This is a genomic window from Chryseobacterium pennae (assembly GCF_003385515.1).
Classification (GTDB): domain Bacteria; phylum Bacteroidota; class Bacteroidia; order Flavobacteriales; family Weeksellaceae; genus Chryseobacterium; species Chryseobacterium pennae.
In genome coordinates this window covers 1-112,827 of sequence record NZ_QNVT01000021.1, presented here as the reverse complement: position 1 = coordinate 112,827, position 112,827 = coordinate 1, and the positions used below count along the sequence as shown (strand labels likewise).

The 112,827-nt window shown below is 37.4% G+C and carries 79 protein-coding genes and 3 tRNA genes; 50 read left to right on the top strand and 32 right to left on the bottom strand.

The window, feature by feature from the left end; translation table 11 throughout:
- The first annotated feature begins 460 nt into the window (after positions 1–460).
- The 19 genes from DRF65_RS29185 to DRF65_RS19385 all read left to right on the top strand — a co-directional run bounded on the left by DRF65_RS29185 (position 461) and on the right by DRF65_RS19385 (position 48,169).
- On the top strand, positions 461–2,449 hold the full coding sequence (locus tag DRF65_RS29185; protein WP_394337822.1) for a type VI secretion system Vgr family protein: 1,989 nt from the start codon (positions 461–463) through the stop codon (positions 2,447–2,449).
- A 9-nt stretch (positions 2,450–2,458) separates the two neighbouring features.
- A complete protein-coding gene (locus tag DRF65_RS19470) occupies positions 2,459–3,508 on the top strand; it encodes a hypothetical protein (RefSeq protein ID WP_115972410.1) in 1,050 nt (349 codons plus the stop codon).
- Position 3,509: 1 nt separating this feature from the next.
- Entirely contained in the window at positions 3,510–4,112 is a 603-nt protein-coding gene (locus DRF65_RS19465; RefSeq protein ID WP_123947394.1) for a hypothetical protein, read from the top strand.
- Positions 4,113–4,118: 6 nt separating this feature from the next.
- Positions 4,119–4,448: a DUF4280 domain-containing protein gene (locus DRF65_RS19460; protein WP_115972408.1), complete on the top strand. Its 330-nt coding sequence runs from the start codon at positions 4,119–4,121 to the stop codon at positions 4,446–4,448.
- A 908-nt stretch (positions 4,449–5,356) separates the two neighbouring features.
- Entirely contained in the window at positions 5,357–9,136 is a 3,780-nt protein-coding gene (locus DRF65_RS19455; RefSeq protein ID WP_115972407.1) for a Pnap_2097 family protein, read from the top strand.
- Between the two features lie 3 nt (positions 9,137–9,139).
- On the top strand, positions 9,140–10,429 hold the full coding sequence (locus DRF65_RS19450; RefSeq protein WP_115972406.1) for a flavin-containing monooxygenase: 1,290 nt from the start codon (positions 9,140–9,142) through the stop codon (positions 10,427–10,429).
- Positions 10,430–10,459: 30 nt separating this feature from the next.
- Positions 10,460–16,654 carry an SDR family NAD(P)-dependent oxidoreductase gene (locus DRF65_RS19445; RefSeq protein WP_165852272.1) on the top strand — a complete coding sequence of 2,065 codons (6,195 nt, stop codon included), beginning with the start codon at positions 10,460–10,462 and terminating at the stop codon, positions 16,652–16,654.
- A gap of 6 nt (positions 16,655–16,660) precedes the next feature.
- Positions 16,661–28,204: an SDR family NAD(P)-dependent oxidoreductase gene (locus DRF65_RS19440; RefSeq protein ID WP_115972404.1), complete on the top strand. Its 11,544-nt coding sequence runs from the start codon at positions 16,661–16,663 to the stop codon at positions 28,202–28,204.
- A complete protein-coding gene (locus DRF65_RS19435) occupies positions 28,204–37,569 on the top strand; it encodes a non-ribosomal peptide synthetase (protein ID WP_115972403.1) in 9,366 nt (3,121 codons plus the stop codon). The genes DRF65_RS19440 and DRF65_RS19435 overlap by 1 nt, the downstream gene beginning before the upstream one ends.
- Positions 37,566–39,800 carry an ACP S-malonyltransferase gene (fabD, locus tag DRF65_RS19430; RefSeq protein ID WP_115972402.1) on the top strand — a complete coding sequence of 745 codons (2,235 nt, stop codon included), beginning with the start codon at positions 37,566–37,568 and terminating at the stop codon, positions 39,798–39,800. The genes DRF65_RS19435 and fabD overlap by 4 nt, the downstream gene beginning before the upstream one ends.
- A 12-nt stretch (positions 39,801–39,812) precedes the next feature.
- Entirely contained in the window at positions 39,813–40,061 is a 249-nt protein-coding gene (locus DRF65_RS19425) for an acyl carrier protein (RefSeq protein ID WP_115972401.1), read from the top strand.
- 4 nt (positions 40,062–40,065) lie between these two features.
- Positions 40,066–41,337: a beta-ketoacyl synthase N-terminal-like domain-containing protein gene (locus tag DRF65_RS19420; RefSeq protein ID WP_115972400.1), complete on the top strand. Its 1,272-nt coding sequence runs from the start codon at positions 40,066–40,068 to the stop codon at positions 41,335–41,337.
- The gene (locus DRF65_RS19415) at positions 41,321–42,565 is read left to right on the top strand and encodes a hydroxymethylglutaryl-CoA synthase family protein (protein ID WP_115972399.1); all 1,245 of its coding nucleotides are present in this window, start codon (positions 41,321–41,323) and stop codon (positions 42,563–42,565) included. Before DRF65_RS19420 ends, DRF65_RS19415 begins: the two co-directional genes overlap by 17 nt.
- Positions 42,552–43,358, top strand: coding sequence for an enoyl-CoA hydratase/isomerase (locus tag DRF65_RS19410; protein ID WP_228438815.1), 807 nt, complete (start codon positions 42,552–42,554; stop codon positions 43,356–43,358). The genes DRF65_RS19415 and DRF65_RS19410 overlap by 14 nt, the downstream gene beginning before the upstream one ends.
- Position 43,359: 1 nt before the next feature.
- A complete protein-coding gene (locus DRF65_RS19405) occupies positions 43,360–44,613 on the top strand; it encodes a flavin-containing monooxygenase (protein ID WP_115972398.1) in 1,254 nt (417 codons plus the stop codon).
- Positions 44,614–44,617: 4 nt separating this feature from the next.
- Entirely contained in the window at positions 44,618–45,442 is an 825-nt protein-coding gene (locus tag DRF65_RS19400) for an alpha/beta hydrolase (protein ID WP_115972397.1), read from the top strand.
- A gap of 36 nt (positions 45,443–45,478) precedes the next feature.
- On the top strand, positions 45,479–46,474 hold the full coding sequence (locus DRF65_RS19395) for a fumarylacetoacetate hydrolase family protein (protein ID WP_115972396.1): 996 nt from the start codon (positions 45,479–45,481) through the stop codon (positions 46,472–46,474).
- A gap of 4 nt (positions 46,475–46,478) precedes the next feature.
- Positions 46,479–47,258, top strand: coding sequence for a 4'-phosphopantetheinyl transferase family protein (locus DRF65_RS19390; RefSeq protein WP_115972395.1), 780 nt, complete (start codon positions 46,479–46,481; stop codon positions 47,256–47,258).
- Positions 47,259–47,596: 338 nt separating this feature from the next.
- Complete coding sequence (locus tag DRF65_RS19385) at positions 47,597–48,169, top strand: YciE/YciF ferroxidase family protein (protein WP_115972394.1); 573 nt, start codon at positions 47,597–47,599, stop codon at positions 48,167–48,169.
- A gap of 60 nt (positions 48,170–48,229) precedes the next feature.
- Here DRF65_RS19385 and DRF65_RS19380 read toward each other — a convergent pair whose 3' ends face one another.
- From DRF65_RS19380 to DRF65_RS19370, 3 genes are all read right to left on the bottom strand, one after another.
- A complete protein-coding gene (locus DRF65_RS19380; protein WP_115972393.1) occupies positions 48,230–48,691 on the bottom strand; it encodes a MaoC family dehydratase in 462 nt (153 codons plus the stop codon).
- A 343-nt stretch (positions 48,692–49,034) separates the two neighbouring features.
- On the bottom strand, positions 49,035–49,229 hold the full coding sequence (locus tag DRF65_RS19375) for a cold-shock protein (protein ID WP_115972392.1): 195 nt from the start codon (positions 49,227–49,229) through the stop codon (positions 49,035–49,037).
- A gap of 76 nt (positions 49,230–49,305) precedes the next feature.
- Positions 49,306–49,998 (bottom strand): DEAD/DEAH box helicase, encoded by a 693-nt coding sequence (locus DRF65_RS19370; protein ID WP_228438813.1) that lies wholly within the window; start codon positions 49,996–49,998, stop codon positions 49,306–49,308.
- Between the two features lie 598 nt (positions 49,999–50,596).
- Here DRF65_RS19370 and DRF65_RS19365 point away from each other — a divergent pair.
- Positions 50,597–51,451, top strand: a complete 855-nt coding sequence (locus DRF65_RS19365) for a pepsin/retropepsin-like aspartic protease family protein (RefSeq protein ID WP_115972391.1) — start codon at positions 50,597–50,599, stop codon at positions 51,449–51,451.
- A 76-nt stretch (positions 51,452–51,527) separates the two neighbouring features.
- Here the strand turns inward: DRF65_RS19365 and DRF65_RS19360 are convergent, their stop codons facing one another.
- Entirely contained in the window at positions 51,528–51,923 is a 396-nt protein-coding gene (locus DRF65_RS19360; protein ID WP_228438811.1) for a VOC family protein, read from the bottom strand.
- Positions 51,924–52,057: 134 nt separating this feature from the next.
- Positions 52,058–53,734 (bottom strand): alpha/beta hydrolase, encoded by a 1,677-nt coding sequence (locus DRF65_RS19355; RefSeq protein ID WP_115972390.1) that lies wholly within the window; start codon positions 53,732–53,734, stop codon positions 52,058–52,060.
- Between the two features lie 484 nt (positions 53,735–54,218).
- Between DRF65_RS19355 and DRF65_RS19350 the strand changes: the two genes are divergently transcribed.
- Together DRF65_RS19350 and DRF65_RS19345 are read left to right on the top strand one after the other, a co-directional pair.
- Complete coding sequence (locus DRF65_RS19350; RefSeq protein ID WP_228438809.1) at positions 54,219–55,877, top strand: sensor histidine kinase; 1,659 nt, start codon at positions 54,219–54,221, stop codon at positions 55,875–55,877.
- Positions 55,877–56,530, top strand: coding sequence for a response regulator (locus tag DRF65_RS19345; RefSeq protein ID WP_115972388.1), 654 nt, complete (start codon positions 55,877–55,879; stop codon positions 56,528–56,530). The genes DRF65_RS19350 and DRF65_RS19345 overlap by 1 nt, the downstream gene beginning before the upstream one ends.
- Positions 56,531–57,087: 557 nt before the next feature.
- On the opposite strand, the gene DRF65_RS19340 is transcribed toward DRF65_RS19345, so the two are convergent.
- The 4 genes from DRF65_RS19340 to DRF65_RS19325 all read right to left on the bottom strand — a co-directional run bounded on the left by DRF65_RS19340 (position 57,088) and on the right by DRF65_RS19325 (position 61,912).
- Entirely contained in the window at positions 57,088–57,486 is a 399-nt protein-coding gene (locus DRF65_RS19340; protein ID WP_115972387.1) for a VOC family protein, read from the bottom strand.
- Positions 57,487–57,601: 115 nt separating this feature from the next.
- Positions 57,602–58,288 (bottom strand): Crp/Fnr family transcriptional regulator, encoded by a 687-nt coding sequence (locus DRF65_RS19335; RefSeq protein ID WP_115972386.1) that lies wholly within the window; start codon positions 58,286–58,288, stop codon positions 57,602–57,604.
- A gap of 483 nt (positions 58,289–58,771) precedes the next feature.
- A complete protein-coding gene (locus DRF65_RS19330) occupies positions 58,772–59,575 on the bottom strand; it encodes a DUF4249 domain-containing protein (protein WP_115972385.1) in 804 nt (267 codons plus the stop codon).
- 3 nt (positions 59,576–59,578) lie between these two features.
- Positions 59,579–61,912, bottom strand: coding sequence for a TonB-dependent receptor (locus DRF65_RS19325; protein WP_115972384.1), 2,334 nt, complete (start codon positions 61,910–61,912; stop codon positions 59,579–59,581).
- 326 nt (positions 61,913–62,238) lie between these two features.
- On the opposite strand from DRF65_RS19325, the gene DRF65_RS19320 reads away from it, so the two are divergent.
- The 8 genes from DRF65_RS19320 to DRF65_RS19285 all read left to right on the top strand — a co-directional run bounded on the left by DRF65_RS19320 (position 62,239) and on the right by DRF65_RS19285 (position 70,281).
- Entirely contained in the window at positions 62,239–62,835 is a 597-nt protein-coding gene (locus DRF65_RS19320) for a TlpA family protein disulfide reductase (RefSeq protein ID WP_228438807.1), read from the top strand.
- Positions 62,836–62,897: 62 nt separating this feature from the next.
- Positions 62,898–63,437 carry a hypothetical protein gene (locus DRF65_RS19315; RefSeq protein WP_115972383.1) on the top strand — a complete coding sequence of 180 codons (540 nt, stop codon included), beginning with the start codon at positions 62,898–62,900 and terminating at the stop codon, positions 63,435–63,437.
- A gap of 5 nt (positions 63,438–63,442) precedes the next feature.
- Positions 63,443–63,928 carry an SMI1/KNR4 family protein gene (locus tag DRF65_RS19310; protein ID WP_115972382.1) on the top strand — a complete coding sequence of 162 codons (486 nt, stop codon included), beginning with the start codon at positions 63,443–63,445 and terminating at the stop codon, positions 63,926–63,928.
- A gap of 107 nt (positions 63,929–64,035) precedes the next feature.
- Positions 64,036–64,626: a hypothetical protein gene (locus DRF65_RS19305; protein WP_115972381.1), complete on the top strand. Its 591-nt coding sequence runs from the start codon at positions 64,036–64,038 to the stop codon at positions 64,624–64,626.
- Between the two features lie 69 nt (positions 64,627–64,695).
- Positions 64,696–65,259 (top strand): Crp/Fnr family transcriptional regulator, encoded by a 564-nt coding sequence (locus DRF65_RS19300; protein WP_115972380.1) that lies wholly within the window; start codon positions 64,696–64,698, stop codon positions 65,257–65,259.
- Between the two features lie 98 nt (positions 65,260–65,357).
- On the top strand, positions 65,358–65,747 hold the full coding sequence (locus tag DRF65_RS19295) for a RidA family protein (protein WP_115972379.1): 390 nt from the start codon (positions 65,358–65,360) through the stop codon (positions 65,745–65,747).
- A gap of 90 nt (positions 65,748–65,837) precedes the next feature.
- Entirely contained in the window at positions 65,838–66,626 is a 789-nt protein-coding gene (locus DRF65_RS19290) for an SDR family oxidoreductase (RefSeq protein WP_115972378.1), read from the top strand.
- Positions 66,627–66,795: 169 nt separating this feature from the next.
- Entirely contained in the window at positions 66,796–70,281 is a 3,486-nt protein-coding gene (locus tag DRF65_RS19285; protein WP_115972377.1) for a glycosyltransferase family 117 protein, read from the top strand.
- A 226-nt stretch (positions 70,282–70,507) separates the two neighbouring features.
- Here the strand turns inward: DRF65_RS19285 and DRF65_RS19280 are convergent, their stop codons facing one another.
- From DRF65_RS19280 to DRF65_RS19235, 10 genes are all read right to left on the bottom strand, one after another.
- Positions 70,508–70,909 carry a cytochrome C gene (locus tag DRF65_RS19280; protein WP_115972376.1) on the bottom strand — a complete coding sequence of 134 codons (402 nt, stop codon included), beginning with the start codon at positions 70,907–70,909 and terminating at the stop codon, positions 70,508–70,510.
- Positions 70,910–70,920: 11 nt separating this feature from the next.
- The gene (locus tag DRF65_RS19275; RefSeq protein ID WP_115972375.1) at positions 70,921–71,184 is read right to left on the bottom strand and encodes a hypothetical protein; all 264 of its coding nucleotides are present in this window, start codon (positions 71,182–71,184) and stop codon (positions 70,921–70,923) included.
- Between the two features lies 1 nt (position 71,185).
- The gene (locus DRF65_RS19270; protein WP_115972374.1) at positions 71,186–72,181 is read right to left on the bottom strand and encodes a cbb3-type cytochrome c oxidase subunit II; all 996 of its coding nucleotides are present in this window, start codon (positions 72,179–72,181) and stop codon (positions 71,186–71,188) included.
- Positions 72,181–73,917: a cbb3-type cytochrome c oxidase subunit I gene (locus tag DRF65_RS19265; protein WP_115972373.1), complete on the bottom strand. Its 1,737-nt coding sequence runs from the start codon at positions 73,915–73,917 to the stop codon at positions 72,181–72,183. Before DRF65_RS19265 ends, DRF65_RS19270 begins: the two co-directional genes overlap by 1 nt.
- Positions 73,918–74,005: 88 nt before the next feature.
- Positions 74,006–74,602, bottom strand: coding sequence for a Crp/Fnr family transcriptional regulator (locus tag DRF65_RS19260; RefSeq protein ID WP_115972372.1), 597 nt, complete (start codon positions 74,600–74,602; stop codon positions 74,006–74,008).
- A gap of 206 nt (positions 74,603–74,808) precedes the next feature.
- Positions 74,809–75,528: an iron-sulfur cluster repair di-iron protein gene (gene ric / locus DRF65_RS19255; RefSeq protein WP_115972371.1), complete on the bottom strand. Its 720-nt coding sequence runs from the start codon at positions 75,526–75,528 to the stop codon at positions 74,809–74,811.
- A 32-nt stretch (positions 75,529–75,560) separates the two neighbouring features.
- A complete protein-coding gene (locus tag DRF65_RS19250; protein WP_115972370.1) occupies positions 75,561–75,983 on the bottom strand; it encodes a c-type cytochrome in 423 nt (140 codons plus the stop codon).
- A gap of 18 nt (positions 75,984–76,001) precedes the next feature.
- On the bottom strand, positions 76,002–76,778 hold the full coding sequence (locus tag DRF65_RS19245; RefSeq protein ID WP_115972369.1) for a class I SAM-dependent methyltransferase: 777 nt from the start codon (positions 76,776–76,778) through the stop codon (positions 76,002–76,004).
- Positions 76,779–76,894: 116 nt separating this feature from the next.
- Positions 76,895–77,326: an RrF2 family transcriptional regulator gene (locus DRF65_RS19240; protein WP_115972368.1), complete on the bottom strand. Its 432-nt coding sequence runs from the start codon at positions 77,324–77,326 to the stop codon at positions 76,895–76,897.
- A gap of 301 nt (positions 77,327–77,627) precedes the next feature.
- Positions 77,628–78,425 carry an AraC family transcriptional regulator gene (locus tag DRF65_RS19235; protein WP_115972367.1) on the bottom strand — a complete coding sequence of 266 codons (798 nt, stop codon included), beginning with the start codon at positions 78,423–78,425 and terminating at the stop codon, positions 77,628–77,630.
- 132 nt (positions 78,426–78,557) lie between these two features.
- On the opposite strand from DRF65_RS19235, the gene DRF65_RS19230 reads away from it, so the two are divergent.
- The 7 genes from DRF65_RS19230 (at position 78,558) to DRF65_RS19200 (ending at position 85,216) form a co-directional block, all read left to right on the top strand.
- Positions 78,558–79,880 carry a TolC family protein gene (locus DRF65_RS19230; RefSeq protein WP_115972366.1) on the top strand — a complete coding sequence of 441 codons (1,323 nt, stop codon included), beginning with the start codon at positions 78,558–78,560 and terminating at the stop codon, positions 79,878–79,880.
- A gap of 4 nt (positions 79,881–79,884) precedes the next feature.
- Entirely contained in the window at positions 79,885–80,943 is a 1,059-nt protein-coding gene (locus tag DRF65_RS19225; protein WP_115972412.1) for an HlyD family secretion protein, read from the top strand.
- Positions 80,943–82,535, top strand: a complete 1,593-nt coding sequence (locus tag DRF65_RS19220) for an efflux MFS transporter permease (RefSeq protein ID WP_115972365.1) — start codon at positions 80,943–80,945, stop codon at positions 82,533–82,535. Before DRF65_RS19225 ends, DRF65_RS19220 begins: the two co-directional genes overlap by 1 nt.
- Positions 82,536–82,587: 52 nt before the next feature.
- A complete protein-coding gene (locus DRF65_RS19215; RefSeq protein WP_228438803.1) occupies positions 82,588–82,974 on the top strand; it encodes a hypothetical protein in 387 nt (128 codons plus the stop codon).
- Positions 82,975–82,988: 14 nt separating this feature from the next.
- Complete coding sequence (locus DRF65_RS19210; protein WP_115972363.1) at positions 82,989–83,312, top strand: hypothetical protein; 324 nt, start codon at positions 82,989–82,991, stop codon at positions 83,310–83,312.
- A gap of 176 nt (positions 83,313–83,488) precedes the next feature.
- Positions 83,489–84,490 (top strand): GlxA family transcriptional regulator, encoded by a 1,002-nt coding sequence (locus DRF65_RS19205; protein WP_115972362.1) that lies wholly within the window; start codon positions 83,489–83,491, stop codon positions 84,488–84,490.
- A 93-nt stretch (positions 84,491–84,583) separates the two neighbouring features.
- The gene (locus DRF65_RS19200; protein ID WP_115972361.1) at positions 84,584–85,216 is read left to right on the top strand and encodes a DJ-1/PfpI family protein; all 633 of its coding nucleotides are present in this window, start codon (positions 84,584–84,586) and stop codon (positions 85,214–85,216) included.
- 148 nt (positions 85,217–85,364) lie between these two features.
- Here DRF65_RS19200 and DRF65_RS19195 read toward each other — a convergent pair whose 3' ends face one another.
- On the bottom strand, positions 85,365–86,399 hold the full coding sequence (locus DRF65_RS19195; RefSeq protein WP_115972360.1) for a S66 family peptidase: 1,035 nt from the start codon (positions 86,397–86,399) through the stop codon (positions 85,365–85,367).
- Positions 86,400–86,779: 380 nt separating this feature from the next.
- On the opposite strand from DRF65_RS19195, the gene DRF65_RS19190 reads away from it, so the two are divergent.
- The 8 genes from DRF65_RS19190 to DRF65_RS19150 all read left to right on the top strand — a co-directional run bounded on the left by DRF65_RS19190 (position 86,780) and on the right by DRF65_RS19150 (position 92,439).
- A tRNA-Lys gene (locus DRF65_RS19190) sits at positions 86,780–86,852 on the top strand.
- Positions 86,853–86,920: 68 nt separating this feature from the next.
- Positions 86,921–86,993 (top strand) — tRNA-Lys (locus DRF65_RS19185).
- A gap of 254 nt (positions 86,994–87,247) precedes the next feature.
- The gene (locus DRF65_RS19175; RefSeq protein ID WP_115972358.1) at positions 87,248–88,315 is read left to right on the top strand and encodes a glycosyltransferase family 2 protein; all 1,068 of its coding nucleotides are present in this window, start codon (positions 87,248–87,250) and stop codon (positions 88,313–88,315) included.
- Positions 88,316–88,478: 163 nt separating this feature from the next.
- Positions 88,479–88,961, top strand: coding sequence for a T9SS type A sorting domain-containing protein (locus DRF65_RS19170; protein ID WP_115972357.1), 483 nt, complete (start codon positions 88,479–88,481; stop codon positions 88,959–88,961).
- 20 nt (positions 88,962–88,981) lie between these two features.
- Positions 88,982–90,217, top strand: a complete 1,236-nt coding sequence (locus tag DRF65_RS28305) for a collagen-like domain-containing protein (RefSeq protein ID WP_123947393.1) — start codon at positions 88,982–88,984, stop codon at positions 90,215–90,217.
- 144 nt (positions 90,218–90,361) lie between these two features.
- Positions 90,362–91,162, top strand: coding sequence for a helix-turn-helix domain-containing protein (locus tag DRF65_RS19160; protein ID WP_115972356.1), 801 nt, complete (start codon positions 90,362–90,364; stop codon positions 91,160–91,162).
- Positions 91,163–91,412: 250 nt separating this feature from the next.
- A complete protein-coding gene (locus DRF65_RS19155; protein ID WP_185148475.1) occupies positions 91,413–92,114 on the top strand; it encodes a DAPG hydrolase family protein in 702 nt (233 codons plus the stop codon).
- Positions 92,115–92,366: 252 nt separating this feature from the next.
- Positions 92,367–92,439 (top strand) — tRNA-Lys (locus tag DRF65_RS19150).
- Positions 92,440–92,480: 41 nt separating this feature from the next.
- Here DRF65_RS19150 and DRF65_RS19145 read toward each other — a convergent pair.
- On the bottom strand, positions 92,481–92,963 hold the full coding sequence (locus DRF65_RS19145; protein ID WP_115972355.1) for a GNAT family N-acetyltransferase: 483 nt from the start codon (positions 92,961–92,963) through the stop codon (positions 92,481–92,483).
- A 487-nt stretch (positions 92,964–93,450) separates the two neighbouring features.
- Here DRF65_RS19145 and DRF65_RS19140 point away from each other — a divergent pair, with 487 nt between their 5' ends.
- From DRF65_RS19140 to DRF65_RS19125, 4 genes are all read left to right on the top strand, one after another.
- Entirely contained in the window at positions 93,451–94,878 is a 1,428-nt protein-coding gene (locus tag DRF65_RS19140) for a tetratricopeptide repeat protein (RefSeq protein ID WP_115972354.1), read from the top strand.
- Between the two features lie 107 nt (positions 94,879–94,985).
- Positions 94,986–96,407, top strand: a complete 1,422-nt coding sequence (locus DRF65_RS19135) for a tetratricopeptide repeat protein (protein ID WP_115972353.1) — start codon at positions 94,986–94,988, stop codon at positions 96,405–96,407.
- 37 nt (positions 96,408–96,444) lie between these two features.
- Entirely contained in the window at positions 96,445–97,875 is a 1,431-nt protein-coding gene (locus DRF65_RS19130) for a tetratricopeptide repeat protein (RefSeq protein WP_123947392.1), read from the top strand.
- A gap of 616 nt (positions 97,876–98,491) precedes the next feature.
- A complete protein-coding gene (locus tag DRF65_RS19125) occupies positions 98,492–101,536 on the top strand; it encodes a reprolysin-like metallopeptidase (protein WP_115972351.1) in 3,045 nt (1,014 codons plus the stop codon).
- 211 nt (positions 101,537–101,747) lie between these two features.
- Here DRF65_RS19125 and DRF65_RS19120 read toward each other — a convergent pair whose 3' ends face one another.
- The 11 genes from DRF65_RS19120 to DRF65_RS19070 all read right to left on the bottom strand — a co-directional run bounded on the left by DRF65_RS19120 (position 101,748) and on the right by DRF65_RS19070 (position 111,826).
- Positions 101,748–102,902 carry an FAD-dependent oxidoreductase gene (locus DRF65_RS19120; RefSeq protein ID WP_115972350.1) on the bottom strand — a complete coding sequence of 385 codons (1,155 nt, stop codon included), beginning with the start codon at positions 102,900–102,902 and terminating at the stop codon, positions 101,748–101,750.
- 25 nt (positions 102,903–102,927) lie between these two features.
- Complete coding sequence (locus tag DRF65_RS19115; RefSeq protein ID WP_115972349.1) at positions 102,928–103,683, bottom strand: helix-turn-helix domain-containing protein; 756 nt, start codon at positions 103,681–103,683, stop codon at positions 102,928–102,930.
- A 358-nt stretch (positions 103,684–104,041) separates the two neighbouring features.
- Positions 104,042–106,477: a TonB-dependent receptor gene (locus DRF65_RS19110; protein ID WP_115972348.1), complete on the bottom strand. Its 2,436-nt coding sequence runs from the start codon at positions 106,475–106,477 to the stop codon at positions 104,042–104,044.
- A 29-nt stretch (positions 106,478–106,506) separates the two neighbouring features.
- The gene (locus DRF65_RS19105) at positions 106,507–107,025 is read right to left on the bottom strand and encodes a GNAT family N-acetyltransferase (protein WP_115972347.1); all 519 of its coding nucleotides are present in this window, start codon (positions 107,023–107,025) and stop codon (positions 106,507–106,509) included.
- 5 nt (positions 107,026–107,030) lie between these two features.
- Positions 107,031–107,801 (bottom strand): ABC transporter ATP-binding protein, encoded by a 771-nt coding sequence (locus DRF65_RS19100; protein ID WP_115972346.1) that lies wholly within the window; start codon positions 107,799–107,801, stop codon positions 107,031–107,033.
- The gene (locus tag DRF65_RS19095; RefSeq protein ID WP_115972345.1) at positions 107,798–108,808 is read right to left on the bottom strand and encodes a FecCD family ABC transporter permease; all 1,011 of its coding nucleotides are present in this window, start codon (positions 108,806–108,808) and stop codon (positions 107,798–107,800) included. Before DRF65_RS19095 ends, DRF65_RS19100 begins: the two co-directional genes overlap by 4 nt.
- On the bottom strand, positions 108,808–109,821 hold the full coding sequence (locus tag DRF65_RS19090) for an ABC transporter substrate-binding protein (RefSeq protein WP_115972344.1): 1,014 nt from the start codon (positions 109,819–109,821) through the stop codon (positions 108,808–108,810). The genes DRF65_RS19095 and DRF65_RS19090 overlap by 1 nt, the downstream gene beginning before the upstream one ends.
- Positions 109,811–110,287 carry an urease accessory protein UreE gene (locus DRF65_RS19085; protein ID WP_115972343.1) on the bottom strand — a complete coding sequence of 159 codons (477 nt, stop codon included), beginning with the start codon at positions 110,285–110,287 and terminating at the stop codon, positions 109,811–109,813. Before DRF65_RS19085 ends, DRF65_RS19090 begins: the two co-directional genes overlap by 11 nt.
- A gap of 1 nt (position 110,288) precedes the next feature.
- Positions 110,289–111,002, bottom strand: a complete 714-nt coding sequence (hypB, locus tag DRF65_RS19080) for a hydrogenase nickel incorporation protein HypB (RefSeq protein ID WP_115972342.1) — start codon at positions 111,000–111,002, stop codon at positions 110,289–110,291.
- Between the two features lies 1 nt (position 111,003).
- Positions 111,004–111,357 carry a hydrogenase maturation nickel metallochaperone HypA/HybF gene (locus tag DRF65_RS19075; protein ID WP_115972341.1) on the bottom strand — a complete coding sequence of 118 codons (354 nt, stop codon included), beginning with the start codon at positions 111,355–111,357 and terminating at the stop codon, positions 111,004–111,006.
- Between the two features lie 91 nt (positions 111,358–111,448).
- A complete protein-coding gene (locus DRF65_RS19070) occupies positions 111,449–111,826 on the bottom strand; it encodes a hypothetical protein (protein WP_123947391.1) in 378 nt (125 codons plus the stop codon).
- A 293-nt stretch (positions 111,827–112,119) separates the two neighbouring features.
- Between DRF65_RS19070 and DRF65_RS19065 the strand changes: the two genes are divergently transcribed.
- Positions 112,120–112,623 (top strand): hypothetical protein, encoded by a 504-nt coding sequence (locus DRF65_RS19065; protein ID WP_123947390.1) that lies wholly within the window; start codon positions 112,120–112,122, stop codon positions 112,621–112,623.
- The last annotated feature ends 204 nt before the right edge of the window (positions 112,624–112,827 follow it).

The window sequence follows — 112,827 nt, the reverse complement described above, 5'->3', positions numbered from 1 at the left end:
CCAAAAAATCAGGTAACAATAATTTTAATAGCTCGTCGGGAATATGCATCCTCAAAGTTAATCTCTTATTTGTTCCTCCACAACTTTTAGCACTGATCCGATAAAACCAAAATTTTCATAGCATCTTAACAATCGCAGCTCTACTACACTTTTAAAAATTTAACAGAAAACTTTATATCTGTCATGATATTTTCTCTACCTTTAGTGATATAATATCAAAAACACACAAATGTATAATGAAAAAAAACGTCTCAAATTCTGAGAGGATTTCTGAGAACCATATAGCAGGTATTAACCGTGTGGTCAAGCTTGATGTTGTGGTTAATGGAAAACTTATCAGTCACTTTAAACACTTTCTTTACGGCAGAGCGCCAGAAGCCACCACTACTTTGAGCTTACTTTAGCACATGACTCTCTTGATGAAGTACAGAGCCATAATTTAGAACAGGCACAGCAGTTTCTGGGGAAACGTCTGACCGTTACTTTTAAATATAAAGATGCTGAAAATGAAAGCCCCGAAAGAACATTTGTCGGTGTGGTTACAAAAGTGGCATTCAGTCAGGAAAAAATGAGCCTAGGAAATATTGTACTCAAAGGCTACAGTCCAACTATACTAATGGATTCTGCACCCCATACTCAAAGTTTTGGAGGCAGTCAGACCGTAAACACTTCTGTCATTGCTGACAACATCATTAAAGAGACATTGGGAACAACTCAATTTGATTTCAGAATAGACACCCAGAATAAAAGCTACATTAACTATAGTGCCCAGTATTGTGAAACTCATTACAATTACCTGACAAGATTAGCAGAAGCCTATGGAGAGCAATTTTACTATGATGGGTATGTACTACACTTTGGCAAGCTCCCCGCTCATGAAAAGCCCATCCAACTCATTTATGGAAGCAATGTTAATGATCTTCAGGTAGAGTTAAAAGCAGTTCATACAAAACCCGAATACTTTGGGTATAACAGCAGCAGTCATGCTAAAATGAATGGTTCTGACAATACTATAAAGCATTTAGGAGACCTATCATCCAAAGCCTATGAACTGAATAAAAATATTTTTAAAACCCGTTCACTGACTCCCACCCCTATTAATGCCAATATGTTTTTGGATGTGGATGATTCCCAAAGAAGTGCAAGAGGAAGTAAAGCTGTAGAAGTTTTTACTGTATCTGGGAACACAACTATTCCTTTCCTGTTTGTAGGTTGTATAGCAGATATAGACATGAGAAAACAGGACAGTAACGAGACCTCTCACTTTACAACTTTGATGATAACAGAGGTAAGCCACGAAGTTGATGCCAGAGGATATTATACGGGAAGTTTTGAAGCCATAGCTGAAGGAACAGGCTTCATGCCTAAACCAGATTTTGTAATGCCGAAAGCAGAGCCACAGGTAGCCACTGTAGTTTCCAATATCGACCCTTTAAATCAAGGAAGAATACAGGTGCAGTTTGATTGGCAGTTAAATGATACCACTCATTTTATCAGAATGATGAGTCCTGATGCAGGGGGTACAGATGCAGTAAGCCAGAACAGAGGCTTTGTAGCTGTTCCAGAAATTGGAGACCAGGTAATGGTTAACTTTGAATACCATAATCCAGATTTTCCCTTTGCAATGGGTGGTATGTTTCACGGAGGTGTAGGATTGGGAGGTGGTATGGATAACCGTGTAAAATCCCTACAAACCAGAAGTGGACATAGATTGATATTTACAGAGGATGAAAGTATTTTATTGACTGATAAAAGTGGTAATGAATTGAGATTTGATACAGAGGGAAGCAGCATAAACATTACAGCCCCTGAAACCATCACCATAAAATCCAAGAACCTAAAGTTTGATATTGAAGAGAATATTGAAACCAAGGCAGGCAAGAACATGGATACCAATGTTGGGCAGAACATTAAGATTATTGCTAAGCAGGAGATTAGCCAAGACAGTGGGAAGAAAACTATCATCAATGCTGGAACCAATACTGAAATATCAGCAAAAGCCCACTTAGACCTCTATGGTAAAGAGAAATTTATAGGCTATACCGATGGACAAACAGAGTTTGGGGCAAAATACAGAATGCATGTGTATGGTGCTAACTCATTACTGACAGCTAAAGATAAGATTGAGTACAAAGCACCTCAAATGAATAAACTTCCTGAGAATGGGAAGTTTGAATACAACAAGGAAAAGCAATTAGTAAACATTCAATGGATGGATGATGAAGTTGAAAATAATATACAACAATCCCATCGAGGAAATAAAGTTAGTGTTTTGGCATATACAAGAAACTATGAAGAAGGAGAAACTGTTAGCCTAAAGGTAATTGATAAAAATGGTAAAGAAATTAGGGATGGGCAGAAAGAACTTATTTTATCAGGAACTGTTGATAAAGAAGGATTTGTAATGTTGAGAGAAGCAATAGAAATACCCAAAACGAATAATAAATAATAAAGCATAATGGATGAATTGAATTTAGTACTATCAGAATTTGATGGAAAGAGCATCCTTGATTGGAATGTTACTTTAGATATAAAAGGTGCAAAAAAATATATTTTAGTTGCAGGGATAGATTATCATACTGGAAACTCTTTTATTAAATACTGCAATGATTATAAAGCAAAAATTATTGCAAATAATAAGAGTAAAGAAGATTTGACATTTATCATTATTGACATGAAGGGGACGATTGAAACTATAGATAATGGAAAATCAATATCTGTTGAAAACTATGATAAAATTTCTAAAGCAAACTATCCAGCAAGTAAAGGACATGGATTTGATTCGTTAGGCAAATCAAAATACGTTACCAAAAAGAGTATTTATGAGATTGTTGAGAAAATTGGAACTGATGACCCTAATACATTGCAAGAAGTAAATGTTTTTTCACATTCTTATGCACTAGGTCCTATTTTAGGTAACTCAAGAGAAACTGATGCCATTGATTTAGACATGAGAGTAAATGATGTGAAAAATAAAACTTTTGATTATGCAAAATTTCAAAAAGCTTTTACACCAACTGGTCTCGTAAAAATTTGGGGATGTAATATGAATCGTTTTACTAATAATTTGATAAAGCAAATAATGAAGAGTAGTAAATATTTAAGAGATGGAAAAACCTCTGATTCTACTATTTTCACTATAAAAGATACTCTTTTTCAAAATGGAGATGGAACTCAGCATTCAGTTTCAGAATATATCTACACAGACTGTAGAACAGCTCCTAAAAATGGACTTTTTCAAATGACAATGTTGCAAGTAAAAAAACAGTTTGCAAGAAATTATTGGGATTCATATCCTGCTTGGCTTTCAAACAACTGTAATATTAAAGTTTTGTCAGCATTACCTTCCACTTATGCTTTGTTTAGCAGTCCTGATTTATTTAGAATTTCAGATGACACTAGAGGCAATATAAATTTTTTTGAAAAATATTTGAAAATTACAATTGGTGAACACAACTATGGTATCTATGACCAGAGTACTGTTCAAGAAATGCTTAAATTTGGTTAAGATGAAAAAATACTTAATATTTATAATTTTATTCACTTGTTATAATGCTTTTTCTCAACAGTTTAAAAGCACAAAGTTTATTGATAGTGATGTAGATAGTATAAGACTTATTACAGTATATTACCCATCAATGGATGAAATACATGAGTTGAAACCAAGAAATACAATAGATTTCCCACGTATACTTAGTGATGAAGAAATAAAAAAACAAAAAGCAATTAGTCAGGAAGATTCAATAGTGAAAAGCCAAAACATTCCTAAAAAAATTGATAGTTGTAAATTAAGTAACTTAGAAACAAGAAAAGTTTTAAATCTAATTAAAAAGCCAAATTACGGGCATGCATTACCAGGAGAATATGACATCCAATTAGACTTGTATAAGAATAATAAAGTGGTTCAAATTGTTACAATTTCTTCTCAAACAAAAAACCTAGTTATTAAAAAAGCAGGATGCAAAACCCATATTGATGAAGATGGGCAAGAAATTGACCCTTGCTTTTTTAGAGGGATGGTTTCAGAAAATTTAAAGAAATACATTGTTAGTTTGTTGAAAAGTAAAAAACTTTGGAATAAAGAACAACAATTTATGGAGGATTATAAATGATATACTATGTCTCAATATATAACAGATACCACCCAGCTAAAATGTGATAAAGGAGCTTCACAAACTTCACTCACAGTAACAAGTCAATCTTTTATGAAGATTGAAGGGAAGCTAGAGGCTACAGAGGAAGACAAGCAACCTAACAGTAACATTAAACCCTTTGGTGTATGCAGTGTTTTAAGGTCTTCCTGCACTCCTTCACCTGTTAAATGGGATAATACCTCTGATTTTGAAATTGAGGGTAAAAAAGAGCTGTTGGACAATTCTACTTGTCAGTGTTCTGTTGGTGGTAAAATATCTGTTGTAAAGTCAGCCCAGAACTTTGTTGAAGAGTGAAATATAGACTGATTTTAATACTAAAATACAATCTATTATTTGTTTAAATAACTAGTTTATAATCATTTTGTTATAATGTGAAATAATGACTTTTTTTATTTTGATGAACATTCATTTTTACCATCACCAGGGCAGAACAAAATATTTTCTGTCAGGTAAATGATTGGATAGTGTCAAAACAAAACATAATTTATCCTTTACTTCCCTAAATTAGTCTGGCACAAACAATATATTTATTCCAAAGTTGCTGCTTCATAATCTCTACTATGAAACACTCTGTTTAGTTACCCGTTATTGAAAAAAACTCATAAGTTTAGGCTTTCAGTTCATAGCCCAAACCGTTACCTCATTTTTCTTAGGATATCAATTATATACCCTTGTTTCTTCTTTAATTGGTGATATATTCTCTTCTTTATTTAAACGAAATTAATTATTATTTTCCTTTTAATGCTATTAATTTATGTTATAATTATTTGATTTATTGTGATGTTATGAATGTTTTTCTATAAAATCTCTATTTCATTTGTGCGTGAATTTTAATGGTGTTATATTGGCAATCTAAAAACCAGGAACTTAATAATTAACTTATTGGTAGTATTCACTACTTAGCAAAATCACCTTACTATAATCTTTATTCCAAAGAGGGATAGGATAGAAGTAAACATGATATCATTTTTGTTGAGAGATTAACTAGTAAAAGTTGAGCATTTTTAAATTTTAAACATAGGATGGAGTTAAATAATTATACAATAATTGAAAGTAGAATTTCAATGAGATTTTTGGAATTAAACCAAGATTTCTATCTGAAAAATATTATTTTTTTTTAATCTGTATACCCTATAAAAAAGGCAATACATGGTAGCAAAGAAACAGCTGATAGAGCAGAAATTTGCTAAATATTGTAAATTATGACAGAAACTTTTTTTACACAAGGTAAAGATTATACTTTAGGGATGCCTCATTTATCCCTAACCGGTCTCTCCGAAAATTGGTTCTTAAAAGAATTTGGTGATCATCACTGGAATTTGATTTCTGGTAGCCTGGGAATTTCTACAGACAAACTTGTAGATCATTCCGGTGAACGTCTCTATGCCAGTTTTGTCAGAATAAAATGGGAATCAGATAAAGATCTATCTGCATTTAAAGAAAATGATCCGATCCGAATTACCAGCGAAATTTCCAGATTCGGTAATAAAATGTTCTTTTCAGAACAGGAATTAACAGGAGCAGATCATAAAATAAGGGCTTCATTAATGACTGTATTTTCTGCAAGAACTACAGACAATACAGAATTGCAAAAGTCAGCTCCCGTAAAGCAGGCAGACGAAAAAACAAGAACTCATAAAAAATTACCTGAATTTGCCAAAGGATTTCTGCAGATGAAAAGCAATTTGTCGGATACAGATAAATCAGAGTGGTGGCATACATTTGCCGGGAACAGTTTTAAAGTTACTTCTCATTGTATTGCTCAATATACTTATCAGATAGATCCATTCTCTGATATTAATGGTGTTGGACTGTTATATTTTGCTTCCTATCCAATGATCAACGACCGTTGTGAACGTAAGGTCTTTAACGAACTGGATATTGAGGATAGTGATTGGACCCAATCCAATGTTTGTTTGTCCCGCGATATTTTTTATTTCGGAAATGCAAACCCAAAAGATGAGCTGGTTTATGAACTGAATCATTATGAATTCCTGGAAAAAAATAAAATTCAAATCTCTTCTTCAATATACCGAAAAGCAGATCGGGCACTGATTTCCAAACAGTTTGTCGTTCGTGAATTTAAAAAAGAATGGACAGCGGAAATAGAGAAACATTCAGATGAACAGACAAGACCGTTTGTACAGCAGCCTGAAAAGATTGAAGATTTTACAGAAAACAGAACCTCTATAGAAAGAACAGAATTGATTCAAAAGATTGGAGGAATTTTATCCGAAATGCTTGGAGGAGTAACCATTTCATCCAAAACTGATTTATCTCTCCTTGGAATCGAATCCATTTTGTTTATGGAACTTTCTGAGCAACTGAATATTGACTTGAATTTGAATACAAATCCTAGTAAGTTTTATGGAGCACAGAACTGTGAAGAAATTGCTGATATAGTTTTGAACAGATCGGGAAACACAGTTAAAGCATTCGAAATTGAAAAGGAAAAAACGAAGGACGAAATTGCTATTGTAGCAACCAGTTTCAAATTGCCCGGAGCGAATACAGCAGAAGCTTTTTGGGAAATCTTGAAATCCGGAGAATCAGTCATTGGAAGTTTACCGGAGGGAAGATGGGAATGGCCGAAAGAAATAAATCCGGAAATCTTACATAAAGGAATAGATAAAGGAGGTTTTATTACCGGACTGGATGAATTTGATCCTTCCTTTTTCTCTATTTCTCCCTTAGAAGCTGAATTAATGGATCCACAACAACGTTTGCTTCTTCAGCTATCCTGGGAGCTTTTTGAGCGTGCAGCATATCATCCGGACAGGTACAGAGGAAAAGATATCGGAGTATTTATTGGTGCAAGCGGAAGTGATTATGAACAGCTTTCATACAACTCTACATCTGGAATCAGTGTAACCGGAAGCGCATCTGCACTTCTTTCCAATCGTATTTCCTATTTCTTTGACCTTAAGGGGCCTAGTAAAACAGTTGATACGGCTTGTTCGTCATCATTGGTTGCCCTGCATGATGCGATTTTGGCATTACAGGCAGGAATATGTACACAAGCCATAGTTGGTGGAGTTCATTTGATGTGTAACAGTGCAAAAACCATCTCATATTATACTTCAAAAATGTTAAGTGAAGATGGAAAATGCAGTACGTTTGATCAAAATGCAAATGGTTATGTACGGGCTGAAGGAGCTGTCTTGTTCTTATTGAAACCACTGAGTGAAGCAGTGGCAGATAACGATGAAATTCTTGGAACGATCAAAGGATCAGCTGTTAATCACGGAGGAAGAGTAAGCGGAATAACCGTTCCCAATCCTAAACAGCAATCTGAATTGGTTATTGCTGCATTGAAAAATGCAAATTTAACGATGAGTGATTTGTCTTATCTGGAAGCTCACGGAACAGGAACATCATTGGGTGATCCAATTGAAATCAACGGACTGAATGATGTTGCCAATAAAATGAATGGTGAAATAAGACCTAATAGCTGTGGACTTGGTTCTGTAAAAAGCAACATTGGCCATCTGGAGGCAGCCTCCGGTTTAGTAGGTGTTCTGAAGGTTTTACTGGCAATGAAGCATCGGCAAATTCCTCCTACCATCAACTATAAACAGTTAAATCCTAAAATAGATCTGCACTCAGGTCCTTTCTACATACAGCAGAATCTTCAGAAATGGGTTCCTGAAAATAAAAATAATACACTTTTTGCCGGGGTAAGCAACTTCGGTGTTGGAGGAACCAATGCTCATGTAATAATTGGATCTCATATCGAACAAGAAAGAATTCAGAAAGTAAGAGATACGTCCTGTCCATTATTGTTTGTGCTTTCCGCAGTTACTGCTGAAGCTTTACGGAAACTTGCCGGAAAGCTGAAAAAATACATCCTTCAAAATGAGAATACAGACTTGCAGGCACTGTCTGCAACATTGCAGATGGGAAGGGCTGAATTAGGGCAACGAATTGCTGTTGTCTCTTCTGAAAAGGAAGAATTAATGTCTGCACTTGAAGATTTTGAGCATCACAAACCCAATAATAGATTGGTTCACGGGAAAGCAAATCCAGATACTGCAAAAGTCCTTCCGGAAAATGCTGACTGGGACCAAATTGCAGCATATTGGGTAGCCGGAGGAACAGTTGATTGGAAACAGTATATTTCTTCAAATATTAAATGGTTAACTGATTTACCGGTTTATCCGTTTGCAAAAGAAAGATATTGGATTCCTGGTTCAAAAAAAGATAAAGTAAAAAATTATAAATCCCATGAGATTTGTAACCACGATAGATCCTGTTTAACTGATGAACTGATCAATTGTTTAATTCCGGATTTAGCGGGGTGGATAAACAAAGACTTTGGGTTATTATTTCCTGAATTAATTCGCGGCATATTTAAGGACAATCATTCTGGTAAACAATATATTCTGAAAAATGTATTCTGGACAGAAGAGAATATGGATTTAAAATCTGGAGACCAGGTTCCATTGAGAATCATCAGAAAAGATGAAGCAGAATATTTTGAATTCAGCAAATCCGGAAAACCTTTGTTTTTTGGTGAAATGCATGAATGTAATAGGGAATATGAGTATAATGAGGTCAATTCCCGGGAAGAAAAACAATTGAATCAACTGGATTCACAGCTGCTGAACCGTAAATTACAGACCGTTCACAACCCTTGCAGAATTCTTGAAATTCATGCAGGAAAAAATAGTTTTGATGGAATAATAGAAGTAAGAACAGGAACTCTTTTCAACGTATTTCAGGGACTCTGGACTATTCGTAAAATACTGGCTTCTGTCAACTCAAAGACAGTCAATTATTCAGCAGAACCAAAAGATTTACTTCCCTATTTTTCAGAAGAAATCAATCTAAAAGGAGATTTAAATCCACTAATGCCATTTAAAATCAAGAAAACCAAAAACAGTTATGACTTTCTGTTATTCAACTCTCAGGGTATCATGCAATTTGCATTCAAAGGAGTAAGAGAAGGAGAAATGATAACGGAATTTTTGTATCAAAATTAAACTATGAGTAAAATCTGTATTATTGGCGGAGGGCCTAGCGGTATTTCCATCGCGCGTAAGCTTTCCACATCCGGAATTGAATATGATTTATACGAAGCTGGAGCCGATTTCGGCGGAGTATGGAATGCAGATGAGCTTTGTGGCCGGGTTTATGAATCTGCTCATCTTATTTCATCAAAGAAAATTACTCAGTTGATGGATTTTCCAATGCCGGAGAGTTATCCGCATTATCCCAAACACGAATTAGTACTCAATTATTGGAGAGAAGTAGCAAGATCTTCAGGGGTTTATAAGCATGCCCGATTCAATACAGCAGTAAAATCTGTTCGTAAAGAGCAAGATGGTTGGAGGATAAATACTGAAAATGGACATTCCGAGTATTATGACTTTGTAATTGTATGCAATGGTTTGCAGCGTATCGGGAGATTTCCCAAATTGAATTTTTCTGATTATACAGGAGAAGTCCTTCATTCCCTGGATTATAAAGGATCTCATCAGATAGCAGGTAAACGAGTTCTGGTAATGGGTGGCGGAAATTCAGGTTGTGATATTGCGGTAGATTGTGTTCATCATTCCACAGCGGTATTTCATAGTACCAGAAGAGGATATTATTATCAGCCGAAATTTATCAATGGAATGCCTACTTCAGACTGGATGCTTTCACTTGGAAATAAATTTGAATCGAAAGAAGAAGGAATGGCTTACATAGAGCAGGTGTTTAAACTTGCCGGGTTCGACGGAACAGACTTTGGATTACCAAAACCTGATTACCCGATTCAAGAGGCACATCCGATTCTGAATTCACAGATTCTGTATTATATCGGCCATGGATCCATTGAACCAAAACCGGATATCAGTAAACTGGAAGGGAAAATAGTTCAATTCGAAGACGGAACAGAAACCGAAATTGACCTGATTATCTGTGCCACAGGCTATGACCGTGACTTTTCATTTCTTGAAAAAGGGGTAGTTGATATGAAAAATGGAGTTCCCGACTTTTTCCTTCATATGGTTCCAAAAAGTATGGATAATCTGCTGTTTATCGGATTCATTAATTCAGCCACAGGTTTTGGAAGTTTTATTGAGTCGAGTGCTAATTTTTGCGTGGAGTATATCCATGCCATCCGATCCGGAAAAAAAGGCCTTCAGCAATTCAAAGAAGCAAAAAATGAAAATATTCCGGATATGGGACAACGGAATTTCCTCGATTCATACAGACATCAATGGGAAGTTGATCTCTGGAAATATCTCAAAGAAGTCAATTATTACACCGATATGTTAACTAACTCCTAATTCACTTTTATGGATCCTATTCAGAGTAAAATGAAAGCCTACCTAGAGAATGAATTAATAGAACTTGCCCGCAAATCACTTGTTGAAAAAGTAAAAACTCCTGACACTGTTGCTGCACACCAGGCTACTGCATTATCATCAGAAATGCATCTTACTTTTATTGAACAGGAACTTACCGAACAATTGTCGGCATTAATAAAGCTTCCACTTGATAAAATTGATGTAAACAGTGGTGTTTCTCAATATGGTATGGATTCGTTGCTCATTACAGAATTTATCAAACGTCTTAGCAGCAAATTTTCTGTTGAACTGCATGCTACCATTTTTTTTGAAGCCAGAAATTTAAAGCGATTGGCGGAAATTATTTATCAAAAAAATCCGGAATTGTTCCAGGAAGGAAAATCGACTGTAGAAATAACAGAAAGAGAGGTCTCCGGGGCTGATTCTGTTATGAAAGCAGAAACACATGCTGAAGAAAAAGCATTGCTGGAAAAATACAGAAGTGTGTTTTTAAGTAAACAGACTGGCCATACGAAAACCCTAGCAATAGAAGAAAAAATAAAACCTTCAGGCTATGAACCGATTGCCATCATCGGAATAGATGGAATGTTTGCAAAAAGTCGTTCCGCAGAGGAATTATGGGAACATCTTAGAAATGAAGATAATTGTATCGAAAGTATTCCTGCTGACCGATGGAATTGGGAAAATCACTTTGGGAACCCACAGAAAGAGAATAAAACGAATGTCAGATGGGGTGGATTTGTTCCTGAAATTGATCAGTTCGATCCTGAATTTTTTACCATTTCACCGAAAGAGGCAGAACTCATGGACCCTCAACACAGGCTCTTTTTGCAGAGCGTCTGGAAAGCTATTTACCGCTCAGGCTACAGCACAGCCTCGCTCTCTTCAAAGAAAATAGCTGTGTTTTTGGGAATCAATCTCATGGATTATCAGCTCAAGCTACAGAAGTTACCGCTGGATGCCATGACCTTGACGGCTGCATCGCATGTCTTCTGCCCAAGCAGAATCGCATTCCAGTTGAACTTGAATGGACCATGTCACGTTATTGACACAGCTTGCTCCAGTTCTCTGGTAGCTATTCATAGAGCTGCACTTGCTATTCAGAACGAAGGTTGTGAAATGGCGATTGCAGGAGCTGCAAATATCATGATGGATCCTACGATGCATATTCAATATGCCAAAACAGGAATGATCTGTGAGGATGGACGTTGTAAAACTTTTTCAAAAGAGGCAAACGGATATGTTCGCGGAGACGGAGTAGGAGCCGTTATTTTGAAGAAGTTAAGTGCTGCTGAGAGAGACAATGACCCGATTCTCGGTGTAATTGTGGGCTCTTCGGAAAATCATGGCGGTGCCTCTGCTTCGTTAACTGCACCGAATCCGCTTGCACAGGCAGAACTGATCAAAGAAACGATCCGAAAATCCTCCATAGATCCGAGAACCATCAGCTATATTGAAGCGCATGGAACTGGGACAGCATTGGGAGACCCGATTGAAATCAACGGAATGAAAATGGCTTTTTCTGATTTGTTTTCAGAACAAGGAATCAGCAGTCCACCCAATGGATACTGTAAAATAGGTTCTGTAAAAACCAATATCGGTCATGCTGAAACGGCTGCAGGACTTGCAGGGCTTGCAAAGGTGCTATACAGTATGAAGCATCGCTATATTCCCAAATCATTGCATTCGGAAGATATTAATCCGTTGATTGATCTGAAAAATACACCGTTTATTATTGCTCAGAGTGGTGATAATTGGGAAGAAGTTCAATTAAATGGACAAAAGTATCCATTAACAGCTGGAATAAGCTCTTTTGGTGCCGGTGGTTCCAATGCACATATTCTTGTTACTGCCTATCAGGATAAAAATAAGCAGCCTGTTCAGAAAGAGAAAAAGAAACTGATAGTTCCCGTTTCAGCCAAGTCTGAAGATAGTTTAAAAAAGTATATTATTGCTTTACGGGCATTTTTATTGGGAGATTCTCATCAAAGAAAACCTGCATTATCTTATATATTGAAGAAGGAATTACTTCGATGGTTTTCAGATCACCTGAGCATTTTGCAGACAGAGATCAGACCCGACATGAGTTTTGAAGAACTGAATATTCAGCAATTTGACCTCGTTACTTTTGCTGTCTATTTTTCAGATCACTGGAACATTGATCAACTCCAGCATGAAATCATAAATACCACATCCGTTGCTCATTTAATAACTCATATCGAAAGCAAATGGGGAAAAGAATTACAAACGTTTTATAAACTGCAGGTTGTAGAGGAGAATATAAGAACCGATATTTCTCTTCACAATCTGGCTTATACTTTACAGGTAGGACGAGATGAATTCCAGTATCGTTTAGCCTTTGTTACAGATTCAATTGAAGATTTATTACAGCAGTTGACAGCTTACCTGGATAACGTCTCTTCTCCGAAAAAATATTTTGAAGGAAATACACGAAAAGATAAGATAGAATTGTTGCTTACCGGAGAAGCTGGAAAAGCATATATTGATGCAGCAGTCCGTTTTTCAGAATTGAATTCATTGGCTGGTTTATGGACAAAAGGAGTGCAGATAGACTGGGAATTATTAAATTCTTCCCATGTTAAAAAAATAGAATTGCCACCTTATCAGTTCAAAGAAAAGCGTTTTTGGATAGAAATAAATGATAGAAAACCGGATGAAACTACAGAAAAGTTGCCGGTAATTATCCACAAAAATCTTGATGCCACATCGGAAACAGCTTCAGTGAGTTACTACCAAAGTACCTGGAAACAGGGAAATCTTGTGCTGGATGCAGATGTTACTTTATCCCCAGCCGATACAATTGTTCTGATCGATGCTTCGCAAGAGCTTATCGCTTCAGTATCGGAATCTCTGGACTGTAAAGTACTTCATCTTTCTTCATCTTCTTCTGTTGATCTGTTTGAAAGAGTAAAGAAAGAGATTCTTAAAAGTATCACCAGCAAATCACCATTGAATCTTACTGTTGCGGGATTAACTTCTCACTATCATTGTTTTGGATTTTTACGCGGATTAATCAAATCAGCAGAGCAGGAATGTTCCTGGTTTACAGGAAGAATTCTTGGACTGGAAGATTTTAATGCTCCTGAAAAATGGGTGCAGATCCTAAAAAATGAATTCAATACTGCTTCCAAAGAGATCCGCTACCAAGGAGGAATCCGATCAGTGTGTACGCTGAGGTCTGTGAATCTTACGGATAACCGAAGCATTTCCTTTCGCCCGGAAGGGGTATACCTTATTACAGGCGGATTTGGTGGTTTAGGTATTCAGTTGGCCAAGCACATCAGCAGGAATTATCCAACAGCTACAATTATTTTATCAGGACGGAGAACAGCCAATGCAAAGCAGCAGGAGTTACTGTCAGATCAACCTTCCTGGAGATACATTCAAACCGATGTAAACGATACCGTTTCTGTTGAAAGACTCATAAGCCAAATCAAAGAGGAATATGGATATCTGACCGGAATCATTCACGCTGCCGGTGTTCTCAGAGACAGTTTATTGGTTCAGAAAACCCACGAAGAAATCAAAGCAGTGTTTGATCCTAAGATTTCAGGGATTATAAATCTGGACGAGGCAACCAAAGATGAGTCCCTGGACTTTTTTGTTAATTTTTCTTCTGTATCTGCCGTATTGGGCAATATTGGTCAGTCAGATTATGCATCCGCGAATGCCTATCTGGATGATTACACACATTACCGTAATATTTTAGTTGAACGCGGAGAAAGATACGGACAGACTCTGAGTATAAACTGGCCGTTGTGGCGTTCTGGTGGCATGCAGATCGACGAGTCCTCAGAACAGTACTTAAAGCGACATTGGGGAATGGAACCTCTTCCAACCAATTTGGGAATGGAAGCCCTGGATGCTATTTTGAAAAGCAGCTGTTCTGTGGCGGGATTGGTATACGGTGATCAGGATATTCTCGAAAATAAATTTTATAATCAACCTGTAATCACTTCTAAGAAACCAGTGCTGAAACCGGTTATTGATAAAACAATGCAGGAAGAAGTGTTTCGAAATAATCTGCTAAAGCTGGCCGCTGATATATTGAAGTTGGATGCTGCAGAAATGGATACGGAACTCGAATTCGGTGAATTTGGTTTTGACTCGATTTCACTGACCCAATTTTCCAATGCGCTGAACGAAGCCTATGATCTTCATCTGATGCCTACCATTTTCTATAACTATCCTACACTTCATGAGCTAGGTTCATTCCTGCTGGAAGAACATACCGATCATGTGGTAAAGGAAAATACATCATCTTTCGAAGAAAACGAATCAGTTTTCGATATTCCGGAAGAAATAGAAAATGAAGAAACAGTAAAAATACATTCACAAAGAATTGAACGGGAAGAAGTTGCAATTGTTGGTATTGCCGGGCGACTGCCAGGAGCAGAAAATCTGGATATCTTCTGGAAAAACCTGGTCAATAAACATGATGCAATTTCGGAAATTCCTGCAGACAGATGGAGTTGGAAGAATTATTTCGGCGACCCGTTTAAAGAAAAAAATAAAACTAAGGCAATTCATGGCGGATTCATTACCGACATTGACAAATTTGACGCCTTGTTTTTTAATATTTCTCCGCATGAAGCAGAGTTGATGGATCCGCAACAACGTATTACATTAGAATTGGTCTACCATTTATTTGAGAATGCTGCCATTCGTCCGGAAGATTTAAAAGGAACAGATACCGGAGTTTTCGTTGGGGTTTCATCCACAGATTATTCCGTTCTGCTAAAAGAACATGCAGATGTAGTAAGTGAAGCCCATTTTTCCACGGGATATTCTCATGCTGTTTTGGCCAATCGAATTTCCTACCTGTTTGATCTGCATGGTCCTAGTGAGGCTATTGATACAGCTTGTTCCAGTTCGTTGGTTGCAATTCACCGGGCGGTTGAAAACATCAGATCCGGAAACTGTTCTATGGCTGTTGCCGGAGGAGTTAATGCTTTACTGGCTCCTGACTTAACATTGTCATTTACACAGGCTGGAATGCTTAGTGAAGATGGAAGATGTAAAACATTCGACAAAAAAGCAAATGGCTATGTACGTTCGGAAGGAGTCGGATTTATTTTGCTGAAATCATTGAAACAGGCAGAAGAAGATGGAGATACCATTTTCGGAATTATTAAAGGGAGTAATGAAAATCATGGCGGAAAAGCCAATACATTAACATCTCCGAACCCCAAAGCACAGAAAGATTTATTGGTAAATGCCTATTTGAAAAGTGGAGTTTCTTTGACGGATGTAACCTATATTGAAACTCATGGTACCGGAACTCCTCTTGGAGATCCGATTGAAACGGAAGCATTAAAAGCAGCTTTTAAAGAAATTGCTGCCGTTCAAAATTTACCGATAAAGAATAAATTATTTTGTAAGCTCGGAAGCGTAAAAACAAATATCGGTCACCTTGAATCCGCTGCAGGAATTGCTGGTGTACTTAAAGTGATTCTTAGTATGCAGCATCAAACATTGCCGGGCAATCCTCATCTTACTTCTCCAAATGAATATCTGGAGCTGGAAGGAAGTCCGTTTGAATTGGTAAAAGAAACACAACACTGGAAATCCGATAAACCGAGAATTGCAGGAGTGAGCAGCTTTGGATTCGGAGGCTCAAATGCCCATGTAATTGTACAGGAATATCCTAAAAAAACATCGGATTATTCTTCAGGAAATGAACCGGTTGTGATTTGTTTATCTGCCAATACGAAGTCTGCACTTCAACAATTGAAGAGTAATTACCTGAATTTTATTCAGGAAAATAAGCACACTGATCTGAAAAATATGGCCTATACACTCCACATTGGGAGAGAGGAACTCAAATACCGTTGGGCAACAGTTGTCTCTGACGTAGAGGAACTGAGAGAAAATCTTTATGAAAATAAGGCTGAGAAAGTATTTGAAGGACTGGTAAGCAAATCAAAAGGAAAAAAAATAGGAGAGCTTCAGGAATTGACGGAACTGGCAACTGCTTGGGTTGAGGGCTACATTGTGGATTGGACGAAACAATACAAGAACAAACAACCTGTTAAGTTGCAATTGCCCAATTATCCGTTTGCCAAAAACAGACACTGGATCCCGGTTAAATCAATTGGATTGAAGCCCGTAATTGTTGTTAAAGAAACTATGAAAACAAAACATTCCGGAAAGCTGCATCCCTTGTTGCATCAGGTGAAATAAGAGAAGATGAAAACAATATTAAAAGAATTTCAAAGCAGATTTACAGGATTGGAAACGTTTCTTTCCGACCATGTGGTTCAGGGGACAAAAGTCCTTCCCGGAGTTGCTTACCTTGAATTGGCCCGTTTTGGAGGAGAATACATTCTTGAAAAACAGGTGACAGGATTACGTGATGTGGTTTGGATGCGCCCGATTCGCGTTTATAATGAACCAGTTGATGTGGTAACCGGGTATATGGAAGAAGTTTCAGGAATTACTTATGAGATTGGTTCCCGAAGCTCCGGTACCAAAGAAATACATAGTCAGGGACACATTTACACAGGAATTTTACCTATCCCACGTACAATTGATCTGCAAGCTGCACGGATGTCATGTAAGCAGGTTGTTTCTGCAGAAGAGAGTTATGAAAGTTTCCGGAGTCGGGGACTGTTCTACGGTCGCACATTTCAGGGAATCAAAGAGATGTACTGTTCAGAAACCTGTGCGGTATCTCAAATAATATTACCACGGGAAGACGGTTTTGTTCTTTCTCCGGGAATGCTCGACAGTGCTTTACAAACTTGTATGGGAATTGGGTTTGTCCCGGAAGGAGGTTCGCTTGAACTGCCTTTCAGCCTTCGGGAATTGAATATATATGGCACATTACCGGAGACCGTTTGGTGCTATACTGAAGTGACGAACCCGAAAGCACGTCTGAAAGAATATTCTATTTACCTGTCTGATAATTCAGGAAAAGTATTTGTGTCACTAATTGGTTTTTCCGCTTTAACATTAGCCGCAGAGAAACCAGAGGTGAGCCAGAATCACCCCGATCCGGTTTCTGCTATATCGGAAACAGCCTCAGTGAGTTACTACCAAAGTACCTGGAAACAGGAAAATCTTGTGTTGGATGCAGATGTTACTTTATCCCTATCCGATACAATTGTTCTGATCGATGCTTCACAAGAGCTTATCGCTTCAGTATCGGAATCTCTGGACTGTAAAGTACTTCATCTTTCTTCATCTTCTTCTGTTGATCTGTTTGAAAGAGTAAAGAAAGAGATTCTTAAAAGTATAACCAGTAAATCACCATTGAATCTTACTGTTGCGGGATTAACTTCTCACTATCATTGTTTTGGATTTTTACGCGGATTAATCAAATCAGCAGAGCAGGAATGTTCCTGGTTTACAGGAAGAATTCTTGGACTGGAAGATTTTAATGCTCCTGAAAAATGGGTGCAGATCCTAAAAAATGAATTCAATACTGCTTCCAAAGAGATCCGCTACCAAGGAGGAATCCGATCAGTGTGTACGCTGAGGTCTGTGGATCTTACGGATAACCGAAGCATTTCCTTTCGCCCGGAAGGGGTATACCTTATTACAGGCGGATTTGGCAGTTTAGGTATTCAGTTGGCCCAGCACATCAGCAGGAATTATCCAACAGCTACAATTATTCTATCAGGACGGAGAACAGCCAATGCAAAGCAGCAGGAGTTACTGTCAGATCAACCTTCATGGAGATACATTCAAACCGATGTAAACGATACCGTTTCTGTTGAAAGACTCATAAGCCAAATCAAAGAGGAATATGGATATCTGACCGGACTCATTCACGCTGCAGGTGTTCTCAGAGACAGTTTATTGATTCAGAAAACCCACGAAGAAATCAAAGCAGTGTTTGATCCTAAGATTTCAGGGATTATAAATCTGGACGAGGCAACCAAAGATGAGTCCCTGGACTTTTTTGTTAATTTTTCTTCTGTATCTGCCGTATTGGGCAATATTGGTCAGTCAGATTATGCATCCGCGAATGCCTATCTGGATGATTACACACATTACCGTAATATTTTAGTTGAACGCGGAGAAAGATACGGACAGACTCTGAGTATAAACTGGCCGTTGTGGCGTTCTGGTGGTATGCAGATCGATGAGTCCTCAGAACAGTACTTAAAGCGACATTGGGGAATGGAACCTCTTCCAACCAACTTGGGAATGGATGCCCTGGATGCTATTTTGAAAAGCAGTTTGAATCATATTTTGGTTCTCTTTGGTGAACAGCAAAAAATAATTGAAAAAATCCCACTTGACAACATAACCGTAACAACCAATGAAGAACCACAAATTGCTGGTATGAGTATAGAAGTAATAATAAACCGATTAAAGGAAATTTGTGCAAATCTCCTGAAATTAAATGTATCCGATTTGGATGCAGACTCTCATTTGTCAGATTATGGACTGGATTCAATCATCATGATGAAACTCCTCACGGCATTGGAAGAAACATATGACTGTGTTTTGGATCCCACTACGGTCATCCAGCATCCGTCAATCGGAGAGTTGGCTGCTTATCTTGTAGATAACAAACTTGTTGCAGCGGAAGAAATTCTGCAGAAGAATGCAGTTCCGGAAACTCAGGTTTCAGGAACTCCGGACAAACAAGTTAATTCATATAAAACCAATAGAGTTGCTATTATTGGAATTTCCTGCAATTTGCCTGAATCTGAAAATACTGAAGAACTTTGGGAAAATCTACAAAACGGGAGAGATCTGATCAGTGAAGTTCCTGTTAACAGATCTTTTCGTAAAGGTTATTATAACAAAACAAAAACAAATTCAACATCCTATTCAAACAAAGCAGGATTCATGAAAAACCCTGCTGCATTTGATATTCACTATTTCAAGATAAAGCCGGAAGAAGCTCTTGCAATGGATCCACAACAGCGGATTGTTCTGGAACTAACACGCGACCTGCTGGCATCTGCAGGTTTCGAAAAAGAAGAACTGGCCGGAACTAATACCGGCGTATTTATTGGAGCAAAAGACAATAATTATATCAGGAATGGATATGATTTACTTCCCGAGGGAACACACCAGCATATCATTGTAAACAGCATCAGTAACATGATTGCTGCCCGGGTTTCAGATTTTTATGATTTGAAAGGAACCAGTCAGGTAATTGACACGGCTTGTTCCAGCTCACTGGTTGCGATCCATCAGGCATGTGACGCAATTCTTTCGGGTAAGCTTAACATGGCTATTGCAGGAGGTATTTCTGTAATAGTAGACGAATATGGACATGTTGGATTTAGCCAGGCAAATGTTCTTTCTGCTGACGGGAAAAGTTACGTTTTTGATGAACGTGCCAATGGTTTTGTACTGGGAGAAGGAGGTGGATTGGTTCTGCTGAAAGATTATGGACAGGCACTGCTGGATGGAGATAGGATTTTAGCTGTGGTGGAGGGATCTGCAGTTAATAACGATGGACAGACAATGGGAGTTACTGTTCCCAATAAACAAGGTCAGAAAGAGGTAATTGCAGAAGCTTTGGCTAAATCTGAAATACATCCCGATCAGATTTCCTATTATGAAGCCCATGGTACAGGAACACTGCTTGGAGATCCCATCGAAATTAATGCAGCTTCTGAAGTCTATCAGCAGCAAACAGATAAAACCGGATTTTGTGCGATCGGTTCGGTAAAAAGTAATCTTGGGCATACCATGACTGCAGCTGGTGTTACCGGATTGATCAGGATTATTCTGCAGATGCAGCATGATGAACTCGTTCCTACCATCCATTGTGAAAAACCACATCCGCGATTTAAATTCAATGAATCACCGTTTTATCCGATTACTGCTCGTAAAAAATGGGATGTACAACAGAAAATTGCAGCGATCTCAAGTTTCGGATTTGGGGGAACCAACTGTCACCTCATTTTGTCGAAAGCCACTCAGGATAAAATGAATTGTAAACGAATCCCGTTAAAAGTTCAGCGTCAATCAGAAAATTACTGGTTAGGGGACACCAATTCCGCCGTTTTTGAAAAAGAAGAAGTTACCCCAAAAACAATTGTAACGAAACCTTTGATCCATGGGTTGGAAAATGAGATCATTCGCCTGATTCGTAATAAAATTGCTCAAAAAACAAGCATTCAGCCGGCAGATATTTTAGTAGATGAAGGGTTTATGGACCTTGGATTGGATTCTACAGTTTTGATTCAACTTACAAGCGAATTAGGTGACGATTGGAATATTGAACTTTATCCTACTTTGCTTTTCCAATATGATACAATAAGAAAATTTGCTGCATATATTGCCGCAACATACAGTTCTGAACTTGAAAATCTTCAACAAGTGGAACCGGTTTCAGCATCTTTTGAGGAAAAAGAAGAACCACAGGAGATTAAATCTGAAAAACACTTGAAAGAAAGCCTGCTGGCTTCTGAAGATGAAATTGCCATAATAGGCATGACAGCCAGATTTCCGGGAGCAGAAACACTGGAAGATTATTGGGGAAATATTTTAGAAAACAAAGACCTGATTACTGAAATACCAAAAGATCGTTGGAAATGGGAAATGTACTATGGTGATGAGAAGAAAGAACGCGGAAGAACAAAAGCAAAATTTGGAGGTTTTATTTCCGATATAGATAAATTTGATCGCCAATTTTTCAGGGTGCTTCCATTGGAGGCACAGCTGATGGATCCTCAGCACCGTATTAGCATTGAAGGAGTCTATCATTTATTTGAACACGCAGGAATTGCACCGGAACAAATGAAAGGAACCGATACCGGAGTATTTATTGGTGTATCCAGCTCAGATTATGCAACGCTGATCAACAAGGAAAAAGGACTCAACCAATATGCACAATACGCAACTGGAAATACCCATTCTGTATTGGTAAACCGAATATCCTATCTTTTTGATCTTCACGGTCCGAGTATTCCGGTCGATACAGCTTGTTCCAGTTCATTAATTGCAATTAGCAGGGCTGTAGAAAGTATTCGGTCAGGTAATTGCTCAATGGCAGTAGCGGGCGGAGTAAACATTATTTTATCCCCGGAATTATCACTGTCGTTCAGTCAGGCTGGAATGTTAAGTGAAGACGGACGTTGTAAAACATTTGATAAAAATGCCAATGGATATGTTCGTTCCGAAGGAATGGGATTGATACTACTGAAATCCAAAGCTGCCGCTTTACGCGATGGAGATCAGATTTATGGAGTCATTAAATCTGTGGCCGAAAACCACGGTGGGAAAGTAAGCACCTTGACATCTCCGAATCCTAATGCACAACGAAACCTTATTATTCACGCCATTCAGAAAGCAGGACTCCATCCGAATGACATCAGCTACATTGAAGCGCATGGAACGGGAACGCCACTTGGTGATCCGATTGAAATAGATGCACTTAAAATGGCTTTTGAAGAGCTGACAGGAAATACTCCATTAAAACAAGCAAATTGTACACTTGGTAGTGTCAAAGCTTCTATTGGTCACCTGGAAGCAGCTGCTGGTATTGCGGGTATAATAAAAACCATTCTGTGCCTGGGGCATCAGACATTGGGCGGGAACCCACAACTCAAAGAACCAAACGAATTATTGAAGCTACACAACAGTCCGTTCCGATTGGCAAAAGAAACAGAATACTGGGAGTCTGTAAATCAGAAAATGAGGACAGCCGGAGTGAGCAGTTTTGGATTTGGCGGAGCCAATGCGCATGTGATCCTGCAGGAATATTCTGACAATGAAGCAAAGAAACCGAAGCATGGAAAGACATTGATCTGTTTATCAGCAAAAACGGAAAGCCAACTTCTGACTATTCAGAAAAATCTGTTTGCCTTTCTTCAGAAAAATTCAGATTGTTCATTGCACGATATCGCTCAAACATTACTTGTTGGAAGAGATGCAATGTCCATAAGAACCGCTTTGGTAACGGATTCTCTGAATGATTTAAAACAACAATTAGAGCAAGTGATTCTTGGAAAACAATCTGCGTTTGTTTCCGGAATAGCAGATTTAAATGCCTTTAATGAACAAGATATAAAAATAGCTGTCCGGCGAAATCTTCTGGTTTCAAATGAATTGGAATCGCTTATGCATTCCTGGCTGAAGGGCCAGCCGGTAAGCTGGAAACAGTTCTACGATGCAGCCGAAGTACGGAGAATAGCGCTTCCCGGATATCCATTTCTGCGTGAGCGCTGCTGGTATAACGAAATTAAGGAGATCAGTACATCCGAAGGATCTCAGACTAAAGAGTTTTTGCAGATAGACCATGTCATTGGAAATGAAATTGGAATAGAAGAATTGGGGAACGGAATTGTGATGGTTAAAATGCAATCCCGCAAAACCAAAAATATGCTTGATGATCAACTGATCAAAAGTCTTACAAAAACATTTTCGGAACTGGAGCAACGGGCTGATCTGAAAGTTGTAATTCTGACTGGCTATGACAATGTATTTTGCATGGGTGGTTCACAGGATGTTTTAAATGGAATTGCCAGTAAGAAACAAAAATATACCGATGCACCGTTTGTATATCAGGGACTCCTTGAATTTAAAGTTCCTGTTATTACAGCAATACAGGGAATGGCTGTCGGTGGAGGGCTGATTTTCGGGTTGTATGGAGATATCGTTTACATGGATGAGCGGTCTACTTATAGTTCCAACTTTATGAAATACGGCTTTACCCCTGGGATGGGTGCCACCTATATCATGCCGAAGAAACTTGGTCAGCAGCTGGCTCAGGAAATGATGTACACTGCACGACTGATCGGTGGAAACGAATTGAGAGAAAGAGGAGCCACTGTAAAAATTACGGTAGACGTACTGAAGGAAGCTGTCAGGACAGCAAAAGAGCTTGCTTCCAAACCGAAAATTGCTTTGGAAGTTTTGAAAAGAAACCTTTCTGACCGAATGTTGCAGGATTTACAGCTGCATGTGAAGGAAGAATTGGAAATGCACGATAAAACATTTCATACTGATGAAGTCAGAAACCTCATTATGTCAACGTTTAATCGTCCAAATGCGGTAAATCCGGAGAAAAAGATCACGATTGCTCCGGTTGACTCAAAAGTTAAACTTGCACATCCTGATATGATTGCTGCTAAAGGAGTAAAGCCATTCAGTTTTGAGCCATTCATAAAAGTATCACTTCGTGATGTCAGACAAACAGATTTCATCAGTGAACTAAAACCGGTCACCCAACCACTATTGGTTGAATCGAAAAGGGAAGGAAAGTATATTAAATCAGACCAGCAGAAGGTAACCGTTCAAAGTGGAACTATTATTGATTTTCTGAAAGATTGTGCTGCCGCATTATTGAATCTCCACACAGACGAAATTGGAGCAGATGATACATTCCTGGATATGGGAATTGATTCCATCAGCGGAGTGGAATTCATACGGTCCGTCAATGAAAAATTTGATCTTCAGTTGGAAGCGGTATTATTGTATGATTATCCGAATATCAAAACCTTATCGGTATTTATTGAAAAGAATTCAATGACGATTCCGGTTATTTCCCAGAAAGAACCCGTTCAACCGACTGCAGAGCCAGTTATCTTACCAGGGAAAGAAGAAATTGAGACCGTACAGGAGAACACTACAGATGTAACCGGATCTCTGAAACAGATTTTCAGTCGGATGCTGAACCTTCCTGTTGAAGAACTGTCCATCGATGAATCTTTTATTGATTTCGGAGTAGATTCTATCAGCGGTGTTGAAGTGGTACGGGGAATCAATGAACAATTTGATCTGTCATTGGAAACCGTTATTTTATACGATTATTTCAATATCCGGAAACTTGCAGGTTTTATCACAGGTCAGCTTCCGGAGAAATTAATAATAATACCTGAGACACAAACTACTTCAATTAAAGAAAACGTTGTGTTGGTTGAAGAAAATCAGCCTCAGATTTCAGCAATGGATATTGCCATTATTGGGATTAGTGGTCGCTTTCCACAGGCAGATAATGTTGATGAATTCTGGAAAAACCTGGCTTCAGGAAAAGACAGTGTGACTGAAGTTCCGGGGAGGAAGTGGTCTGTAGCAGACATTTATTCTGAAGAGAGAGGGGTTCCTGGCAAATCCTATGGAAAATGGATGGGAGCCATTCATGACGAAGATAAATTTGATACCTATTTTTTTAATATTTCTCCAGCAGAAGCAAAAAAAATGGATCCCCAGCAACGGGTATTCCTGCAAGAAGTCTGGAAAACATTTGAAGATGCAGGTTACTCGCCTGAAAGTCTTTCAGAGAGTGCCTGTGGTGTCTTTGTAGGGGTTGGACCGGGAGATTATTTTGACCGTTTTAAACATAATGAATTATTGGATAATCATGTATTGACAGGTGTTACCACTTCGATGCTTGCTTCTCGTATTTCTTACTTATTGAATTTGCAGGGACCTGCAATTGCCATTGATACAGCCTGTTCAAGTTCGTTGGTAGCACTTCACCAGGCCTGTTCAAGTCTTCGGAACGGTGAATGTGAAATGGCTATTGCCGGTGGTGTAAATATCATGACCACGGAAAGTATGCATATTCTTACCAGCAAGACGGAAATGTTGAGCGAAGATGGTAAATGTCATACGTTTGATAATCAAGCGAATGGTTTTGTTCCGGGAGAAGCAGTTGGGGTGGTTTTGCTAAAACCGTTACAACAGGCAATCAATGATAAAGACAACATTTATGCGGTTATCAAAGGGAGTGCAGTCAATCAGGATGGAAAAACCAATGGTATTATGGCACCAAGTGCCAATTCACAGAAAAAGCTTATTCAACAGGTATTAAACCGTTTTGATATTGATCCCGGAAGTATTTCCTATGTAGAAGCACATGGAACCGGAACGAAACTCGGTGATCCGATTGAGATCAAAGCACTGAAAGAAATGTATTCCGGTGAGGATTTCAAACCAGAAAGCTGTGCACTAGGCAGTGTAAAAACAAATATTGGGCATGCTCTTACCGCTGCCGGAATTTCTAGTTTACTTAAGGTGGTCCTTTCTATGAAAAACAAGCAGATACCACCGTCGTTGCATTATAATCAGTGTAACGAGCACATTCAGTTAAACGGAACGTCTTTTTATGTGAATACAGAATTGAGAGAATGGAAATTACCAAATTCAGGAGTTCGCAGAGCTGCTGTCAGCAGTTTTGGATACAGTGGCACCAATGCCCATGTGATACTGGAGGCATTTGAACGATTACCGGAAAAGACGGTTCAGGATCAGGAGCGGTTATTTCTATTTTCAGCAAAAAATCAGGAACGGTTGGTGGAAATGGTAAAACTGTATTGTGAGTTTCTTCAGGAAAAACGTAATTTAAATAATGTATCGTATACCCTTTTAACCGGAAGAGAAGCAATGCCTGAACGCTTGGCTGTTGTTGCTTCAACACAAGCAGATTTGCTTGTTACTTTGCAGGAATATCTGAATGGGACAGGTGTTCATTACATAACGGGAAATGTAAAATCGCAAGGTATCCACCAGCGCTCATTACAAATTGTAAATCAAAGATTACAGGAGATTATCAATAGTTGGTTAAAAGGACAGTCTATTGAAGTAATTTCTTTATTTGATGGAGAAAAACCTGAAAAGATCAGTCTGCCGACCTATCCGTTTGAGAAAGAACGTCACTGGGTGGATGTAGTGCATACAAAATCAATTGAAGCATCTGTGAATACTTCATTGAATGAATGGATATACAAAACCACAATAGCTCCGAACAGTCCTTTGGTAAACGATCACAAAGTTCAGGGACGGAAAATTGTACCTGGAGTGTATTATCTCCAGATCGTAAAAGAGGCCATGAAACAAGGATTTCATTTGGACGTTAATCGTTTCCGTAACATTCGACTGTTGGATCCCGGGTATATTGGGCGGGAGCCAATTACCTTTCAGGTTGAAATCAAACAAAAAGATCAGGAGTTTGAGTACCGGATTACTACAGTAGAGCAGGGTCAGACGAAAGTGAAATCGCAAGGATTCACGTCATTTTCAACAGAACAACCTGTTATTTCAGGTCGCAAACATGAACAATACAAATTACTTCCTTTTGCCTTGGAAAATAATGAGTTTTATGAACGATTCGCTTCTATAGGATTGGAATATGGTCCGCTTTTCAACGGGATGAAAAAGCTGTATTTCAGTGAAAATGAGGCATGGGCCTATTCAGAAAAAATTGGAAATTCAAGTGAAGAATCTGTTCTGGGTCAGCTAGATACTTGTTTTCAAACTTGCCTGGGCATAGATCACAAGAACTCAACTCTGAAACTTCCTTTTGGAATTGAAGATTTATTGCTTTACCACTCAATGCCAGAAAGGGTTTGGACCTATGCGCGAAAAGAATTGGACGTACAGGGTAAAACTACATTCACTGTCGAAATCTACGATGAAGAAGGCCTATGTCTGGGAAAAGCACAAAACGTAGCTGTGTTTCCATTACATGAAGCAGTAAACAAACCTCAAATTGTAGAAAACAGAAAGAAACATTTATATATCCCAAAATGGAATAGAATCAAAACAGGGAAAATATCTGTACAACCTATTTTAAATATTGGACAACATTTAATTATCGGACAAAAAACAGATAAAATCCTATCAGATAGCTTAGCACAAGATCTGAAGAAGAAAGGGATAGTTCCGTTATATGCGGATACTCTGGATCACGTTCCGGTGGGAGTTGGGCACATATATCTTTTGCATGGACTTCAATCTGCCTACAGTCAGGAAGACAGTCTGGAGCAGATGGAGTACACCGTTTTCCGAGCAGTCAAAGTGCTGCAGGAAAGTACTTTTAACCCCCAAAATATAGAATTAACAGTATTTACCAGAAATACTCAAAAAGTATTGGATACAGATACAGTCAATCCTAAAGGAAGCGGTATTGTAGGAATCATCGGGTCTTTAGCAAAAGAACAGCCGGGATGGACCATCCGAATGATTGATCTGGGAACAGAAACTACATGGAACTGGGATGCCCTGATATCTCATTCATCCAATAAAGATGGAGCAGTAGTAGCCTATAGAAATGGCTTTCTGTTCAGATCTGAACTGAGACAACTGGATCAACATACTGGTGTTTCATCCAAACTGAAACAGAATGGAGTCTATCTTTTATTGGGTGGAGCCGGAGGAATAGGACGAGTAACATCTGATTATCTCATTAAACAATATAACGCCAAAGTGATTTGGCTGGGAAGAAGAGGAATGGATTCTAAGCTTGAACAAGAGATTAATTCGGTTGGTACTCCTTCCAATCGACCGGAATACTTCCAGTGTGATGCTACAAAAAAATCAGAAGTAGAAAATATTCATAAGTTATTTATGGAACAGGGACTCCACATTAATGGAATCTTCCATTCTGCCATTGTTTTAAATGACCGCCTGATCAAAAATATGAAGGAACAATCGTTTAAAATGGCATTTGAACCTAAGTCGCTGGCTACACAAAATCTCTTTGAAGTATTCAAGGGGGAAGCACTGGACTTTATTTGTTTTTACTCATCCATTCAGTCTCAGGTAAATGCCGCCGGACAAAGCAATTATTCAGCCGGTTGTACATACAAAGACAGCTATGCACATGCATTGCAACAGGAAAGAAAAAACACACCGGTGTATATAATCAACTGGGGATATTGGGGAGACGTAGGAATCGTTTCCACAGACGAATACAGAGCAAAACTTGCAGCGTCAGGGCTGGGAAGCATTAACGCAAAAGAAGGAATGCAAATTCTTGAACAAATTTTAGCAGGAGAACAAAAACAATTGGCAGCAATCAAATTTCTGAACTAATGAGCCTAATCAATCAAAATAAAAAGATATCACAAGTAAATCAATATTCTCAGGTAGTATTGAATATACCTGAACCACAACGTTTCAATGCTGAAACAGAGAAAGTATGCTTAATGGAAAAAATTCTTTTCCAAGGACTGATTACAGTATTGTACAATCTAGGGTTGAGAGAAAACGGAAATCAATTGAGTAAAACGAGTGAACTGGCGGTACAATTGGAAATTTTACCGAAATATGAAAGACTGTTCACAGAATTGATTGAAGAGTTGGTTCAACACGGTTATTTGGCCCTATCAGAAGATGCTTTACATATTTCCAGCGAAATCCTGTCGATGAATAAGATACTCTCAGATCTTGCCGATTTCGGTAAAACTTATCCGGATTTTAAACCGCATACCCGGTTGATGAGCCTCTGTTTTGCAATGTATGGAGATATTCTCACAGGGAGAAAACGTGCTACAGACATTATTTTTCCACTCGGATCATTGGAATTGGTGGAAGGAATTTACAATGGCAACAAACAAGCAGATTATTTCAATGAATTACTAGCTGGTCTGGTACAAACTGGAGTTGCCAGTACTGATGGGAAAATCAGGATTTTAGAAATTGGTGCCGGAACAGGGGGGACAACTAAATGTGTACTGAACAAGTTGGTTGCACAAAAAGAGTTCATTGACTATCATTTTACAGATCTTTCAAAAAGCTTTCTGTTCAATGCTGAATCACTGTTTAAATCGGATTTTACAGGATTCAGAACATCCATTCTGAATATTGAAAAAGATCCTTTAGAACAAGGATTTACGGAAGGGACTTACGATATTATCATTGCCGCTAACGTATTGCATGCTACAAAAGATATCACTAATACGCTTACACAACTGAAAAAGCTGTTGAAAGCAAATGGTGTGGTACTGATGAATGAAATTGCACGTAAGGAATTATTCACAACACTGACCTTTGGACTTCTTGATGGATGGTGGTTGTATGAAGACGAAGAACTCCGATTTAAAAACAATCCGGGACTATCTTTTGAAAACTGGACCATTGCGCTGGAAGAAACCGGTTTTGTAAGAAGTACTGCTTATCCGTCTGGTAACAGCTGTTCCCAGCAAATTATTGCTGCTTATAGTGATGGATGGATTGAACAGGAAATAAGTTTAACACAGACTCAGACTCAGACTCAGCTTACAACATTATCTGCCCGGAAAAAGGTTGCCTCAGACAGTAATCTCATTCTCGAAGAACTCAAAAACGTATTTTCTTCTGTTTTACAATGCGATGCAAAACGCCTGGATCTGAATGCTCCGTTTGATGAATTGGGAGTTGATTCCATTATGATAGGAACACTTTCCAGACAATTGTCACAAAAATACGGTGATATTTCAGTAACACTGCTTTTTGAATACGGAACAATTAATGAACTGGCTTCTTACTTATCAGTACAAAATACTGAACCACTGGTTATTGTTGCGGATGCTTCAAAAGAGGATAAGGTTTCTTTAGAGCCTAAACAAATAGGGGATTTCCTCATCAATATGTTTGCTGAATTACTACAATGCGATGCAAAACGCCTGGACCTGAATGCTCCGCTTGATGAACTGGGAATAGACTCTATTATGATTGGAGAATTTACCAAAAGAGTGCAACGCATCATTCCCGTCATATCGTCAACCATATTTTTTGAGTATTCAACAATTAACGAACTGACACACTATTTTTCAGAAAATTATTCAGAATATTTTGTTTCTGAACCGGGGCTTTCTATTTCTGACCCCACTCAGGGGCAAGCGCAAGCTTCACAATCTGCGAATACCTCATCTATTCATGAACCTATTGCAATCATCGGTGTAAGTGGTAAATATCCAGGAGCAAAGACTTTAGATGAATTGTGGAAGGTATTATCCGAAGGAAAAGATATGATTTCTGAAATCCCATTGAATCGATGGGATAATGAGATATTTTTTGACCCTTTGAAGGGAAAACCTGGCAAAAATTACTGTCCTTACGGAGGTTTTATTGATGAATTCGATCAGTTTGATCCGCTATTTTTCAATATTTCTCCCAGAGAAGCAGAACGGATGGATCCGCAGGAACGTTTATTCCTTCAGACTGCCTGGGAATCCATTGAAGATTCCGGATACAAATACACAGACTTCAGTAAACGTAATGCTGTCAAAACGGGTGTATATGTTGGGGTAATGTATGAAGAATATCAGCTGTATGGTGCTGTAATGGAATCTGAAACCGGAAGAGTTGCATTGGGAGCTAATCCGGCTGGAATTGCAAACAGGGTTTCATACTGTATGGATTTCAATGGACCGAGTATGGCAGTCGATACGATGTGTTCATCTTCTTTAACAGCCATTCACATGGCATGTAATGATCTGAAATGTGGCGATACAGATATTGCTATTGCCGGCGGTGTAAACCTTACCCTGCATCCTAATAAATACCTGGTATTGAGTCAGGGTACATTCCTGTCACCGAAGGGCCGTTGTGAGAGTTTTGGAAGTAACGGGCAGGGATTTGTTCCGGGTGAAGGAGTTGGAGCAGTAGTATTAAAACGACTTTCAGATGCACAGAAAGACGGAGACCAGATTTATGCAACAATTCTTGGAACAGCTATTAATCACGGAGGTAAAGGTAATGGGTATACCATTCCTAATCCTGCTTCACAGGCGAATGTAATCAGTTCTGCATTGTCAAAAGCTGGTTTGTCCGGCGAATCAATTAGTTATATTGAAGCTCATGGTACCGGAACCAGCTTGGGAGATCCAATAGAAATTGAAGGACTGACAAAAGCGTTTAATTCAGAAAAAAAACAATTCTGTAGAATCGGTTCCATTAAGTCCAATATTGGGCATTGCGAATCTGCTGCCGGGATTTCAGGGCTGACGAAAATACTTTTACAGCTCAAACACAGACAATTGGTTCCATCTCTTCATTCCCAAAGTCTTAATCCGAAGATACGTTTTGATGATACACCTTTTTCAGTCCAGCAAAGGCTGGAAGAATGGAATGTTGAAGACGGCACTTTACGAACAGCAGGAATCAGTGGTTTCGGTGCAGGGGGTGCCAATGCACATATGATTGTTCAGGAATACAAGGCGGTACAAAAAAACTATACATCAAACGATCCTGCACTGGTAATAATTTCTGCGAAAAACGGAAAGCAGCTACAACATTATGCACAAAAACTAAAACTTTATATTCAGGATCACCCAGACCTTTCTGTATATAATGTCGCATACACGCTTCAAACCGGGCGTATGGCTATGGAACACCGTTTGGTCATTGAAGCAGATAGCCTGCATGATCTGATGAAGCAGTTAAATGCTTTTCTTACCGGAGAATCAGGTAAATACCTTGTAGGTTCTTCAGAAAACGGTACTCGATCCGAAGTATTTTTTTCTGTATTTAATGAATTGGCAAATCAATGGGTAAGCGGATCAAATATAAACTGGTTAGAGATTTATAACGGACAATTCCCACATAAGATCAGTTTACCAACGTATCCATTCGACAATAAACGGTATTGGTTTGATAGCTTTCTGGATAAAGAGATCAAAAAGAAATTAGATACTGAAATAAAACCGGCCATTATCCCGGTTTCAAAATCACTATACCTCAATGGTCTGCAAGGTAAATCAACAGGCACGGTAAATACGACTTTTCCTGAAAATGGAATTGCTGTTGTGGCTATGGAATCCAGAGTTTCAAAAAATATGTTTACTTATGATATGGTCAATGACCTTTATCTGGCTTTCCATCAATTGAGCAAGCGAACAGATTTGAAAGTAGTAATTCTGACCGGATATGATACCATTTTTGCAATGGGTGGAGATAGGGAAGGACTTACAGATCTTTCCGATAATAAAGGAGCTTATACAGATTTGCCGTTTTTATATAAAGGACTGCTGGAATTCGATTTACCAGTCATTACTGCAATGCAGGGGCATGCACTTGGCGGCGGCTTAGTTCTTGGATTATACGGTGATATAGTCTTACTTTCAGAAAAGAGTACTTACAGCGCCAATTTCATGAATTATGGATTTACACCGGGAATGGGAGCTACTTTCCTGTTAGGAGAAAAACTTGGCATCAACATAGCAAATGAAATGCTCTTTACCGGAAAAATGTACAGTGGTAAAGAATTGCGCGAAAAAGGTTCATCAGTGAGAATCTGTATGGATGTTGTGGGAGAAGCTTTGAAAATTGCACGTGACATGGCAACAAAACCGGTTTCTGCACTGAAGCTCTTAAAAGAGAAACTGGCTTATGACCTTTCTGTGAAACAAACAGAACATATTGCCCGGGAGGTAGAAATGCAGAAAATTACTTTTGCGCAGCCAGAAGTAAAACAGAAAATAGCCGAGCAGTTTTCCAAACCTCATACACCGGTAGTTCACTCAGTAATCCTAGAAAAAGAATCAGTGCCTGGGAAAGTTAAGTTAATACCACCAGTAGAAGTTGCAGGAAGAAAATCAATCACAGATTCTACGGAAACAATAAAAATAACTCTGAGCAGGCTGTCATCAGATAATATACTGGTTCAGAATCCAATATTGAATGATCAAAGTGAAGGACAGTTGTTCGGGACCCTGCAAAGAATTGTGGGAAAAATACTTCATATTCCGGATTCTGAAATTACCGCTGATATTCAATTTACGGAGTTGGGATTGGATTCCATCAACGGAGTTGAGATACTTCGGGAAATAAATGAAACCCTGCAGCTGCAACTTGAAGGTCCGGTATTGTATGAGTACGGGACACTCAATTTGCTTGCTGCTCACTTGAACGGTCATAATTCGAAAGCTGTAGAAATAGGTGCAGATACAGCGATAATTGTATCAGAAACAATGCATGAAGATACCTCGATACTGTCTTTCCTGAAAGAGATTGTAGCAGAAGCACTTCATCTTCAAACTACAGATATCACTGACAGCAACGTATTTACTGAGCTTGGAATGGATTCCATTAATGGAGTGGAAATCCTTAGGGAAATCAATACCAGATTCAGTCTTGATCTTGAAGGAGCCGTTTTATACCATTTTGCTACACCCCATCAGTTGGCCAGCCATATTTCCGGATTAACAGAAAAAGGACCTGCTGTCCAAACTCCTGATAACCATACTGCAGGGATAGAAAAAGAACTCCCTTTTCTTGAAAAAACAATAGGAATAGACCTTTCTGAAGCACGAAAAACCATCAGGATCATCATTTCTAACTGTTTGCATATTAATAGTGCTGATTTCAATGATAACAGCGTATTCAGCGAATTGGGAATGGATTCCATCAATGGCGTGGAAATCATACGTGAAATAAATACAGCATTTGGAACGTCTTTAGAAGCAGGAGACCTGTATCAGTATACTACTATTGATGATCTGATTAAACAGTTCATTACTTCAGATAATAATGCTGCAGAACAGGTTACTAATCCAGTGAGCGAAATTTCTGCAGATATTACTCCGTTTGAATTGTCCTATATGCAACAGGCATATTGGGTAGGAGAAAATAAAGAACTTGAATTAGGAGGAAAGCAAGCACATCTTACAGTTCGTTTTGAATTTGATTCCATAGATGTAAAACAATTGGATCAGGCAATCAATCAGTTGATTCACCGACATGGTATTTTGAGAACCAGGTTTTTGGAAACCGGTCAGCAACAATTGATAGAACATATTCCGTTTTACAATGCGACCATGAAGAATCTTCTTGAAATGGATCAGGAAACCGCTGAACAGGTCATAATCAATGATGTGAATGAAAAAAGAAAATCAAGTCCTGATAAACTTAGCTGGCCATTGTTTGATTTCACAGTCTTCAAAACCAATCTTAAAGATCAGGTGGTGGTTAATCTGAGCTTACTCGTATGTGACGGAAGTAGTGTGGCGATCTTTTTCAAGGAACTATTTGATCTTTATACAAATCCAGATTTAATTCTTGAACCTTTAACAATTTCATTCAGGGATTATGTTGATTATCAAAAAGAGCTTCGTAATAGCCAGAAATACAAAGAGGCAAAAGCATACTGGAAAACCCGCCTGAAAGATTTACCACTTGGCCCTGAACTGGCTTACAGTAATGGAACGGATGAAGGCATAATGGTACACAAAGAGAAAAAAATAGATCGCGAAACCTTTTCCGTTCTAAAAGATAAAGTACGTAAAAGTAATTTGTCACTTTCATCAGTATTGTGTACTGCTTATACAAAAGTATTGGCGACATACAGCCGAAGCAAACATTTTTCATTAACGATGATGACCTTGGGAAGAGAATTCCCGAATGCAGAAATCAATAAGGTTATTGGAAACTTTTCCCGTATTTCAGTTTTAGAGCTGGATTATAGAAAAGAGCAATCCTTTTCTGCAGAAGTAGCTGCCGTTTCACGTCAGATCTGGGAAGACCAGAAATACAAGTCTTATAACGGGATTGAGGTGATTCGAGATCTCAATATCGAACGTGGATTACTTGGAAAAATTGCTATTCCGGTAACTTTTGCCAGTGCTTTTGGCCTAGGATATGATGAAAAGCATCCATTCAGAAGAGTTTCTGCAAGCCTTCAGGTTCCCCAGGTTGCGATGGATCATCAGGTTTGTGAGGAACCGGACGGATCATTACTGCTTTCATTTGACATCGATGACGGATACTTCCAGAATGGTGTCACTGATGATATTATACGTTCCTATGAAAAAGCTATCCGTATGCTTGCTGCTGCAAACTGGAATACACCTTTGGAGTCTGTTATATTGGAAGATCAGTTAGCATTGATTAACCATACCAATGAAACGGAGGCTGAAATTCCTAAAACCTTTTTATTTGATCCTTTCGAGAAAAGTGCACAACGATATGGAGATAAAGTAGCAGTAATCGACGGAGAAGTAAAACTCACTTATAAAGAGATACAACACTTGTCGAATCGTATTGCAAACAAACTTAAAGAAAACGGAGTCAGCCCGAATAAGCTCATAGGGGTGTTAATGCACAAAGGTTGGGAACAGGTTCCTGCAACACTTGGAATTATGAAATCCGGCGGAGCATATCTTCCATTAGATCCTACAATGCCAGAAAGCAGATTAAATTATATTCTGAAAAAAGCCGGAGTACACCAGGTGATAACTACAGTTTCTGTTCAGGTAGAAGAATTTGCATTCCCTGAACACGTTCGCTGTTGGAATATTGAAACCGATTTTGCATATGAGTCAGATACAACGCCTCAAATCGAACTGACAGACAGTGACCTGGCATACACTATTTTTACTTCAGGTTCTACCGGCTTCCCAAAAGGAGTGATGATTGATCACCGGGGAGCGCTCAATACCTGTATAGATATAAACAGTCGATTTGAATTGGATAATCAAAGTGTGGTACTGGCACTTTCTGCTCTCTACTTTGATTTATCTGTTTTTGATATTTTCGGAATACTTGGTTGTGGAGGTACCATTGTATTTCCGGATTATAAAAAGCTGCGTGATCCCGGACATTGGATAAAACTGATTCAGGAATATGAAATCACTGTCTGGAATTCTGTTCCTGAATTGATGAATATGCTTATCGAATACAATGCATTGCTGGAGAAAAAAGTTATTCCACAACTTAAACTGGTAATGATGAGCGGGGATTGGATTCCCGTAACGCTTCCTGAAAGGATACGGCAGTTTGTACCGAATGCAAAAGTAGTGAGTCTGGGCGGGGCAACTGAGGCTTCTATCTGGTCCATTTATCACGAAATCAAAGAGGTTGATCCAACGCTGCGTAGTATTCCTTACGGAAAAGCTCTGGCCAATCAAAGCATGCATGTATTTGATCAGTTTATGAATCCTTGTCCTTTTCTTACTACCGGAGATATTTATATCGGTGGAATTGGAGTGGCAAAAGGCTATCTGAAAGATGAAGAAAAAACCAGAAATCAATTTGTCCGTCACCCGGAAACAAACGAAATCATTTATAAAACGGGTGATTTGGGGCGTGTGATGCGAAATGGTGATATTGAGTTTTTAGGAAGAGAAGACTTTCAGGTGAAAGTACAGGGTTATCGCATTGAAATGGGGGATATAGAAGCTGCTTTACTGCGTTCCGATCAAGTAAAAGCTGCTGTAGTTGATATACGGAAAGATATCATTGGTAACAATTACCTTGTGGCTTATACTGTACCTAAAAACCAGCCTATCAATGAACAGGAATTAACAGAAGAGCTGCGATCTCAGCTTCAAGCCTACATGATTCCGAAATACATTGTTTCCCTCGATGATCTTCCAGTTACACAAAATGGAAAAATCGATAGGAAAAGTCTTCCTGATCCGCGAACAGCTGAGCAAAAAGAGCCTAGCGCGGAAGCAGTATCGGAAAATCTCACCATAGCACTTCAAACAGTTTGGAAAGAACTGCTTCAGGTAAATCATATTTCAGGATCAGATGATTTCTTTGAATTGGGAGGCAACTCTTTGTTGGTAATTCGATTGGCTGCTTTGCTGGAAAGTAACCTTCAATTGAAGATCGACTTAAGTGAATTATTACAAAACAGCCGCTTCTCTGCCCAACTTCAGGTGATTGCCGGTAAATCCTCAGGCCAGAGTACTATAAAATCGGTTGTTGCCATCCGAAATGCCGGTGCTGCCGGTCAACCGCTCTTTTTGGTTCATCCGATCGGAGGATCCGTCTTTTGCTATAACCAGTTAGCTCGCTTAATGGATCCGGAAACACCTGTATATGGATTTCATGCCACAGGAAATGAATCTCAGGATGTAGTGAAAATGGCCGCAGCTTATATTAAAGACATGAAATCCGTTCAGCCCGAAGGTCCTTATTGCATAGGGGGGTGGTCTTTCGGCGGAATTATTTCGTTTGAAATGGCTCGCCAGCTCGAGCTGATGGGAGAAAAGGTAGAAGATCTGTTCCTGATTGATTCTTACTTCCATTCCAGTGGATATCAATTGGAAAACGTTCACGAAACGGAAGTTTTTGAAAAATTTCTGAAGGATCTTAGTTTTCAGAAAGGTGGGCAGCTTATAAAAGGAAGCACCATGCAGCAAATGTTGGATGAGGCAGTTGAAATGAAACTGTTTCCAGCCGAAATAACCATGGAAACCGTACAGAAATTCCTCGAAATGTTCAGGAATAATTGTGTTGCTTATTCCCGTTATAAGGCATTATCAACGGTGAACAGCAATACCCACATTTTAGTGGCAACAGACCGTTCATTTATCGGATCTGAAAGAGATGCAAAAGCTTGGGAAGCCTGGCTTACCGGAACCTATACTTATTATGAACTGGAAGGAGATCACTTTACAATTTTCGAAGGAAACAGTCTGAAAAAATTGGTTGAAATAGTAACCATCTCATCAAAAATTACAAGCGTATGAAAAAAGCATTAATCTTTCCGGGACAAGGTTCCCAGTTCAAAGGAATGGGAAAAGGATTGTTTGAAAAATATCCGGAAATAAAAATAAAAGCCAGAGAAATCCTGGGATACGATTTGGAAGCATTATGTCTGGAAGATAAAGACGATTTGCTTGCACAAACCCAATATACCCAACCTGCAATTTTTACTGTCAGTGCTATGCATTACTGGGAATACCTGAAAGAGAATCCCAAACCGGACTTCCTGGCCGGACATAGTCTTGGAGAATATAATGCCTTATTGGCGTCTGGAGTATTTGATTTTGAAACAGGATTAAGACTCGTTCATAAGCGCGGAGCTTTAATGGCTGCTGCTTCAGGAGGAGGAATGGCTGCTATTTTGGGTACTTCAGCAGAAAAATTAAAAAAATTACTCGCTGAAGGTGGCTTTGATGGAATTGATATAGCCAACTATAATACTACGAGTCAAATTGTAATTGCAGGTCAGGCAGAAGATATCCGCCGTGCAGTGACTTACTTTGAAGAACAAAAGATCCAGGCAATCCCACTCCAGGTTAGTGCTCCCTTCCATTCCCGTTACATGAAAAACGCGGCCCTGGAATTTGAGCAATTTATCAGTGGGGTTGATTTGAACCCATTACATATTCCTGTAGTTGCAAATACTACTGCCAATTGGTACACATCAGCAGTTAAAGAAACCTTGGGATCACAGATAGCCCAATCTGTAAGATGGGTAGATTCCATCCGGTTTTTAATGGGGAATGAAGTAACAGAATTCAAGGAAATAGGCGGCCATATTCTTACAAGAATGGTGGCAGATATCAAAAAAAACTGTTCCCCCTTGACTCATCATAAATCTTCTGTACTTTCAGGAAACGAAAAGAAAGTTTTTCTTGGAAGCAAAGATTTTTGCCGGGATTATAATATTAAATTACCTTATGTTGCCGGTGGAATGTATCGCGGAGTCGCTTCTCCCGAAATGGTTATCCGGTTAGGAAAAGCAAAAATGTTTGGATTTTATGGTACGGGTGGATTACAGTTGAATGAAATTGAAAACGGAATCAGGCAAATAAAAACTGCTCTAAATAATGGTGAATCATTCGGTATTAATTTACTGCATCATTTCGGAGATCCGGAAACAGAATGGAAGCTGGTAGACCTTTACCTTAAAGAAAATATAAAATATATTGAAGCTTCTGCATTTATGCAAATGACAAAACCGTTGGTATACTTCCGTGTCAAAGGACTTGGAAAAGATGCTCATGGTAATATTATTTCCAGTAACCAGATCATGGCCAAAATCTCCAGACCCGAAGTGGCTGAGGTATTCATGAATCCTGCTCCGGAACGCATATTGAAACAACTTATCGCTGAAGGAAAGATCACTGAACAGGAAGCAGAAATGGCAAGAGAAGTGCCGGTTAGCCAGGATATCTGTGTAGAAGCAGATTCCGGTGGGCACACTGATGCCGGAAGAGCATTGGTTATTTTGCCTGCAATCCGAACATTGCGTGATCAGATTTCTACTGCCAGTCGTTATTCAAAACCTATCAGAATTGGTCTTGCAGGAGGAATCGGTACACCAGAATCAGTGGTTTGTGCTTTTATGATGGGAGCTGATTTTGTACTTACAGGTTCCATAAATCAATGTACCGTTGAGGCTGGAACCAGCGACCTTGTCAAGGACCTGTTACAGGAAATGAATGTTCAGGATACAGACTATGCACCGGCAGGCGATATGTTTGAAATAGGAGCAAAGGTACAGGTACTTAAAAAAGGAGTACTCTTTTCTCCAAGAGCCAATAAGCTATATACACTTTACAATCATTATGAAAGCCTGGATGAACTTCCCGTAAATATCCGGAAACAGCTTGAAGAATCCTATTTCAAAAAAAATCTGGATGAAATCTGGCAGGAAGTCAAAAATTATCAGTTATCAAAAGGGAATAGCAGTGACATTGAAAAAGCAGAAAAGAATGGAAAACAGAAAATGGCTATGGTATTCAAGTGGTATTTTGGATTTAGCAGCAGAAGTGCCTTGAATGGATTCAGTGACCGAAGAGTTGATTTTCAGATTCATACCGGCCCGGCATTAGGAGCCTTTAATCAATGGGTAAAGGGAACAGGATTAGAATCCTGGCGGGCACGTCATGTTGATCAGATTGGTGAAAAACTGATGCATGAGGCCACCCTCTTTTTTGAAGAAAAAGTAAACACTATATATAACAACTAAAACTAAAAAAAAATGAAAGAAGAACTAGAAACAGTAATCCGTGAAAATTTAATCGAAATCATGCCTGAATTGGAAGACCAATCATTTTCCAACGAAGAAACATTTGTTGATCTGGGGGCAAACTCCCTTGATCGTGGAGAATTAATTACGTTGACTCTGGAACGTATTGGACTGGACATTTCAAGAATTGATTTTGTGAATGCAAAAACGATCGGAGAATTGGCGGATCTGATTGCCGAAAAACGTAAGGAATTAAACTAAGTGTATGAGTATCTCTGTTGAAATAACAGGAATAAGTGCAGTGACTCCAATTGGGGTTGGAATTGCTGAGTTTACAGATGGGCTGAAGAATGGACATACAAACTATACTTCTGTTAATCTGGAATTGGAAAATCAGCAGTTCCGGTTCCCAATAGCACAAAATCCGGATTTAGACATCAAAAAATATTTCCAGCAACACCCTTCAAATGATGAGCTTTTTAAAAAAGCAATTCGCCTGAGAAATCTTTCAAAAGGATTTCAAATGGGTATTTACACTGCACTTGATGCCTGGTGTAATGCTCGTTTGAATGATACACAGGTCGATCTTTCCCGTGTAGCAATTGTGGCCTGTGGAAGTAATTTTCAGGCAGGAAATCAATTTGAAACCATGGAGAAATACAGACTCAAACTTCAAAGTCTGTCTGCCAGCTATGGAATCAACTTTCTGGATACCGATATCGTTGGCACTATCAGTGAACTAATAGGAATAAAGGGAGAAGGTTATACTCTGGGAGCTGCTTCCGCAAGCGGGAATATGGGATTGGTACAGGGCAGCCGTTTAATCAGAACAGGTGAATACGATGTAGTAATTGTCGTTGCACCGATGATGGCTTTATCTATTTATGAATTTGTAGGATTTACCGAGATGGGTGCAATGGCAAAACTGAAAGATAATGGTGATCCTGCACACTTGTGCCGTCCTTTTGATAAAGAGCATGCAGGTTTTGTATTTGGAGAAAATGCAGCATGTGTTATTCTTGAATCTTCAGAACATGTGCAAAAACGGAATGCAGAATCATTAGCAGAAATCAGAGGATATGGGGTAGTACTGGATGCAAACAGAAATCCGAATCCGGATTTGAACGGTGAAGCTGCTGCAATGGGAAAAGCCCTGAAAATGGCAGAAATATCTGGTAATGAGATTAATTATGTCAATTCACATGGCAGTTCATCCCCATTAGGCGATCAGACTGAAGCCGAAGCACTGTTGCTTGCAGGATGCCATTCGGCGCTTGTTAATAGTACAAAATCGCTGATTGGACATGGTATTACTTCTGCGGGACTGGTAGAGGTAGTAGCAAGTGTCATTCAGATGAAAGAAGGATTTGTACATGAGTCACGAAATCTTGAATCTGCAGTAAAAAATAATATAAACTGGGCAAAGGCCCTTAACGATCAACGCCAATTGAGCTGGTGTATCAGCAATAGTTATGGATTTGGAGGCATCAATACCTCCATCGTATTAAAAAATAAAATAAATGAGAGCAGGAATTGAAAAAATGAACGTTTATTGTGGCTCTGCTGCCATTAATGTAAAAGAACTTGCCGTTCGAAGAAATCTGGATAATGAACGTTTCGAAAACCTCCTGATGAGAGAGAAAACGGTTCCTATGCCGTACGAAGATCCGGTTACAAATGCTGTGAATGCCGCAAAACCGATCATTGATCGCTTAAGTAAAGAGGAAAAGGAATCCATTGATATGGTGATTACCTGTACAGAATCCGGCTTGGATTTTGGTAAATCACTCAGTACCTATGTACATCACTACCTGGAGTTGGGCAGAAACTGTCGTTTATTTGAGATGAAAAACGCCTGTTATTCCGGGACTGCCGGATTCCAGATGGCCGTTAATTTCATTTTCTCGCAGGTTGCGCCAGGGAAAAAAGTATTGTTAATTGCAACGGATATTACAAGAGCGTCTGTAGTAGAAGGCCTTTCCGAATTAGGCTATGCAGAGCCAAGTTCCGGATCAGGAGCGGTAGCAATGCTGATCAGTGATAATCCCCTGATATTTGAAGTGGATAAAGGAGCCAATGGTTACTATGGCTATGAAGTGATGGATTCCTGCAGACCAATTCCGGATCATGAAGCCGGAAATGCTGATTTATCCTTGCTTTCATATCTTGATTGTTGTGAGAAAACGTTCCTGGAATATCAAAAAAGAGTTGAAAATGCCGATTATCAGGATTCGTTTGATTACCTGGTCTTCCATACTCCATTCGGCGGAATGGTGAAAGGAGCACATCGTACCAATATGCGAAAGTTCAAACGGGCTAAACCTAATGAAATTGAAACTGATTTTCAAGAGCGGGTTGAACCGTCGTTGCATTATTGTCAGCGTGTTGGAAATATCATGGGTGCTACAGCTCATCTTGCGTTAGCCAGTGCAATTGATAATGGTGATTTTTCTGTTCCGAAACGCTTAGGTATATTTTCTTACGGATCAGGATGCAGCTCTGAATTTTACAGTGGAGTAGTGACTCCGAAATCACAGGAAATATTAAGAGAATATGGTTTGAAAGAACATTTGAATGACCGTTATGTGATGACAATGGACGAATACGAAGAAGTTATCTATTCCAACAAAGATATCCGATTTGGATTGAGAGATCTGGAAATTGATTTTAATCGTTTCCCAAAACCATTTAATCATGTTAAAGGAAAAAACAAGTTGGTCTTTTCAGCAATCAAAGATTTTCATAGAAAATATGAATGGGTTTAACAGTATGACAGGAATTCTGCAGACAGTATTTTCTACGGTCAAACTCAGACAGGATGGAGGGACTGTAACCATTCGCATAGATCGGCCGGAAGCGCAAAATTCTATAAACAGTGTTTTGCTGTCCGAAATGAGAAGCATATTGACCGGAATTGAAGAAAATACAGAGATAAAAGTGGTTATTCTGGAAGGAACCAACGGTATTTTTTGCACTGGAATGGATTTCAGGGCATTAACATCTGATGTTGAAGGGAAACTGGCTTCAAGGGATTCGGAAGAATATTATGAATTATTGAAACAATTTTCATCAACAGGTAAAATCATTGTTTCCAAAGTAGATGGAAGGGTAAATGCAGGAGGTATTGGTTTGGTGGCTGCATCAGATATCGTTATTGCATCAGAGCGTTCCACATTTGCCCTGTCAGAAGCCTTATTTGGTTTGCTTCCAGCATGTGTACTGCCTTATTTGATCCGGAGAATAGGCTATCAAAAAGCATTAATGATGACACTCACCACTCAGGTATACCCATGTGAACGGGCCTATGAACTTGGCTTAATTGATGTGAAAACAAATGACCCGGATAATGAAGTACGTAAACTCTTACTTCGGCTGACGAAACTGGAAACACAAACCATCAAAGGTGCTAAAAATTATCTGGAAAAACTTTGGATTATTGATGAACAGACCAAACAACTTGCAGTAAATACTATTTCAGAACTTGCCGGATCGGATCAGGTACAGACGACAATTAAAAATTATCTATCAACAGGGCGTTTTCCCTGGGAAGGAAAGTAATATGAAAGAAACAAAGAAAAAATATGCCATTATTGGCGCAGGGTTTTCAGGGCTTGCTATGGCGAATGAACTGAAAAAATCAGACGTTGATTTTGTAGTTTACGATTCAAATTCACAAATCGGAGGAAACTGGTACAACATTGTCTACGAAAGCGGGCATACCATTACCCCTAAGAAGGTCATGGAATTTCCAGACTTTAAAATGCCGGAAAGTTTCCCTGTTTTTCCAAGTAAGAAACAAATTCAGGATTATCTTCAGGATTTTGTAAAACAAAAAGGATTGGAAAAACATCTCAGGCTCAATACCGGAATTCAATTAATCAAATGTTTGCCAGATGAGCGATGGCTTATTCAGTTCAGGGATGGTAATGAAGAAGAGTTTTCTGGAATTGTTCTGGCAATCGGTTTGTTTAGAATTCCTGTAATACCAAACTATGAAGGGACCTTTACAGGTGAAATCCTGCATTCTTCAGTATACAAAACACCGGAAATCCTGAAAGGGAAAAATGTATTGGTCGTAGGTGCAGGAAATTCAGGAGTGGATATCGTTGTTGAGTCCGGATTGAATGCCCAAACAACAGATGTGAGCCTGAGAGATACTCCATGGATTATTCCGAAAATGTTCAAGAAAAAGCCCATTACAGATTACCTTGGAATGAATGTTCCTTTGTGGATTAAAAAGCGCATTATCAAACATACTCACAATGTAATATTCGGAGATATTCGTGATTATGGGCTTCCAAAACCCAAACATGAATTATTTACCAAACCTCCAACGGTTAACGAGAGCTTTATTCACAGCATAAAACATGGGAAATTTGCCCTGAAACCTGAAATAAAAGGTTTTGATGGGAAGAATGTTCTGTTTGTGGATGGTACAGCTAAAGAATATGATTTGATCATTTTTGCTACAGGATACCGGCCCTCTTATCAGATCGTTGAACCTGGAGTGATCCCGGTTGAAGAAAATAGGCCTGCATTGGTTCACGGAATTTTTACTCCATTGGCTAAAGAATTTTATGTGATAGGCTCCGGAGTACCGAATAATGGTATTGGTCCTATTGTCTTTACCAACGCAAAACTGATTTCCAAAGCAATCCAATTGCAACAGAAAGAATCCAAACCGGTAGGTATCATCTATGCCGGTCTCGGCGAACGGACGAATCCGTTAAGAACAACGCCTAAAGCTTGTATCAAAAGATTTAGGAAACTCATAGAGAAAACTGATAGTCTTATCGCATTGCAAAAAAACTAAAAACATGTACGAAGAAAAAAAACTGGTAACAGACAATACTGTTGAATTATTTACAAGGCAATGGAGAGTGGAACAACCTATTGCAAATGTGGTTATCACACATGGATATACTGATCATAGCGGTCGCTATGAAGAGGTAGCTCGATACCTTAATCAGCATCAGATTTCTGTTTTTGCTTTCGATCTGAGAGGGCATGGTCAATCTACCGGAGAACGAACTGCTATTCAGTCATTTGATGAGTATGTTCATGATCTTGATCATTTTGTAAAAAGCCTTGGAACAGTTACACCCCTCTTCTTGTTGGGGCATAGTATGGGAGGATTAATCACTTACAAGTATGCTACAGGCAGTAAAACTCCCAATGTCCGTGGAATGATTCTAACATCTCCATCACTGATTCAAAATGCCTCGGCATCAAAACTGAAGATAAAAATTGTTCTTGCTCTGTCAAAACTCCTGGCACGCAAACGTTCTTCTGTCAAATTGAATGCATTGGCACTTTCGACAGACAAAGGAGTAATTGAAAAGTATAATAATGATCCACTTGTAGCTAATATTGGGGCAAAGTGGAAGTTTTTGGGAGAATTAATGCGTGCCATGAATACAGTTCCACCATCAATTAATCAAATGAAAATGCCATTTTTAGTATTTCATGATTTAAATGACCAATTATCAAATCCAGCCGGAAGTAAATTATTATTTGAAAAATCAACTTCTTCTGATAAAACGTTTGAAACTGTTGAAAACTGTGGTCATGAATTACTGCAGGGAGATAGAAGTATAGGGCAAAAAAGAATGATAATAGATTGGATAAAGAATAGATTATAATAAATTTGTAATAAAATAATAAAAAAGCTAAAAAAAATGAAACTTGCAACAATAGTAGATAATATAAATAGTAGAGATGGACAATTGGTTGTGGTCAGCAGAGATCTGAAAACTGCCGTTAAAACAACTGAAATAGCCAAAACAATGCAGGAGGCAATTGATAACTGGAATGTTGTAGAACCTCAGCTACGTAAAGTTGCAGAAGATCTCGAAAAGGGTGTATTGGAGAATACTTTCGGGTTTTCAACAGCTCACATTATGTCACCGATTCCAAGAGCCTACCACTGGGTAGATGGAAGTGCGTATGTAACGCATGTTGAATTAGTAAGAAAAGCAAGGGGAGCAGAGCTGCCAGCTTCTTTTTGGGCAGATCCGTTGGTTTATATGGGGGCTTCGGACGCTTTTATTGGCCCCAATGATGATATTCTGGTAGAAAACGAAGAATGGGGAATCGATTTTGAAGCTGAAGTTGCTGTAATAACTGATGATATTCCTGCCGGAACAAAAACAGAGCAGGCTCAAAAACATATCAAGCTGGTTATGTTGGTAAACGATGTAACCCTGCGTAATTTGATTCCAAACGAATTGGGTAAACAATTTGGATTTTACCAGTCGAAACCTTGGACGAGTTTTTCTCCCGTTGCTGTTACTCCTGATGAATTAGGGGCTTCATGGGATGGTACAAAAGTTCATTTGCCATTGACTTCTACATTAAACGAAACTAAAATAGGATCTCCCAATGCCGGAATTGATATGACATTCGATTTTGCCCGTTTAATTGAGCATGTTTCAAAGACGAGATCTCTAACTGCCGGGACAATCATAGGTTCCGGAACAGTAGCCAATAATGGCAGCCCTGATGGCTCGAGTTGTTTAGCAGAAGTAAGATGCCTGGAAACCATACAGAACGGTGCTCCGGAAACACCTTACATGAAATTTGGAGATACAATCGAAATAGAAATGCTTGATCAAGAGGGAAACTCTGTTTTTGGAAAAATAAAGCAAAAAGTAGTTCAATATTTTCCGGGCTAATTGTATGGAACCCTATTTTGTGAATGGAAATTTTCCTTTATTAAGAAAAGATGGAGTATATACTATCGGCTATGCGTTCATTACAGGAGAATTTTCATCTTTAAATAAATTAGCATATTTATTAAGCGGAAAGGAAGAAAAAGAGTATCATCATTTCAGATTTGAAAAGAGGAAGATAAGCTATATTTTAGGAAGGGCCTCCGCAAAACTGGCGATTTCGAATCTGTTGCCTGATATCCAATCCAGCTCTATAAGTATTGGACATGGTGTTTTTGGATTTCCTGTTGTAACCGGATTGTCTGAAAATATAAGAGTAAGTATTTCACATTGCTCTAACCTGGGAGTAGCATTGGCTTTTCCAGAAGAACATCCTGTCGGAATTGATATTGAGCAAATTGACTTTAAAAAAACAGATCTTATAAAACAGTTTGTTACGCTGGATGATCGTAATTGCTTTCCCGGTATCACTGAAGCTGAAGAAGCTTTTATGCATTGGAGTGCTATGGAGGCATTGTCAAAAATTTTAAATACAGGCTTAACTCTTGACTTTAAATTCCTGACCTTAAATAAGTCCAGACCTCTTACAAATGATGTATGGGAATGTCATTTTAAAAATTTCAGCCAATACAAAGGGATTATGTTTAAAACAGTTACCCATGTGTGTTCAGTTGTTATTCCTGCTAAATCAGAGATGGAATTAAACAGTATAATAAGGTTTAAAGATCATTTGATAAAGGTACTTTCAATGAATACGGAAGGTAATATTCCAAAAAGCTGTATATAATACCTGAAGTTTATGATCTTATTATATTTTTAAAACTCTTTATCCATAAGGATTAAATAAAGTTTAGGCTTTACGGATTTCGTAAAGCCTATTTTTGTGATAAAGTGAGAATCCCAATTGAGATGCTTTCAGAAATCTAATTCCCGAGGAGGCCTTTAAACCTCATATGAACGGATAGAGCTGGATGAAGATCTTTTATCCAGGAACACCATTTTAGCCAGCTTAAGAAATACTACTTTTTGAGTCTGATCTGTCCAATTCTGTCTATAAAATAGGGATAAGATAATAAGTGGTATCAGAATTGCAACTATAGGAGTAATCACACTAAATCTAATATTATGGCAACAAAAACAGTAACAAGAAAAACATCTGCAGCCAAATCGGCAACCACTAAAAAAACAGCGAAGACTCCTGCAAAGAAAAATGCAGCAAAGGAACTGAGAGACCTGTTTGAAGATGGAATGAAAGATATCTATTGGGCTGAAAAGGCATTGGTAAAAGCTTTGCCAAAAATGTTTAAAAATGCAACAGACAAAAAGCTTAAAACAGCCATTGAGAATCACCTGATGGAAACACAAATACATGTGAAAAGGCTTGAAGAGTGTTTTAAATCTATCAAAAAAAGAGCACAGGCTAAAAAATGTGATGCTATGCAGGGGCTATTGGACGAAGGTAAAAGCATCATGGAAGAAACAAAGCCCGGTTCTGTAAGAGATGCCGGAATTATTGCAGTGGCACAAAAGGTGGAACACTATGAAATTGCAACCTATGGAACCCTTGCAGCATATGCAAAGATTCTCAAAGAAAATGTATGTCTTAAGAATTTCCTGGCCACACTTAATGAAGAAAAGAAATGTGATAAGCTCCTGACGAAGGTTGCTGATGTAGGATTAAACAGTAAGGCACTGTAATCCATCATTTCTCATATACTTAAAAATATCTTCCTTTAACGGAGGATATTTTTTTATTTTCTACTCAATAAAATGATAAAGGAAAACTACATCACCTGTATAGGCAGGCTTTATCTGATTTTTAATCAATAATTTCGCTTCAACAACGGCTTTTACTGTACCTTTAAGGTTGGTGACTGATTTTACTGTGGCTTGCAGCCTCACTTCACTATTTACAGGGACAGCCTGTCCGAACCTGAGATTTTCTATTCCGTAGTTGATTTCCATTTTTACATTTCGTACCTCTGCAATCTGTTTCCAGAGATAGGGAATGAGGGCTAATGTTAAATAACCGTGAGCTATGGTGGATTTAAATGGACTTTCCTTTTCCGCTCTGTCTTTGTTGACATGGATCCACTGATCATCTAAAGTTGCACCGGCAAATCTGTCGATCTGATCCTGATTTATTTCATGCCAGCCGGAAACACCAATCATTTTGCCCTCCAGAGATTTATAGTCGTTAAAACAATTTATAACAATCATATTATATTCTTTGTTTTTACAGGAATTTTTTCATGTAGTGAAAAAAAAATTTATACCAATGGCATTACGAATGCCTTTTAATATTTTCTGAATTGTATCCTATTCAAAATACAGTACAAAAAACAGGCTAAACCATAAAAAAGTAAGTTTTTAAGCCCATAAAAACCTCTCACATGGTGTGAGAGGTTAAATGAACATTATAGAAAATAAAAAGTAATCTAACTTGCATCAATGTTCTTTTAAACATTAGGTCCGAATACTGATAGTATATGGATTTTGAATTTGTAAAAATGAAACTGAGGTTGCAAGGTTATTATTTATATACCTTCAATCAGGGTTTCAATTATGCTAACTTAACGTTAATAGCATTTAAACCTTTGTCGCTTTTTTGAACTTCAAAAACTACTTTGTCGTTTTCACGAATTGCTTTTGTACTTAATCCTGAAGAATGTACAAATATATCCTTACTCCCATCTGCAGGAGAAATAAATCCGAAGCCTTTTGCTTCATTGAAAAATTTTACTGTGCCTTGTTGCATTGTAATTATTATTAAAAATTGTATATTTTAATCTGTAACTCACAGATCTTATTTATTAAATTGTCTGACGGCTATTTTAAAGCCTATCAGGTTTTGCATATTCTTTTCCAACATGTCTGTTCATTTTTGCCGATGACGTTACAGGAACAGCCATAACTTCTACAGGGTTACTGAGAATTGTTTCAGAAAACTTTCTTATGCTCAATGACATAGTTGAAGAAAAAAACAGCGTTTGTCTTTTCCGTGGAATTAACTGTAAGATTTTTTTTACATCATTCATCAATCCCATATCAATCATTCGGTCTGCCTCATCCAAAACAAATATTTCAATTTTGGACAAATCAATATGTCTTTGATTGATCAAATCTAAAAGTCTTCCGGGAGTAGCGACAAGTATATCCACTCTTTTTCTTAAGGCAGCAAGCTGACCTCCTATTGAAACTCCACCAAAAATAGAAAGCTGTGATAATGGCAGATACTTACTGTAAATACCAAAGTTATTTTCAATCTGTATTGCTAGTTCCTTGGTTGGAGTAAGTATTAATGTTCTTATTTCTGAGTGATCGGGAGTATATTTTTTAAGTAGCTGTAAAATGGGCATAACAAATGCTGCTGTTGTTCCAGTTCCTGTCTGTGCACATCCTATAATGTCATTTCCAGCTAAAATATAAGGAATAGCAGTATACTGTATTTCAGTAGGCTTAGCGTATCCCGCTTCTGTAACAGCACGAATAATTGGATTGATTAGGTTTAAATTCTTGAAGTTCATTATAAAATTCCCCGGCCTTCCGGTAGTTTGTAAACAAATCTGTTTATCAGTATTTGAGTGGGTATATTGTGATAAACAAAAAAGGAATATTCTTGTCGGCTTATCATGGTTTGCTTTAGCTGTAGCAATAAGACTAAAGTATTATTGATGAACCTGCAATAACATATCGCTCCTATTTACAATAGGACTTTTATAACCTTTACTACTTTATTTTGAAATCAAGATTATAAATTGGCAGCTGAAAAAGCAAAACTGAAAGAAAAAATTGTGATTTTAAACTATTACAGAATAGCAAAGGCAGTGGCCTGTTTTATAAATACATCACAAACTTACGATAAATAAAATAAACAATACTATGTTTAATTGGTTGATTATCAAAAATATATTCGTAGCTTCCGCCCGATGCAGATTTATATAAGGATTAAACTGGCTCAAACCATTATAATTTCAATAATTTTTTGTATCGTCTTCCTGATTAGAAAAACTCTTCAAATATTAAATATTTAAGTTCTATATCATTAAAAGAGATTTGTAATATTATATATTTGTCAGTAGATATTACGAAACTAACCTGAAACAAAACTAATAACGCACTCAGATGTTTAATCAGTCATTTATTAAAAAATCAATTCTTACGGCATCAGTATTTTTATATTCTTCTGTTGTACTTGCACAAAAAGCACCATTAAATATATTACCCTCAGGGCATCTTATTGTGCAGGCTGAAGTAGAAGGGAAAAATGGAAATTTCATTTTCGATACCGGAGGAGGAATTAATCTGTTCCTGGGAAATTTTCACAAAAACTTTCCTCAGAAAGAATCCTATAACTTTCTAACTGCTTTCCGTGCTACCGGTGAAAAAATGACCGTTCCTATCTTCAAATCAAAAGAGGTCATTTTTAACGGCAAAAAATTTAAAGATATTTGGTATGCTACTCATGAAATGGAAATCAAAGGAATTGACGGCTTAATTTCTTTGCCTATGTTTTATGACACGGAATTTATTATTGATTATACCACTAAGGAGATCATATTTCCTAAAGAAAAACTAAATGGCAGTAAAGTGTTGGATATCCAATTAAGTACTAATGCAGACCAGTCATTGGATATTTCAACGTATATTCTTGTCAATGATATTTACAAAATCAATGTTCTTCTGGACTCTGGGGCAGGCAATGATTCTTTCTGGCTTAGTGAACGTCTTATGGGTACTTTGGGTATTAAAAAAGAAAACCTGCAGCTTATCGAAAAGAAAAGTGAATTTGATCCTTCAATTGTCAATAAGTTTTACAAAGGAAGCATAAGCTCCGTTTCCAATTCGTTTGTGAAGGTAGAGAAGCCTAATGTACTTTTTGTGGAGGGATTAATCTATGAAGGGAAGACAAGTATCAACTGGCTAGGGAAGAAACTTGGATTTAACCTTAAAGAAAAGAAAATCTATATTTTAGATTAATTTTTTTAACTTATTGACTGGTCCTAATTGATCTGTATGTGTATTTAGGACTGGTGTTTTCTTTTTATACCGCTAGTTATGGCGTCTGTTGTAGATTAAATACGGTGCCTGCGGGGTCTGTAATCCAGTGCATGTTTTCCGGAAGCTCTTCGATTTCGTCACAGGTTTCTACACCATTTGATTGCAGATATTCTGTGGCTTCTTCTACATTAGGAACCGTCAGCTGTAACCATGTTTCTGAATGGGTATAATTATCTACACAATCTAACCAAATAATATTATTTCCAAACTTCACTTCATGAGTTCGGGAAATTGTAGGATTATCAATCCTTTTTTCTTCTACAGTAAGTTTTAAAATATCTCTGTAAAAAGCAACTGTCTTTTCATACTTGTTTTTCGGAATTTTAATGGCAATATTGATCCCGGCTTCAAATCTTGTCGTCATATCTGATGTTTTTTCAATTAATTTCATAAAGCTATTAAAATGATTCTTCAGTCAGCCTGTCTTATGACAAGATTTGTTAGTTGTTTACTGTTTCTGTACAAAATAAAAAACGGGCTTCCAAGGAAAACCCGTTTTCTGTTTTTAAGGTGATGGATCAGATTTTATATTTTCACATTGATATAATTGATCCAGATCTGTTCCCTGTCTTTAGTATCATTAAAATTCTGCAGCATGAATTCCCGGTTATATATTACTTTCTCACTGAAATATAATTTCCCATTGACATACACTTTTACTTTTTCCTTCAGATCCACAGCTTCAGGGGATATGTTTACTGAAAAAGATTTAATATCTGATGTTTCAATCCGGAAAACATTATGATCATATACTGCTTTTATTTTACCTGATTTTCTTGGAAAATCAAATGCTTTTTTATCAACTTGTTTGGCAATCAGGCTGTCTTTGTCATCATAAGCCAGCCATTTGTTTATTGTAAAGTTCAGTTCTTTATGCTGGCGGATTGTCTTGTTTAAAGTATCTAGTTTTATATCGGAAATCCAGTCAATATTTCCATATCTGTTATCATCAAACTCCCATGAAATTTCTTTTGGAAACGGATTTCTTTTTCGGTTTTTCAGGTCTTTAAAGAGAATCTGATAGGCAGGTTCCGATTCATTAAATTGAGGAAACCAATGAGGAAATCCATTATAACAGTACTCTTTGTAATCGGCAGATATTCCGTTCATCAGTTTTGTAAAATCATCGTTGGCATTGGGCGGATAGTAGTAATCATTATCTGTTGAGAAATTAATAAACGAGCGGTTTTTAATATTCTCTACAAAAGTTCCCCCTGTAAAAACTTTTGGATAAGTGTTGAATCCATAAAATCCTGAAAATTGTGTGGGCTGTTTCATCAGATAGGAAAAAGAACCTGTTGCTCCGTTCGAATGTCCTGATATAAAAACTTTATTATCATCAATATTTATGGACTTTTTGATCTGTTTAAGCATTCCGGGAATCATAAAAAAACCATGGTCAGACAACATCCAGTTATATTGTTTACTAGCCCTTGGAAAGACCAGAATCACATCATCCGGTTCTGCATATTTTGTATAATACCTGTTCCAGCCGCCTAAATTCCAATCAGCCCTCTGGTAATCTATCAGTTCATTATTTCTTACCGCACCATGAAGAAAAAAGAGTAAAGAATATTTCTTTTGAGGATTATAATTTTGGGGCAGATGAATAATAAACGAAGTGGTGGCAGAATCATTTATTTTGAAAGCAATAGAGTAGTCGCGATCCTTTTTTGGCTCATAAGGGTTGAAGTTTTTGATTTCTCTGTACAAAGCCTCTGGATTTTCAACTGTACTAAGGGTGCTTTTATGGGTGTGATAAAACTCAGTTTCCCTTTCCTGTAGCTCATTATAGAACTGTTTTTTGTATCCGTACGCTTTTTGTTTCAAAGCATTCCATGCCGGATCTGAAAGCAGGTTTTTATATTCTTTTTCAGCATTTTCACCAAAGATATAGCTCCAGCCGGGATAATTGTCTCCGTCACCTTTTATTTGAGAAAGTGGGATAAGATACTGAAATGCCTTTTCATTATTTTTCAGTGTTGAAGCCAATACCGATGCATTATACAGACCTTCTCCGTCTATATTTTCAGGATACATTTTAAATGCTTTTTCATATAGGGCAAGTGCATTTCGGTACCCGGTCTCATCTTTGGCTTCCTCCATTAATTCTGATGCCTTTTCAGTTAATTCAGAATATTCTTTCTGTGCTTTTGCAAAAAAGCTGAACAGAATCAAAAGCAGTACAGTATAATATTTCATAGATATTGTTATCCGGCAAAAATAAAGACAACAGATCAAAAAACTTGTAAAAACAGAAAATTACTTTCGCAAGACAAAAAATAATCATACAACGCTGGAAACTGAAAATATGATATTGACACAGGTCTGAATCCCTATCAGAACATATTTTAAATATTTTGATGAAACCATAATTTTGCATCTCCTTTAAAAAAATAGATTTACTTTAATGAAAAGCAAAGGTTTTATAGGCTTTTTAATGTAAAATAAGACCTTGTTTTCTTAATTTTATCAGATATTTTATATTATTGAGTAGACAAAAATTAATTTAACTTTGTCAATTGAATAATATGTTACGATTATTAAATATTTATTAATAATATTATATTGTTTAAAACTAATAAAAGAGACTTAAGAAAACAGAAGATTAATTTAGCTGGCAGTAGACATGAAATATAAATTCTTAAATTTTAAATTGAGGAAGGTTGTTCATTACTCATTGATTATGTGTATTCTATTGATACAGGTAATTATAGGCGTATTTTTTTATAATGAGGTTGTCAATGAGAAAAAGCTGCAGTTTATCAAGACACAGCTTGAAGATAGCAGGGCTCTCGGCGGATTAACGGATAATTCAAGAAAGGATTTTATGGATGCCCAGGAGCATCTTCAAAGATATATGGCCACCCAGGATAATAAGGATCTACAGCTTTATTTTGAATCCCTTAGAAAACTGAAAAAGAATTTTGATAAGATCGGGGAGTATGAAAATACAAGCCCAAGACTGAAAAAAAGCCTGGCCCAGAAGAAAATGGATACCCTGAAGGTTACCAAACTGAAAACACTTATAGATTCTGTATACGAATCTTCTCTGAAAGCTCCTGCAAAGATTGAAGATAAACAGTACGAGCCGGAAAAGTATAAGAATGACTTTGAGAACTTCAATGTACAGACCCGTACCTATGCTGATACGATCAAGAAGAAAGGGTTTATGGGACGTTTAAAAGATGCCATTACAGGAAAAGTTAACGTTCAGAAAGAAAGTACAGTCATTACTTTAACAAATAATAAAACGATAGACCTTTCCAATGTAAAGACTGAAATGAATAAGGCTTTGAAGTCTATGGATAAGCATTATGCGGCGGAAGTAAAGAAAGCACAGCAGTATGCCATCAAAAATCAGCGTGAGAATATACAGTTTTACAGTAATTTCAGTAAGCTGCTGGTCTATAGTAATGGATTGATCGATGTATATGAAAATGCGATCAAGGATTTCAAATCTGAACTCGAAAAAGAATATGCCAAGCAAAGCTCTGACAATAATAAGATCAGAAGATATCTGGTACTTGGGCTGATGATTCTGATGTTCATCGTATCTATTCTGATCATGTACTTTACAAGAGTAGCTTTTATCTATGAAAGAAAACTGAATGCTGCCAATAAGGAAATTAAGAACAACCTGAACTTCAAGAACAGGATCCTGGGAATGCTGAGCCATGATTTAAGATCTCCATTGAAGATCATTAATATTTTTATTGATAAGATTTACAGAACAACAGGAGATGAGACAATTAAAGATTATCTGAAATCTATTAAATTTACCAATAGTACTCTGCTTTTACAGTCCAACCAGATTCTGGAATATACAAAGAATCAGGATGCTGAGAAGAAACTCATAAAGTCTGTTTTTAACCTTAAAGATGAAATTGGTTCTATTGTAAAAGTTATTTCTCCTTATCTTGAAACCCGAAATAATAAGTTTGCGGTAACGGACAGGATTCCCGAAGGAATAGTGGTATTCTCTGATAACATCAGAATTAACCAGATTTTTATGAACATTCTTGGAAATGCCAATAAGTATACAGAAAACGGGAAAATAGATCTTGTTATGGCAACAGAGCCATTGGGAAATGATAAAATTACCCTGATCACAACGGTAGGAGATACCGGAGTGGGAATTTCAGAATCTGATCTTAAAAAGATTTTTGATCCTTATTATCAGGGAACTGTTTCAGATGAGGTGGATAATCTTGGAGTAGGACTGGGATTGAACCTTGTTAAGGAAATTGTAGAATTGTTTGAAGGAGAAATTTCGGTTTCCAGTAAATTACACAAAGGAACACAGGTAACATTCAGGATCAATTTAAATATCAATAATAAATAATGGAAATGCCAATTGAAAACAGGGAGATAACATTCCTTTTAGCAGATGACCACAGTATTGTAAGACAGGGAATGGAAATCGTTATTAGTGATATAGCTCCCAATGCTAAAGTGTATCATACTTCATCTTTACAACAGGCTGTGGAGCTGGTAGAGACAAAAGGAATTGAAATTGCCATTATTGACGCACATTTTCCGGAAGGAAACAGTCTCCACATTTTACCAAAATTGAAAAGTATAAATCCGGATATTAAAATTCTTGTTTTTACAGGACTTGAAGAAGATCTGTATGCTCTTAAATTTATAAAAGCCGGAGCTAATGGGTATCTGAGCAAGCTGAGTGAAGAGGATGAAGTAAGACAGGCCATCTCAGTTTTTATCCAGAAAGGAGAATATTTCTCTGATCTGACAAGAAATTTATTGGTACAGTTTATTTATAATCCAAATGTAATAAGCCCGCTTAGCAGTTTAACCAAAAGAGAGCTGCAGATTGCAGAATTGTATGCCGAAGGATATGGCAATCTGGAAATTGCAAATAATTTAAATATAAAGCAAAATACCGTAAGCACTATCAAAAAAAATATCTTTGAAAAATTGAAAATTGAAAATCTTGTTGAGCTCATTGATCTTATCAAGACCCATCATAAAATATAGATCCACTAAGGGATATTCCGCACTTCTTCATCCATTTTAAATTTTTATCGATAAATATCTATATAATGTCCGATATGTATCTACGGAGTTTGTAGATGATATTATCCTGCGATGTTGTTACTTTGTAGTATAAAATTTACCAAATGAAATGCGAATGCTTTTTTTAGTTTTTTTCACTTCATGATCACAGGTAAATGAAATAACTGTAAAAATAATAAACTATAGTTATATAAAACACAAGTGATGAGAAAGAATTAATAAGTGATGAGATTAATATAGAAGCGTATGAATGACCTTAAACGTGGATTTCTTGAAAAAACCAAATGATAAGAAAAAAACACAAATTACTATAAAGAAATCCAGGGTGTGGTTACTAGTACAACTAAAAAGGAGGCAGAAAAGCCTCCTTTTTTTGTTTTAGTATTCTTGCAGTAAAACCAATGAGAATCTATCTTTAATTGGAAAAAACCGGAAGATAGTAAGCCATTGAAACCTATTGATTAAGCACTATAGTAAATACTTATCTGAAAGTAACTTCTATCTTCCGGCTTCCATCTTTATTTAAACTTTTGAATAGCTTCCGGACTTACAGGCGTAAAGAAATTAATCAGATTCCCATCCGGATCCCGGAACAAGAGAGAGCGATTGCCCCAAGGCATTGTGATAGGTTCCTGCACAATATGATCTGTCAGATTTTTAATTTTTTCAAATTCAGCATCTACATCAGCTACTAAAAATTCGATAATGCTACTGGTTTGGCCTTTAGATTCCGTAAAATCTTCACCACCAAACATTTTCATGGTATGGGTGCTTCCAATAGCTATAGTAATGGAACCGGTAGGAAGTTCAGCAAAATCTTCCGTATACCATTGTGCATTTTGTCCTATTGCTCTTTCATAAAACTGAACCGATTGCCTGATGTCTTTGGTAATGATTCTTAATGATGTTAATTTCATAATTCTGTATTTAAATAATTGATTACAAAATTAACAACAGGGTATGACAACAGTCTGTCAGGAGTTTTTTGAAATGGAAACTATTTTTCCTAAATATAGGCTGCTAAGCGGTTTATTAATAAAAGTTAGCAATATGGATGAGTTGCTTAAAGTTAAGAATCTGTATTTTTCTTCCTTCCGATCTGATTAGTTTTTCCTGCTTAAAATCATTAAGAATACGGGCCAGGGTTTCTCTGGCGGTTCCTACCATGTTGGCGAGGTCCACCCGGGATAAAGAGATCAATACCTCTTCTTCCTGGAAGTTATTGGATTTGTATTTGTCATGCAGGATCAGCAAGCTCAGTGCAGCCCGCTCTCGGACAGTACGGTGAGATAAAACTGCAATAAGATTGGCCATGACACTGAACTCATGGCTTAAAGACTTTAATAACAATCTTGAAAAAACCGGAGATTGGTCAATAATTTCGAGAAAGCTGTCTTTTGAAATAAATGATATGACAGAATTTTCAAGAGTGGAAGTAGTATCTCCATAAGATTCCTGGCTCAAAATAGCAGAGTATCCGAAAAATTCCCCGGAACTGTAGATATAAATGATTTGTTCCCTTCCATCATTATCTACCTTATATTTTTTTATCTTTCCTTCATTCAGATAATAAATTCCATTGGGTTTTGTGCCATCCGTAAATATCGCTTCGTTTTTGCGGTAGTTTTTAGTTTTCATTACCCTTATAAGTAAATCCTTATCAGACTCAGGCAGCTCATCAAAAAGGTACTGATTATTGAAAATAAATTTTGAGATCATAATTTTTCTACGCAGGCTGTTGAATAAACGTCCAGTTTGTAACTTAAATCACATTTTAAACCGATATAAATCACCAGACTTTCTGCCTGAACGAATTAATTTTACAAAAGTAATAAAATAGATTTTGAATGGGGCGGAATACTCGTTTGGGTCTTTATAAGGCAGTGTTTATCCCATTCAGAACTAAAAATATCTTGTAATGAGATTTTTTAATAAAACTCATTAAATGTATACCACCTTACCCATAATAAGGAGGTAAAAGAGCACTGGATAAAAATTTAAGTTGACATGTTTTTCACAGCGATTGCTGGCATTTTTAAATTATTTTTTTTTACTTATTTATTTTATCCAGTTGTTTTTTGTGATTCTTTTTTATGATGATCTCTCGAAGCTCCTCAGAAGAGTTCTTTATATAAATTAATAAAAATAAACGGTTATCCCAATACTCTGGAATAACCGTTTTTATTGTAGCTATAGAAAATCCTATTGAATCTGTGTAACAAGAGATCTTACCGTATGTGCTGAGAAATATCCCAAAGCTCCGTTATCGATATTACTTGGCGGATTGGCAGGTGTAACACTCCCGCCGTAGCCTTCCGAAATCTTAAGAAGTGCGCTGTAATAAGTGAATACATTAGTGTCGATAGACTGCATTTCAACCAAAATAACATCTCCGGGTACTACTTCGTGATCTCTGCCTTTATTATCATCATTAGGAAGTCCTAAAGTCCATTGATTAGGTAATCCGTTGTTTAAATTATCAGAAAGTACGCTGATGTACTTTTTAGGTAAATTATTGATGGTAAAGCTGAAAAGATAACGGTTGCCCAATTCTGCAGGATCATTAAAAACAGGAAGAAGGGTATAGCTTTTCTTACTTCCGAACATAAAAGAATCCTGTACAAGACCCTCCAAGTCCACAGCCTGTGGCATGGTGCTTTGTGCGGTATACTGTTTCCCTTCTGCTAAAACTTTAAGAGTATAGGTTCTTCCCGGTACTCCGAGAAAGGTACTTGTTTTATATTCTCCGTCACCTGTATACCCCAGTGTTTCTGTTTGTCCGGTATTATCACTTAAAATAACCTGAGCGTCTGTAACAGCCGGATATTGATTAGGCTGGGCAAAACCGACAGTCTTGGTGATTTTTACAGTATATGAACCATTTTTATCAGTGACATTTCCTTCAATGACAATGTTTCCGCTCTGGTCATTCAGATCCAGATCGATCTCTTTTTCACAAGAAGTTAATGTAAATGCAGATAATATGATAAAGAATGCTTTTTTCATGATTTAAAATTTGAAATTGTAAGTGATGTTAGGTACCCAACGGAAAAGTGAAGTCTGCATGGCGCGGGTGGTTCCCGGGTTGTTTGGATTGTCTTCGAAAGTAATGGTGTAAGCATTTTCACGGCCATACAGGTTATAAATTCCGAATGTCCATGATCCGCGGAAACGTTTATTTGATTCCGGTTCGTAGGTCGCACTAAGATCCATTCTGTGATAAGCAGGCATTCTGTCAGCGTTTCTGTTGTTGTATTGGAATACAGTCTGTCCGTTCAGTTCATATTTTCCGACAGGGAAAGTCACTGAATTTCCTGTACTGTAAAGGAATAATCCAGAAAGAGTCCATTTTGAATTAAGCTGATAAGTAGCTACTATGGAAAGATCATGAGTTTTGTCCATTCTGGCGTTGTACCATTGGTTATCATTGATTCCGTTGATCTTTCTTTCTGTTTTGGATAACGTATAGGAGATCCAGCCTGTCAGCTTTCCGCTTTTCTTTTTGGCGATAAGTTCCAGCCCGTAAGCTCTTCCTTTCCCGAAAAGCAGTTCACTTTCTACATCTTCAGCAGTACTGAATCCGATCTGCGCTCCGTTTTTGAAGTCGATCTGGTTTTGCATAGATTTGTAGTAGACTTCTGCGTTCAGTTCATAATTATTGTTCTTGAAGTTTCTGCTGTAGCCAACACTGATCTGATCTGCTATTTCAGGCTTTACAGAGTAACTGCTTCCGATCCACTGATCGGTAGGATTTCCACTGCTGCTGTTGCTTAAAAGATGAAGATTCTGGGTATTTCTTGAATAACCTCCTTTCACGCTGCTTACCTCATTGATGCGGTAATTTGCTGTAATACGCGGTTCCAGGTTCGTATATGTTTTCCCGAATTTACCTTTTTCTAAATATTGACTTTCCGAAAGTTCTCCATTTTCATAGGTATTGAAAGTATCTCCACCCAATACACTGAATAGAGAAAGTCTTAGTCCATAATTAATGGTAAGTTTTTCTGTTGCTTTGAAATCATCATTAATATATAGAGCATTTTCCCATGAATATCTCGGATTTCTTGAATAAGAATTCACAATCGTTCCCGAAGCACTGCTTGGAGTAAGCGTATGGTAAATAGACTGCAGACCGAAGCGTACGGAATGTTTGTTTCCTGCAAACCAGGTAAAGTCCTGCTTAAGATTCCAGTCCTGTATCTTTGAATTTAATTTGAACTCACTCTCATTATTTTTCAGACCGATTTTATAATCATAATTACTGTAGATTAATGAGGTATTCGAGAACAGTTTACTGTTGATGATACTGTTCCAGCGTAACGTTGCTGTAGTATTTCCCCAGTCGGTTGAGAAAGTATCTCCCAGTCCCAATACATCCCTTCCGAAATATCCCGAAAGATAAATACGGTTATTCTCATTGATCTGATAATTGGCTTTCAGGTTGAGATCATAAAAGTATAACTTATTGTCTTTGTAGTCTTTGGAAGATTTAAGAAATAGGTCGGCATACGTTCTTCTTCCGGATACAATAAAAGATGATTTTTCCTTCTGAAGTGGTCCTTCTACACTCAGCCTGCTGCTGATCAGCCCTATTCCTCCGTTAATATTGTAATTTTGATTATTTCCGTCTTTCATTTTCACATCCATTACCGAAGAAAGACGTCCTCCATACTGGGCCGGGCTGTTTCCTTTGATAATACTGGCATCCTTCAGAGCATCACTGTTGAAGGTACTGAAAAAGCCAAGCAAATGCGATGCATTGTAAACAGGAGCCTCATCCAGAAGAATCAGGTTTTGATCCGTAGCACCCCCACGAACACTGAAGCCGCTGCTTCCTTCACCGTTACTTTTAATACCCGGCAGAAGCTGTATGGTTTTCATAACATCCTTTTCACCAAACAATACAGGAAGCTTCTCTATATTTTTGATATTTAATGTCTCAGTCCCCATTTGAGCACTGGAAAGATTTTTATCCTTCTTGACTCCGGAAACCACCACTTCATCTATGGTATTGGATTTTTGCTCTTCCTGATTGAGGAATAAATCCAGCTTTATGTTCTGATCTACTTTGATCTGCTGCTCAAAATCTCTGTAACCCGGATAGGAAATGATGATGGTGTGATCTCCTTCTGGCAATGATAGTGAGTAAAACCCATATTCATTAGCTACAACACCTATTGAAGGATCATCGCTTACTTTTACCGTTACACCAATCAGCAGTTCGCCGTTTTTTTTGTCTTTCACTGTTCCGCTTACAGAACGGGTTTGCTGCTGAGCCATCACCAGAGTGCTGAAACAGAGCGCAGCGGTGGCTGCGGTAATTTTGAAAAAAGATATTTGCATTAGTTTTTGTTAAAGTAGTAGATCTCTTCTATAGAACTGAGTTTATTGTTTCCTGCTGATTAGTTGAATGAATAGAAAATAAGTTACACACAGAAGCTTTATTATTTGAATAAATTAATTTCTGATTCGTCTTTTTTATCGACCTTCATTAAATCCTGGGCAAATATAGCAGAACTTATGTAAAACATATTAATTATCTAGACTAATTGTTCTATTTTTTCTTTCGGTTATAGAAATATAGAAGATAGATTGTATTTAATCGCACTAAAAATTTATATTTTTGAAAATCAAATTTTTAAAGTGAAATCACAATTCATATTATCAGAATGAAAAGTATAGGAGATTTAAAAAAATGGATGAGGGCTCATTGGTCTACAGTGATTATGACAGTTTTACTGATCATTGTATTGATTAGTCCTGACGCCAAAGCATGGCTGATGAGACAGGTGGCGTCTACAGGAATTCTTAATTCCAGTATTTCTGAATCTGTGGAGAAATCAGGAAATAAAGCTGCTTATACAGGGCTGATGCTGAAAAATGAAGACGGAATCCTTATTGATCCCTCTCATCTGAAAAATAAAGTTGTCTTTATCAACTTCTGGGCATCATGGTGTCCTCCCTGCCGGGCAGAGTTTCCATCAGTTGAAAAACTCTATAATAAGTATAAAACTCATCCGGATATGGTCTTTCTTACAGTAAACCTTGACGATAATCCTTCTCTGGGAAAAGCCTATTTAAAGGAAAAAGGATTTACGGTTCCTTTTATAACTCCTGCAGGGACTATTCCGGGAGAACTTTATAACGGTTCATTGCCTACTACTGTTGTACTGGATAAAAAAGGAGAGGTCCGTCTTCATCATACCGGAGTGGCAGATTACAGCAAAGATTCTTTTTATCAGGAGATTGATTTATTACTGAAATAATACCATGAATATTCTTAGGGACTGGAGAATTGCTATATTGAGCTAATGTTAATGAATAAGACATGAATTTGTACACCTTATTTTCCTTTCATCCGAAGGAAGACTTTTATTTTTCAGTGATTGATAAGCAGGGAAATATTTTTAATAAATTTCAGCTTCCCGAATACAGGGAAACGACTATTAGAAATAATTGCATTCCTATTAAAGAAGAATTTACAGATCAGCATTGTTTGGATTTGAATGACTTTTTAAAAGGATATGATATTTATACCTGCTATACAGGTGGAGTAGGTGATTTATTTTCTGAAAAAGCAATGGTAGCTTTAAAAGACGAACTTCAGGGGGAAATTGAATTTATTCCCTGTATGCTGAAAGGCGAGCCTATACCTGTCTATGCAGCTTTATTCCTGAAATCAGCTCCTATTGTAAAAGATTTTGAAGGAATGGGTTTCAGCTTTGAAGATATCCCGTTGCCGGATGTAAAATATGCTGTTCAGGATGAAAATAAAGGGCTTAAATTTGTTACTCAGGCTTTTGTAAAGCTTGTAAAGAAATATGACCTGAAAATTGAATGTAAACTGAGAACTCACGATAAAGCATAGCAATAATGTCATTTAAAATACGATCCATTGAAGAAATAGTAGCTGAAATTTTAAAGGAAAAAGGAAACGTACAGAATTTTCCCAAAACCATTGATTTTCCTTTTCCCGAATACTATAAAAAGCTGGCTCCTTTAATCAAAACAACAGAGATTGCATCGGAAGCTATTTTGTATAATGCTGTTGAAGCAGTTAATCAAAATAAGGAATTTATACTGCCTGATTATTGGTGTTTTGCCGGGAATGGACAGGGAGATCAATGGTTTCTGGATAGAAATGGAGTTGTTTTCTTTTATGATCATGATTATGATGAAAAATTACAGTCCATGCATATCAATTTTGAACAATGGCTGCAGATGGCACTCATTATTCAGCAGTTGGATGTGTACTTTGAGGAGCATAATGAGATTTCAGAATCTGTGAGACAAAGGTTTTACGATGCATTGAATGTTATCCATACTAAGCTGGGTGAAAATTATCCTTTTGAAACTTAACTTTAGCATGAATAATGTTCTGAAGGTTGTAATGTCTGGGGAAATGGACTATTTTTGATTCGAAAGAAAGTTATTTAAAAACATCAATACCATTTTTCATATTTCTTATGAATGTAGACCAATTGAAGGAAAAGGCACAACCCATGATCCGTAAGGCACAGGTGTTTGTTTCAGCCAATGATTCCAATGAAATCATCGCTTATGCGAATGAAAACGAACCAGTTCGTTTTCTGATAAAACATTTAGATCAATGGATGGGGCTTACGGAAGAGCAGGATGAATTCAGCTTTTTACCGATTGATATAGAATCGGTTGATTTGCATACATACACTGCCTTAGAAGAAAGAACAATAGAAATTTACCCACCATTTGAGACATTAATGCATTATGGTGATGAGGAAATTCAGAAATGGATTACCGAAAATGATGGTGATAAGAATGACTTGTTCAGCTTATTTGCTTTTGCCTCCGATGAATACACAGATATCTGGATGGATTCTCATCCTATCTATTCCAATGATGGGATTTTTGCTTATCAGGGTGGTTGGGCAATGACCTGGCCGGAAGATGATGTTCCTATGCAGTGGAATGAAGATCTGGAGTTCCTTTTTCAGATCGGATTACAAGATGAACCTTTTATAGAAGTATTCTATGACAAAAAGAACTCTTCTTATATCTGCGTGGAACGTAATACATAAAAAAGATGGATAAGCCGCTGTAATCTTCCTCGTGAAAAAACAGTATTTTTATATCCTAAGAAATAGAATATGCCTGACCGGTTAAGAGTTCATATCGAAAAAGTACTTCCTCTTAGTGATGAAGAATTTGAATATATATCTTCCTGTTTTACCTATAAAAAATATAAAAAGCATCAGTTTTTAGTACAAGAGGGAGAGCTTGTACCCTACAATTACTTTGTCCTGGAAGGTCTTCTGAAATTAGTATATACTGATGATACCGGAAAGGGGCACATCATAGGATTTGCAATGGAAGACTGGTGGGAAACTGATTTTCCTGCTTATTATCAAAGCAAAAAAGCAACCATGTCATTGGAATGCATAGAGGATGTGGAAGTGTTATGTCTTACCCTTGAGGATTACAGAAAAATCTGCAGTATTCACCCTAAAATGGAACATTTCTTTCTGGAAAAAGCCTATATGGGATTTATTTCTGCACAACAACGCATTATTTCTACCATGACTACCGGGATAAAAGAGCGCTATGAACAGCTCTTGAAGAAATATCCGTCTCTGGTACAGCGTGTCCCAAAATCATTACTTGCTGCTTATCTGGGAGTTTCCCGGGAAACTCTGAGCCGTTTATCAATATAAACTGTGATCTTTCTCACTTGATAATCGTGATTGCGGTCACGGAATTTTGCCATACCTATTCTGCAATTTTGCACAGTAACGTATAACAAAATTCAACAATGAAAAAAAGAATTATAAACCCATGGAAATGGCAAAATGAGAGAAGCTATGCACAGGCTGTAGAGGTAAAGAATGTAGAAAGTACTTTATATTGCTCAGGGCAGGCAGCTATTGATCCGGATGGTACTTCCAGTAATGAAGATATGAAAAGTCAGCTGGAGCAGGCAATAGCAAATCTTGAAGAAGTAATTACAGCAGCAGGGTATGAGTGTAGAGGAATTGTAAGATTAAATATCTATACCACTTCAACTCAGGAGTTATGGCCTCATTTTCCTGTTCTTCAGGAATGGATTGCAGTCCATAATATTGAGCAGGCAGTTACGATGCTTGAAGTCAATGGGTTATTTGAAACCTTGAAAGTGGAATTAGAAGCCACAGTTGTTAAATGATCTTTAGTATTGCTTTAAAACCTAGCCTCCAATGTATTTGGAGGTTTTTTCTTACCTTTATATTGATTAATTTCTAATCATTACTGAACAATGAATATTCAATTTTTTTCAAAAAATGCACTGGTAGGAGGAGCTACGCAGGGAATAGGAGCAGGAATAGCCATTGAACTGGCAAAATGTGGAGCCAATGTTACCATTATGGCCCGCAACGAAGCAAAGCTTAAAGACTTTATGGCTTCATTACCCATTGTAGGTCCCGAGCAGAAACACCAGTATCTGGTGGTTGATTTTTCAGATTTTAATAATTATAAAAAGAGTATTAGAGAATACTTTAATACAAATTCTATAGATATTTTGGTGAATAATACCAATGGTCCGGAGCCAGGACTGGCGCTTGAAAAAAACACTGAAGACTATCAAAAAGCCTTTGATCTTCTTTTTAAAACTGTTTGTGAAACTACTTTACTGGCTCTTCCTTATATGATTTCACAGAAAAAGGGCCGTATCATTAATGTTTCTTCACTTTCTGTAAAAGAACCTATCGGGAATCTGGCACTTTCTAATTCTATCCGTTCAGCTGTAGTAGCATGGGCAAAAACTCTATCCAATGAAGTGGCTCAGCATCATATTACCGTCAATAATATTCTGACCGGGTATTTTGATACAGAACGTATTCAGAAGCTGGTGAATCATGAGGCAGAGCAAACCAATGCATCTTCAGATGAAATAAAAAAAGCCCGTGAAAACAAAATCCCGATGAAAAGGTTCGGAAAACCTGAAGAATATGGCCATCTGGTAGCTTTCTTAGCTTCAGAATATGCGTCTTACCTTACCGGAACAAGTATTCCTCTGGATGGAGGACTGAATAATACATACTAAAATAGAGTTGGACACTGGAAATTACTGCCAGGCTAAATATTCAATGAAGTTATTTTATACTCAAAAACGTCTCGTTTCCAGTCTGATTCATAATTTTATTAAAAAAAATCACAGGTCGATGTAATGTCTCTTTACCATCAGTTGTCATACTAATATTGAAAAATATTATATGAAACACTGGTCTTTTAAAAAATGGAACACCGTACTGGGATGGTTCCTTTTCGTTATTGCATTAATTACTTATTTCTCTACGATGGAGCATTTTCTGAGTTTCTGGGACTGCGGGGAATATATTTCTTCAGCGACTAAGCTTGAAGTGACCCATGCTCCGGGTGCGGCCTTATTTCAGATTGCAGGAGCTGTAGCCGGAATTTTTGCCTTTGGAAATACTGAAAATTATTCAATAGTAATCAATGCAATGTCAGCACTTTTCAGTGCATTGACGATTTTGTTCCTTTTCTGGACCATTACGCATTTTTTAAGAAGGCTTTTAAATAAAGATTTTGAAGACATTACCAGGCACCAGGAGATTTCAATTCTGTTTGCAGGTGCTATTGGAGCTCTGTGTTTTACATTTTCAGATACATTTTGGTTTTCGGCGGTAGAAGGAGAAGTATATTCAATGGCTTCTTTATTTATTGCCCTTGTGGTCTGGCTGATTACGAAATGGGAAAACGAATATAAAGCTGCTGACAGTGAAAGATGGATTATTCTTATTTTCTTTATTCTCGGGCTTTCGGTGGGAGTACACATGATGTGTATGCTGGCTATTCCAGCCGTTTGTCTGGTGTATTATGCCAGAAAATATACATTTAGCTGGAAGAGTTTTATCTGTGCTAATCTGATAACACTTGGTGTGCTTGCATTTGTTTTTAAAATTATTTTCCCATTGATTATGACAATGTTCGGACAATTGGAAATTTTCTTTGTGAACGGTTTAGGACTTCCTTTCCATTCCGGAACTGTTGTCGCTTTTATTTTGATGGCAGCCATCTGTTATTTGATGATTAAATATGCAGGGAAAGCAAAAAGAAACATCTATCAGACCATTGTTTTATCTGTGGTGTATATGATAATAGGCTTTTCGTGCTGGATGGTTATTCCGATCAGGGCAAATGCCAATCCGCCAATGAACCTTAATAGTCCTGATACGGCTATCGGAATGAAGGATTACTACAACAGAGAGCAGTATGGAGACTGGCCAACAATTTATGGACAGAATTATACAGCCGCCCTTGACAGAAAAGGGTTGGAAAAGAATGAAGATGGAAGTTACAAAAGGAAAATAACCGGAGATACTTATGAAAAGGACGAAAAAACAAAGTCCTACAGGAAAACAGGTGAGAGGTTTAGCTATGTCTATAATAAAGCCCATATAAGCTTTATGCCAAGAATGTTCAGTGAGGACAAAGAAGTGATGGCTAATTATATTTCAATGTACGGAGCTCCGGATTTTACATTCAACGATGGTAATGAAGATGTGGCAGACAATCCGCAGGCTAAGCAGATCTTTAATGAACTAAGGGCAAAATATGAAGATGATTCTATTACAGTAGAAGATTATATGAAAGTAAAACCTTATGATCTTATCAATGTACAAAAGCCTTCTTTTGCCCAGAATATGGATTATTTTATCTCCTTTCAGAACGGGTATTATTTTGTAAGATATCTGATGTGGAATTTTGTGGGAAGACAGAATGATTTACAGGGACATTTGGAAAATACCCATGGGAACTGGATTTCAGGATTCTCTTTTATAGATAATGCTTTATTGGGGAGTCAGGATAATATGCCGGCTAAGTTTAACAATGAAAGTACTGTGAAATTCTTTTTTCTGCCACTTATATTGGGGCTAATTGGTTTCTTTTTCCAGCTGAACAGAGATTTTGGAAGATTCTATGCGATTCTTTCACTGTTTGTTATTACCAGTATTGGAATTGTTTTTTATACAGGTGTGAAACCTTTTGAACCAAGAGAAAGAGACTATGCAATGGTAGGTTCGTTTTATGCTTTTGCGATCTGGATCGGACTGGGTGCAGGAAGTATTCTTTGGTTTATTCAGTCCAAAATAAAATCTAATACAGCCAATATTGTACTTGGAGTAATCCTGTTGGGAATTCCTTTCATGATGGGCTTCCAGAATTATGTTCCACACGACCGCAGCAAGAAATCCGCAGCTTATGATTCTGCCCATTCCTTTCTGGCATCACTGCCTAAAAACGGGATTGTTTTCTGCTATGCTGATAATGATACTTATCCGGTTTGGGGGCTTCAGGAAACAGAACGATTCAGGGATGATGTAAAAACGGTGAATTTTACCATGCTGGCCACTCCATGGAATATTGATCAGGTAAAAAGAAGAACCTACAATGCAATGGGAATTCCGGGGGAATTAAAACATGAAGATTACCGGGATGGGGTAAATGACCAGGTGTACCTGATGAAAAAAGAAGACTGGGAAGGGATATTTACCATGTTAAAAGAACAGGGAGCGCCCGATACAGAATTTCAGGAATTCAGAAAATTCCTGACTCAGGATTCAATGACGGTAAAAGAGGCTATCGGGTTTCTGAAATATAAATCTCCTGCAAAAGACGAGCTCCTGAAAATGTATTTCGGGGAGAAAGAATATGAAAGATATAATATTATCCCGGTCAATAAATTCATTCTTCCGGTGAATAAAGACAATGCTGTAAAGTCTGGTATCATTAGTCCGTCTGATCTTGCGGATACTGTGGATCAGATTCCTATTAATTATGAAGCGAATACTCTTTATAAAAGTCATCTCATTATGCTGGATATACTTGCAAATTTTGATTGGAAACGCCCAATCAGCTTCTCATCCGGAGGAATGTATGACAGTGAAAACATCTTTTACCTTGATGATTATCTTCAGTTTGACGGCTTTAGTTATAAGCTGGTTCCTATCCGTACTCCTCAAAGTCCCGATGGCGACAAAGGCAGGGTAGATGCTCATTCGTTGTATAACGTGGTGAAAAATTACAAATGGGGCAACTTTAAGGATCTTAGCATCCATTATGATGATACGGGAATATCTGATATTATGAGCTATAGAATGTCCGTGAGCAGGGCGGTTTCTGCATTGATGGCGGTTGGTGAGAAAGCAAAAGCTTCAGAGTTGCTGGGCCTTGTAACGAAGGAAATTCCTGCTGAAAAATACAATGATCCCCGTTCATTAAGCTCGATTGTTACAGCTTACATTGTTGCAGGCCAGGAAGAAAAAGGGCTTCAATTGGCTAAAAATCTTAAGAAAGATATATTTTCTGAATATGACTATTATTTGGGACTTTCTCCTAAATTCCAGGCTGCAGCCAGAAGACAGATGAGATCTAAGCCTATGGAATATAGTCTTGTTGTTTCTGCAGTAACGGAAGCATACAGAAAACTGGGACAGAATGAAAAGGCTCAGGCTTATCTTCTAAATTCCGTGGAACCAATAGATAAAAAGTTCAATATTTTTATCAGCAGACTCCAGCAGATGGATAAAGAAAAAGCAGCGAAGGAATCTGAAAAAGTTCAGCAGATAGCTCCTTTTTATCAGTATTTATTCAATGTAATGGAACCTTTTGATTCTACTTATGCAAAGAAGAAGGAAGAGCAGATCACTACCGCAATCATTAAAGCTACACAATAATAATCATTAAGATCAGACAGGACTTTCAGAATAAGGATTTTGTTTTTATAGTTTCGTTTTAAAATCTTTTGATTTTACCTTATACGATTCTGAATCCTGTCTGCTTATTGGTCTTTTAATAAAGAGGCTGTCTCAAAAGTATTGTTTTTTACTTTTGAGACAGCCTCTATCTTACCCGTATTTCAGATAAGTAAAAAAAATAAACGAACAAACAATATAATGATAACTATAAACTGAAATTGGTAACCAGATAAAATGCTCCCCATGCTGCAAAAACAAGCGCAATGATCCATACCCAAACCGGTATGGTACGTGGATTTTCACTTCCTTTGATAATAAAGCTCTGGTTCTTTCCTGTATCATAGGCATTAAGCATTAAAGGAAGAACACCATTTACAGTTTCCTGGTCAGAAAGCCCTTCCAGGTGAATAATAGGACCGTTCCGGACATTGAAATGAATAATTTTTAATCCTTCTTTATTTCCAAACTTGCTGATTATCTTTAAAGTATGTTCTCCATCTGTAAGCTTGGTCGTATCCAGATTAAAAACGATAGGAGTCTGAAGTTCAGCAATCGGGTCAGGTTCTTCATCTATATAAAGAAAAACGGTGGCATTGTGCTTTCCCATTTATTTCAGATTTAAAAATTAAGGACATTATTTTTGATATGCTTCTTATTCTTTTCGCCTGGTTTGATGAGAAACTTTAGCGAATAAAATAGGGTAACCAGTGTAAACAGGGCCATTCCACCCACGATGAACCAATCCCAGCTGGATTCAGGACCCGGGCCGTGGGTGAAATTTCTGGTGATTTTAGGCTGTTGTAGTTTACAGGCATCACAGGCCTGAAAATAGTTTGTCCATAATATCAGTATTGGCAGTATTATATAATGTATCTTTTTCATATCATTTTATTTTATCCATGATTGTTTTTACTTCTTCAACAGTAACTTTCTTACCGTTGTTCCCCCAGCCTGTTCTTTCGTGATTGATAAGGGCTGCCACATCTTCAGGCTTGAAATTGGCATTGGTTCCTACAGGTGGCATTTCTCCGAATTGAGGGGCTAAACCATTATATCCTTTCATAATAATGGTAACATACAGCTCCAGGTTGTCACCTAAAACTACTTTATCACCTTTCAATGGAGGAAATGCTCCGGGAACGCCTTCTCCGGTAGCCTGATGACAGGTGGCACAGTTGGCTGCAAATAATGCTTCTCCATCCGGGAGATTATCACCTCCGGCAGTTCCATTAGTTTTTTTCTCTTCTTTTTTGTACAGGAACTCCCTTGTCGGAATACTTTTAGGAAGCTCCGTCTGTTTAAGGCTAAGCAGATAAGCCACCAGATCACTTGCATCTTTTGACGGAACTATCTTACCCTTAATTTTCCTTTTAAAAGCATCGGGAAGACTGATCTCCTTATCTCCGGGATCTAATTGTTCTTTGATGAGAAACAGCCATTGATATGAAGGCATTATGGATTGTGGAACGACTGACCTTGGATTGAAAAGGTGAGAATACTGCCAGTCTTTGCTGGATTGCCGTATGCCAATATTGGTAAGATCTGGACCTGTTCTTTCGGTCCCCATCAGGGTAGCTGTATTCTGAAATAGATTCAGCCTTTTGTTTCTCGCGTAATCTACTGCCAGACTTGGGCGGTTTCCGAATACCTGATCCATATCCACATTACGGACCTGTTGGGTATGGCATGCCACACAACCTTCACGAATATAGATTGCTTTTCCACGGCTTTCTTCTTCTGTGAGTGCTTTACTTCCCTGCAAAGGCTGATATACTTTCTGGTTGTTCAGAGCAGGAAAGATGCATATAATCAGTGTCAGAAAAAGGAAAAACGCCAGTGCTGAAGAAAAAAGTTTCTTATGGTCATTAAAGAAGTCCATTATAATGCTTTATTTTGTTGGGTATGTATGATATCTAAAATCTCTGAAGGGGTTTCCGGAATTCTGATTTCTTTCCGTGGACAGATCATCCTGTAAAAGTTATAGGCAAAAATGATATGTGATATCCACATCATGGTTCCTCCGATAGCTCGCCATAACCAGAAAGGGAACATTTTTATCACACCTTCAAGAAAAGGCTTCTTATCCATCCAGAGTATGCCTTTTTCGGTGGAACCAATCATCAGGGAAATAGTATATACCAGTACTCCGATCAATGCCATCCAGAAATGGAGTCCTACTGTGAGGCTTGGCGGCTCATGAGAGGTAAGTCTCGGAACGAGTGTATAAGTAAAAGACCATAGCATAAAAGTAATGATTCCGTACATGGTCAGATGGGAGTGAGCGACTGTAAAATCTGTGAAATGCCACAAAAGATTAGTTGTTCTGAAAGCTTCAGCCGTTCCCTGCATTGACCCGGTAAAGTAAAAAATTACAGAAACCACATAAAAAGGCAATACATAGCTGAGCTTTAACCTGTGCCATGATCCGCGTATGGTCATCATAAAGTTAACACTTCCTGCAGCTACAGGAATCACCATTCCTACACTGGCTACAATAGCCACTGTCTGCATCCACCATGGAATAGCACTGAAAATAAAATGATGGGTCCCGATCAGGGTATAAAATAAAATCTGTGTCCAGAATGCCAGAATACTCAGGCTGTATGAATATACCGGGCTGTTAAGTTCCTGTGGCAGAAAATAATACATTAATCCCAGATTGAAAAACATGAACCACATGCCAACCCCCTGATGCATAAAGTAGCCCTGTGTTATCGTTTCTCCGAGGCCATCCTGCCAGAATGGGAGATAGGCGACGAAAAGGATGACCACTACATACATCATAGCAGAAACCACATACCAGTTGGAAACATAGATATCTTCCGTTTTTCTGAATTCGATGGTTTTTAAATGATTATAAATGCTGATCATAATTCCTATAGCAAAAAGAATCATAACAGGCCAGATATATTCCCGGTATTCACCACCACTGTTGTTAATCCCTGCCATTAGGCAGATGCTTCCGAGAAATACGGCAGAGTTCATCAGTATTAAAGACCAGTATCCGATCTTAAGGTTGAAAACTTTGGTATTTCCAACTCTGGGAACTACATAATAAGAGAAACCAAGCATAGCCATAGAAGCCCATCCCCAGAAAACCATATTGGTATGAACAGGACGCAGCCTTCCGAAACTCAGCCAGCTGAGATGATCCGAGTCTGGCGCTACAAATTTTATTCCCAGATATTCTCCCACCGTAGTTCCCATGAAAAGCCAGAAAACGGCACATCCCAGAAACCAGAGAATGAGCTTTTTTTCATCCTCAGGAACCGAAATTTTTCCGCTTTCTTTTCTTTTGCTCTGAAGAAACCGGATGTCATGAATTTCATTAGCCTGATCTACCAGGCCACGTGGGTCTTTTACATTTTTATTCAGACTGAGCTCATTCCCGGAAAGCTGAAATTCAAGTTCTTTTTTACGTTCTTCTAAAGCGGTAACTTCTTGTGGTGGTAAACTTTCCAGATGTTTGTAAATCCTTTTCAGTTCCCTTTTTTTAAGAGTGTTGGAAATCATTCTGTTCACTTTTATCAAAATCAGAATGAGAGCGAAGATGATAGGCAGCGAAATAAGAATAAGGGTAATTTGTAAGCCTGGTTCATTGAGAAACTCGTCCATTGCATAAGTTTTAAGAAATTCTGTTTCCTAAAATTACAATGAATACAAATTTTACTGTTATGATCTCAATCACAATCAGATTCTTAATTTAATAGTAAATTTGTCTGTTTATTATGTTAAGGAGATGTTCTTTTTCCATCGCTTTAATGGTCCGGATTACAGTTTCAACCCGTAAGCCTGTAAGATCGGCCATTTGCTGACGAGTTAAAGGAATAATGTATTCTGTTTCAGTTTCTTCTGTGCAGTGAGTTTGCTTAAAATAATCCATTAATACTTTAAGCCTGATCGCAGGGTCTTTTGAAAAAATATGCTGGGACATGATCATTTTATAATGAAGTCGCCGTGAAAGATTTTCGTTGATCTTCAGTGAATATTGTGGATGTTCTTTCAATATCTCAAAAAAGTTTTTGGAAGTAAGCTGGCAGATGGTACAATCCGTTAAAGCTATGGCATTTGTAGGATAAACCTCATTGATGAAGAGAAAAGCCTCACCAAAGGACTGAGGAGCTTCAAAAATATTCTGGATAAATTCCCTGCCGTCTTCGCTGAAATTATTCAGTTTTACCTTTCCGGAAACAATCTGAAAATAGAAGGTACTTTTCATCCCTTCTTCGTAGATGAAATCACCACATTTATAATCTTTGCTTATGCTGCCATATTGCTTTAAAAGGTCTTCGGGAATCATAGTTTAAATATACAATATTAAAGGAGATGATTGGAGTGAATGGATAGGAAGGAGGCTGGAAGAGGGAAGTCCTTTTAGTTTTCAATTTTAACGGAGCCAACTGTATTGAAGTATTATGATTTTTCTATTCAAAAATCACTTTTAGTGGTTTTCTCCGTATAACAGCAATTTCCAGCCTCCTTCTTCCGGCCTCCAGCTGAAAACAATTATTCAGAAAACTGTTTTTCCAGTTGGATAGCTTTTGGAAAAAGGATATTATTTTCCAGATGGATATGTTTGTGAAGATCATTTTCAAATTCCTGAAGCATGGCAAATGCTACTTTATAAGTATGGCAGGCATCAGCAGGAGGAAGAAATTCATTGGTAATCTCAGCGATCTTTCTGAAACGGTCTCCTTCAACACTATGCTCATGTTGCATCATGTTCACCGGGTTTTCTACAGTCCCGAATCCAGGTCTTGTAAGATCTCCACCGGATATTTTAGCCTTTACCATATTTCTTACAAACGGAAAGAGAATGAGTTCTTCTTTTTTCATATGAGCAGCCAGATCATGGGCTGATTCACGAAACAAAGTATTAACCTCGAATAATTCAGGATGTCTGTCGCCATGTACTTTACATAATTTATCAAGAAAAGTTTGTAAAACAGGAGTTTTTTCCTCCACATAACGATGGTGAGACTTTTCAATATAATCTGTCAGAAGATCCAGAGGCCAACTGCTGAAGTCTATGGCGGTATCATTATTTTTCGGAAGTGCATCCAGTTCTTCATAAATTTTTTCCGGATTCAGTTTTTTATTCTTGCAGGCTTCCTCAATGGTTCTTCCTCCTTTACAGCAGAAATCAATTCCGTATCTTTTAAAAATGGCAGCTGTTCTGAAGTCTTCCGCTACAATATTTCCGATAAAATCTGTTTTTGTATTCATATTATGGGGCGTTTTATTGATTTAAATTGTTCTTATTTTTTTAATGATAAAATGTATTTTACCATCAGTTTTGCATTGTCTTTACTCATTCCGTTATGAGGGGCCATTGGAATGTCTCCCCAGTTTCCTTTTCCGCCTTCAATAATTTTATTTGCCAGCATATCGATATCTGTTTCGGTATATTTTGCAGCCACCTCCTGATAGGATGGACCTATCAGTTTTGCATCAATTTTATGACAGGTAATGCAGTCTGTCCCTTCAATTAATTTCAACCCTTCATCTATGGCGTTTGCACTGGTTGTTACAGGAACAGGAGGTGTTTCTACAGGCTGAGCGGGCTGTTGGCTAGAATATGGATCTGCCTGTGGAATAGGAGTTGTTTCGGGTTTTGAACAAGATAGCAGGATGGGAGATAAAGCCAGGATTATTGCGGTATTAAAAAAAAGTGTTTTCATAATGAGTATTATTTATAATTATTTTTTCTGTGCAAGAATGACTACCGCACAAAGGCAGTTATTATGCTTTTTAAAGACCCTTCTCATTTGTAGAATCCGGGAACGGATTTTAGGCTGTATGATGATATTTCCGGCAATTTTCAGAAATCCGGAAAGACCTTCATCACTGATGATCCTTTGCAGTTCCAGAAGGTGCATAGGAGCTGTTTCCGTTTTTAAAATCTGAAAACCTTCTTTTTTCAGTAATTGTGTCCATTCGGAAACTGTTAATGGGCGGGTATTTACCTTTAGGCTTAAAGCCAGTTCTTTCTGAATCTGTAATTTCACATTTTCATCCAGACTATCAGGTGCCAGAGCTAATTCATGGATAGCATAATAGCCCTTTGGTGCCAAAATTCTGGAAGCTTCCCTGATAATTTCCGATTTCCTGTGGTCACTGTGCATACTCAGCATAGCTTCACCATATACTTTATTTGCAGATTGTTCGGCTAGATCTGAATGTGCTGCATTCCCCAACTTAAATTGAGCTGCTGTATTTATAAAATTCTTTTTCAAAAGATCAACAGCTTCTTGCTCTGCATCAATTCCTGTATAGGATTCCGGATTTTTCTTCAAAGTGAGCTTTGCTGTAAAACCAATGCCCGGGGCAAACTCTACGATTCGGTCATGAGAATTGATATCCAGCATTCTCAACATTTTCTGAGTCAGGACTAAGCCGCCTGGCCGCAAAACTTTTTTACCGATTTTAGCTAATAGCCAATGGGCAGACATTTTTTCAATAGCAGCTGTTTTCATTGGGTGAGGTTTTAAATTGTAACAAACAGATAATCAATATGAACACCTGTTAAATTGAGTTTTATTATTGTTATTAATATATTAAGATCTTTTTATCTTTTATTATGATAATTTTTTTAGGTTTTGAGGTAGGTTAATTCTAAATCCAGATTATCCACAAACATTTGTATTTTAGATGTTTCAAGCATGATGCGAAGATCCTGCCTGATACTTTTGAACTGTTCATGAAGTGGACATGGGTGGGTTTCTGAACATTGATCAAGACCTAGTCCACAACCCGTAAATAATTTATCACCGTCTATTTCCTTTACAATATCAGCAATACTTATATTCAGATTTTGAGGATCCATATAAAAACCTCCGTTTGGCCCTTTTGCCGATTGTACAAAACCTTTTCTGCTCAGATCCTGAAGGATTTTTGCAATAAAGTGTTCCGGAGAATGAATGTTTTTCGCAATATCCTTAATCCCGACCCTGCTGTCATTTTTATACTGCTGGGCAATGTAAATTAATGCTCTTAATGCATATTCGCAGGTTTTGGAAAACATTGTATCTGATTTTTATAGGACAAATGTATGAACTTATTTTAAATAAAAGACAAAATTATCTTTTATTTTTAAAGGACTTGACAAAGATCGTTCAAACACGAATTAATGGATGAATAAGTGAAAGATTTTAATCACTTTAGTTATTCTAAATAATTGCCAACTAATTGGGAGTTCCCCTTATATTCTCTGAAATATTGAATTTTACGGAGATATCAATGGAAAGATCGTATATTCTACTTCTTTGGAGGGATCTCAAATTATTTACTTGACCCGTCACCTCCTAATGATAAAAACAAATACATCAAAATGCCTTACTGCTTTTCCGAAGATCAGATGGTCTGGATTGTGTAAATTCATGAAACGTATCACTGAAGGCGCTGATCGAGCTATAGCCCACATCATCTGCAATTTCATTAATGGGTTTGTCTGTATTCAAAAGGAGCTCAATAGCTTTGATGATTCTTAATGTTTTCAGGTACTGAAGAAAGGAGATATCCATGTCAGCTTTAAACAGGCGGGACATAGAGCGTTCACTCAGCCCGAACCTGGTGCTTACATTGGTAAGTGTCAGTTTTTCTCCCATATTCCATTCAAGATAAGAGACTATTTTCATCATCTGTTTGTTATGAGTGGCAGGAAGAATAATAGGTAGGGGCTGCTTATGGGTTTTAGGTAAGATTTTTTTTAAAGCCACCAGAAACTCAAAGTTTTCATCTTTATAGGTGATGTGTTTTTCGTCCCACATTTCTGTGTATTTAATCATCTGGATCAAAAGTTCTGATGCCGGATAAATTCCCAGTTTTCCATAAAACGGATCTGAAACATCATCATGAGCATAAAAATAAAGTGAACGAAGAACGGTAGCGGTATGCCCGACCTCTAAAATATGTTCCATTCCCTCCGGGATCCAAAAAAAATGTCTGGCGGGTACCACATATGTCCGGTTGTCAATCGTAATATAAGCAATACCACCTTCTACATAGCTTAACTGTCCTTTGGTATGTTTATGAAAAGGAATCAGTTTCTCTGATTTTTCGTGCATGACAAATACACTTTTATCATGTCTGTCGATGTCCGGAAGCGCTGCAATTAATCCCATATCAAAACTAAAATACTGTTGAAAATGCAAATATAATCATTTGGCCGGAATCATGTAAAAGTTGACTATTTTAGATAAATAAAATTTGCGGATTGCCAATAAATTTGCAGTGCAATAATTCGAAAAATTCAAATGAAAATTTATGTCACCGGACTGCTGATGCTAGGAGTTTCCTATACAATATCGGCTCAGACAGGCAGTCCACGAAATGATACCATACGGATCTCCCTGAAAGACGCATGGCAAAGAGCTGAAGAAAACAGCCGTCATATTAAAATCAATACCATCAATGTAGACATTGCTGAAGCCGAAGTAAAAGACGCCAAACGAGAGCGACTTCCGGAAATACAGGTCAAAGGATCTGCTGAAAAAGCTTCCAATATCCCCATCTATGAAAACGGAATTTTTTCCAAACCTACCCAACATGAGGTCATCCACACTCTTTACAAAGTGGGAGCCGATTTTTATCTGAACATTTACAACGGAAATAAACTGAATCTTAAGATCAAAGAGAACCAGACCCTTCAAAAGATTAAGAATATTCAAAAAGATCAATCCATTTCCGATATTCATTACAAAACAGCCAGTCTTTATCTTGAACTTCAGAAAACACTAATCTTCAGGGATCTTATTAAGCAGGATATCAAAGATCAGGAAATACAGCTTAAAGAAATCAAGTCTTTATACAAAAACGGTGTGGTGTTGAAAAGCGATGTTTTAAGGATAGAGCTTGAACTTTCCAAACGTAAAATGGCTTTGGTGACTATTGAAAATGATATTCTGATCGCCATGCAGAAACTGAATATTATTTTAGGCGTTCCAGATGAGCAGATAGTTATTCCGGAAGTACCCTATAATCAATGGGATGCCAATACAACCTATGCAGAATATCTGAAAATGGCGTTGGATCATTCATTTGATTACCATGTTTCAGAACAGCAAACGGAATTGAGTATTCTTAAACTGAAGCAGGTAAAGGCCAATGTAAGGCCCAAAATCGGGATGTACGGTGAATTTTATTATGCCAACCCGCAGATTTTCCTTTATCCCTACAATCCTTATTGGTATTCATTGGGAATTGTTGGTATTAAGGCTTCATTTTCAATATCCTCACTTTATCATAATACCAATAAAGTAAAAGCAGCCAAACTAGAATTTGAAAAAGAAGAAGAGGCCCATAAGGATACGGAAGATAAGGTAAGACAACAGGTAAAAGAAGCATATCTGAGGTATCAGGAAGCTCTCGAACAGATTAAGGTTGCTGAAACCAACGTTGTTCAGGCCAAAGAGAATGCTCGGATTATTAAAAATACCTATTTCAGCCAAACCTCTCTTATCACAGAACTTTTGGATGCCAATATACAGCTTCTTCAGACAAAATTTGAACTTGAAGCAGCAAAGATTATGGCACAGAACAATTATTATTTACTACAAAATATTACAGGCGTTTTATAATACAATGAAAAAGAAATATACTCCCACCGATAGGCTGATCACAAAGATCACAGGATGGATTTCAGTTTTAATCGTTGCTGCACTTGCTGTTTGGGGCGGTTTTACTCTTAAGAATTATTATCGATATGAGCAGACGAATGATGCTCAAATTCAGGAATATGTAAACCCAGTTATTTCAAGAGCAGGCGGATTCATTGTAGCCGTAAAATTTGAGGAAAACCAGGAAGTTAAAAAAGGAGATACCCTTTTACTGATTGATAACAGGGAATATGTTCTTCAACAAAAGCAAACTCAGGCAGCCCTTCAGAAAGCACGTGCCCAGCTGAAAGTTCTGGAAAGTAATACCAGCACTACGTCAAAAGAAGCTGCCTCAGCTCAGGCCCAGATAGATGCCAATAAGGCAAAAGTATGGAAACAACAGCTTGATTATAACCGGTACAAGAAACTTTATGATGAAGAATCTGCTACTAAACAGAGACTGGAAGATGTAAAAGCTACATTGGACGTGAACGAAAGTGATTATAAATCTTCTCAGGATGATTATGCTGCATCTGTTTCTAAAATACATGATATTCAAGCTGAAAAAACAGTGGTTTTGGCTGAAATTGCCAGGCTGGAAGCATTACTGGACCGTCATAAGCTGGATGTAAGCTATACAGCAGTAGTCGCTTCATATGATGGAAGAATGGGACGAAGAACTGTTGAAGTAGGGCAAATGATTGATGCTGGAGAAACGCTAGCATTCATCGTTAATAACGAAACGGATAAATGGGTGGTTGCCAATTATAAAGAAACCCAGATTAAGGATATGAAAATTGGAGATCACGTAAAGATCGTTGCAGATTCTTATCCTGATAAGGAGTTTCAAGGGACTATTATTTCTCTTTCACCAGCAACAGGTTCAAGTTTTTCATTATTGCCACCTGATAATTCTACCGGAAACTATGTGAAAATTGTTCAGCGTATTCCTGTCAGAATCAGAGTGGATGGAAAAAGAAATGAAATTGACGTTCTGAAAGTAGGAATGAACGTAAATGTATATGCTAATAAAAAGCATTCCTAATGGTTAAAAGACAAATGCCCTTTTTTAAAAAATGGGCTCCGGAATGGCTGGTAAAAATTATACTTTTTTCCATGACTTTACCGGGAATCATCATATTTTTCCTGCCTCTTACCAATATCAATGCAGCAGCAGGATATTATGGTGGTGAACCTGCTGATATTCAGTTTTCAGTAGCGTTGTTCTATGCGGGTTATGTAGGGTTTTACAGCCTGGAAAGAAGATTTTTCAGTTTTCTGGCTGCCAAAGAGTATTTTCTTTTATTTACAACTTTGCAGATCGTTGCGTGTTTGACCTGTTATTTTACCCGGGAGATCTATGTACTGTTTCCTGTCCGTTTTATTCAGGGAATGTTATTTGCCGGGAATGTTAACCTTTCACTCACCCTGATCTTTACACGATTAAACAGTGAAAGGGGAAGGGAAATAAGTTTTTCTGTGTTCTTCGGTATTCTGATCTGTGCATTGCCGTTTAATAACCTGATTACAGCAGATCTTATTGATTCTTACAATTTTAATATTGTTTATAAAACTGCCATTTTTTCGTATCTGCCGGGTCTTATTTTCCTTACTATGGCCATGACGAATTACAGACCTAATGTAAGATTTCATTTGTATAAGCTGGATTGGCAGAGTTTTGCGGTTTTCAGTGCAATTTTGGTACTGGTAGGATATATAGCTATTTTCGGACAGGAATATTATTGGCTGGAAGATCACAGGATTCTGGGGAGTGTAATCGGAATCATTGTATTGGCAGTAATTTCAATTTTCCGTCAGAATTCAATTAAAAGATCTTATATAGATCTTCGGGTTTTCAGATACAGAAATTTTAAAGTAGGGTTGCTGATTCTTTTTGTCATGTACATTTGTCGTTTTGCTTCAGGAATTACGAACAGCTTTTTTGCTACAGAGCTGCACCTGGATCCGTTTTACATTTCCTATATTAATATTTTCAACCTTTCAGGGTTGGTGTTTGGCGTTATCATTGCCTGTTGTATGGTCCTGCAGAAAAGAAATATACGCTATATCTGGGGACCCGGTTTTTTAATGTTGCTTCTGTTTCATGTATTGATGTATTATTCTTTTGATGTTCAGGCGGATGAATTTAATTATTATATTCCTTTATTTCTTCAGGGATTGGGAGTGGGATTGATTATGGTCCCGACTATTATTTTTATTATTTCATCGGTTCCTGCTTCTATTGGACCTTCAGCAGCTGCAACAGCACTGGCAATACGTTATTTCGGGTTCTGCGCCAGCATTGCATTGATTAACTTTTTTGAACTTTTTGAAAAAAGCCGCCATTATAATGCTTTTCAGGATCATTTAAGTGCTGTAGATCCTTCTGTGAAAGATTTTCTTCATAAACAGACTGCTAAACTTATGTCTAAAGGAATGCTTGAAGATCATGCTGTAAAAGCATCTAATAAACTTTTAGTCGGAAGAATGAATGCTCAGGGACATGTCCGTTTTGCTATGGATTATTACGAAATGATGGTATGGCTTTTAGCAGGTACATTACTGTTGATTATCCTTTTCCCATACCTGAACCGTACTGCTCTTTATTTAAAATCCCGCAGGTTATCTCCTGCATAAAATGTAAACTATTCATCCCATTATTATGAAAATAGCCAAAATACTTTCAATATTGTCCTTACTTTTTTTCTGTTTATCATGCAGCAATGATGATAATATATTTCATCCTAAAACAATAAGAATCAATGAATATGAACAGTATATGTCGTTACCGGAGCAACATCTTTTTATAAAGATTGTAGATCATGAAAATTCAGGTGTTATGGCAGAAACAGAGCCTTTTCAAAGTAACCTTCATTTACCGTTGCTTCTTAAAACAGAGCATGTGTCGGATATGAATTTATATGCAAGACCCTATCGTGTGGAACTTTGGGGAGATATTTCAGGATTGATCGGAAGTTGCACTGTGAAAATGGATGATTACAGGATTACATTTCCTATTGATATGGAGGTGAAAAGTAATAGTCTTGAAGTTGCTATTCAGGGAAGCTGGGAATAAGTAAAAGAAAAATAATGGAAGAAATCAGATTAGTGAATGAAGTCGTTACAGAGCTCTTGGACAGTGGGTATTCTGCCAATTTTGGACTGATGGAATATCTCAGTTCTCTGAAGCCTGTTAAGGAAATAGCTGATATCTCCGGATCGGATTTTAATATCGATGGAGTCTACTGCTGTCATGAAAATGAATACAATTCTGAAATTGTGTATGTTTTTGCAATCTCATGTGCGAAATATGACTTAAAAGGGATTTCCACCTCTATAAGTATTGTTGACAATTCGTTTTCTTTTTCAGAATTGTTTGAAAAGATGAAAGAAATGTACAGGAGAATTTTTTAGATTTTAAAAGTATAGCTTGTTTAGCTAATTTTATAGTGAGAGTGCTGAGACTGTCTTTAAAGGCAGTCTCTTTTTTTCTGATTAAAGTGAAAAATGAAAAATGGCCGAAAATGTCTGTTTTTTGTCATTGCAGCCATTTGACATTGTCATTACATTTGCATGATACAGATTGAGATATGGAAAATGCAGAAAAACAGGGAAAAATAAAAAATATAGTTCTTTTGATCCTACCAAAGGTTCAGCTGCTGGATGTTGCAGGTCCCTGTGATGTGTTTACATCAGCCAATCTCTTTTTGCCGGATGATAAAGCTGGATTACAGTATCAGGTTCATTTGATATCCGGGACTTCAGACAAGGTAATATATTCAGGTTCAGGAATTCCTTTAACCTGCAGCCGTACTATTTATGATATTGATTTTCCAGTAGATACCTTACTGGTTGCCGGTACTGATCTTAGAACACTAGATGAAGTTAATCCCGATCTTTATACTTATTTGCAGAATACAATAGGAAGCGTAAGACGTTTAGGATCAGTTTGTGCAGGAGCATTTATTTTAGCAAAAGCTGGATTGCTGAACGGAAAGCAGGTAACTACGCATTGGAAATATGCCGATATTCTGCAACGGACCTATCCTGATTTGGAAGTAAATATCAATCCGTTTTTTATCCGGGACCGGGGAATATATACTTCAGGAGGTGTTTCTTCCGGAATAGATCTGGCACTGGCCCTTTTGGAAGAGGATTGGGGTAGGCTTCTAGCCTCAGAAGTCGCCAAACATCTGGTATTGCATTTAAAAAGGGCAGGAGCACAATCCCAGTTTGGAAATGCTATTGCCGATTATGAAATGTTATCTCCTTTCACAAAGGGTATCAGAGATTTGCTTAAAGATAAATTAGGCCAGTCCATCAGCATAGAATTTATGGCTGAATCTGTGCATATGAGTGTCCGTAATTTCTCCAGGGTCTTTTTGAGGGAGTCAGGAGTCACTCCTGGTAAGTTTCTTGAAAAGATGAGGCTGGATCAGGCAAAGGATATGCTGGAATATACAGAGATGAGTATCGAAATGATTGCTGCAAAATGTGGTTTCGGAAATATAGTCTCCCTCCGGCGGTTATTTTTTAAATACCTTTCCATTTCTCCGGCACAATACCGGAAATCCTGTAAAGGAACAGGGTAATTCTCTTTACTTTTTTGTATTCCACAAGGTTGATAATTGATTATCAACAAGGAAATCTACGTCTTAAAAAATATTAATCTTTAAAATATAATTATGAATCAGAAACAACAGAATGGGACAATGAATATAGCATTTTTGATTTACGATCAGGTAGAAGCGCTGGATCTGAATGGTCCGTTGGATGTCTTTATTAAGGCAAATGTAGTATCTGCCGGAAGCTATAACTGCTATACTGTAGGAAAAACCAGAGATGCGATACATATGGAAGGAAATACTATGGCTGTGATTCCGTCATATGATATACAGACCGTTTTGCAGCCTGATATGATCGTAATTCCGGGAGCTAATCCTGATTATGTGATGGAATACCTGCAGGATGATGATTTTCAGAATACTGTAATGAGCTGGATAAAAGATCAGTATCGTAAAGGAACTATTATTTTCTCAGTTTGTACAGGAAGTATGCTTTTATCTAAAACCGGCATATTGGATAAGCATGAAATTACCACCCATTCTATGCTGCTGGATACTTTGGAACAATATAATCCGAAAAGTATTGTGAAAAGAAATGTCCGGTTTGTAGATCAGGAACAACTGATTACTACTGCAGGAATAACTGCAGGAATAGATGCAGCCCTATATCTGGTTGAAAAACATCACGGGAAAGAGCTGGCAGATACCATTGTGACGCTTTTTGAGTACCAGCAACGGGAATTTGAACACTGATATATTTACAAATTATAGGTATTCATAAAGATTATAGATCTGCGCGATCTGTACAAGAATTTAAAAGTTATCGAAATTAAAATGATATGATGGGTAAGGTTTCGGCGGGCCAAAGGCCCGCCGAAACTGTTTTATATAATGTCAAACTTTATACAACCCCGTTTTCCAGGATAGAGAATGTCTGATCAATACAGTTGATTTCTGCTAATTTTCCATAAGGAATGGTGAAAGTAGGGCAGGTATGCCCAAAATCCATCTGTGTAATCACCGGAAGATCATCTAAGCCTTCTTCGTCCAGAACTTTCAACAGCTCAGTTTCATATTCTTCAGTATAGAGGTTGTCATAAGGCCGTCCGAAAATAATTCCTTTGGCATTTTTCAGAATTCCCGTTACTGCGTAATTTCGGAGCCAGTATCTGATATAATCAGGGGTTGGTTTGCCTTCTGATGTTTCAAAAAACAGGATAGAGTCTTTCCAGACTTCAGAATCTGGCCAATAGTCTGTTCCTTTAAGCATTTCCAGTACTTCCATACAACCGCCAATCAGTGGTCCCTGTACAATAGAATTTCCTCTGATAAATCGCCATCCGGTGGAAGGAGTTAATTTTCTTTTTACATCCTGAAGGGAAATATCGAACCAATCAAGGAATTCAGTAGTCCAGCCTTCATCATTTGGATGAACCTGTCCGATAGCAGCAGGAGAGAACAGAGTTCGTCTGATATCATTGATCTGGTAGTCATGCATAGCTCCGTTCTCTGCAAAACCAACCAGTAGGGAAGTCCCATAGAATGAACTTAAACCAGCTTTCAGGCATATAAAATGAGTAATGGTACTGTCGGAAAAGCCGAGAAATATCTTGGGATTGTTTTTAATAATATCAAGGTCAATATATTTCAGCATCCGGATACTGTCATCACCGCCAATATTTGAAATAATAGCTTTTACAGATGGATCCGAAAATGCTTCCATAAGATCATTTGCCCTGGCTTCCGGATTATTATAGAGCCATTGGGCAGATTGTAGGGAATGCTTAGTTTCAGTAACTTCCAGATTGAAAATCTGATTCAATCGTTCCTTACCTTTTAAATATCGGTGTGGTAAATCTCCGGCAGCACCCCATGACATAGAAATGCTTGCCACTTTATCACCATCGGATAATCTTTTGGGAGTAATTAATTTCATAAATAAAAATAGAAACTGTGATTTTGAGATGATTTATTTATTGAAAAGATAAATTAAGAATAGCGCTGTATGGCACTTTGCCCAAAAATAGAACATCTTTATAAGAAATACAATAACAAACGGCAATAAAGTAATGAAGTGGCTTTTATTTGAATATTTACAGATTTTGATTCAGAAAGAAATTCTGTGAAATTTAAACAATCCGATGTCAGGGTATTTTTTTTATAAAATAAATTACATAATTAATTTATAAACAGATGTTTGCTGATTTAGAGTAAAAATTTATGATAAAAAAGCTAAAAAAAACTTGGGTTTAAAGGAGATTTTTCTATCTTTGCAGTCCCTTAAACAAAGGGATTTACTTAAAAAAGTAAGTGACCGACTCGGTAGCTCAGCTGGTAGAGCAATACACTTTTAATGTATGGGTCCTGGGTTCGAATCCCAGCCGGGTCACAAACTAAAAAACTGCTGTTTCAGTGGTTTTTATCTTAAAAAATATTTACTTGAAAAAGTAAGTGACCGACTCGGTAGCTCAGCTGGTAGAGCAATACACTTTTAATGTATGGGTCCTGGGTTCGAATCCCAGCCGGGTCACAAATAAAAAGAACTACTGTTTCAGTGGTTCTTTTTTATTTTGTCAACTATTTTTGATAAATATATTTCCTTACAATTCCTTTATTATTTCTTTTTTTAGAATCAGGCTCAAAACTCCAGACTAGCAAAAGATTTAGTTTACCTGAAGAGAGAAAGTGATTGTCTTTCCTTTCTCTGAATTGCAGGGTGACTTCATTATTATAATCTACAATTAATACTAGTATATTTATATCCATAAAAATTATTAAAAGTCCATGAAAATAAGTGTATGCTTAATTGTTAAAAATGAGGAGAAATTTTTAAGCAGATGTCTGGAAAGCGCAGCAAAATTTGCAGATGAAATCATTATAGTAGATACAGGATCTACGGATAGAACCAAAGAAATTGCTGAAAAGTTTACAGAAAAAGTTTTTGATTTTGAATGGATTAATGATTTTTCTGCTGCCCGTAATTTTGCATTTTCTAAAGCGACTATGGACTATCAGATGTGGCTGGATGCTGATGATGTTATCCCGGAAAAATCAGTTAGGGAAATTAATGATCTGAAGGAAACATTGAATGATGATATTGAGATTGTCACAATGAAATACGTTTTGTCATTTGATCAAAACAATAACCCGGCTTTTTATTCAACGCGTGAGAGATTATTCAAGAAGAGCAAAAATTATCAATGGATTGAGCCTGTTCACGAATGTATTCCTTTGATAGGCAATATACACTATACTGAGATTGAAGTCTGGCATAAAAAAGAAGAATCTAAAGTGATTTCAACAAGAAATATTGATATATATAGCGCTTTAGAAAAGAGTGGAAAAGAATTTTCTGCAAGACAGCTGTACTATTATGCAAGAGAATTGAAAGATCACAATGAAACAGATAAAGCAATAACTTTTTTTGAAAAATTTTTAGCATCAGAATCAGGCTGGATAGAAGATGTAATTACCTGTTGCCAGCAGTTGGCTGTTGAATATAAAAAAAATGGTGTTAAAGAAAAAATCTTACCCACTTTACTGAAAAGTTTCGAATATGACATTCCCAGACCGGAAATCTGTTGTGAATTAGGCTATTACTATAAAGATAAACAGGATTATAATCAGGCTTTTAAATGGTTTGATCTGGCGACAAGACTGCCAATATCTCATTCGGTAGGTTTTGTATTTTCTGATTATTCAGGATATATACCTAATATTGAAGCCTGTGTCTGCCTGTCTTTTTTAGGTGAGTATAAAAAAGCTGATGAATATAATGAAAAAGCTGCTCTTTCAAGATCGGAATGTCCTTCTGTAAAGCAAAATAGAGACTACTTAAGAAAACTTATCTAGCTGTTTCAAGGCTTTAAAATGAAATGAAATGGTAGAATGATTAAGAAAAATGTTATATGATTGATATAGTATTTGTATTTTTAATCATATATTAATATGGTTGTCATAATATAGTTATGTATTTGAATAATTGAAAAACTAATAATATATACATCTATATGATATGAAAACTACATTTTTTACACTTTCGTTATTTCTTGTTAGTTTCTCTATTCAGATTTCTGCACAGGAAATTGTAAATACTAGCGGTAATGATATGTCAGGGACCACAGGCAATGTTGCAGCTTCTGTTGGCCAAAGTTTTTATGAAACCATAACTTCTTCTGCAGGAAGTGTTGCTGCTGGTATTCAGCAGCCCTATGAAATCATACCGACATTAGGAGTCGATATTGTTGAAATCAATTTGAACCTTGCTATTTTTCCCAATCCCACAACAGATATTCTTAATTTGAAAATCGGATTTAAAGATTACAGTAAATATCACTATGATCTTTTTGATGGCAGTGGTAAATTACTGACAAGCCAATCCATAACTCAGTCGCAAACTCAAATTACAATGGCACCATATCCCGCTTCAATTTATTTATTAAAAATATCAAAAGAGGGAAAGAATGTCAAAATTTTTAAGGTTCTAAAAAACAAATAAAATATAAAAACTAATTACCTATGAAAAAGCTTTCCATTCTAGCAGCCTCTTTAACTTCTGCTCTGATGTTTTCACAAGTGCAGGATGCAATGAGCTATCAGGCTATTATTAGAAATTCAAGTAATCAATTGGTAAGTAACCAAACTGTAGGAATGAGATTTTCTATATTGAAAGGCTCCACAGCAGGAACTGTAGTATACTCAGAGACGCAATCTCAATCTACCAATATGAATGGTTTAGTAACTGCAAAAATTGGTGCTGGGACTTTAGTAAGTGGCTCGTATTCTACCATTAACTGGGGAGCAGATATTTACTTTATAAAAATGGAAACAGATCCTAACGGAGCAAATAATTATACCATAACAGGAGTATCACAGTTGCTAAGCGTGCCTTATGCTTTATATGCAAAAACTTCGGGAAGTTCTGTTCCTGGCCCTCAAGGTGCTACCGGTGCTCAAGGTATTCAGGGAATTACTGGTCCGACAGGAGCTGTTGGTGCTCAGGGGTTAGTAGGAGTTACTGGGGCTACTGGCGCTCAAGGTATACAAGGTATTCAGGGAGCTACTGGTGCCGCTGGTGTTCAGGGTATACAGGGAATTACCGGTGCTCAAGGTATTCAGGGAATTACTGGTCCGACAGGACCTATAGGAGCTCAGGGGGTAATAGGTGCAACAGGAGTTACAGGTGCCCAAGGTATCCAGGGAGTTACCGGAGCTACTGGGATTACCGGGGCTGGATTTTCTAATGGAACCACTGGAGGACAACTCATTTTGACTAATTCATCAGTGCCTTTTTCACCTGGAACTCCTGTGAATATGAGTGGAGATGCCACTATAAATGCTTCTGGTACATTAACCATTGGCACCAATAAAATAACTACAACCAAGATAGCAGATGCTTCTGTAACAGTAGCAAAAATAGCGACCACTGCAGGTACTGCAGGTTCTTCTACTTATCTTAGAGGCGATGGAACCTGGGCTACGCCAAGCAGTAGTGGCGGAACACAACTGCTAACAGGAACTAATACTGTGACTATGCCGGGAGCTAGTACACCGAATTCATTTACAATAACGGTCAATGGAGCAGCAATAGGGGATGCGGTTATTGTAAACCCTTTAGGCAATATTCCAACAGGAGATTTCCCCCCAATCTACATTGCTAAAGTAACATCCGCCAATACGATAACTGTTTATATGTATGATGCTGGTTCTATTGCGGGCTTATCTTTTTCTTTTAAAGCTACAGTAATCAAGTAAGGTTAATTTTTTATAAAAATGTAAAATCACACCTCCGTGCTGTCATAAATACAAAGAACTACTGTTTCGGTGGTTCTTTTTTTATTGTATTCCCACCTAATAGTCACGTATATTTGTACTGTGCTACAAAATTGAATCAGGAATATGAAATTCATTCACCAGATCGATCCGTCAAAGTTTGCCTTTTTTGAACTTCAGCGCTGCCAGAATCCTTATATGGAGAATTCTCGGCGGGCTGACTTTTTTGAAATGATTTGGTTTAAGAATGATCCGGAAACCAGTGACGGAGATTCTATGTATTTAATTCCTTTGTATCGTTCTGAAAAAATAAGTTTTGAAAATAAGGAGGGCTATGTCATAGCCTTCAAAAGAGAATATCTGGAAGAAGGTGACAAGGAGTTTGCGTTGGATGTTTTCAATCTTTTCAATATGTATGGGCAGTACACTCATCTTCGTTTGGATAATGATGTTGTAGAAATACTTCAATACCTCAGAATATTGATTGAGAAAGAGTATCAAAACTCAATGGGAAGTTATCTGGTTCTAAAATCATTACTGAAAGTCTTTCTGCTAAACCTGATTCGTGCAAGTCAACACTATTTTTTGAACCAGGATATCCATCAGAAACGGGTCTATCAATTCATTATGTTGATGGATGACTATTATAAAACTGAACGTAAAGCAGAATTTTATGCTTCAAAAATGGGGATCAGTGAAAAACGGATTAATCAGATTCTGAAGGAAAAAATGAATAAAACCCTTACACAGCTATTACACGAAAGGGTCATTGTAGAGGCTGAACGGATGCTGATTTCAGGAGAATTGACCATAAAAGAGATTGCATTCGATCTGAATTTTGAAGATCCAGCCTATTTTTCCCGGTTTTACAAAAAACAAACAGGACAGACTCCCGAAGAATTCAAAAAACATAATGCCTGCCTGTAAATGTAGGCATACTTTTAACTTTTCAGATCCATTTTATGTTTTACAGTTCAGGTGCTGTTGGGTAATCAGATGATCCTGAATTTCCAAATTGTACCGGTGGATTAGAAAATAATACTGCTGTCTCAGGTTCTTGCTGATTTAAATTTGTACATCAATCAATAGTTCAGAAAACGAGTGGGGAAGAGGCAAAATAATCCTTACTGTTAGTTCTTCAATTGAGAGATCAGATAATCTAATTAAAATATCAGGTATGAAACCAACAAAAAAAACTGAAGAAGTCATGTTCAGGGATATCAATGCTCTTTTATCTCCTAAACCCTTAGCCTTGGAAGCAGGAATCAGGAGATTAGAGAACGGGATGCTCCACATTGCTATGAGAAATGTTCTGCACAATTGTAAAGGAAGAATGCTGGATTGGTGGTTCAAATATTTTGAAACAACGGCAGACCTTAAGTTATGGCACCCTCATGACCATGTGAAACACGGTGGATGGGATAGCAAATGGATCAAAAATAAAAATTATATAGGGGCTACCATACATGCTACAGAATCTCTGGGTGATATCCCTCCGGTGTCTGCTACTATAAAATTTCATGATCCTGCAGAAATATTTAATGTGGATATCTTGAACCAGGCTTATGCTGATGGGGCTGTGAGTGCAGTGGTGTATGCAAGGATAGGCTTTGGTGAAGATACACTTTTAGATGATAACGGTGATCCGGTGGATGGTTATATGTTCCACGTAGTCAGGGATACGGTGCAGGGTTCTACCTTGAGAAGTCATTTTTATCTTGGTGCATTAATGGCAGATAGTGAAAATCAGCTGCCGGATGAAGTTGGATTCGGGCTTATGGAGCATTGTTATAGTGAATTTACTTATCTGGCCCAGGTTCTTCCTTCTCTTTATTATGCTGAAAATAAGAACGGGGACAAAGCGCCTCTTCTTTGGTAATTAAGATAAATTTTTACAATAGAATTATGAGTACGCAATGTTCGCTTTACATTGCGTTTTTTATTGCAAATTATTTATTATCAGAAATTTGAGTTTTTACCTGAGTTAAGATCAGTGAAAATTATTAATTCATATCAGGAATGAAAGATATTTTTTTTAGCTAAAAAGCTTGTGGAAGCTTGGATTTAAAGGATTTTTTTTTATATTTGCAATCTCTTAAACAAAGAGATTTATTTGAAAAAATAAGTGACCGACTCGGTAGCTCAGCTGGTAGAGCAATACACTTTTAATGTATGGGTCCTGGGTTCGAATCCCAGCCGGGTCACAGATCAAAAGAACTACAAAGCTGTAGTTCTTTTTTTGTTTTTATATAGTATATTTCATAACAATCTCTGAAGTATCGTTTAATCCATTTTCATTGCTAACGTCTTTAAATCCATTCTTTTTGTATAGCTGATATGCTGAATGATTGTTAGCAGCGACCTCTAAATATATTTCATTGACAGTAAACTTCTCATTAGCCTCATGAATGACAGCCTGCACAAGGCCGGATCCTATATTTTTTCCCTGAAAGCCTTTCTTTACATACATTTGGTAGATGCTTGCGGAGTTGTTTTCATTTTTAACAAATATACAAATGCCAATCAGTCTTTGATCAGCAAAAGCACCGAAGGCAACCTTTCCTGGAATTTGATTTTCAATATTGATTTCCATGCTGAGTTTTTCGGTTTTCAGGGATTCCTGATAACTGGCTGCAAAGGAATCAGGGAACTGTTCCAGGCTTTCCAGACGGATGTCCCTGTATATTTTACTTTCATGAGCCAGAAGTTTCCGATATTCAATATTCATAGTTGATTTTTATAATAAAAAGTTTTAAAATTAATTTCTTAAAAAAGATGAATATAACAGTATTTTTTGATAGTAAAGAAAAAAGGGATAAGATTTATCAGATAAAATTGAATGAAAAATGTAACAAATATTATTTCAGACTGTCTTATTATAAAAAAGCAGGGAGTTACTTAATCATACAACTGTTGTTGAATAGATAACAATTTTCTATTATAAAATATTGATTTTCAATTTTGAATTTAATGTATTAACCAGGTTGCAGAAAACTAAAGGGAGTATGTTATTTTTCATATTCACATGATTTTATATAAGCATTGATGATATAAATTATGTATATTTATAATATAGATTGACACAAAAATCAATAAAATAATATTTTCTGTTCATCTATTAAGGCATGTGTAGGTAGGTATGCGTTTTAAAGGGGAAATAAAAGCTGGCCATTATTAAAAATAATACAACATATACAACAGTCATAAGAAGGCTGATGGTCTGTGCATTAAGCATAGGTCTGTTGCTATGCGCTGTTTCCTGTAATAAAAATATTCAGGATAAAGAAAAAGACAATTTTGATACTGCGCTGATAAAAAAGAGTTCAGATCTACAACTTTCCGGAGAATATGAAGCACTTATTGAACTGAATATCGATTATCTGAAAAAAGCTGCGAAAATGGGATATAAAGAGGGAATAGGTCTTTGTTATCTTAATATGGCAGAGGTAAGTATATCTGCCGGAAATTATGAAAAAGCGCTGTTTTTTTTCGATAAAGCGGAAAAAGATCTTAAAAACTCAGAAAATGGCTTTCATAAAGCTGTATTTTATGATGATTATAGCCAGTATTATGCTCATCTTAAATTATATGATAAGGCTATAGAATGTAATAATAATGCATTTCTTTACCTGAAAGAAGCAAAAGACTCGGAACTCAAAAAGAAACTGCTTTCAAGACTGTATATCAATAAAGGAAGTAGTTTTGCTTTTAAAGGCTGGTATGGGACATCGCTAAAGTCTTTTCTGAAGGGGAATAAATTAGAAAACTCAGCTTACAGCAACTGTATGGTTGCCCAGTATTATCTGTTCAGACATCAGCCGGATTCTGCCGGAATTTATATTGCAAGGTCTGAAGAGAAGATGCTCAATGAAAAGACCAGTGATGCAGAATCTCTTTGGGTATATTACACCATGGGATACTATTATAATGAAATTAATAATAATGATCAGGCAGAAAAGGCACTTAAAAAAGCACTGGAAATCAATATAAAAACAAGGCGTACATATTCTTCACATATCAATAATGTATATAAATCTCTTGCAGAGCTTTATAAAAAGAAAAATGATGGTGGTAAGGCTTATTATTATCTGCAAAAATATATGGAAGAAGAAGGGCGGTTGGATGTTGCCCGAATAAATACAATGAATAAAGCCACAGAAAATTTTATCTCTGAAATGAAACCGGAATCGGATTGGCATAGAAGCGATCTGCCTTTGGCTATTGCATTATCCATTACTGCACTTACCGTTTCCGGGATATATGTAAAGAAAACAATTCGGGCTCAAAGGCTGAAAAAAAGAGCTCTAAAGGAAGAGACAGAGGAACTTAAGAGCCATGTTAAAACAAAAATGCTAAAAGAGGTTACTGAGCTTGCTAAGAAAAATGATTCTGCATTTCTGATGAAATTTAAAGAACTGTATCCGGATTTTATAAATGCTCTTCTGAAAATTAATCCGGATCTTGAGAACTCTGAGCTGGCTTTTTGTGCCATGTTGAAATTTCATTTTTCATCCAAAGAAATTGCAGATTATACGTTTGTACAGCACAGGTCTGTACAGCAAAAAAAATACAGGATTAGAAAAAGGCTTAATATTCCGGGAGAAGAGGATATTTATGACTTTTTTGATAAAATAAATAGTTGAAAAATAAAATTTATATAGATAATTTAAAGAAAATGTAACACCACAAGTCCGGAAAAATCATTTTTTAATCTTAATTTATACATCATTTAGTTAAAGGGAAAAACATTATGGTACGCATTCTTCTTTTTGTTTTACTCATTCTTTTGATTTCCTGCAGCCCTGATTCCAGGAAATATGAAAAGAATTTTGATATTCCCTTAATGAAGCAGAATGAAGAGTTTCGTCTTGCCGGTGAGTACGACTCTCTGGTTAATCTTAATAAAAAATACTATAGAAAAGCAGAAGAAATTGGGTATAAAGACGGTAAAGCGTTATGCTATATTAATTTAGCTCAGGTTAATATGTCATTGGAAAATTACCAAAAATCCAATATTCTGTTTAATAATGCTCAATACATTCTGAGAGACTCCGATAATTCTTTGCATAAAGCCATATTTTATAATAATTATAGCCGGCTCAATTTTGAATTGGGAAGAGTGGATAAGGCTTTCGAGTATAACAAAGAGGCATTGAATAATATTGAGAAAAGCAAAAATTCTGAATTGAAAAAAGCAGTTCTTTATAATATCTGCTTACGACAGGGGATTTGTTACAGTCACAAAAAAAAATATCAGCCTGCGTTGGAGTATCTTCATAAAGCAAGAGCTCTGGATCAGGATGGGATTGTAGGGAGTGTTATAGGAGATTACATATACATGCATAGGAATAGAGATTCTGCCTATAAGTATATAACAAGAGCCTACAATAGAATGATTGAGTCCAAAAAAGTAGATGCTAATGCCCTCAATATTCATACGGTGATGGGGGAGTATTATATGGCTTACGGAGAATATGATAAGGCTGAAAAAGAATTTCTGACAGCTTTGGAAATTGATAAGAAAACCAGGCGCATCTTTGCACAGTATACCAAATATATTTATAATGACCTGAGATCTTTATATGCATCAACCGGGGATAAGGAAAAAGCCTATTTTTATCTGAGTGCATATACGGAAGCCAAAAACAAGACCAATACTGCTTTACTGGCAACCATCAATCAGGATATGGAGTCCTTTATTTCAGAAGCAAAAAATGATACTTCAAAACATAGAAGTAAGGTACAGTGGGTTGTTTTTCTGTCTCTTGCAGGATTTTCCATGTTGGCTATATATACATGGAGAATCATCAATACATTAAGACGAAGAAAGGCGGCTCTGAAATCAGAGGCTGAAAATCTTAAGAACCGGATTAATGATAACAGGCATGAAGAGATCATTGAGATGGCCAAAAGGAATGATCCTGAGTTTCTTTCCTGTTTTAAAGAAGTATATCCGGGATATATAGAGCAGATTTTAGAAATTAATCCCGGGCTTGAAAATTCAGAATTGGTTTTCTGTGCCATGCTGAAACTGCATTTCAGTTCCAAGGAAATCGCCAATTATACGCTTGTTCAGCATAGGACTATTCAACAGAAGAAATACAGGATTAGAAAAAAAATGAATATTCCTACCGAAACAGATATTTATGTTTTTTTTGATAATATCAGTTGATTAATTGCTTTTTTAAAATACCTCACCATTAATAAGTATGATGTTCCGCATTTTTCCTTATATATTCCTTCTTTTTTTTATTTCATGCAGTTCCGACAACCGAAAGTATGAAAACAGTTTTGATATTCCGTTGTTGGAAAAGAATGATAGATTCCGGAATTTGGGAGAATATGATTCTCTCGTCAATCTGAATAAAAACTATTACAGACAGGCTGAAGAGATGGGCTATGAGGAAGGAAAGGCATTATGTTACGTGAATCTGGCAAGAGTAAATACAACTTTGGAGAATTATCAAAAAGCACAAATCCTTTTTGAAAACGCGGATGCAATTTTAAAAAAATCAGACAATAATCTACATAAAGCTGTATTTAATAGCAATTATGCCCGTTTTAATGCAGAGCTTAGAAGACTAGATCAGGCTCTTCAAAATAATGCGAAAGCAATAAAGTATCTTGAAAATGATCAAAAATCTGCATTTGCCCGAAAACTTATGGCAGAAACTTATGGCTATAGTTCAGATTATCTTAATTTGAAAAAAAGACATAAAGAAGCAACTTTATACCTATATAAAGCAAAAAGCATTGATCATTCAAGGCGGGTCAATTTATTTTTTGGAAATCATTATACCAGTTTTGCTGAATTGAAATTGGATTCTGCTGAAATATATTTACGGAAAATTATTGAAGATCCAAATCCGGAGGTCGCTATGGATGTAGATGCTCTTGCAGCAAATACAATATTGGGAGAGGGCTATATTCAAAAGAAACAGTTTGATAAAGCAGAGGCAGCCTTAAACAGGGCTTTAGAAATTGATAAGAAAACGAGACATATTTATGCTCAGTATACCAAGTATATCTACAATGATTTAAAGTGGCTCTATGAGGATAAAGGAGATAAAGATAAGGCATATTATTATTTACAGCTCTATGCGGATGCCACAGATAAAACCAATAGCGCATTGCTGAGAACGATTAACCAAGATATGGAGTCTTTTATTCTGGAAGCAAAGAAAGATTCGGAAAGACATGAAAGAAATATAAGATGGGTTATTTTCCTGTCTGTTGCTGGTCTTTTTCTTTTGGGAATCTATACCTGGAAGGTGATCAATATCCTGAGAACGAAAAAGAAGAACCTTAGACTCGAATCAGAATCTTTAAAAAACAGAATAAACAATAAAAAAGATGAAGAAATTATGGAATTGGCCAGAAACAATGATCCTGAATTTCTCAATCAGTTTAAAGAAGCATATCCGAAGTTCATCAGTAATCTTTTAACTATTAATCCCAATCTCGAAGACTCTGAGCTGGCATTTTGTGCCCTGCTGAAAATGCATTTTTCCTCCAAGGAAATTGCCCATTATACCCTTGTTCAGCATAGGACGGTTCAGCAGAAGAAGTACAGAATCCGGAAAAAACTCAATATCCCGACAGAAACAGATACGTATCATTTTTTTGATGATTTAACGTAGTATAAAAAAAACTGCCTGATTCATCACATCAGGCAGTATTCGAAATGTTTTTTTTCGCCATTTGGCTTTCTCTGTTCAAATTTGAAAATTTTTAATCAAATACTAAAAAAAAGGACTACTACACGAGTACTACAGCAGTTTTTTTAGGATTAAATGTCTATAAATTAATGCTTTGGGCTTTTGTTGTGTTTTTGTGTTCTGATCTTTGAAAATTTTAAAAAAATAGCTTTATTACTCTGGCAGATGTGATATATCATGAGCGTTATACAATGTTTTGTATCATTTTTCTTTATGTATTTCCTTAACCTATTTTGTTAATCAGTAATATTTATTTTTTTATTTAATTCTTTTGCTTTTTTTTGTAATGTATTGTAATACAGTATTTTGTTGTGATGTTGTATGGGTGTAGTAGGTTGTTTTTTTTCTTTTTTGGAATAAAAATATAGATTTGTAAGTCTTCTGTAATATGATATGATTGAACAATTGAGGTTTTTTATGTTTTATGAGTTGTTTATGTTGTTTTTATTTAAATAATTCATAATTCATATTGATGATTGATTGTTTTTCATAAAAGAATGATCTACTTAAAAAAACAAAAAAGCATAAAATAAAATCTATGAAAAGAAAAGTATTATTGATAAGTGCATTAGCTATGGGAATGGTATGTGCTTATGGACAAAGGTGGGAACCAACTTCACAAATGAGGTCTGAAATCAGAAAAGAAGTTGAAGTACAACATTCTTACAAATTAGATTTACAGTCATTACGAGGCCTTTTAAAAAATGCTGTGGAAACCGGAAAAGGCGCACAGGCAGTGATTGTTTCTTTACCTACTGCAGAAGGAAAAATTGAAAGATTTGCTGTGTACAGCGATCCGGTAATGGAGAAATCTATGGCCGATCGATACCAGTTGGGATCTTATGTAGGAACAGGAGTAGATGATCCATCTAAATATTTACGATTCAGTACTTCTCCTACAGAAATGCAGTCGATGATTATCAAAGATGGTGTGTTTCAGTTTATAGAACCTATTACTACCGATAAGAAGGTATATGGAGTTTTCTATAAAACAAAAAGAACAGAAGGAGAGCATGGATTTGAATGTACAACAGAAGAGAAAAACCTTAAAGATATAAAGGCATTAGAGGTTAATGGAAAAAAAAACCTTTCTAATATTAATGCCGGTATTACCAACAGACCTGCAAGTACAAGATTCAGGACCTATAGACTCGCGTTAGCTGTGACAGGAGAATATACGAAAAAGTTTGACCCTAATGGAGGAACTACTAATACTGTAGCACAAATGAATGCCACCATGAACCGTGTCAATGGAATTTTTCAGAAAGATTTCGGGATTAGACTGATTATCCAGGATCTTCCAAATATCATATATACAGATCCTGCAACAGATTTTTATACTCCTCCTGCAACAGATAATGATCCTTCATTTAACCTTCAGCTCCAGCAAATGCTGACTCAGGATGTAGGAAATGAAAACTATGATATGGGACATGTATTTCATGCAGTAGGAGGAAATGGTAGTGCAGGATCAATTGGGTCTACATGTGTTAACCCTACAGCAGCAGAACCTTTGGCAAAAGGATCTGCATTTACTCAGATGGATAATCCAGTAGGAGATGCGTTTGATATTGATTATGCTGCTCATGAAATGGGACATCAGCTGGGAGCTAACCATACATTCTCGCATAAATCAGAAGGATACGGAGCAAATGTTGAACCTGGAGGCGGAACCACGATAATGGGATATGCCGGGATTACCGGAGATAATGTTCAGATGGTGACAGATGCTTATTTTCATTATTTCTCTGTTGGCCAGGTGTTAAATAGCCTGGATAGTAAACAGGGCTGTGGAACATCACAGGATATCGTAACCAATACAGCTCCTGTAATTTTACCTTTACCTTCTTATAGTATTCCCAAGGGGACTGCCTATTACCTGGAAGCTTCTGCTACAGATGCAGATCCTATTAAGTATACCTGGGAACAGTATGACAGTGTAGATGCCTTTCATTCAGTTTCCGGCGATATCGGTTGGGGATATAATGCTCAAGGAGCATTGACAAGATCTTATTTCGGAACAACAAGTGGACGAAGATATTTTCCAAGCCTTCCTATAGTAATGTCTGGAAAGTTGACTGATAAAACAAAATGGGAAAGTGTTTCTTATATTCCTAGACTTCTTCATTATGCTGTAACTGTTAGAGATGAGAATACTACTCCTATGCTGGTATCTGCCGAAACTAGTGTGGATGTTAAAGAAGATGGTCCTTTCACATTTAAAGGTCTTAGTGATGCTACAATATTTTATAATAATGCTGTCAATACTATTGCATGGGATGTCGTAAATACTAATAATGCCCCCTATAACGTAGCTAATGTAAAAATAGAATATACAACAGATCTTGTTAACGGATCATCTTGGACAGAACTTGTAGCTTCTACACCTAATACGGGAAGTTATACCACTCAGATGCCTTCAGGAGTAACAGGACCCATTAAACTGAAAATTTCTGCCATTGGAAATATATTCTACGCGGTATCTCCTAAGATTACTATCGGAGCAGCGCCAACATCCACTACAGATGCACCAACCGGAGTGTCTGCCATTGATGCGGAAGTATTGAAAACATCAGCAGTTATAGGCTGGAATGGCGTTCCGGGGGCTACCTATTCTGTTAATTACAGAAAAACGGGAACTACAAACTGGACAAATATTCCAAGTACTACCAATTCAGTATCATTAAGTGCCCTTGAGGATGAAACCAATTATGAGGTTCAGGTGGCTGCAGTAGTGAATACAGTGGCCGGAACATTCTCCTCTCCTTATGCATTTAAAACGAAAGGATTAAAAACCGGAGTAGATTATTGTTTAATGGGAACCGGAGGCAACAGTTTTGCAAATTTTGCACTTAATACCGGCTTAGCTAAACTAAACCTGGCGAATTTAGACTATTTAGATGCAACTTATAAAACTATTTTTAGAACCTATTTGGACTATAGCGAAGATGCAGACAAATTAATTAATCTAACAAAAGGATCATCGTTCACATTATCTTACATTAATGTAGGTAATGAACTTGAATCCGATAGTTATCCTGATACTATAGAAGTATGGATTGACTATAACAGAAATGGTATTTTCGAAGAATCAGAAAAAATTGGTTCCAATAGTGGGGCTACAGACAGTGATGCTCTACATGCAGGAACAATGACTTTTACTGTTCCAGCCAGTGCTTATGCAGGAGATAAGACCTTAAGAATGAGAGTGGCCAGTACTTCTTTCAATACAGCAAGCGGACCTTGTGGTTTTCCAACTTATACAGAAGGAGGAGAAACCTATTCATATGGTTCATTTAAAGATTTTCCGGTTAAAATTTCAGAAACATTAGGAACAGATGAGGTAAGAGGTACAAAACCGGCAGAAGTATCTATCTATCCTAACCCTGCCGATACTTTTGTAGAAGTGAAAAACCTAAAAGGTAAAGCAGATTACAAAATCTATTCTGCGGACGGAAGATTAGTTCAGGAAGGTAAGATTGATGGTCAGAGAATTAACGTAGCTTCTTTAATAAAAGGAATGTATGTAGTTACCATCAAAGATGATAAAAATACTTACAATACGAAGTTGATTAAAAAATAAAACACAAATGAATCTCCAAAATCAGGATCTTAAGGAGAGAAAAACTATTTATTTTTAAAACGAAAAAATGGCTGCCTTGAGGGAGGCAGCTTTTTTTCATGAGTACAAATATGATACAGTAAGGAGACTGAAAGCAGGACATTATTAAATCCTCTTAAAGAGCTAGGTCTGGAGCATCCAATAACCCTTCAAGCCTTTCTTCCTGTTTGTTTCAATGTCCTTTAAAGAATTCCAGCATGGTTGCTAAAGCTGTTTCAGAATGCATCCGTTCTCCATTTTCAAGAGAATCTTTGGTAGCAGCTGCAGCTCGTTTTCTCATCGTAATTTCATACTGAGAAATAGCTTCCTGTAAAGTACTGTAATGGCTATTTGTTAAATGTTCACTGAGTTCAAGAGCATCAAGCATCGCCATATTAGCCCCTTCTCCTGCAAACGGAGGCATCACATGAGCGGCATCACCTATTAATGTTACATTAGATCTTGTTTCCCAGGTCTGATCTAAAGGCATAAAGTAAATAGGACGGGGAATGAAAGGAATTGTGGCTTTTTCAAACAATTCGTACCATATTTCACTCCATTCCGGATATTCTGTTTTAAACCATTGCAGGATTGCCGTATTATCAGAGAAATCCAGCCCGCTGTTTATTGTCCAGTTTTCATCAGCTTTAAAACTTGCATAAAAACCAAGATCACCATTGCCTTTCTGTCCCATCAGAATATTCTTAGATTTTCCGAAAGCCATTATTTTTCCACCGTTAATCAATGCATTGATATGGGGCGCATGTTCTTTTGAAACAATTCCTTCCAGCATTATAACTCCCGAATAAACCGGTTTCTGTTCTGTAAGGTAGGGGCGGATCTTAGAATGAGCACCATCTGATGCAATCACAAGATCAGCATAAGCCGATGTTCCGTTTTTAAAATGAAGCATCCAGCCATCATTTTGAGGTTCCATGGATAAAAAATGACTGTCCCAAACAACGGTTTCCGGTTGAAGAGAGTCCAGCAGCATATTCCTCAACGGTCCACGGTCTATTTCAGGACGGAAATGTTCGGTACCAAAATCTTCCTCTGGCTTGGTATCATGGTCGCTGAACAGTATTTCTGCCTGTTCATTCACAATGAGCATTTTATCTGCACCCGGACGGAATGTTTTCTTAAACTCTTCTAATAATTCGGCTTTGCGTAGGGCTGCCAGCCCTGAATCTTCATGCATGTCGAGAGGAGAGCCCTGCACACGGGCTTCTTTATTAAAATCTCTCTCATATACTTTTACGTTTGCATTTTTCAGCTGCAAAAGTCTGGCCAGTGTAAGTCCGGCAGGGCCACCGCCAACGATGGCTATTGATGTATTGTCTATCAGCATTGTATTTAAATTTTACAGGACAAAATTACTGCCCCTTCAATACTGATAATAGTATAAATCGGTCGTTTTTGTTTTTTGATAATTCTTTGGGCGCAACACCTGAAAATTTCTTCACTTCCTTAATGAAATGATTCTGGTCTGTATAATTAAGTTCCGGAAATAATTTACCCTTTGCAATATGTTCCAGAGAAGCCCTGAAACGCAAAATAGTAGAGTAGGCCTTTAAAGATAAGCCCAATTGTTTTGTGAAATAACGGTTGATCTGTCTGCTGCTCCAGCCTATCTTTTCTGAAAGGTCTTTTACGCTAATTTCTCCTCTTGAAGCATACATAAGTTCAAAAAGTTGATGTTTTCTCTCATCTGTTTTCTGAGGAACCAGTTCCCGTATTTTTTGTATGGCTTTTGTACAGCAAAGCCCAAAGTCCTGTAAATCCTCAGCCTTAAATCCCCAGAAATCCTGCGGAAGCTTCTTTGCTGTATTTAATACATCAGCAATGGTTGTATTTAAAATATATTCCACAGCAATAGGTTTGAAGCTCACTACAAAAGCCTGGGTTTGGGGTAGGATCTGTCTTTGTTCAGGATAGGTTTCCAATCCGATCAGGGCAACATGAAAAGGTTCTGAGGGAGACTGCATGAAAAATAGATCAACCCTTCCATCCGGAATAATAACAACTTCCTTAGCTTCATCAGAATGATTATGGAATGTTCCCAAATTTTCCACAAAATCTGAAATACTCTGATCCGGTTCAATAAAATGAAACTGAAAATCATGGTCCATAATGAAAAGTAGCAGTATTCTTTAATAGATTGAAGTTACAAAAATAGGCTAATAATTAATATATTAGCTAATGGATAGCTGTTTTTAAGCTGCGAATTCATAAATAAATAATTTGTATTCAGCTCAAAAGTCTATGCCTCTATGTTGTTTAATTTTTTTTAACTACATAGGGACATAGCGTAAGTTTATTTGTGAATTCGTGGCATATAAAGATAAAGCAGTATTCAATTTTATCGGAGATAAATCTTTGCGCCTTAAAAAGATATAACATTTACATTCTTTTGCGCCCTTTGCATTTTCCAACAAAAAGCCCGGAATGTAAAAAACACCCCAGGCTTTATCAAGATTAAAAATAAGTTTAAAAAGAATATCCCACAGAAGCCGTTACATTTCTGGGAGCTCCAGGGAAGGCCCGTGTATAATCGAACCCGCCCAGGAAATAATATTTGTCGAAAATATTATTGACATTCAATGCCATTTTCATTTTTCCGATATGATAGTAAACTGCCGCATTTATAGTCGTATAAGATGGCCATTCTCCCCAAAGGGCGCTTCCATTGCTGTCTTTTCCGATGCTGTTATCCATACGTCTTGTATCTACATAATACATTCCGGCACCAAAGCCAAGTCCCTTCACAGCAGAGGTTGAAAAAACATATTTCATCCATAAACTAGCCATGTTTTTAGGTGCTCCAGGCAGAGCTTGTCCTACTTCTGAAGCAATGGAAGAAGACTTTACCTCCGTATCATCATAGGTATAGTTGGCCATAATCTGAAACTCTTTGGTCAGCTGTCCGCGAATATCCAGTTCAATACCCTTTGATACAGCTTCTCCTGATTGTCTGTATACCGGAAATCCTGTTGTACTGATTTCCCCTGTTGCAATCAGCATATTTTGGCGCTCAATCTGGAAAAGGGACAGATCCATTTGTAATTGATTCTTAAAGAACCCCGTTTTTAGCCCTGTTTCAATCTGGAAACTGTGTTCTTCAGTGAAAGGTTTGTCAGCACCATAATCCTGATAATTCTGGATAAAATTAGCCCCAACCGGCGCAAATCCCTGTGAATAACTTGCAAAATAATTAACCTGATCGTTAATCTGATATGTCAGCCCAATACGGGGCAGCCATGCATTCTGAGTGGCATGAAAACGGTCTTTACCACTTACTGTTTCAGAATAATAATGCTCATGACGCAGTCCCACAATAAGTTTTAATCGGTCTGCAAATGAAATCTGATCCTGCACATAGATTCCGGTAGTTTTATATGGACTTAAAAAAGGATAATTTCCTTGAGATAACCATACATAATTACCCAGATCATGAGTTGTATAAGTAGGATTATTAAGGTCGAATGTTAATGGAACAATTTTACCATCTATTCTCTGTTGCCTTGCTTCACGCTGCTGATTGTTACTGTCTCCTTCATATTGGGCATAATCTACCCCGGCTACGATATGGTTTTCGATTTTGTGCCCCGTAAGATCCCATTTCAGATAAACTACGGAATTATCAGTATAATCTTTTCCATGACGGTCAAAGAAACGCATATTCATGATCGTATTATGGGGAACATCAGCATAGCTGTTCAGGGTACGATGTTCATTCACATCTTCCTGGTAGATGGACTTCATGTAGCTGGCATTCAATGAAAGGTTGTGGGTAATGCGCTGGCTCAATCTTGCACTGAACGACAGTGTTTTGGTATTATAAAAATCCGATGGCTGACTTAAAGTAAAAGAGCGGTCCAGGGCATAAAAGTCATTGTTTCTCAATCCCATCCCGCGGTCAAGATATCCATGAAACTGATCATATACAAGGTCTATATCTACCTGAGTTCCATCCAATGGTTTAAAGGTAAAAGACGGAGCGATCATAAAGTTTTTCTGCTGATTCACATTTCGGAAGGTCTTGCTGTCTTCATACCCTGCATTCAGGCGGTACAGAATTTTCTTTTCTTTATCCAACGGTCCTGTCAGATCAATGCTTGTACGGATAGTCTGGAAACTGCCGACGGAGAAGTTAATAGAACCCTTTTGTTTGTCTAAAGGCTTTTTAGTCACCATATTGATCGTTCCTCCGGGAGTTACATCTCCGAATAATGAAGCACCGGGACCTTTTAAAACGGAGACACTTTCCAGGTTGATCGTTAAAGGCGAACGGTAGTAGCTGTTTCCATAACTATATCCTGACCGCAGCCCATTCACAAGACGAATTCCGGTTTCGTAGCCACTTTTAAAACCACGAATAATAAGATCATCGTAAGAAGAGGCTGTGGTTACTCCTGCCAGATCCTGTACAACATCGCGGGTGGTGTATGCCTGCTTGTCCTCCATAAACTCGCTGCTGACAATAGAAACTGATTGTGGAAGATCCTTTAGATTTCCCGAAAATTTTCCACCCAATTCCAAATTATTGGTAAGATAGGAGTTATTTCTGCGGGCTGTAATCAAAACTTCCTGAAGATCCGTTTGATTTTCCACCAGCCGAATTGTGATTCCGTTTTTATCATCATAAGACAAAGAATCCAGCGTCATATCGGATGCTGAATAACCTTTGGCATCAATCATTAACTGAGCCGGGTACCGAACCGGAGTTTCAAACTGGAACTTCCCGTCTTTACTTGTTGTGGTGACAGTTCCCTGGTTAATGGAAACCGAGGCATTAGAAATTATTTTTCCCTCCTGATTCAGTACTTTTCCGAAAATAGAATGGGTTTCCTGCGCTGACAGAGTAAAAGGAAGTAAGAGCATTATACCATTGATGTACAACGCTTTTTTGGTGGTATGTTTCATTGTATGTTTCTACGCTGTTGTAGTATTTATTATTCTGCGGAAATCATTAATTCCATGTGAAGAGTAGGATAAGTGCCTTCGTAGCAGGATTTCAGAAGTTTAAAATCCTGTTTTAGCCAATAATCATAAGCTCCCTGCAGAAAAGGATGGGTATGCAGATATAATCTTTTTATATTTTTCTGCTGTGCGGTTTTAGCCAGTTCCTGAAATAAGAGAGTAGCAATTCCTGCTCTTCGGTATTCAGGATTAACAAATAGTCTGGCGACTTCTACGGTTGTTTTTTCATCAATATCCAGATGAGGAAAACGATAATCAAAAGGCATCATGCCGATCGCCCCTATCAGTTTCCCATTGGAAGTCCGGGCCTGTAAAAAAGCTCCAGTGGGAGAGTGCAGGTAATTCTGTTCAAAATTGACAAGATCCTTAGGTACAATCAACGGATCCAGTAAAGGATACAACTGACGTCTGAATTCCATGACATAGGGAAGTACTTCAAATACCTGATAATCCTGTACCAATGAAATTGTTATTTCTTCATGATTTTTCATATATTTTATTTTAATTGGGGCGCAAACATTGGGGTTCCCTGATTATCCAGGGCAAGTAGCGGAACTTCATAGGTCTCTTCAAGAAGCTGCTTTAATTCATCTTTCTTTAATGACTGAACAGCAACCAGTTCATGATGACGCATCACAAAAAATTCATCACCGAACAGAAAAGCAAGATTGGGATCATGCATGACACATAAAACCGTAGTTCCTTCACTAACCAGCTGACGAATGACTTCCAGTACAGCGACTTGGTAATGCAGATCCAGATGATTGGTGGGTTCATCCAGCATCAGTATATCCGGTTTCTGAACCAATACCCGGCACAGTAGCACCAATTGACGTTCTCCACCGGAAAGAGAAGTGTAGGGTTTATCTTTTAAATGAATTAAATTAAATTTTTGAAGGATGGTTTCTACTTCCTGATAATCCGACTGTCTGGGTGAAAATTTTGAAAAAGAAGCTCTACCGGTTAAGATCACATCAAAAACCTTAAAGGGAAAAGTGGTCTGATGAAACTGGGTTAAAAATCCGATACGGACAGGTGAGGCAGTTCCTATTTTTATTTTTCGACGTTCCTTATCGGCAATCCATACGTTTCCTTTGTAGTTCTTTTCCAGTCCGGCAATGATCTTAAATAAGGTTGATTTACCACTTCCGTTTCTTCCCAGAATAACGGATAATTTTCCTTTTGGAAATTTTGCATTGACCTGGTTCAGAACCTGGTCTTTTCCATAATCAAAAGAAAGCTGTTCTATATTAATCACACTGTTCATGAGTTCCAGTTTATAGCGTTTCTGCGCATTAAATAAATGAAAATAGGAGCTCCGATAATCATCGTAAAGACCCCAATCGGAATTTCAAAAGGCATTACTGTACGCGAAAAATCATCAATCAATAATAAAAATGCTCCACCGATACTGATATTAGCCCAAACGGTGATGCTGTTGTTCGGTCCAAAGATCATTCTGCTGATGTGAGGAACAATCAACCCAAACAGGCTGATGACTCCAACGGCTGCCACAGAGGAAGCTGTAATCATGGTTGCTACAGCCATCAGAATTAGTTTTAAAACTGTTGGGTTAACTCCGACTGCCATAGCTTCATGGTCTCCTAAGGCTAAAAGATTGAGCTTCCATCGAAGAATAACAATCACTGTTAGACCGATAAGGATCGGAAATACTGCCGTATAAACTTTCTGCCAGGAAGCAGTATGCAGATTTCCCATGGTCCATTGTACAATTGCCTGTAATTTATAGGGATCACTCAGATACTGTAAAACAGTAAGGAAAGCTGTAAATACTCCGGATACGATCATTCCGGCAAGAACCATACTGACAATGGATGTTTTGGCTCCGGCATATGAGACAAGATAAGTAATGACCACTGCCACGACTCCGAAAACAAATGCCGAAATATTAACTGCCATTACAGGAAATAACATGGCCAATGCTGCACCGAATGCAGAACCTGAAGAAATTCCCAATGTAAACGGATCAACAATAGGATTTCTGAAAACAGCCTGCAGAACTCCTCCGGCAGAGGCCAGAGAGGCTCCTACCAGGAAAGTAAGGACAATCCGTGGTAAACGTACCTGCCATAAGATCGTATGCAGGCTTCCCTGAAGAGCCGCTTCATCTTTAGACATACCCAATTCCAGAGTGATGTGATGAAACAGCTCACCCATACCAATATTCTGGCTGGAACCTATAATCAGTGAAACAAACACAAGCAGAACCGGCAACAGTATTAATAAAGAGATTGTTTTAATGCTTTTAATCATCAGATCAATCCTTTTTTACCATAGATCATTTCAAAAGCTTTTTTTACATCCTGATCCAGCTGTTCCTGCGTATATTCAGGCATGCACCAGTGACGGAGCTGTTTGGCAAACAACATAAACTTCACGGTATGCGGATCGTACGGAAATGATGGAGACATCACAAAGACCTGTTTGTTTTTTACAGCAGGAAGCGCTTCCAATTCCTTAAGGCTATAAACATCCGATAGTTTTGAATTCCAGAGAATAATAAGATCGGGATTCCATTTGTACATGGTTTCGGCACTTATATTGGGTGCTTCTACCGGAACAGGACAAGCATTCTGAGCCCCGGAAAGGGTAATTGCCATATCAATAAGGCTTCCTTTTCCTGAAGTGGACATAATACGCCCTTTCGACCAGGCATAGTAGATCTTTTTAGGAGAAGCAGTCTGAGAAACTCTCATTTTCTTTACTTCTTCAGCAACATATCCTGTCACTTCCTCAGCCCGTTTCTGCTTTCCAAGTAGTTTTCCGACATTTTTTAATTCCTCAAGAATCTTTTCATCATTTAAAGAAGAAAAAGTAAATACCGGAATGCCAAGATTTTCAATTTGATTGATATTATCCTGATCTGTATTGAAGGTTAGTACTAAATCAGGTTTCAACCCAACAATACTTTCCGCATTACTGGACTGTCCGCCAAAAGTAGGAGTGGCAATGCTTTTATTTTTAATACGGTCATCAAGCTTGGAAAGAAAGCTGTAAGTGTCTTCCATTTCATAGATCTGTTGGGGAATTCCTACAATTTTTTCACCTGCCTGAAGCATATAAACATCATCTACCAATGCATTGTATAAAACAACAACCCGCATGGCTTCATGAGGAAGAGTAATTTTTTTACCTCTGCTGTCTGTTGCAGATACTTCCGCATTAGCTGAGGTTTCTTTAGTATTGGAATTTTGAGGATTATTACAGCTTTGTAATGCTAATAGCAGAGCCGAAAATCCTGTAATAAACAGACTTTTAATTTTCATGTGTTCTATTTTTTGCCAGATATCGTAAGGATTGATGGGATAAAAGCTGGGCATCAGTGAGCTGAATACGGGCTCCATATCTGAAGAACAACTGTTCATAGAGTCTTCCGTCATAAGGCACGGCAAACTGTTGATTGAGGGTCAGAAATACCGGCAGATGCTGATTCCCGATAAAATAACAGAAGTCTGCCGCTTCAGCTTCATTTTCTGTGGGAAAACTTATGGTAAGACAGGTTTTAAAGTGAATGGTAGCAATCAGTTGTCCATTATTGTATAAGCTGTCTCCCTGGTGCCATTCCTTGATATTTCCTAATCTCAGTTCCAAAACCAGCCCGGATCTGGTGGTCCGGGTTAGTTTTTGTTTTTTGTTTTCAAACCATTCGAGTTCCAGAACGTCAGAGGCAGGATCATTTAGATGCAATCCACTTTTTACTTCATCAATTACGACTGGCTGTACTGTATTCATATTAAGCTTCTTTAGCGCTTTCTTTTTTTAGTTTTACTTTTTCTTTCAGCCAGTTGCACCATTCGTCAATTCCGTCGCCGTTTAAAGTGCTGATAGTCATTACTTCAAGGTTAGGATTTACTTCATGGGCATCTTTTGTTACCGTTTCTACAGAGAATGGAACGTAAGGAAGTAGATCTGCCTTGGAAACAAGCATCAGTTCACTGGTTAAGAACATACGAGGATACTTTTTAGGTTTATCATCTCCTTCGGTAGAAGCCAGAAGTGTAACACGATAATCTTCTCCAAGGTCAAATGCTGACGGGCAAAGAAGGTTTCCTACATTTTCGATGAATAATAAATCCAGACCTTCTAAATCGATATGATCTAAGGCCTGAAGAATCATCTGAGCTTCAATGTGGCACATTCCACCGGTTACAATCTGCAGGGCATTGATTCCTGCTTCACGCATTCTGATCGCATCACGTTCTGTTTCAGGATCACCCACAAGGATTGAAATATTAAGCTCCTGAGCCAGTCTTTTTCCGGTTTCCTGCATTAAAGTTGTTTTCCCGGATCCCGGAGATGAACATACATTGATGACACAAACATCCTTTAAACGGTCTCTGATGGCTTTGGCTACAAAATCATTAGCCTTTAGTAAATGTAGAGTGGTATTATCACACTGAACCGATCCTACGCGGTTTCCTAAACTTTTTGGATTAGCTGTTGACATATTAATGGTCTTTTTGTTTAAAAATTACTTTTGAAATAAAGAGTTCGTTTCCCTGAACAATATTTGCGGAAGGAGTTCCGCAGTCTTCGCAGACAAATTTGTGGTACCTGACCTGGAAATCTTTGTTGCATTGGCTACAGTGAGCAATGATATCGTTAACGAGCACTTCAAGTTCCATTTCCTGATAGTACGGATGGTCGGTAATGAAGGCATCAAACGCATTCTGAATCAGGACAGGCTGAACATTGGATAACAGTCCTGCCGTTACCTGAACCTGCTGAATATCCTCTACTTTAGCGTCATAATGCTCTTCTAAAGTGTCAAAGATATCCTTCACTATACTTAATTCATGCATAGCTTATATTTTTATAGGTGAAACTGATTACCTGAATTTTTCAGATAATCTTAATGAAAAAAATAGATGTAAAACCTTTTCTGAATGGAGTCTACAGAGCTGTATTTATAGCGTAAAGTTTTAAATTATGGAATAAAAGGTATTTGGGAAGATGATAATGATGTATCAATTCTGTTTCAGAATTCATTACCATGTTAGAGTGTAAGGTAGATCCCCATGAAAACATTTCTTTTTCAAAAAGGACGAAAGGCAACTCAAAAAAAATCTTATCAGCATCAAAATCATTTTCAGCGATAGACGCGATGAACAAAAGGTCATGCTGCTGAACAGAATTAGATACTTTAAAACTTATTTGATTCTCTGAAGAACGAACAGAAGTATTACTTTTCTTGTGGTTGGCAAATCCCAGTAGTAATGTAAAAAACAGGACAAGCATGAAAGTAATTGATATGTAAAGAGACTTCTTCATTGAGTATAGCAAATTTACATCATTTTAGAGTTCACCTTCTTACCAAAAACCTTTTAAAAATGTTCAAAATCAGGACGGAATAGACTTGCTGAAATAACACTAGGTTTATGTTTTTTTAGTGTGTTTTGGTTGTTATTCTGTTGTAAATCAGAATTTTGTATAGGGTGTGACGAAGTTTTGATATTTAGTGAGAATGTTGAAAAAAATGACTTATTCAGTTTGAATATAAAAAAGAGTAAATTTGATAGGTGTTCCTGTATGAGATGCTCATTTACTTTAAAAACAATCACAAAATGAAAATATCCCAATACCTGTTTATCCTGTTTTTTATGTTGGTTTCTATGGCTGCATTTGCTCAGAAGAAGAAAAATAAAAACATGGCACCGCCACCTCCTAAAAAAGTAGAATATGCTTCACCCACTCCCAAAAAACCGGAGAGTTTTATTACAGAAATGGATGGTAATACAGCATTCAGATGGAAGAATGAGCCTGAAACATTAACCACCTTTACTCCTGATGATCTTGTGGAAAGAATCTATGACTTCAGTGGAATGTATGCCGTACGTATTATTTCCAATTATCCGCTTGATACAGTAAGTTTTAAAAAGGCGGATAAAGATGATGATCGTATAATTCTTCTTGGGTATACTGTAAAATATGATGACTATGATACCATCGAACTGAAAGGAAATAAAATGACGATTTCTGATAAAAAAGATCCTAAAAAGGAAAAAATAACCCTTGACGTAACAAAAAAGGGGAATAAAATTATCAGAATCAAAGAAGTAAAGACATGAAGAGTGTTTGATCAGTCAGAATATTCTCCATCACCATCGATATAAAGGTTTTTAATCATAGATTTTAGCTTTTGATGCCACGAATGCGCGAATGAAAAAGGATTAGTGTATTCTAAGACATATGCAAATTATATCTTGTTAAATTTACAAAAGGTTCCTCTCTTTTTACCACAGCAAATATTCTATAGATCAGTTTGCAACATA

Coding starts and splice junctions, on each gene's coding strand:
- DRF65_RS19470 (WP_115972410.1), top strand. CDS start 2,459: ATGGATGAATTGAATTTAGTACTATCAGAATTTGATGGAAAGAGCATC.
- DRF65_RS19465 (WP_123947394.1), top strand. CDS start 3,510: ATGAAAAAATACTTAATATTTATAATTTTATTCACTTGTTATAATGCT.
- DRF65_RS19460 (WP_115972408.1), top strand. CDS start 4,119: ATGTCTCAATATATAACAGATACCACCCAGCTAAAATGTGATAAAGGA.
- DRF65_RS19455 (WP_115972407.1), top strand. CDS start 5,357: ATGACAGAAACTTTTTTTACACAAGGTAAAGATTATACTTTAGGGATG.
- DRF65_RS19450 (WP_115972406.1), top strand. CDS start 9,140: ATGAGTAAAATCTGTATTATTGGCGGAGGGCCTAGCGGTATTTCCATC.
- DRF65_RS19445 (WP_165852272.1), top strand. CDS start 10,460: ATGAAAGCCTACCTAGAGAATGAATTAATAGAACTTGCCCGCAAATCA.
- DRF65_RS19440 (WP_115972404.1), top strand. CDS start 16,661: ATGAAAACAATATTAAAAGAATTTCAAAGCAGATTTACAGGATTGGAA.
- DRF65_RS19435 (WP_115972403.1), top strand. CDS start 28,204: ATGAGCCTAATCAATCAAAATAAAAAGATATCACAAGTAAATCAATAT.
- fabD (WP_115972402.1), top strand. CDS start 37,566: ATGAAAAAAGCATTAATCTTTCCGGGACAAGGTTCCCAGTTCAAAGGA.
- DRF65_RS19425 (WP_115972401.1), top strand. CDS start 39,813: ATGAAAGAAGAACTAGAAACAGTAATCCGTGAAAATTTAATCGAAATC.
- DRF65_RS19420 (WP_115972400.1), top strand. CDS start 40,066: ATGAGTATCTCTGTTGAAATAACAGGAATAAGTGCAGTGACTCCAATT.
- DRF65_RS19415 (WP_115972399.1), top strand. CDS start 41,321: ATGAGAGCAGGAATTGAAAAAATGAACGTTTATTGTGGCTCTGCTGCC.
- DRF65_RS19410 (WP_228438815.1), top strand. CDS start 42,552: ATGAATGGGTTTAACAGTATGACAGGAATTCTGCAGACAGTATTTTCT.
- DRF65_RS19405 (WP_115972398.1), top strand. CDS start 43,360: ATGAAAGAAACAAAGAAAAAATATGCCATTATTGGCGCAGGGTTTTCA.
- DRF65_RS19400 (WP_115972397.1), top strand. CDS start 44,618: ATGTACGAAGAAAAAAAACTGGTAACAGACAATACTGTTGAATTATTT.
- DRF65_RS19395 (WP_115972396.1), top strand. CDS start 45,479: ATGAAACTTGCAACAATAGTAGATAATATAAATAGTAGAGATGGACAA.
- DRF65_RS19390 (WP_115972395.1), top strand. CDS start 46,479: ATGGAACCCTATTTTGTGAATGGAAATTTTCCTTTATTAAGAAAAGAT.
- DRF65_RS19385 (WP_115972394.1), top strand. CDS start 47,597: ATGGCAACAAAAACAGTAACAAGAAAAACATCTGCAGCCAAATCGGCA.
- DRF65_RS19380 (WP_115972393.1), bottom strand. CDS start 48,691: ATGATTGTTATAAATTGTTTTAACGACTATAAATCTCTGGAGGGCAAA.
- DRF65_RS19375 (WP_115972392.1), bottom strand. CDS start 49,229: ATGCAACAAGGCACAGTAAAATTTTTCAATGAAGCAAAAGGCTTCGGA.
- DRF65_RS19370 (WP_228438813.1), bottom strand. CDS start 49,998: ATGAACTTCAAGAATTTAAACCTAATCAATCCAATTATTCGTGCTGTT.
- DRF65_RS19365 (WP_115972391.1), top strand. CDS start 50,597: ATGTTTAATCAGTCATTTATTAAAAAATCAATTCTTACGGCATCAGTA.
- DRF65_RS19360 (WP_228438811.1), bottom strand. CDS start 51,923: ATGAAATTAATTGAAAAAACATCAGATATGACGACAAGATTTGAAGCC.
- DRF65_RS19355 (WP_115972390.1), bottom strand. CDS start 53,734: ATGAAATATTATACTGTACTGCTTTTGATTCTGTTCAGCTTTTTTGCA.
- DRF65_RS19350 (WP_228438809.1), top strand. CDS start 54,219: ATGTGTATTCTATTGATACAGGTAATTATAGGCGTATTTTTTTATAAT.
- DRF65_RS19345 (WP_115972388.1), top strand. CDS start 55,877: ATGGAAATGCCAATTGAAAACAGGGAGATAACATTCCTTTTAGCAGAT.
- DRF65_RS19340 (WP_115972387.1), bottom strand. CDS start 57,486: ATGAAATTAACATCATTAAGAATCATTACCAAAGACATCAGGCAATCG.
- DRF65_RS19335 (WP_115972386.1), bottom strand. CDS start 58,288: ATGATCTCAAAATTTATTTTCAATAATCAGTACCTTTTTGATGAGCTG.
- DRF65_RS19330 (WP_115972385.1), bottom strand. CDS start 59,575: ATGAAAAAAGCATTCTTTATCATATTATCTGCATTTACATTAACTTCT.
- DRF65_RS19325 (WP_115972384.1), bottom strand. CDS start 61,912: ATGCAAATATCTTTTTTCAAAATTACCGCAGCCACCGCTGCGCTCTGT.
- DRF65_RS19320 (WP_228438807.1), top strand. CDS start 62,239: ATGAAAAGTATAGGAGATTTAAAAAAATGGATGAGGGCTCATTGGTCT.
- DRF65_RS19315 (WP_115972383.1), top strand. CDS start 62,898: ATGAATTTGTACACCTTATTTTCCTTTCATCCGAAGGAAGACTTTTAT.
- DRF65_RS19310 (WP_115972382.1), top strand. CDS start 63,443: ATGTCATTTAAAATACGATCCATTGAAGAAATAGTAGCTGAAATTTTA.
- DRF65_RS19305 (WP_115972381.1), top strand. CDS start 64,036: ATGAATGTAGACCAATTGAAGGAAAAGGCACAACCCATGATCCGTAAG.
- DRF65_RS19300 (WP_115972380.1), top strand. CDS start 64,696: ATGCCTGACCGGTTAAGAGTTCATATCGAAAAAGTACTTCCTCTTAGT.
- DRF65_RS19295 (WP_115972379.1), top strand. CDS start 65,358: ATGAAAAAAAGAATTATAAACCCATGGAAATGGCAAAATGAGAGAAGC.
- DRF65_RS19290 (WP_115972378.1), top strand. CDS start 65,838: ATGAATATTCAATTTTTTTCAAAAAATGCACTGGTAGGAGGAGCTACG.
- DRF65_RS19285 (WP_115972377.1), top strand. CDS start 66,796: ATGAAACACTGGTCTTTTAAAAAATGGAACACCGTACTGGGATGGTTC.
- DRF65_RS19280 (WP_115972376.1), bottom strand. CDS start 70,909: ATGGGAAAGCACAATGCCACCGTTTTTCTTTATATAGATGAAGAACCT.
- DRF65_RS19275 (WP_115972375.1), bottom strand. CDS start 71,184: ATGAAAAAGATACATTATATAATACTGCCAATACTGATATTATGGACA.
- DRF65_RS19270 (WP_115972374.1), bottom strand. CDS start 72,181: ATGGACTTCTTTAATGACCATAAGAAACTTTTTTCTTCAGCACTGGCG.
- DRF65_RS19265 (WP_115972373.1), bottom strand. CDS start 73,917: ATGGACGAGTTTCTCAATGAACCAGGCTTACAAATTACCCTTATTCTT.
- DRF65_RS19260 (WP_115972372.1), bottom strand. CDS start 74,602: ATGATTCCCGAAGACCTTTTAAAGCAATATGGCAGCATAAGCAAAGAT.
- ric (WP_115972371.1), bottom strand. CDS start 75,528: ATGAATACAAAAACAGATTTTATCGGAAATATTGTAGCGGAAGACTTC.
- DRF65_RS19250 (WP_115972370.1), bottom strand. CDS start 75,983: ATGAAAACACTTTTTTTTAATACCGCAATAATCCTGGCTTTATCTCCC.
- DRF65_RS19245 (WP_115972369.1), bottom strand. CDS start 76,778: ATGAAAACAGCTGCTATTGAAAAAATGTCTGCCCATTGGCTATTAGCT.
- DRF65_RS19240 (WP_115972368.1), bottom strand. CDS start 77,326: ATGTTTTCCAAAACCTGCGAATATGCATTAAGAGCATTAATTTACATT.
- DRF65_RS19235 (WP_115972367.1), bottom strand. CDS start 78,425: ATGGGATTAATTGCAGCGCTTCCGGACATCGACAGACATGATAAAAGT.
- DRF65_RS19230 (WP_115972366.1), top strand. CDS start 78,558: ATGAAAATTTATGTCACCGGACTGCTGATGCTAGGAGTTTCCTATACA.
- DRF65_RS19225 (WP_115972412.1), top strand. CDS start 79,885: ATGAAAAAGAAATATACTCCCACCGATAGGCTGATCACAAAGATCACA.
- DRF65_RS19220 (WP_115972365.1), top strand. CDS start 80,943: ATGGTTAAAAGACAAATGCCCTTTTTTAAAAAATGGGCTCCGGAATGG.
- DRF65_RS19210 (WP_115972363.1), top strand. CDS start 82,989: ATGGAAGAAATCAGATTAGTGAATGAAGTCGTTACAGAGCTCTTGGAC.
- DRF65_RS19205 (WP_115972362.1), top strand. CDS start 83,489: ATGGAAAATGCAGAAAAACAGGGAAAAATAAAAAATATAGTTCTTTTG.
- DRF65_RS19200 (WP_115972361.1), top strand. CDS start 84,584: ATGAATCAGAAACAACAGAATGGGACAATGAATATAGCATTTTTGATT.
- DRF65_RS19195 (WP_115972360.1), bottom strand. CDS start 86,399: ATGAAATTAATTACTCCCAAAAGATTATCCGATGGTGATAAAGTGGCA.
- DRF65_RS19175 (WP_115972358.1), top strand. CDS start 87,248: ATGAAAATAAGTGTATGCTTAATTGTTAAAAATGAGGAGAAATTTTTA.
- DRF65_RS19170 (WP_115972357.1), top strand. CDS start 88,479: ATGAAAACTACATTTTTTACACTTTCGTTATTTCTTGTTAGTTTCTCT.
- DRF65_RS28305 (WP_123947393.1), top strand. CDS start 88,982: ATGAAAAAGCTTTCCATTCTAGCAGCCTCTTTAACTTCTGCTCTGATG.
- DRF65_RS19160 (WP_115972356.1), top strand. CDS start 90,362: ATGAAATTCATTCACCAGATCGATCCGTCAAAGTTTGCCTTTTTTGAA.
- DRF65_RS19155 (WP_185148475.1), top strand. CDS start 91,413: ATGAAACCAACAAAAAAAACTGAAGAAGTCATGTTCAGGGATATCAAT.
- DRF65_RS19145 (WP_115972355.1), bottom strand. CDS start 92,963: ATGAATATTGAATATCGGAAACTTCTGGCTCATGAAAGTAAAATATAC.
- DRF65_RS19140 (WP_115972354.1), top strand. CDS start 93,451: ATGGTCTGTGCATTAAGCATAGGTCTGTTGCTATGCGCTGTTTCCTGT.
- DRF65_RS19135 (WP_115972353.1), top strand. CDS start 94,986: ATGGTACGCATTCTTCTTTTTGTTTTACTCATTCTTTTGATTTCCTGC.
- DRF65_RS19130 (WP_123947392.1), top strand. CDS start 96,445: ATGATGTTCCGCATTTTTCCTTATATATTCCTTCTTTTTTTTATTTCA.
- DRF65_RS19125 (WP_115972351.1), top strand. CDS start 98,492: ATGAAAAGAAAAGTATTATTGATAAGTGCATTAGCTATGGGAATGGTA.
- DRF65_RS19120 (WP_115972350.1), bottom strand. CDS start 102,902: ATGCTGATAGACAATACATCAATAGCCATCGTTGGCGGTGGCCCTGCC.
- DRF65_RS19115 (WP_115972349.1), bottom strand. CDS start 103,683: ATGGACCATGATTTTCAGTTTCATTTTATTGAACCGGATCAGAGTATT.
- DRF65_RS19110 (WP_115972348.1), bottom strand. CDS start 106,477: ATGAAACATACCACCAAAAAAGCGTTGTACATCAATGGTATAATGCTC.
- DRF65_RS19105 (WP_115972347.1), bottom strand. CDS start 107,025: ATGAAAAATCATGAAGAAATAACAATTTCATTGGTACAGGATTATCAG.
- DRF65_RS19100 (WP_115972346.1), bottom strand. CDS start 107,801: ATGAACAGTGTGATTAATATAGAACAGCTTTCTTTTGATTATGGAAAA.
- DRF65_RS19095 (WP_115972345.1), bottom strand. CDS start 108,808: ATGATTAAAAGCATTAAAACAATCTCTTTATTAATACTGTTGCCGGTT.
- DRF65_RS19090 (WP_115972344.1), bottom strand. CDS start 109,821: ATGAAAATTAAAAGTCTGTTTATTACAGGATTTTCGGCTCTGCTATTA.
- DRF65_RS19085 (WP_115972343.1), bottom strand. CDS start 110,287: ATGAATACAGTACAGCCAGTCGTAATTGATGAAGTAAAAAGTGGATTG.
- hypB (WP_115972342.1), bottom strand. CDS start 111,002: ATGTCAACAGCTAATCCAAAAAGTTTAGGAAACCGCGTAGGATCGGTT.
- DRF65_RS19075 (WP_115972341.1), bottom strand. CDS start 111,357: ATGCATGAATTAAGTATAGTGAAGGATATCTTTGACACTTTAGAAGAG.
- DRF65_RS19070 (WP_123947391.1), bottom strand. CDS start 111,826: ATGAAGAAGTCTCTTTACATATCAATTACTTTCATGCTTGTCCTGTTT.
- DRF65_RS19065 (WP_123947390.1), top strand. CDS start 112,120: ATGAAAATATCCCAATACCTGTTTATCCTGTTTTTTATGTTGGTTTCT.